Consider the following 113,924-nt stretch of genomic DNA (forward strand, 5'->3'; position numbering starts at 1 on the left):
TCCAGGCGTCGCGCGAGAAGCCACCGGCCTCCACCGCCGCACGGCGGCGCTCGAAGCTGTAGCCCTTGTCCACCCACTTGCGCACGGCGTCGCGCAGTTGTTCCTGGTCGTCGGAAAAATCGAAATCCATGCTCTTGTCTCCTTAGCCCAGAACCGTCTGCGCAACGATGTTGCGCTGCACTTCGTTCGAGCCGCCGTAAATGGTGGTCTTGCGCAGGTTGAAGTAGGTCGATGCCAGGGGCGCATTGGCCACCTCGCCGCCAGGGAAGTCGCCTTGCCAGCCGGCTTCCATGGCCTCTTCGATGAAGGGCAGGGCGAAGGGGCCGGCCGCCAGCATCATCAGCTCGGCATAGCGCTGCTGGATCTCGCTGCCGCGGATCTTGAGCAGGCCGGCGATGTCGAGCGAGTTCTTGCCCGACTTTTCGGCCGACAGCACGCGCAGCACCAGCATTTCGAGGGCCACGATGTCCACTTCGAGCAGGGCCACCTGGTCGCGAAAGCGCGTGTCATCCCACAGGCCTTCGGCCTTGGCGATGCGCTTGAGGCGCTCCAGCTCGCGCTTGCTGCGGTTCACGTCGGCGATGTTGGTGCGCTCGTGGCTCAAGAGGTGCTTGGCGTAGGTCCAGCCCTTGTTTTCTTCGCCGATCAGGTTCTCGGCCGGCACTTCGACGTTGTCGAAGAACACCTCGTTGACCTCGCACTCGCCGTCCAGCAGCTTGATCGGGCGCACGGTCACGCCGGGCGACTTCATGTCCAGCAGCAGGAAGGAGATGCCCGTCTGCGGCTTGCCCTCGGTGCTGGTGCGCACCAGATTGAACATCCAGTCGCCGTACTGGCCCAGCGTGGTCCAGGTCTTCTGGCCGTTGACGATGTACTTGTCGCCCACGCGCTCGGCGCGGGTCTTGACCGAGGCCAGGTCCGAGCCCGAGCCCGGTTCGCTGTAGCCCTGGCTCCACCAGACTTCGCCGCTGGCGATGCCGGGCAGAAAGCGCTTTTGCTGCTCGGCATTGCCGAAGGCCATGATCACCGGGGCCACCATCACGGGGCCGAAGGGGATGATGCGCGGTGCGCCGGCGAGGGCGCACTCTTCTTCGAACAGGTGCTTTTGCACGGCGGTCCAGCCGGGGCCGCCGAATTCCTTGGGCCAGCCAAAGCCGAGCCAGCCCTTCTTGCCCAGTATCTTGGCCCAGCCCTGCAGGTCGTCGCGGGTCAGGCGCAAGGCGTTGTGCACCTTGTGGGAAATGGCGGGGGGCAGATTGCTGCGGACCCATGCGCGAACTTCGTCGCGGAAGGCCTGTTCTTCGGGGGTGAATGCGAGATCCATGCGGCTTGTCTCCTGAGAAGTCCTGTTTGTAGCACGGTCGTTCGTTTTATTCCTGTCCGGGTGGCGACATCGCCTGCGCCGCCGGGGCGATGCCCAGCTCGGCGCACAGCCGCTCGACCGTGGCGCGCAGGCCGGCCACCTCGGTCTCCAGCGCCTGGACACGGGCCTGCAGCGCGGTCGTTGCGCCGCCGCCAGGGGTGGGCGCGCCGGCACTGCTGCTGGTGTCCACTGCCCCGCACAGCAAGTGCGCCCAGCGCTGCTCGCGCGCCCCGGGGGCCCGCGGCAGCAGCACCACCAGCGGGCCGCCCTTTTCGGCGCTGCGCTCCTGCAGTTCGTCCAGGAAGGCCTCGACCGATGAAATGTCGGCAAACCGGTACCAGCGCTCGGCGTTGATGCGCAGCTCGCCCGCCGTCTGGGGCCCGCGCAGCATGAGCAGGCCCAGCAGCACGGCCGATTGTTCGGGCACGCCTACGCCGCGCTGGAAATTGTGCTCCCAGCGCGTGGTGCGGTTGCCGCTGGTCTCGAACGCCAGGGTGAGCTGGCGCAGGGAGTCGAGCGCCTCCTGCGCCTCGGCGTCGCTCAGGTTCATCACCGGCTCGCGGCTGGTCTTCTGGTTGCAGCCCGTGAGCAGGCCGTTGAGCGACATCGGGTAGCTGTCGGGCACGGTGCGGGCCTTTTCCATCAGCGTGGCCAGCACGCGGGCCTCGTTCGCGGTCAGGGGGCGGTTTGCGGGTTCGAAGGGCATGGCAGGGATAATCCGGGGTTGAGCGTCGTCGTGCAATTTATGAAGAACATCGTGATTTTGATCTCCGGCAGCGGTTCCAACATGGCTGCCATCGTGCGTACCGCGCAACAGGAAGACTGGGCCCGGCGCCACGGCGCCCGCGTGGCCGCCGTGCTGAGCAACAAGGCCGATGCCGCGGGGCTGACGTTTGCACGCGGCGAAGGCATTGCCACCGAGGCGCTCGACCATAAGGCCTTCGAGAGTCGGGAGGCATTCGATGCCGCGCTGGCGCAGGCCATCGACCAGTACCAACCCGCGCTGGTGGTGCTGGCCGGCTTCATGCGCATTCTCACCCCGGGCTTTGTGGCGCGCTATGCCGGCCGGCTGATCAACATCCACCCCTCGCTGCTGCCGGCGTTCACAGGGCTGAACACCCACCAGCGGGCCATCGACGCCGGCTGCAAGGTCGCCGGGGTCACCGTGCACCAGGTCACCGATGAGCTGGACGTGGGCCCCATCCTGGACCAGGCGGTGGTTCCCGTGCTGCCGTATGACACGGCCGAGGTGCTGGCGGCCCGAGTGCAGGCCCAGGAGCATGTGATCTACCCGCGCGCCGTGCGGGCGTTCGTGGCAGCCCTGGCCTGATCGCGTTTCAGAGGGTGCGCACCACCTGGGCCTCGCTGCTTTCCAGCAGATCCTGGGCCAGGGCGGTCTGGTGCGAGTCGGTCGGGTGCGCCACCACCACCCATTGTCGCTTGCGCAGGGCGGACCGCACCCGGACGATGACCCAGATGCGGTCGGGCCGCAGCGCGGCCAGTGCGCCCAGCATGAGACCGAAGGTGCTGCCGAAACCCACGATGGCCATGAAGGCCAGCAGGGGGTTGCTGAGCACCGCGGGTTCGTTGGTGGCCACCAGGTAGGCAAATGTCAGCAGGCCCAGCACTGCACCGGTGAGCCCGGCGATGGCGTGCGCGCGGACCAGGGTGGTGAACAGGCCACGGGGCTGTGGCTCCAGGGCTTCGCTGAGCAGGTCCTGGGCGCGCAGGTCGGCATGCTCGGGGCCCAGCAGCCGGATTTGCTCCCGCTGCATGCCGGGCAGCCGCAGCAGTCGGCGAACGGCGATGTCCGCCTCCGTTTCGCGGGCAAACAGCCCGACGACCTTGGTCAGCGATTTTTCGCCGAACATTCCTTGCAGAAGATAGTCCATGGTGTGCTCCGGGTCGTGTGCACACGGCGATGCGGCGCATGCAATGCCCCTGTCCGGGGCTGGCGGTAGGGTCCCGCGGTCAGCCGGTGGCGGCATGGGGCAAGTAGGTCATGGCTTTGAAGATAGCCCGGAGCGGGTGCCCGGGCTGTAGGACTTTGCGGCGTGGCGGCGCAAGTGCAGGCCCTGCAAGCCGCCCCACGTGCCTGCCGTCAGGCCAGTGCGCTCAGCGTGCTGCCCGAGGGCGACCAGGCGCCAGCGGCGGCCTCGTACTGGCTGCGCGCCAGCTGGGCCAGCTTCACCAGGTCCGTCTTTTGCCCGCCCTCCGGCGACTGGCTGCTGGCGCTGGCGTTGCTGAACTGGCGGGTCAGCTGGTCGACGAAGGCCTGGGCCTCCTCGCTGCCGATGCTGTTGTCGCCATCGGTGTCGATGGCCTTGAACAGCGCCGCGACCGCATCCGTCTGGGCCGCACCCGCCGCCTGCTCGGCGGCAGAGACCACGCCATCCTCGTTGGTATCGAGCGGGTCGTAGGTCGTGCTGTTGCTGGCGGAGGCCCCGGCAGGCCCCCCGGGGCCGCCCGGCGGTGGCGGCGGCATGCCGCCCACGGCGCCCGCGCCGGCCCCGCCCGAAGGCCGCCCCGCGTCGAATTCGGCCTCCGAGAGGCTGCCGTCGCCATCCGCATCGAGGTGGCTGAACAGCTCGTCGCTGCTGACACCGGTCTTGCTGGCCGTGCCGCCGGACATCTTCTCGAGCAAGGCTTGCAGCTCGGTCTGGCTCACGCCGCCGTCGCCATCGGTGTCCACCTTGCCGAACAGGTCGTCTCCCGCCTGGCCCGTGGCCCCCGTGCCGCCGGTGTCGCTGCGCGACTGGGCAAAGGCCATGGTCGAGGGGGGCGGGGGCATGGCGCTCTGCAGCGTCTTGCCCAGTTCGTCGGCGTTGAGGCTGCCGTCGCCGTCGCTGTCGTACTGCTTGACCAGGTCGGCAGCACTGGCCTGGCTGCTGACACCGGTCTTCTTGGCGACATCGTCCAGCAGTCCCTGCAGTTCGGTGTCGCTCACGCCGCCGCTGCCGTCTGCGTCTATCTTGGCCAGCAGCCGCTCCGGCGAGGGCGCCGGGCGTTGCGCCCGCTGCACGCTTGCACTGGACCAGGCACTGCTGACGCTGCTTGTGATGCTCGTCATCGTCGTTCCTTCCAAGGGTTGCGGGCCGCGGCCCGTGCTCCCCGGGGTGGCGAACAACGCCGGCCATGGCCCAGGTCCATTCTTCAAAGGCCAGGTCAAGGCGGTTTGTACGGTTTGTGTCCATGGGGACACAATGGAGGGCGTGATCGGCCGAACTGGCGGGTCAATGCCTGCCAGTTCGGCGGTTTGGCCCCGGTGGTCGGTGCAGGTCGCCGGTTCAGGGGTGGGCCGGGGGCGGGGAAAGGCCATCGTCGGCGCATTTTTCGAAGCGCGGGCGCATGCGGCCATCGATCAGCACTGCTTCGGCGAACATGGCCGCCGGGCGCACCCACAGGCCGCGCTGGCCGTACAGCGCGCGGTACAGCGTCATGGGCTCCAGGGTCTCGCTGTGGCGCACGGTGTCGATCACCTCGTAGAGCATGCCCTTGTAGTGGCGGTACAGACCGGGCGGGGTGGGGGTGAATTGGGGCAGGTCGTCGTCGGTCATTTAGGATGGCAGGTGGTCAAAAAACAAGGTTGAGGGGGAAATCCAGTGGATCAGGCAGATTTTGTGCACCTGGTGCGCATGAGCGAGCATGACAGCGCAGACAACAGCCGCCGGTACCGGCTTGGCGTGGCTGCGTTCGCCGCGCTGGGCTATGCCTGGGTGCTCGGTTGCCTGGCCGTGGGCGCCGGTCTGATCGCCTGGGTCCTGCCGCAGCTGCTCAATGGCCGGTTCCGGCTGGTGCTGGTGTTCGTTCTGCTGGGTGCGGCCAGCCTGCTGTGGGTGAGTATCCGCGCCCTCTGGGTGCGCGTGGACGAGCCCAAGGGCATGGAGATCACAGCGCTGGAGGCGCCCGAGCTGTTCGAGGCCCTGGAGCGCATGCGCCGCAAGATCAAGGGCCCGCCCATCCACCATGTGTACCTGAACGACGAATTCAACGCCAGCATCCAGCAGTTGCCGCGCTATGGGCTGCTGGGCGGCGCCGTGAACTACCTGACCATCGGCCTGCCGCTGCTGCTGGCGCTGGACCGGCCGCGCTTTCTGGCCGTGCTGGCGCACGAGTACGGCCACCTGCGCGGCGACCATGGCCGGTTTGCGGCCTGGATCTACCGCACCCGGCTGTCCTGGATGCGCCTGAACAGCAGCCTGGAGGACGACGAAGGCGCCGTGGCCGTGGCCACCCAGGCCTTCATGCGCTGGTATTTCCCCCGTTTTGTGGCCAAGACCTTCGCACTGGCGCGCCAGGACGAATACGAGGCCGACCGCATCGCCGGCAAGCTGCTGGGGCGCGACGTTGCCGCCGCCGCGCTGATCGAGATCGAGGTGCGCGGCGAGTGGCTGCACGACAATTTCTGGGGCGGTCACTGGAGCGAGGCTGCTGGCAATCCCTTGCCCGTGGGGCCCTACCGGGCCATGCGCAAGCGCCTGTCCGAAGTGCCGGAGGCCGCGTTTGCCAACGATGCGCTGCGCCAGGCGCTCAAGCGCATCAGCAATGTGGACGACACGCACCCGGGCCTGCGCGATCGCCTGGAAGCGCTGGACGCCGTGCCCACCCTGCCGGCCGAGTGGTCGCGCGGAGGGGCCCTGGCCCTGCTGGGCTCCGAGGCCAAGCGCTGGGTGGCGCATTTCGACAAGCAATGGTGCCGCGACAACGCGGGCGAGTGGAAGCGCCACCACGGCTGGCTGGGCAGGGTGCGCGACCGTGCCCAGGTCCTGCAGGCCGGCATGCCCCAGGCCAGTGCCGCGGAACTGGTGGAGCTGGCGCGCCTGCAACGCCACCTGGACCCTCGGGCCGATGTGCGCGGCGTTTACGAGACCGCGCTGGCGCGCAGCACCGACTACCCAGGTGCGCTGCGCGGGCTGGTGCAGTGCCTGGCGCCCGAGGACCGCGAGGGCAAGATGGCCCTGCTGCACCGCCTGTGGGAGGCCGGCAGCGGCGACCGCTACTGGACCGCGCGCACCGCGCTGGCCGAGCTGGAAACCCCGCGCCTGGGCCACGACCACGATGCCGCCGCCTTCAAGCAGTGGCGCAAACGGCTCGAGCGCGCCCAGGAGTCCGAGGAGCGTGCCTGGGAGGAACTCTCGGGCGCCTCTTTCTTCAGCCAGACCACGCGCCACGACCTGAGCCCCTTCGAGCTCGAGGAATTGCAGGCCGAGCTGGTGCGCTATTCCGATGTGGAGCGTTGCTGGCTGGTGCGCAAGAACCTGCGAGAACACCCCCAGCGCCGCGCCTACCTGGTCTTCGTGGACCTGCCCGACCTGGACGATGGCAGCCGCTACCAGCTGTGCCGCGCCATGGAGCGCCAGCTCAGCCTGCCCGGCCCGGCCCTGGTGCTGTGGGCCGGCGAATCGCCCACGCTGAAAGAGATCCAGCGTTCTGCTTTCGATCCGGTATTCACCCGTTGAAAGGGCCGGCGAAAGCAAAAATCAAGGGTTTACAGGCCAGAGTGGGACAATAGAGGGGATATGCATCCCAAAGTTCTTCTCGACGCCTGTGCCGAACTCGTCAGGCTGACCCTCACTTTCGAACACCCCGCCGATGCGGTGGTGTCGCGCTTTTTCCGTGACAACCGGGGCCTGGGGCCGCGCGAGCGTGCCACGCTGGCCGAAACGGTCTACACCGTGCTGCGCAAGAAGCTGCTGTTCGACCACATGGCGCCCTCGGGCTCCGGTCCCCGGGAGCGCCGCCTGGCCATCCTGGGTTTCTACGGCCCGCGCGATTTCCTTCTGGGCGCCCTGACCGATCAGGAAAGGAAGTGGCTCGAACAGTGCGATGGCGTGACCGCCGGCGACCTCATGGAGCGCCACCGCCACAACCTGCCCGAGTGGCTGGTGCAGCCGCTCAAGGACCAGCTGGGCGCGGGCTTCTGGCCGCTGGTGGAAAGCCTGTCGAACGCCGCACCGCTGGACCTGCGCGTGAATGCCCTGCAGGACAAGCGCGCCGATGTGCAAAAGGAACTCGCCAAGGCGGGCATCAAGGCCGTGCCCACGCCGTACTCCCCCTGGGGCCTGCGCATCGATGGCAAGCCGGCGCTGGCCAAGCTCGACGTGTTCACGCGCGGCGCCGTGGAAGTGCAGGACGAAGGCTCGCAGCTGCTGGCCCTGCTGCTGGACGCCAAGCGCGGTGAGATGGTGGTCGACTTCTGCGCCGGCGCGGGCGGCAAGACCCTGGCCATCGGCGCCACCATGCGCAACACCGGGCGCCTGTACGCCTTCGACGTGTCGGGCCACCGGCTCGACGCCCTGAAGCCGCGCCTGGCGCGCAGCGGGCTGTCCAACGTGCACCCGGCCGCCATTGCGCACGAGCGCGACGATCGCATCAAGCGCCTGGCCGGCAAGATCGACCGGGTGCTGGTCGATGCGCCCTGCTCGGGCCTCGGTACCCTGCGCCGCAACCCCGATCTCAAGTGGCGCCAGTCGCCCCAGTCGGTCGAGGAACTGGTCGCCAAGCAGACCGCCATCCTGGCCAGCGCAGCACGCCTGCTCAAGTCGGGTGGCCGGCTGGTGTATGCCACCTGCAGCATCCTGCCGCAGGAAAACGAGGCGATTGCGGACGCCTTCACGGCCGCCCACCCCGATTTCGTGCCGCTGGATGCGGGCGAAGCGCTCACCCAGCTCAAGGTGGAAGGTGCCGAAAAATTGTGCAGCGGCGGCGCCTCGGGCACTGGTTATCTGCGCCTGTGGCCCCATATCCACCAGACCGACGGGTTCTTTGCTGCGGGCTGGACAAGGAAGTAAGCACCCCCTGAGTCGCTTCGCGCCTTCCCCCTCTCTCCTATTGCTTCGCAATCTGGGAGGGGGACGCCCCCAGCGCGGCGGGGCGGCCCTTGCGCGGGGGCGCTGGCTTGGGGCGCGCCAGTTGCGTCGGATGTCGGTGCGTGCGCGTTCTGGCACAGGGGTTGCATGGCTTTGTCATGCAGGCGACGCAGGAGCCAATCCACTCTGGATACTGTGGATAACCTCTAATCGAAAAGGGGGTCTGCCCTTTAAAATTGGCCTGCCCGCCATCGCTGGTGGTCGGGTATCTTGTACAAGGTTTTTCTGAATATGCTGTTACCCGACTGGGTTGTACTGAACGCGGCCATCGACTGGCTGGGCCACGGACTGTGGAACCTCGCCTGGTGGCAGATCGTGCTGTACACGCTGGCGACGACCCACATCACGATCGCGGCCGTCACCATCTTCTTGCACCGCTCGCAAGCCCACCGTTCGGTGGACCTGCATGCGATTCCTTCGCATTTCTTCCGTTTCTGGCTGTGGGTCGGCACCGGCATGGTGACCAAGGAGTGGGTCGCCATCCACCGCAAGCACCACGCCAAGTGCGAGACCGCGGATGACCCGCACAGCCCGCAGACGCGTGGCCTGGATACCGTGATGTGGCGCGGCGCCGAGCTGTACCGTGCGGAATCGAAGAACCTCGAGACCATGAAGAAGTTCGGCCACGGCACGCCCGATGACTGGATGGAGCGCAATGTCTACACCCGCTTCGGCTGGCAGGGCGTGGGCCTGATGCTGGTGCTCGACCTGGCGCTGTTCGGTGCTGCAGGCGCGGCCGTCTGGGCCGTGCAGATGCTCTGGATCCCGTTCTGGGCCGCGGGCGTGGTCAACGGCGTGGGCCACTACTGGGGCTACCGCAACTTCGAGGCGACGGACGCCAGCACCAACCTCTCGCCCTGGGGCCTGGTCATCGGTGGCGAAGAGCTGCACAACAACCACCACACCTACCCGACCTCGGCCAAGTTCTCGGTCAAGCCCTATGAGTTCGACATCGGCTGGGCCTACATCAGCCTGATGAAGAAGCTTGGCTGGGCCACGGTCAAGAAGGTCCCGCCCAAGCTGCTGCGCGGCGACGTGAAACCCGTGGCCGACGAAAAAACGCTGGAGGCCCTGATCGCCAACCGCTACGAGGTCATGGCCGGCTATGCCCGCGGCGTGCGCCAGGCCTGCAAGGACGAGATCGCCGCGCTGCAGGCGCGCCAGGCCGACGCCTCGGTGCTCAAGGCCGCCAAGCGCTGGCTGCACCGCGACGCCGAAAAGGTGCCCGCGAATGCCCAGTCCCAGCTGGCCCAGGCGCGCGCTGCCCACCCGGCCCTGGACAAGATGGTGACCATGCGCGAGGAACTGCGCCAGATGTGGCTCAACACCACGCAGTCGCGCGAGCAGCTCACGGCCGACCTGCAGGCCTGGTGCCGCCGCGCCGAAGAGAGCGGCATTGCCGCCCTGCGCGATTTCTCCGTCAACCTGCGGGCCGCGCGCGCCTGACGGTGTCTTTGCAGGGCTTGCGCAAGGCAAGGCCATGCAGGGTCTGCGTTCCGCAGGGGACCTCCGGCACCCTGTGACCACTGCCTGGTCCCATCGATGGATGTAGACGCCCTGCACACCCACGCCGCCTTTGCGGCACTCATCGCACTGCTCCAGTGGGTGGGGTTCACACCCTTGTTGTGGCCCTGGCTGGCCACTACGGCGGTCGGGCGGCAACTGGGTTTTCTGCCGACCCTGTGTGTGGGGGTGGGCATTGGCTTGCTGGCAAACTTCCAGGTCTTTTTCGCTGCGGTGGCGGCAGGCCAGGGAGGATGGCCTGCCTGGGTGCTGCCGGCCGGCGCTGCCGCGCTCACGCTGCTGGCCTGGGGCGGGCTCGTGCGCTGTTTTCGGCACGTGCAACCTGCGGTGCAATCTCTTCCTGTCACGAACCCCTGGTATCGGGACGCCATCGGCATGGCCGCTGTCGCCGTGGCCCTCACCCTGTACGTCCAGGATGTGGCCCTTTCCCATCCGGGCGTCTTCGATGCCTGGGACACCATCAGCAGCTGGAACCGCTGGGCGATGGAGTGGCATCGCCAGACCCTGCCGACGAATACCTCGGGCTACCCACAACTGCTGCCAACGGCCTTGGCCGGTTTGTATCGATGGGTCGACCCGCGGGCCGCAGAGCCGGTGGCGCGGCTGTTCCTGCTGTTGTTCCCTGCATTGCCCTGCCTGCTGTTCGTGGATGGATACCGGCGCTGGCGTGACGACGCCTTTCTCTGGGGATGTGCGGCCTGGCTTGTTTTGCTGCGCTTCGCGTTCCGGGGCATGGCCGATTCTGGCTATGCCGATGTGCCGGTGGCCTGCTTCGTTGCGGTGACTGCCTATCTGCTGTTGCTGGGCTGCCGTGGTGGAGTGAACCTCCGCATGGCCTTGGCGCTGGCCGCCATCTGTGCCGCTGCAGCGCTGCTGACCAAACAGCCCGGCGGTATCGCATGGTTGCTGTGGCTGGTCATGGCGGCCGTCCTGTTGCTGCGCCGACAGCTGTCCTGGACGTCGGTACTTGCCAAGGCGTCGCTTTTTCTGCTGCTCGCCGCGCCCTGGTATCTGTGGGTAGCCTGGTGGATCTGGACGGGGGTCGATATCACGAACATCGACTACCTTGTCGGCTCCATCCACGCGGGTCGGAGCTGGGGCCAGCGCATCGGCCACGCTCTGCAGGGGCAGCTCCTGGGCGCGCTCGCCGGTTTTGGCTCGGCTGCCGTGGCTGCCAGTGCCGTCGGTGCACTGCTGGCTGCGGCGTGCAAAAGTCCGGGCGGCAGGCGGCTGGTGTTCGGCCTGTGCCTGCCCTACCTGCTGCTGTGGGCCAGCCTGTTTTCCTACGACATCCGCAACTTCCTGCCCGTGGTGGTGCCGGTCGCCTGGGCTTTGGGTATTGGTGTGCGCAATATCCTCGGTGCATTCTCCAGAAAGCGGCCACCGGCCGCTGCGGGCGACGTTGCCTTGGTGGTTTCGATCCATCCCGGGCTGCGCCGATGGGGGCCCGCCGGTGCCCTGGCTGCCTTCGCCATGCTGGCATGGGTGGCGCCCTGGAGCACCGAGGACTTGCGGCTGCGCCAGTCGGCGTTGCAGCGGGAGACCGGTGATCCAGTGCTGAACCGCTATCTGATCGACTACGAGCGCAACCCAGGCTTCGACGGGGTGCTGATGGGGACCTATTCATCCATGCTGATCATCGAAGAGTTGAGGCGCCATACGGTCATGCTCACGAGCGATCCCAACGTGCTGCCCCGCGCGTTGCATCAAGCGTTGGAGCGGGGCCGGCCCTGGTGCGAATTGGTCGCCATCGCGCCGCGGTTCGCGCCGGTTCGCTACCTGCTGCTGCACCGCTTCATTCTGTCGCCCACGATCGAATCCTCCCTGGCCGAAGGTTCGTTGCACGTCATCCACGAGCAAGGGGATTTGCGCTTCATGCGTGTCAGCTGCCCACCTCTCCCTGGCCTGTGAGTGACTGGCCTGTACCAGGATGGGCGTTGGTGCGTTCCCTGGGGCCGTGTATCGCAATGGCGCTGTCAGCCGCAGGGTGCGCGCTCTTGGTGAACAGCCGCCGCAGGCCGTCCCGAAGCCGCTGCAAGGCCTGGTGCCCTGGGCGACTTGTTTCATGGGCGCTGCCTTGCTGCGGCATCTCGGGCGGCGTCAGCAGGAGCGTGGCGGGCGAAGACATCCCGGCCTGCATGCCCACCCAGGCGCCTTGTGCGCTGCGCCATGCCATGTGGGGCAGCAGGTGGATCGGGAAGGGGACGCCAGGGTGGTGCGCCGGAGCGCTGTTCAGGACGGCAGTGCCCGAGAGGCAGCGCAACTCGCTGCTCGCATCCAGCCAGACGAGCTGGCCCTGGCCCGGCTGCAGGCGCAGCGTCCGGCCAGCGCCGTCCTGGGCTCTGACAGGTTGCACAGGGGCTTCAGGGCAGGAGGCGCCACTGGCCGTGAAGGATGGGGTAGGGTGCTGCTGTTTCATGCCTTGAGCGTAGAACCGTAGACTGCATCGCAACAGGCACAGGGATGCGTGGCGCGGTGCGAAGCAGCGGAAGGATTTCTGCTCTGTTTCGGTTGGATTTCGGCAACCCTGTATCTGTTCTGGTTGCCGGTTCGAGCGCATCATCGACCCGCCATGCCTGTATCTTCTGAAGAAAACCTCCCCCTGTACCGCCAACTGGCCGACCACTACAAGCAGGCGGTGGCCCAGGGCGTGCTGCTGCCCGGCGCGCGCATGCCGTCGGTGCGCGAGCTGATGCAGCGCCATGGCGTGAGCCTGTCGACCGCGCTGCAGGCGCTGCGCACCTTGGAGGAGCAGGGCAGCGTGCAGGCGCGTCCCCGGGTCGGCTATTTCGTGCAGGACCACCGGGTGCACCTGCTGGACCACAGCAGCGAACCCGACCCCCGCTGCCCGGTGCAGCAGATCGACGGGGCCCAGTTCGCGGGCATCAATGAGCGCATCTCGCTGTGGCTGGAGCAGGGGCGCCGGGCCCAGGTGCGCGTGGACCTGGGGGCGGCCATGCCCGCGCCCGAGCTGTTCGACCACCTCACCCTCAACCGGGTCGGCGCGGCACTGCTGCGCGAGTTTCCCGAGGTGCTGGTGCAGGGCAATTCACGGCCCGGCACCCACCCCCTGTTCCAGGCCGCCATGGCCCGGCAGGCGCTGGAAGTCGGCGTGAACGTGGCACCGCAGGAGGTGATGGCCACCCTGGGCAATTCGGATGCGGTGAACCTGGCGCTCGCCGCAGTGACCGAGCGCGGCGACGTGGTGGCCGTGGAGTCGCCCACCTTCTATGGCGTGCTGCAGGCGGTGGAGACCCAGAACCTGCGCGCGCTGGAGATCCCCAGCAGCTCGCGCACCGGCATCTCGCTCGACGCCCTGGAGCTGGCCGTGCAGAGCGAACCGCGCCTGAAGGCCGTGGTGGTGGTGCCGCACCTGCAGATGCCCAATGGCGCGCTCATGCCCGACAGCCACAAGGAGCGGCTGGTGGCCTTCTGCCGGCGCCACCAGCTGGCGCTGATCGAGGACGACATCTACCGCGAGCTGGTCGATGCGCCCGTGCTGCAGCGCCCGCTCAAGGCCTGGGACGAGACGGGGCAGGTGATCTACTGCGTGTCCTTCAACAAGACGCTGGCGCCGGGCCTGCGCCAGGGGTGGATGAACGGCGGGCGCTGGCACGAGCGCATCCAGATCCTGAAGTTTGCCCGCACCCGCAACATGCAGGTATGGGCCCAGTTGCTGGCGGCGCGCACGGTGGGCACACCCGCGCACGAGCGCCACCTGCGCCGCTTTCGCAGTGCGCTCAGGGTGCAGCGCGAGCGCAGCGTGCAGATGGTGGCGCGGCATTTTCCGCAGGGCACGCGCCTGTCGGTGCCGCCCGGCGGGCTCAGCCTGTGGATCGAGCTGCCGGCCGGTGTCTCTTCATCCCTGCTGTTCGAGCAGGCCCTGGCCTTGGGCATCCGCGTGGCGCCAGGGCCGATCTTCTCCAATTCGGGGCGCTACGAGGGCTTTTTGCGCCTGAGCTGCGGCCTGCCGTTCTCGCCCGAGGTGGAGTGGGCCTATGGTGAGCTGGGGCGCCTGCTGCATGAGCAGGCGGGCGCGGTGCGGCGGGCCGCTTGATCTCTGCCTTCGTTCGTGTGCAGCGGCCAAAGAAAAAGCCGCCCGGCGGGTGCCGGGCGGCTTTTTTCTGGGGTAAACCAAGGCTGAATTACTTCAGCTTGATTTCCTTGTATTCCACATGCTTGCGTGCCTTGGGATCAAATTTCATGATCAGCATCTTTTCGGGCATGGTCTTCTTGTTCTTCGTCGTCGTGTAGAAGTGACCGGTACCCGCAGTGGATTCCAGCTTGATCTTGTCGCGTCCGCCTTTGCTTGCCATGGTGTTTCTCCTTAAGCCTGGCCACGTGCGCGCAGGTCTGCGAGCACAGAGTCAATACCGTTCTTGTCGATCAAACGCAGGGCGGCGCTCGAAACGCGCAGGCGAACCCAGCGGTTTTCGGTCTCGACCCAGAAACGGCGGTATTGCAGGTTCGGCAGGAACCGGCGCTTGGTTTTGTTGTTGGCGTGGGAAACGTTGTTCCCGACCATGGGCTTCTTGCCCGTTACGTCGCAGACGCGTGCCATGAGGACACTCCGATACTGTTCAACGGCCGTTCGCCCGGTGCTCCTGGGGGATCTCCCAAGGGCTGGCTTGCGGCCTCACCTCGCCAGAAAGGGTGGCGGTAACCCCGGGCATCCCAGAAAAAGAGGCCCGATTTGGATTTTTTGCCTGCAAGAAAACGGGTAGCAGATACCCGCCTGAATTCAGGAAAGCCTTGGATTATAGCGGCCCGCGCGCAGTGGCGTCAAATGGCGTCCCGGCGCGGCGGTTTTCACTCCTGCTCGAGGAAGCGCTGGGCGTCCAGTGCGGCCATGCAGCCCGTGCCGGCGCTGGTGATGGCCTGGCGGTACACGTGGTCCGCCACGTCGCCGGCCGCGAACACGCCGGGCACGCTGGTCTGCGTGGCAAAGCCCTTGAGCCCGCCCTGGGTGATGAGGTAGCCGCCTTCCATCTCCAGCTGGCCCTTGAAGATATCGGTGTTGGGCGAGTGGCCGATGGCGATGAAGCAGCCATGCAGCGTGATGTCCTCGGTGCTGCCGTCCTTGGTGCTCTTGATGCGGATGCCGGTCACGCCGGTGGCGTCGCCCAGCACCTCGTCCAGGGTGTTGAACAGCTTGAGCTCGATCTTGCCGGCGGCGACCTTCTCGTTGAGCTTGTCCACCAGGATGGGCTCGGCCTTGAACTTGTCGCGGCGGTGCACCATGGTGACCTTGCTGGCGATGTTGGAGAGATACAACGCCTCTTCGACGGCCGTGTTGCCGCCGCCGACCACGGCCACGGGCTTGTCGCGGTAGAAGAAACCGTCGCAGGTGGCGCATCCCGAGACGCCCCGGCCCATGAAGGCCTCCTCGGAGGGCAGGCCCAGGTACTTGGCCGATGCCCCGGTCGCCAGGATCAGCGCGTCGCAGGTGTAGGTGCCGCTGTCACCGGTGAGGGTGAAGGGGCGCTTGCTGAAGTCGACCTTGTTGATGTGGTCGAAGATGACCTGGGTCTTGAAGCGCTCGGCGTGCTCCAGGAAACGCTGCATCAGCTCCGGCCCCTGCACGCCGTTCACGTCGGCCGGCCAGTTGTCGACTTCCGTCGTGGTCATCAGCTGGCCACCCTGGGACATGCCGGTGATCAGCACCGGATTGAGGTTGGCGCGGGCTGCATAGACCGCTGCGGTGTAGCCGGCAGGACCGGAGCCGAGGATCAGAACTTTCGCGTGTTGGGTGGTAGACATGGTAAAAGCCTGTGTTTTGCGCCCGCTACACGGGGCGCTGTTGGGAAAGCTGGGGGGCGGGGCGCCAAGTATCAACCGCGCTCGGTCGCCACACGCAGCCCCAATTTCAATCACGGCGATTGTAAGAACCCATCAGGGCGCGCGAGGATGCGCCCTGAATAACCCGCTGCGGCACCGGTGGAGCCGCGCCTTTAGAGAGGAGAAGTTTCCATGTCAACGATGTTGTCCAACCTGGACCTGCTGCGCCGGGTACCGCTGTTTTCGCTGCTCACCGTGGCCCAGGCCGAGGTGATCAGTGGTGCCGTGGTCAAGAAGCGCTTCAAGCGCGGCGAGGCGCTGGTCGAGCAGGGGCAAAAATCCAACGCGCTGTTCATCCTGCTCACCGGGCGGGCGCGCGTGCTCACGACCGACAGCCGGGGCCGCGAGGTGATCCTGGCCAACCTGGCGCAGGGGGACTACCTGGGCGAGATGAGCATCATCGACAACGAACCCCATTCGGCCACCGTGCGCGCCGAGGTGCAGACCGACGTGCTGATGCTCGGGCGCACCGAATTCGCACGCTGCCTGACGGAAAACGCCTCGATGTCGCTGGTGGTCATGCGCGGGCTGGTCAAGCGCTTGCGCCATGCCGACCGCAAGATCGAATCCCTGGCCCTGCTCGATGTGTACGGCCGCGTGGCCCATGCGCTGCTGGATTTTGCGACCACCGACGCGCAGGGCCAGCGCATCATCCGCGACAAGATCTCGCGCCAGGACCTGGCCAAGATGGTCGGTGCCTCGCGCGAGATGGTCAGTCGCGTCATGAAGGACCTGGAGGAGCGCGGTTTCATCGAGGTGCTGCCCACCGGTGCCACGGTGCTCAAGGACCGTCTGGACGCGCTGGGCTGAGACGGCTTCTGCGCAGCGGCGCGCAGGTGTCCATAGGGTAAGCTTGTCGCGGCACGCTTATGACCTACTCACTCAATACATTGAACGCATCGTCCGCCGTGAAGTCGCCGCCCCGCTCGGGCGCGGCCCGCTTCGGGCATGAAATCGGCCTGGTGCTGGGGCTCCTGGCCCTGGTCTTCTGGCTGCTGGCGCTGGTCAGCTACTCCGCGCAGGATGCCGCCTGGTCGTCCTCCGGCCCCTCGGATTCGCGTGCCGTGCTCAACTGGGCCGGGCGCTTGGGTGCCTGGCTGGCCGATGGCAGCTACTTTGCCCTCGGTTTCTCGGTCTGGTGGTGCGTGGCGGCGGGCGTGCGCTCGTGGCTGTCGTCGCTGGCGCGCTGGATGCGCGGCGGTGAGGTGCTGCCCGGTGCCGTGAGCCCCATGGCGCGTCGCGGCCTGTTCTGGGGCGGGCTGGTGGTGCTGATGTGTGCCAGCACCGCGCTCGAATGGTCGCGCCTGTACCGCTTCGAATCGCTGCTGCCCGGCCATGCCGGCGGCGTGCTCGGCTACCTCACGGGGCCGGCCAGCGTCAAATGGCTGGGCTTCACCGGCTCGGCCCTGTTGTGCATCGTGCTCGCCGTGCTGGGCGCGGCCCTGGTGTTCCGTTTTTCCTGGGGCCATGTGGCCGAGGTGCTGGGCGGGCGCATCGATGCGCTGGTGCAGTCGCGCCGTACGCAGCGCGAGGTGGCCAAGGATGTGGCCGTGGGCCGCAAGGCCGCGCGCGAGCGCGCCGTGGTGGTGCTGGAAGAAAAGACCGAGAGCGAGGAACACCACCCGCAGCCGGTGCAGATCATCGAGCCCGTGCTGGTCGACCTGCCGCTGAGCACCCGTGTGGTCAAGGAGCGGCAAAAGCCCCTGTTCACCGAGATGCCCGACAGCAAGCTGCCGCTGGTGGACCTGCTCGACGGCCCGCAGCAGCGCCAGGAGACCGTGGCGCCCGAGACGCTGGAGATGACCAGCCGCCTGATCGAGAAGAAGCTCAAGGATTTTGGCGTGGAAGTGCGCGTGGTCGCGGCCATGCCCGGCCCGGTGATCACACGCTACGAGATCGAGCCCGCCACGGGCGTGAAGGGCTCGCAGATCGTGGGCCTGGCCAAGGACCTGGCGCGCTCGCTGAGCCTGGTCTCCATCCGCGTGGTGGAAACCATCCCCGGCAAGAACTTCATGGCGCTGGAGTTGCCCAACGCCAAGCGCCAGTCGATCCGGTTGTCCGAGATCCTCGGCTCGCAGGTCTACCACGAGGCCAAGAGCATGCTCACCATGGGCCTGGGCAAGGACATCGTGGGCAACCCGGTGGTGGCCGACCTGGCCAAGATGCCGCACGTGCTGGTGGCCGGTACCACGGGCTCGGGCAAGTCGGTGGGGATCAACGCCATGATCCTCTCGCTGCTCTACAAGGCCGAGGCGCGCGACGTGCGCCTGCTGATGATCGACCCGAAGATGCTGGAAATGTCGGTCTACGAAGGCATTCCGCACCTGCTGGCGCCCGTGGTCACCGACATGAAACAGGCCGCCCACGGCCTGAACTGGTGCGTGGCCGAGATGGAGCGCCGCTACAAGCTCATGAGCAAGCTCGGCGTGCGCAACCTGGCTGGCTACAACACCAAGATCGACGAGGCCAAGGCGCGCGAGGAGTTCCTCTACAACCCCTTCAGCCTCACGCCCGAGGAGCCCGAGCCGCTGCAGCGCCTGCCGCACATCGTGGTCGTCATCGACGAACTGGCCGACCTGATGATGGTGGTGGGCAAGAAGATCGAAGAGCTGATCGCGCGCCTGGCGCAGAAGGCGCGCGCCGCCGGTATCCACCTGATCCTGGCCACCCAGCGCCCCAGCGTGGACGTGATCACTGGCCTGATCAAGGCCAACATCCCGACCCGCATCGCCTTCCAGGTGAGCAGCAAGATCGACAGCCGCACCATCCTCGACCAGATGGGCGCCGAAGCCCTGCTGGGCATGGGCGACATGCTCTACATGGCCAGCGGCACCGGACTGCCGATCCGCGTGCACGGCGCCTTCGTGTCGGACGAAGAAGTGCACCGTGTCGTCCATTACCTCAAGGAACAAGGGGAGCCGGACTACATAGAGGGCGTGCTCGAAGGCGGAACTGTGGACGGCGACGGGGATCTGTCAGGGGAGGGCGGTGGCGGTGAAGGGGGTGAAAAAGACCCCATGTACGACCAGGCCGTGGAAGTGGTCCTCAAGGACCGCAAGGCCAGCATCTCCTACGTCCAGCGCAAGCTGCGCATCGGCTACAACCGCTCGGCGCGCCTGCTGGAGGACATGGAGAAGGCGGGCCTAGTCAGCGGCCTCACCGCCAGCGGCCAGCGCGAAGTGCTGGTGCCTGCTCGCCCTGAATGAGGCGTTGCGGGCCCGGCGCCCACCACCCAAGGAGTCTATTTTTGAAAAAAGTTGTGACAGCCATCGTGATCGCGGCCAGTGCCCAGTGGGCCAGCGCGGACGGGCTCAAGAGCCTCGAATCCTTCATGAAGAGCACCCAGACGGGCCGCGCCGAGTTCACCCAGGTGGTGACCTCGCCGCCCAAGGAGGGGCAGACGGCGCGCACCAAGAGCTCCAGCGGATCGTTCGAGTTCCAGCGCCCGGGGCGCTTCAAGTTCGTCTACAAGAAGCCCTTCGAGCAGACCATCGTGGCCGATGGCCAGACCCTGTGGCTGCACGACGTGGACCTGAACCAGGTCACGCAGCGCGCCCAGGCCCAGGCCCTGGGCACCACACCGGCGGCCCTGCTGGCCTCGGCCCCCGACCTGTCGGCGCTCAAGGCCGACTTCACGCTCGAGGCGGCGCCCGAGGCCGACGGCCTGCAATGGGTGCTGGCGCGCCCCAAGGCCAAGGACGGGCAACTGCAGAGCGTGCGCGTGGGCTTCGCGGGTGAGCAGCTGGCGGCCCTGGACATCCTGGACAGCTTCGGCCAGCGCTCGGCCATCCGCTTCAGCGGCATGCAGGCCAACCCGCCGCTGCCGGCCGGCACCTTCCAGTTCAAGCCGCCTGCCGGGGCGGACGTGGTCAAGCAGTAGGCGGACGCTGCGGCCTATTTCTTCTGGATGACGCCGCGCGCATAGCCGCCGTGCGCCGAGGGCAGCACCATGCAGATCATGGCGCGGCCCTGCTGCTTTTCGAGCTGCTGGACCACGGTGCGCTGCTCGTCGTAGTCCTCGCCGGCACGCAGGTCTGCCGCGGTCTTCTTGATGCGCTTGAGCAGCTCCTGCACCTTGTCGTCGTTGATGCCGAGGTTGGGGCAGTTCTTGGCCGCGAAATCGGCCGACGCGAGGGCCGAGCCCAGCTGGGCCTCGATGGCCTCGGCTTCGGTCACGTCGGCATGGGCGGCTGCTGCCAGCAGGGTCAGGGAAACGCTGAGCAGCAGGCTGGAAAGGGAGCGTTTGGTGGGATGGGTCATGGTGTGCGTGATCGAATGGGAGGAGGCCGGGGGCAGCGGCCTCACCAGAGGTAGGCCTCGGGCAACTGGCCCGAGTGCCGGCGGTGGCGGGTCGGTTGGGTCTTTCCTTCGTGGATGACCATTTCCGGCCCCTCGAAGGATATCTGTGCGCGCCGGGTCAGGGTGCGCCCGCGCACGGTAAACACCATCTCGATGCCCGTCGGATCGCTCGCCACCTTCCAGGTGCCGTCCAGGCTGCGCAGTGCATCGATCTCGCCTTTCTTGAGGTAGAGCCGCACCGTGCCATCGGGCAGGAACTGCACGATGTTGGAGGAGGGCGAGTACTCCTCCCACCAGCCGACCAGGGCCGTGGCCGTGTCCTGCACGACCGCGCTCGCGGCGGGGCGCGTGCTCTGTGCGTGGGCCTGCAGCGCAGGCAGGGCGAAGCTGGAGAAGGCCAGGGCGGCCAGCGCGAGCGGGCGCAGCCAATGCCGAAGTGGGTGCGAATGTGCCATGGCGAGGAAAATAGGGCAGTTGTCTGCCCGCTTTATAGGCCAGGCCCGGGCAGGTTCATGCCAGGGGCCGCAGGATTCTGTGACATTGTTGGCGTTTCGGGTGCGGGCCTGTGTTGGAATCGGGCATGCCGTCCGCTTGCAGTGGGCTGCCGAACCTCCATCTGGATGCTGTGCCCGCCATGGCATCCACCCTTCCACGATGGCCCCTTTCATGAGTTCCTCGCGCAGTTCTTCGTCCTCTCCTGCCTCCGGCGCCACCCACCAGCCGCTGGCCGAGCGCCTGCGCCCGCGCACGCTCGGCGAAGTGATCGGGCAGCAGCAGGTGCTCGGGCCCGGCATGCCGCTGCGCCTGGCCTTCGAGTCGGGCCGCCCGCACAGCTGCATCCTGTGGGGCCCACCGGGCGTGGGCAAGACCACCATCGCGCGCCTGATGGCCGACGCCTTCGACGCGCAGTTCATCAGCATCAGTGCCGTGCTGGGCGGGGTCAAGGACATCCGCGAGGCGGTGGAACGCGCCGAACTCGCGCGCGATGGCCTCATGCAGCAGCGCACCATCGTCTTCGTGGACGAGGTGCACCGCTTCAACAAGAGCCAGCAGGACGCCTTCCTGCCGCACGTGGAAAGCGGCCTGTTCACCTTCATCGGCGCGACCACCGAGAACCCCTCGTTCGAGGTCAATTCTGCGCTGCTGTCGCGCGCTGCGGTCTATGTGCTGCAGCCCCTGTCGGCCGAGGATCTGCAGCAGCTCGTGGCACTGGCCCAGCAGCAGGGCGCCCTGCCGGCCATCGAGCAGGACGCCATCGACCGGCTCGTGGCCTATGCCGACGGCGATGCCCGGCGCCTGCTCAACACGCTGGAAACCCTGGCCATGGCGGCCACGCAGGAGCAACTGGCCGAGATCTCGGATGCGTGGCTGCTCAAGGTGCTGGGCGAGCGCATGCGCCGCTACGACAAGGGCGGCGAGCAGTTCTACGACACCATCAGCGCGCTGCACAAATCCGTGCGCGGCTCCGACCCCGATGCGGCGCTGTACTGGCTGGTGCGCATGCTCGATGGCGGGGCCGACCCGCGCTACATGGCGCGGCGCTTGGTGCGCATGGCCAGCGAGGACATCGGCCTGGCCGACCCGCGCGCGCTGCGCCTGGCGCTCGATGCCGCCGAGGTCTATGAGCGCCTGGGCACGCCCGAGGGCGAGCTGGCGCTGGCCGAGTGCGTCGTCTACCTGGCCGTTGCGCCCAAGTCGAATGCCGTCTACAAGGCCTACAACGCGGCGCGCGCCTGGGTCAAGCAAGATGGCACGCGCCCGGTGCCCATGCACCTGCGCAATGCACCGACCAGGCTCATGAAGCAGCTCGATTACGGCAAGGGCTACCGCTACGCGCACGACGAGGAGGGCGGTTTCGCGGCGGGCGAAAACTACCTGCCCGAGGGCATGCAAGCGCCCGGCTTCTACCAGCCGGTGGAGCGCGGACTTGAAATCAAGATCGCACAGAAATTGCGTGAGCTGCGTGATCGCAACAGCACGGCCGAAGGCGCAGCGCTACCCGAGGACTGAAGGGCAGCAGGACAAATTGCGTTGAATCCGGCGTTATGCCGATTTTGCATGAGTGCGGTAATAAGTTTGCGCAGCAATATTCTTGCGTGTATCAAAATTACTTATGTACCCGGGCGGTCGCTGATGGACTTGCGAACCCGAGGGAAAACCCCGCCAATCCTGGAGGGGGGCTCCTGACACTACTGGCTACAATCCCGTCCACAAACCCGCACAGCTGCATTTCTGGCGGGTTTTTTGCTAGATGGCAGTCGGGCCCACAAGGCTGTACCGATTCCGGTGCCTGCGCTTGGGGTGCGTTACAAACGAAGGACTTCTCTTATGGACATTTTGCTGCAACAGATCATCAACGGTCTGGTTCTCGGCAGCATGTACGCCTTGATAGCCTTGGGCTATACGATGGTGTACGGCATTATTCAACTGATCAACTTCGCCCACGGCGAGGTGCTCATGATCGGTGCACTCACCAGTTGGAGCTGTATCGGCCTGATGCAAGGGGCCATGCCCGGCGCACCCGGATGGCTGATCCTGCTGCTGGCGACCATCATTGCCTGCGTGGTCGCTGCCACCCTGAACTTCGTGATTGAAAAAGTCGCCTACCGGCCGCTGCGCAGCAGCCCGCGCCTGGCCCCCCTGATCACCGCGATCGGCATGTCCATCCTGCTGCAGACGCTGGCCATGATCATCTGGAAGCCCAACTACAAGCCCTATCCGACGATGCTCCCGAGCTCGCCGTTCCAGATCGGCGGCGCCTTCATCACCCCCACCCAGATCCTGATCCTGGGCGTGACCGCGATCGCCCTGGCCTCGCTGGTCTACCTGGTGAACCACACCAACCTGGGCCGCGCGATGCGCGCCACGGCAGAGAATCCCCGCGTGGCCTCGCTGATGGGTGTCAAGCCCGACATGGTGATCTCGGCCACCTTCATCATCGGTGCCATCCTGGCGGCCATTGCCGGCATCATGTACGCCTCCAACTACGGCACGGCGCAGCACACCATGGGCTTCCTGCCGGGCCTCAAGGCCTTCACGGCCGCCGTGTTCGGCGGCATCGGCAACCTGGCCGGCGCAGTGGTCGGCGGCATCCTGCTGGGCCTGATCGAAGCCATCGGCTCGGGCTACATCGGCGCCCTCACAGGCGGCCTGCTGGGCAGCCACTACACCGACATCTTTGCTTTCATCGTGCTGATCATCATTCTCACGCTGCGTCCTTCGGGTCTGCTGGGTGAGCGTGTGGCGGATCGAGCCTGAGGACCCTCGCCATGAAGAACAACAACCTTGCCAAATGGGTCGTCGGCGGCATCGCGCTGCTGATCCTCCCGCTGATCCTGCAATTCTTCGGCAACGCCTGGGTGCGCATCGCCGACCTGGCCCTGCTGTACGTGATGCTGGCCCTGGGCCTGAACATCGTGGTCGGCTACGCCGGCCTGCTCGACCTGGGCTACGTGGCCTTCTATGCCGTGGGTGCCTACCTGTTCGCGCTGATGGCGTCGCCCCACCTGGCCGATACCTTCACAGCCTTTGCGGCCATGTTCCCCAACGGCCTGCACACCTCGCTGTGGCTGGTGATACCGTTGGCGGCGCTGGTCGCGGCGCTGTTCGGGGCCTTGCTCGGGGCGCCCACGCTCAAGCTGCGCGGCGACTACCTGGCCATCGTGACGCTGGGCTTCGGTGAAATCATCCGCATCTTCCTGAACAACCTGGACCACCCGGTCAACCTGACCAACGGCCCCAAGGGCCTGGGGCAGATCGACTCGGTCAAGATCTTCGGTCTGGACCTGGGCAAGCGCCTGGAGCTGTTCGGCTTCGACATCAACTCCGTCACGCTGTACTACTACCTGTTCCTGGTGCTGGTGATCATCAGCATCGTCATCTGCTACCGCCTGCAGGATTCGCGCATCGGCCGTGCCTGGATGGCCATCCGCGAAGACGAGATCGCCGCCAAGGCCATGGGCATCAACACCCGCAACCTCAAGCTGCTGGCCTTTGGCATGGGCGCCTCGTTCGGTGGCGTCTCGGGTGCCATGTTCGGTGCCTTCCAGGGCTTTGTCTCGCCCGAATCCTTCAGCCTGATGGAGTCGGTCATGATCGTCGCCATGGTGGTGCTGGGTGGCATCGGCCACATCCCCGGCGTGATCCTGGGTGCCGTGCTGCTGTCGGCCCTGCCCGAGGTGCTGCGCTACGTGGCCGGTCCGCTGCAGGCCATGACCGATGGCCGCCTCGACTCTGCCATCCTGCGCCAGTTCCTGATTGCCGTGGCGATGATCGTCATCATGCTGATGCGCCCCCGTGGCCTGTGGCCCGCGCCCGAGCACGGCAAGAGCCTCACGCAGAAGTCCTGAACACCGCAGAAAGTTAGAACATGGCAGAGAAATCCAAAGATGTGGTGCTGAAGGTTGCGGGCATTTCCAAGCGCTTCGGCGGCTTGCAGGCCCTCTCCGACGTGGGCATCACGATTGAGCGCGGCCAGGTCTATGGCCTGATCGGTCCGAACGGCGCAGGCAAGACCACGTTCTTCAACGTGATCACCGGTCTGTACACCCCTGACAGTGGCACCTTCGAGCTGGCCGGCAAGCCCTACGAGCCCACGGCCGTGCACGAAGTGGCCAAGGCGGGCATTGCCCGCACCTTCCAGAACATCCGCCTGTTTGCCGAAATGACGGCGCTCGAGAACGTGATGGTGGGCCGCCACATCCGCACCAAGTCCGGCCTGGTGGGAGCGGTGTTCCGCACCAAAAGCTTCAAGGAGGAAGAGCTGGCCATCGCCAGGCGCGCGCAGGAATTGCTCGACTACGTGGGCATCGGCAAGTTTGCCGACTACAAGGCGCGCACCCTGAGCTACGGCGACCAGCGCCGCCTGGAGATCGCCCGTGCCCTGGCCACCGATCCCCAACTGATCGCCCTGGACGAGCCCGCCGCCGGCATGAACGCCACCGAGAAGGTGCTGTTGCGCGAGCTGATCGACCGCATCCGCAACGACAACCGCACCATCCTGCTCATCGAGCACGACGTGAAGCTGGTGATGGGCCTGTGCGATCGCGTGACCGTGCTCGACTACGGCAAGCAGATTGCCGAAGGCAACCCTGCCGAAGTGCAGAAGAACGAAAAAGTGATTGAGGCCTATCTGGGCACCGGAGGACACTGAGAATGGCCGAAAAATCGAACAAGGTACTGCTGCAGGTCAAGGGCCTGAAGGTGGCCTACGGCGGTATCCAGGCCGTCAAGGGCGTGGACTTCGAAGTGCGCGAAGGCGAGCTGGTCTCGCTCATCGGCTCCAACGGCGCCGGCAAAACCACCACCATGAAGGCCATCACGGGTACGCTGCCCATGGGCGATGGCGACATCGAGTACCTGGGCAAGAGCATCAAGGGCAAGGGCGCCTGGGACCTGGTCAAGGATGGTCTGGTGATGGTGCCGGAAGGCCGTGGCGTGTTTGCGCGCATGACCATCACCGAGAACCTGCAGATGGGCGCCTACATCCGCAAGGACAAGGCCGGCATCCTGGCCGACATCGAGAAGATGTTCACCATCTTCCCGCGCCTGCGCGAGCGCAAGGACCAACTGGCCGGCACCATGTCGGGCGGTGAGCAGCAGATGCTGGCCATGGGTCGCGCGCTGATGAGCCAGCCCAAGGTCCTGCTGCTGGACGAGCCCTCCATGGGCCTGTCGCCCATCATGGTGGACAAGATCTTCGAGGTGGTGCGCGACGTGTACGCCCTGGGCGTGACCATCGTGCTGGTGGAGCAGAACGCGAGCCGCGCGCTGGCCATCGCCGACCGAGGCTACGTGATGGAGTCGGGCCTGATCACGATGACCGGCCCGGGTCGGGAACTGCTGAGCGATCCCAAGGTGCGCGCCGCCTACCTGGGCGAGTAAGCACCCGCTGCACGCAAGAAAATGCCGCCCCGAGGGGCGGCATTTTTCATGGCGGGTGCCGGCCGATGGCAGGCCGGACTCAGTACTTGTACTGCACGCCCAGCGTGGTCATCTTCACGCCCGAGTTGTCGTCCGCGAAGTGGAACTTGTGGCGCTCCCACTCCACCACGGCGGCCCACTGCTGGTTGAAGTTCCAGCGTGCGCCCAGGCCATAGGACAGGCCGAAGCCGCTGTCCTTGCCCGTGGCCACGCCCAGGCCCGAGAAGCCCGAGGTGCGCGTGCGGCCATAGGTGGTACCCACCTTGCCGAACAGGTCGAACTGCTCGTTCAGCGGGGCCCGCCCGACCAGGCTCAGGTTGACGCCCTGGGCCCGGGTGGTGCCCCCCAGGCGGTGGGCCTTGCCGGCATTCAGGTAGCTCAGTTCCACGCCGGCATTGGGGTGGAAATAGCCGCCGGTGGACAGCTTCCAGGCGGCGTCGGAGTCGTCGAAGCCCAGGCCGGTGCCAGCGGGGCCGGCGTTGAGATCGTAGTTGGAGCGGCCACCGCTCAGGCCGATGTAGCCTTGCTGGGTGTACGGGATGACAGAGTCGCGCTGCTGCTTTGTCGCGCTGTTGCTGCTGCTGGTCTGCGCGTGCACGCCGGTGGCGACGCAGGCGGCTGCAGCAACTGCCAGCCAGGGAATCATTCGGAGCGGGGATGGCATGGGGTATGTCCTTGGATCGTGGAGAAGTTCGGCGGGCGGGGTGTGCCCGCGAGGCGAACGCCCAATCTAAGCTGCGGCCCGGCCAACCCCTGTAGGACTGTGGGCAGCTGGCGGGTAGGCCCAGTCCGGGGATCCGGCGATCGGCCGGTTGGGGCCGCGGGGCCGCTCGGATGGGTCTCGGGTCGGCCTGGAATGGCCCGGCGGTTAAACTCCGGGCAGTCACGCTGGCGTCATGGTTTTGTCATGGCGTCGTCATTTTCAAGAAATCCCATCCCCCGTTCCAGGAGCCTCTCCCATGCTGTTTGCCAAGCTGTTGCCACGCGAAGGCAACTTTTTCGAAATGTTCAACCAGCATGCGGACCGCATCGTGGAAGCGGCTCGCGCCTTCTCGCAACTGGTGGCGAACTACAACGATCCGCACCTGCGCGACAAGTACAACCAGGACGTCGACAACGCCGAGCGGGCTGCCGACCGCGTGACGCACGAGGTCAACAAGGCCATCCACAAGACCTTCATCACCCCCATCGACCGTGAGCAGATCCACACGCTGATCAACACCATGGACGATGTGGCCGACCTGATCCAGGACTCGGCCGAGACCATGGCGCTGTACGACGTGCGCCACATGACGGACGAGATCACGCGCCTGACGGACCTGAGCCTCAAGTGCTGCGAGCGCGTGCGCGATGCCGTGAAGCTGCTCGACAAGATCGCCGACCCTGCCGTGGCCGAGGCCGCCCTCAAGACCTGCGAGGAGATCGACAAGCTCGAATCCGACGCCGACCGCGTGATGCGCAGCGCCATGAGCAAGCTGTTCCGCGAGGAGCCCGATGTGCGCGAAGTGATCAAGCTCAAGGCCATCTACGAGCTGCTGGAAACCATCACCGACAAGTGCGAGGACGTGGCCAACTGCATCGAGGGCATCGTCCTCGAGAACTCCTGATCGACAGGGTCCAGCAGCATGCAAACCGTACAAGCAGCCCTGTGGGTTGTCATCTTGCTCGTGGCGCTCGCCCTCCTGTTCGACTTCATGAACGGGTTCCACGATGCCGCCAACTCGATCGCCACGGTGGTCTCCACCGGCGTGCTCAAGCCCGCGCAGGCGGTGCTGTTCGCGGCATTCTTCAATTTCGTGGCCATCTTCGTGTTCCACCTGAGCGTGGCCGCCACGGTGGGCAAGGGCATCGTGCAGCCCGGCATCGTGGACACGCACGTGGTGTTCGGCGCCCTGGTGGGCGCCATCACCTGGAACGTGATCACCTGGTACTACGGTATCCCCAGCAGCTCCTCGCATGCGCTGATCGGCGGCATCGTGGGCGCGGTGATCGCCAAGGCCGGCGCGAGCGCGCTGGTCTCCACCGGCATCCTCAAGACCGTGGCCTTCATCTTCGTCTCGCCGCTGCTGGGTTTTGCGCTGGGCTCGCTGATGATGGTGGCCGTGGCCTGGATCTTCCGGCGCTCGCGGCCGAGCAAGGTGGACAAGTGGTTCCGGCGCCTGCAGCTCGTCTCGGCCGGGGCCTACAGCCTGGGCCATGGCGGCAATGATGCGCAAAAGACCATCGGCATCATCTGGCTGCTGCTGATCGCCACGGGCTATGCCTCGACGACCGATGCCTCGCCCCCGACCTGGACCATCGTGAGCTGCTACGTGGCCATCGGCCTCGGGACCATGTTCGGTGGCTGGCGCATCGTCAAGACCATGGGCCAGAAGATCACCAAGCTCAAGCCCGTGGGCGGCTTCTGCGCCGAGACGGGCGGGGCGCTGACCCTGTTCCTAGCCACCACGCTGGGCATCCCGGTTTCCACCACGCACACCATCACCGGCGCCATCGTCGGCGTGGGCTCGACCCAGCGCGCCAGCGCCGTGCGCTGGGGCGTGGCCGGCAACATCGTCTGGGCCTGGGTGCTCACCATCCCGGCCAGTGCCTTCGTGGCGGCCATCGCCTACTGGGTGAGCCTGCAGCTGTACTGAGCCGCGGCCAGGCACCGGCCAAGAAAAAGGCCCCCGGGATGATGCATCCCGGAGGCCTTTTTTCGTGGAGAAGGGCCTATTGCGAGATCTTGCGCGCTTCCTCGATCTGGTACTCGAAATAGCGCTGGAAGCTGAAGGCCAGGCTGGCCATCAGCACCGTGGTGCCCAGCAGCAGGGCCAGGACGATGGCGCCGATGGTGGTCCACTGCGTCTGGCCGGCGGGCGCGTCCACCGGGGTGTTCGGGTTGTAGCGGGCGTTCCAGCGCTCGGGCGTCGTCAGGCCGTACAGGATGGCGCGCAGTGCGCAGCCGGCGATGGTGAAGCCCAGCAGGGGGATCAGCACCCAGCTGTAGTGGTCGTCCTGGCCCAGCTGCTGCACGCGCTGGATGCCATAGATCCCCAGCGCCGTGGGGATGGGCAGCAGCCAGCCCAGCATGTCTCCCATGCCGTGCAGGTAGAAGCGGTGCAGGCCCAAGGGGCCGCCCAGGAAGGCCAGCCAGGCGGCCAGGGTTTTGTTTTTCATGGGGTGGATTATTCCGGCGAAGTGGTGTCGCCCGCGCCGAGGGTCTTTTCCATGAGCACGATGTCGCGCCAGGCGCCGAACTTCCAGCCCATGGAGCGCAGCACGCCCACGTCCGTGAAGCCCAGGGCGCGGTGCACGCCGATGGAGCCGGCGTTGGCCGAGTCGCCGATCACGGCCAGCAGCTTGCGCACGCCGACCGCCTCGGCCTGGGCGATCAATTCGGCCAGCAACTGGCGGCCGACCCCCATGCCGCGGGCGCTGTCGGCCACGTAGATCGAGTCCTCGGCCGAAAAGCGGTAGGCCGGGCGCGGCTTGAACCAGTTGGCGTAGGCAAAGCCCAGCACCTGTCCCTCCTGCTCGGCCACCAGCCAGGGCAGGCCGCGCGCCAGCACGTCGGCGCGGCGGCCTGCCATGTCGGTTGCGGTGGGGGGATCTATCTCGAAAGTACCGGTGCCGTTGAGCACATGGTGGGCATAGATGGCGGTGATCGCGGGCAGGTCGGCGTCGGTACTTGGACGAACAATAAGCATGAAAGGGGGAATTGGATATAATCGCGGGCTTTGCAGCGTGTCGCTGGCCGGGTGGCCATGTCGCGTGTCTCAAGCGTTGCGAATATGGTTGCGAACACTGTGGCTTTCGGCAGGCATTGCCGGAACCCAACACCCGAAGGATAAATCATGGTCGTCATTCGACTCTCTCGCGGCGGCTCCAAGGGCCGTCCATTTTTCAACATCGTCGTTGCCGACAAGCGCGTGCGCCGCGATGGCCGCTTCATCGAGCGCCTGGGCTTCTACAACCCCACCGCCAAGGAAACCGAAGAAGGCCTGCGCATCGCTCAGGACCGCCTGACGTACTGGCAGAGCGTGGGCGCCCAGTCCTCGCCTACCGTGGACCGCCTGATCAAGCAAGCCGCCAAGAAGGCTGCTTAAAGCTCCCTGAAAAGGGCGGGTTCCGTCGGCTTGCCTGGCGGAACCCGCCCTTTTCCTATTTCCGAGATCCATTCCATGGCCACGAACCTGACCCTCGAATCCGCAGAACTGCCTGCCGACGCCGTCGAAGTGGGGCGCATCTCCGATGCCTGGGGCATCAAGGGCTGGTTCAAGGTGCTGCCCCACAGCAGCAACCCCGAGGCCCTGTTCTCCGCCAAGAGCTGGTACCTGCAGCCCTCCGAGCGGGGTGCCAAGACCTTCTCGGGCACCGTGCTGCTGCCGATCCGCCAGGCCAAGGACCATTCGGACACCGTGGTGGCCTGGGCCCAGGGCATCGACGACCGCAACGGCGCCGAGGCGCTGCGCGGCGCGCGCATCTTCGTGCCGCGCTCGAGCTTCCCCTCCACCGCCACCGACGAGTACTACTGGGTGGACCTGATCGGCCTGGCCGTGGTCAACCGCGAAGGGCTGGCCCTGGGCAGCGTGCGCGAGCTGCTCTCCACTGGCCCGCAGACCGTGCTGGTGATCGAGTACGAGGAGGGGGGCAAGGTGCAGGGGCGCATGATTCCCTTCGTTGCCAACTTCGTCGACAAGGTCGAGCTGCCCGAAAAGCGCATCACCGTCGACTGGCAACCCGACTACTGAGCCCACGGCAGCAGACGGCTGCGCACCATGCGCTTTGACATCATCACCCTGTTCCCCGAGCTGTTTGCGCCTTTTCTGGCCAGCGGCGTGACCCGGCGCGCCTATGCCAGCGGCCAGGTGGACGTGCGGCTGTGGAACCCGCGCGACCATGCCGAGGGCAACTACCGCCGGGTCGACGACCGGCCCTTTGGCGGCGGCCCGGGCATGGTGATGCTGGCCGAGCCGCTGGCGCGCTGCCTGGCGGCCATCCGCAGCGAACGGGCCGAGCCCGCCGAGGGCCAGGCCCCACTGGTGCTGTTCTCGCCCATCGGCGCGCCGCTCAACCACGCAGCCGTGGAGCGCTGGTCCGCCAGCGCCGGTGCGGTGCTGCTGTGCGGGCGCTACGAGGGCATCGACCAGCGCTTCATCGATGCCCATGTGGACGTGCAGGTCAGCCTGGGCGATTTCGTGCTCTCGGGCGGCGAGATCGCCGCCATGGCGCTGCTCGATGCCGTGGCGCGCCTGCAGCCCGGCGTGCTCAACGACGAGGGCAGCCACCAGCTCGACAGCTTCAACCCCGCGCTCGACGGCCTGCTCGACTGCCCCCACTACACCCGCCCCGAAGAGTGGGCAGGCCAGGCCGTGCCGGCTGCGCTGATGTCGGGCCACCATGCGCAGATCGAGCGCTGGCGGCGTGACCAGCGTCTGGCCATCACCGCGCGCTACCGCCCGGACCTGATTGCGGCAGCCCGTGCGGCCGGCCGCATCACCCCCGCCGACGATGCCGTATTGGCCAAATTGCGCTGACTTGCTATAATCAAAGGCTTTTCGATCCTCTGGCCGGCCGTTTTGCCCTGGCGCCCCGATCCTTTGGGGCCCCGCACGACACAGAACCGTCAATCCCGACGAAGCCATTTTTTGGCGCGGACATGATCGTTGGATGTAAACATGAACCTGATTCAAACCCTGGAAGCGGAAGAAATCGCCCGCTTGAACAAGACCATCCCCGAATTCGCCCCTGGTGACACCGTCATCGTGAGCGTGAACGTGGTGGAAGGTACCCGCAAGCGCGTGCAGGCTTACGAAGGCGTGGTGATTGCCAAGCGCAATCGCGGCCTGAACAGCGGCTTCACCGTGCGCAAGATCTCCAGCGGCGAAGGCGTGGAGCGTACGTTCCAGACCTACAGCCCGCTGATCGCCGGCATCGAAGTCAAGCGCCGCGGTGACGTGCGCCGTGCCAAGCTGTACTACCTGCGTGACCGCAGCGGCAAGTCGGCACGTATCAAGGAAAAGCTGCCTTCGCGCGTCAAGGTTGCTGCCGCAGCCACTGCCGCCTGAGGACTGGCCCCGTCCAGACAAGCCGCTACAGCCAGCCTGTAGCGGCTTTTTGCTTTTTTGCCGCTCCCTGTTTGCCATCCATCTCGCCCACCACCTTGCACCTTGCCACCGCAGTGAACCCACCGATCAGCCCCGTGTCCTCCGTCATTCCGCCCCTGTCCACCCTGCCCGATTTCGATCCGCGCAAGGTGCCGGTGGTGGGGGTGGACGGGCACCTGCCCTCTGTTGCGCTGGCCGCGCAGACCCCCGAGGCGTTGCGCCTGCGGTTTGCCCAACCGCCGCAGTGGGAGCCCGAGGTGGTGCTGGAGCGCAAGTTCGCCAACCGCGAGCCGGCCCATGCCTCGGTGCTGCTGGCCATCGTGCTGCGCGAGCAACCCATGGTGCTGTTGACCGAGCGCACGGCGCACCTGTCCACGCACTCGGGGCAGATCGCCTTTCCCGGCGGCCGCGCCGACCCCGAGGATGCCGACCCGGCGGACACCGCGCTGCGTGAGGCCTACGAGGAAGTGGGGCTCGAACGCCAGTACGTGGAGGTGCTCGGTTCGCTGCCCGTCTACGTGACCGGCACCTCCTTCATCATCACGCCCGTGGTCGCGCTGGTGCAACCCGACTGCGTGCTCACGCCCAACCCCTACGAGGTGGCGGACCTGTTCGAGGTGCCGCTGGCTTTTCTGCTCGACCCGGCCCACCACCAGCGCCACCGGCTGGAGTGGGAGGGGGTGGCCCGTGAATGGTTTTCGATGCCCTACCAGGACGGTGACAAGAACCACCACATCTGGGGTGCCACGGCAGGCATGCTGCGCAACTTCTACCGCTTCATGCTGGCCTGAGCCTGGCGGCCGGCAATTGCAAAGCCGTTCCATGAACGCGCAGCGCCAGTATCATTGGCGCCCATGAGTTTCTTCGCCATCCTGTTCGCTCTGCTGATCGAGCAGGCCCGTCCGCTGGCCCGCAGCAATCCCATCCACGCAGGCTTGCGTGCATGGGCCCTGTCGGTGAGCCGCAATTTCGACGCCGGCAAGTCCCACCATGGCTGGGTGGCCTGGGGTCTGGCGGTGCTCGTGCCGTCGCTGGTGGTGCTGGCCATCCACTGGCTGCTGCTGTGGGGGTTGGGCTGGCCGTTCGCCGTGCTCTGGAGCGTGGCGGTGCTCTACGTCACCCTGGGCTTTCGCCAGTTCAGCCACCACTTCACCGGCATCCGCGATGCGCTGGAAGAGGGCAATGAGGACGCGGCCCGCGAGCGTCTGGCCCACTGGCAGCAGGTGGACGTGGGCCTCTTGCCGCGCAGCGAGATCGTGCGCCACGTGATCGAGTACTCGGTGCTCGCCGCCCACCGACACGTGTTCGGCGTGCTGGCCTGGTTCTCGGTGCTGGCCGCGCTGGGCCTGGGGCCCACGGGCGCGGTGCTGTACCGGCTGGCCGAATTCGCCTCGCGCTACTGGCACTACCGCCAGCGCATGGGCGCCCAACCCGCGAGCGAATCGTTGCAACGCGCCTCGGCCCAGGCCTGGACGGTGATCGACTGGGTGCCTGCGCGGCTGACCGCACTGAGCTTTGCGGTGGTGGGTAGCTTCGAGGAGGCGATCGAAGGCTGGCGCTTCCATGCGCAGCGTTTTCCGAATGACAACGATGGGGTGGTGCTGGCTGCGACGGCAGGGGCCATCAACGTCCGCCTGGGGGGCGAGGCGCTCAAGGCCCGGTCGGTGTTGCATACGCCGCAGGGGCTGGAGATCGATGCTGATATGGGGGACAGTGACTCCACCCCGGGGCGGGAGCCTGAAGTCGGGCATTTGCGCAGTGTCGTGGGGTTGGTGTGGAGGTCGGTGGTGGTGTGGATGCTGCTGCTGGCTTTGTTGACCTTGGCTCGCTTGCTGGGCTGATCTTTGTTTCTTGGGTGAGTGGTTGGCTGGCTTGTGCAGCATGCCTGTGCTGAAGGCGGGAGCCGGGATGTGCGCCCGGCGGCGCACCCACCTTCTTTTGCGTCGCCAAAAGAAGGTGGGCCAAGAAAAGGCGACCCCCAGTCTGCGTCCCTTCGCTTCGCTGCGGGCAACCTGCGATGCTCGGATCTGGGGTGGTGCCGATGAACTCGCTGCGTTCCCCCTGCGGGTGAACTCCGCTCAAACAGCATCGGCAAGCCAGACCACGAAGTGCATGTGTCCTTCGGCACATGCACCCACCCCAGCTCCTGCGCTTCTCGGCGCAGCCAGCAGGGGTGGGGAGCGGGTACCAATCGGCTGCTGCTGCGCAGCTGCGCCTGGGGTCGGTTCGCGCTGCGCGCTGCCGACCGTTGGGGGGTGATCGCCCTGGCGAGCCGAGCGCAGCGAAGGACCACAGGCCGAGCGAAGCAATGGCCCGTGTTGGTATCCACCCCCTTCTGACCGTGCCGAGAAGCGCAGAAGCTGGGGTGGCGCGTGTGCCGAAGGACACACGCGCTTCGTGATCTGACTCGCCGCAGATGTCTGAACGGAGTTCGCCCGAAGGGGAACGCAGTGAGTTGCGAGGCGCACCCCAGCTTGGAGCATCGCAGGCTGCCCCCTCGCCCACCGGGCGAGGGGGACACGGGCAGCGGGGTCGCCTTTTCTTTGCCTACTTTCTTTTGGCGAAGCAAAAGACAAGTAGGTGCGCCGCCGGGCGCACATCCCGGCCTCCGCCCTCAACAAGCGACAGAAGCAGCCATCGCTACAGAATCTTCCCGGTATTCAATACCGCGTATGGCTCAACTCAGCAAACAGATCCCCATAGATCCGGTACCGGTTCTCGCTGATCCCATCGTCCTCGGGGCCACGCTTGACCGCGTCGATCACACCACAGCCCGGCTCGTGCAGGTGCGTGCAGTTGTAGAACTTGCAGTCCGTGGCATGCGCTGCAATGTCCGGCATGTAGGCCGCCAGCTGCATGGGCGCGATGTGGTGCAGGCCGAACTCCTGGAAGCCCGGCGAGTCGATCAGTGCCGTGGTGCGCTCCTTGTCCATCCAGTACCAGTGCGTGCTGGTGGTGGTGTGCTTGCCGGAGTTCAGGGCCTGCGAGATCTCGCCGGTGAGCACCGTGGCGCCGGGCACCAGCAGGTTGATCAGTGTGCTCTTGCCCGAGCCCGAGGGACCCAGCACCAGCGTGGTCTTGCCCGTGAGGTGCTCCATGAGCAGGGCCCGGTCCACGTCGCTCGACAGGCGCAGCGACAGCGGCAGCACGCCGTAGTGCTTGCCCGCGCCCATGTGTCGGTAGGGCAGCAGGCGCTCCCAGGCGCGTGCGAAGGGCTCCACCAGGTCGCTCTTGTTGAGGGCGATGATGGGGGTGATCTGCGCGGCCTCGGCGGCGATCAGGGCGCGCGAGAGCTGGCTCTCGGAAAAAACGGGCTCGGCTGCGATCAGGATCAGCACCTGGTCCAGGTTGGCGGCGAAGGACTTGGTGCGGATCTCGTCCTGGCGGTAAAACAGGTTGCGCCGCTCCTGGACCTTCTCGATGGTGCCTTCCTCGCCCTGGCCGGGCGGGGGGGCCTGCCAGAGCACGTGATCGCCCACCACGGCCTGGCTCTTCTTGCCCCGGGGGTGGCAGATGCGGCGCTCGCCATCGGGGGTCTCGACCATGCAATGGCGCCCGTGGCTGGCGACCACCGTGCCTTCCATGAGGGCGCTGCGCTCAGCCATGGTGTTGTTGCCTCACAGGGCGACCAGTGCGTCGAAGCGGGCGGCGCACTCGAAGTCGGTGCTGGAGATGCCCTTGACGTCGTGCGTGTTCAGCCGCACCACGCAGCGGTTGTAGTGCACCGACAGGTCGGGGTGATGGTCCTGCGCATTCGCCACGAAGGCCACGGCGTTCACGAACGAGATGGTCTCGTAGTAGTTGGCGAAGCGGTAGGTCTTCTCGATGGCCACGTCGGCACCGTCGCCGGCCAGGCTCCAGCCCTCGACCTTGGCCAATTGGGTGACCACCTCGGTGGCGGTCAGTGCGCGGCGTGTGATGGCCGACCAGTCTTTTTTGGGGAGCATGGACGAAGAAGAGGAGGAGGGCGAAGTCATGGGGCGGGTGCCGGGGTGTGCATGCGCGCCAGCCGCTCGGTGGCAGGCGGGTGCGAATAGTAGAACTTCACGTACACCGGGTCGGGTGTCAGCGTGGAGGCATTGTCCTCGTACAGCTTGAGCAGGGCCGAGGAGAGGTCGGCGCCACTGGCCTGGGCGACGGCATAGGCATCGGCCTGGAATTCATGGCGGCGCGACTGCCGCGCGAAGAGCGGCGAGATGAAGAAGGTGAATACCGGCACCGCCAGCATGAACAGCAACAATGCCAGCGCATCGTTGGGCGCGGCAGCCAGGGCCGGATCGAACGAGATGTTGGGGCGCACGCCCAGGCCGGTGTAGAACCATACCTGGTTGGACAGCCAGCCCAGCAGCGCGAAGCCCACGAGGCTCATGGCGAACATGGCCACGATGCGCTGGACGATGTGGCGGTGCTTGAAGTGACCCAGCTCATGGGCCAGCACGGCCTCCACTTCGCCGGGCGCCAACTGGCGCAGCAGCGTGTCGTAGAACACCACGCGCTTGGCCGCGCCAAAGCCCGTGAAGTAGGCGTTGGCGTGTGCGCTGCGGCGGCTGCCATCCATCACGAACAGGCCTTTGGCTGAGAAGCCGCAGCGCTGCATGAGTGCTGTCACGCGCTCCTTGAGCGACTCGTCCTCGAGTGGCTGGAACTTGTTGAACAGCGGCGCGATGAAGGTCGGGTAGATCACCATCAGCAGCAGGTTGAAACCCATCCAGAAGCCCCACGCCCAGAGCCACCACAGGGGGCCGGCCGCGCCCATCAGCCACAGGATCAGCGCCGCGATCGGCAGCCCGATGAGGGCGCCCACGAGCAGGCCCTTGAGCGCATCGGCCAGCCACAGGCGCAGCGTCATCTTGTTGAAGCCAAAACGCTCCTCCACCACGAAGGTCTGGTAGAGCGAGAGCGGCAGGTCGATGAGGCCGCTGATGGCCGCAAACGCCACCAGCAGGGCCAGTTGCTGCCACATGCCGCCGCCCATCGCGGCCACCAACGCCTGGTTCAGCGCATCCAGGCCGCCCAGCAGGGTCCAGCCCATCAGCACCGCGGCACCGAGCGCCATCTCCAGCATCCCCAGGCGTGCCTTGGTGACGGTGTAGTCGGCCGCCTTCTGGTGCGCGGCCAGGGGGATGCGCTCGGCGAAGGCCGCCGGCACGCTGGCGCGGTGGCGCGCCACGTGGCGGACCTGCCGGCTGGCCAGCCAGAACCGGAGCGCCAGGCCGACGATCAGGGCTGCGGCAAAGGCCAGGGTGAGCAGCATCGAGGGGGAAAAGTCTTCTGAGGGAGCCATGTGCAGGGAGTTTAGGTCATAGGAGACAATGCCGGCCATGTCAGAAGTCAACAACCCTACCCCCCAGAAGCTCGCCAAATCGGACCAGAACCTGGTCTGGCTCGACTGCGAAATGACCGGCCTGGAGCCCGACACCGACCGCCTGCTGGAAATTGCCGTCGTCGTGACCGGCCCGACCCTGGAGCCCCGCGTCGAGGGCCCGGTGTTCGCGATCCACCAGTCGGACGCACTGCTCAACGGCATGGACGCCTGGAACAAGGGTACCCATGGCCGCAGCGGGCTGATCGACAAGGTCAAGGCCTCCACCGTGACCGAGGAGGAGGCCGAGCAGCAGATCATCGCCTTCCTGGCCCAGTACGTGCCCAAGGGCACGGCGCCCATGTGCGGCAACAGCATCGGCCAGGACCGGCGATTCCTGGTGCGCTACATGCCCAAGCTGGAGAAGTTCTTCCACTACCGCAATGTCGATGTCAGCACGCTCAAGGAACTGGCCAAGCGCTGGAAGCCCGAGGCCTACACCAGCTTCAAGAAGGCGCAAAAGCACACTGCCCTGGCCGACGTGCACGAGTCCATCGACGAACTGGCCCACTACCGCGAGCACTTGCTGTCGGTGGGGGCGAAGTAAGCCACCTGCAGCCGCCCGGCGCGCCCTGAAGGGGGCGCCAGGTGGCAGGTCGCGCCACAGGGGTTGCGAAGTTGAAGGGTATTGCGGGGAAACCCTTGTCCGTGTCATAATCGCTGGCTGCGCAGGAATCCCCTCGCAGATTGTGCATCTCCCCTCACACACCGGGCTTGCCAGCCGACTGTCCTTCGACAGTGCAGGACTGGCGAATAACGCCCACCCGCTTTGGCCAGTAGAGCCAGCGCAGGTTTCGTTTGATGGTTGATGTTTTTTAACCATTTGACGAAGCCAATCGTGGGCTGCGCCCGCGACCGTCTTCGTGAGAGAAAAATTCATGACCGACACCTCTTTGGTGCAGGGCGAATTCGCGCCTGCCGATACTTCCTTTGCTGCCGACATTTCCGTGCAGTCCTCCCCCCTGGATGCCGCAGTGGCCGTTGCCGCTGAAGCCGACGCCGCCGTGACCGCCGAGCCCAATGGCTTCGTGGAACTGGGCCTGGCCCCCGAACTCGTCCAGGCCGTGGCCGACCTGGGTTACACCCAGCCCACCAGCGTTCAGCTCAAGGCCATTCCCCTGGCCATGGGTGCTGGCGCCGATGCCAAGCATTTCATTGACCTGATGGTCTCCAGCCAGACCGGCTCGGGCAAGACCGCGGCCTTCCTGCTGCCCGTGCTGCACACGCTGATCAACCAGCAAGCCGCTGCCGAAGCCGAAGAACGTGCTGCTTTCGAGCGCGCCGTGGCCGAAGCCGCCGAACGTGGCGAACCCGCTCCCAAGCGCGCCAAGCGCAAGGACCCCACCAGCTCGCGCAACTTCAAGGCCGCCACCCCCGGCGCCCTGATCCTGTGCCCCACGCGTGAACTGGCCCAGCAGGTGGCGCACGACGCCATCGACCTGGTCAAGCACTGCCGCGGCCTGCGCGTCGCCAACGTGGTGGGCGGCATGCCTTACCAACTGCAGATCGCCAAGCTGCAGAACGCCGACCTGGTGGTCGCCACCCCTGGCCGCCTGCTGGACCTGCAGCGCTCGATGCAGATCAAGCTCGACAAGGTGCAGTTCCTGGTCGTCGACGAAGCCGACCGCATGCTCGACCTGGGCTTCTCGGACGACCTGGCCGAACTGAACCAACTGACCGCCCAGCGCAAGCAGACCATGATGTTCAGCGCCACCTTCGCGCCCCGCATCCAGCAACTGGCCATGCGTGTGATGCACGACGGCGGTTCGTCGGTGCAGAAGGTGACCATCGATTCTCCACAAGAGAAGCACGCCAACATCAAGCAGGTGCTCTACTGGGCCGACAACGCCCAGCACAAGCGCAAGCTGCTGGACCACTGGCTGCGCGACACCACGATCAACCAGGCCATCGTTTTCGCCAGCACCCAGGTGGAGTGCGACGGCCTGGCCAATGACCTGCAACAGGAAGGCTTCTCGGCCGTGGCACTGCACGGCGCCCTGAGCCAGGGCCTGCGCAACCGCCGCCTGATGGCGCTGCGCGCCGGCCAGGTGCAGATCCTGGTGGCGACCGACGTGGCCGCTCGCGGCATCGACGTGCCCACGATCACCCACGTGTTCAACTTCGGCCTGCCCATGAAGGCCGAGGACTACACCCACCGCATCGGCCGCACCGGCCGTGCCGGCCGCGATGGCCTGGCCGTGACGTTCGCCGAGTTCCGCGACCGCCGCAAGATCTACGACATCGAAGCCTACAGCCGCCAGCAGTTCAAGTCGGAAGTCGTGCCCGGCATGGAGCCCACCCAGCGTGCGCCCCAGGCACCACGCGGTGGCGACTTCGGCGGTGGCCGTGGTGGCCAGGGCCGCTCGTACGACAACCGTGAAAACCCATCGCGCGGCCGCTTCAATGGCCCCGCACGCGGCGGCAACGACCGTGGTGGTTTCGGTGGCGGCTTTGGTGGCGGTTTCGCCGGCCGTGGCAGCGACAACAACAGCAACCGCGGCGGCTTCCCAGGCGGCGGCCGTGACGGTGGCTACCAGGGTGGCAACGGCGGTGGCGGCTATGGCGCTCCCCGTGAAGACCGTGGCTTCGGCGGTGGCGCTCCGCGCCGCGATGCCGAAGGCTATGGCCGCAAGCCAGGCTTCGGCGATGCCGGCCAGGGCCGTTTTGCCCCCCGTGCCGATGCCGGCGCACCGCGTGGCGACTTCGCTCCGCGCAAGCCCGCATTCTCCAAGCCAGCCGGTGCCGGCGGCGGCAAGCCCTTTGTGGCCCACGACGCACGCAAGCGTCCCGCCCGTCCCGCACGCTGATCGCAGATCCTCCTGCTGAATGAAACCCGCCCCCTGCGGGCTTCACCAAAGGGCTGGCACCGCAAGGTGCCAGCCCTTTTTTGCGTCGGCTGCCACGCCGGGCCTGTTTTCTGCAGCCGTGTCGTCAATAATTGCCCACGGAGGAATTTGTCGTGGTGTCATCTCTATCCTCGGGGGCCGATTACGAGCACATGTTCGAGCTGACCCCTGTGTCGTTGTGGCTTGAGGACTTCAGCGAGCTCAAACAGCTGTTCGATGGCTGGCGCGCGGAAGGGGTGACCGATGTCCGTGCCCACCTGGCCCAGGACCGGGCCCGCCTGCGCCAGTGCAGCGCCTCGCTACGCGTGCTGCAGGTCAACCGCCGCACCCTGGAGCTGTTCTCTGCCGACAGCCTGGAGCACCTTGTCGCCAACCTCGACAAGGTCTTTCGCGACGACCGCCACGACACGGCATCGCACGAGCTGGCACAGCTGTGGGATGGGCAGCTCGAGTTCTCCAACCAGACCGTGAACTACGCGCTCGATGGCCGGCGCCTGGACGTGCAGGTGCGCGCGCGCATCCTGCCGGGCCACGAACACGACTGGAGCCGGGTGCTGGTCTCGCTGGAAGACAACACCGTGCAGTTCAACGACGCACGCCGCATCCAGCGCAGCGAGCAGTACGCACGCGACCTGTTCGAGCACTCGCCCGTGTCGCTGTGGGTCGAGGATTTCAGCGCGGTCAAGAACCTGCTCGATGGCGTGCGCGCCCAGGGCATCGGCGATTTCAAGACTTTCCTCAAGGTGCACCCCGACTTTGTGGGCCGCTGCATGCAGGAGATCCGCGTCATCGACGTGAACCAGCAGACGCTGCGCATGTTCGGCGCCTCCAGCAAGGACATGCTGCTCAACAACATCGGCCGCGTGTTCCGCGGCGAGATGCACGAATCCTTCGGCGAGCAATTGCAGGACCTGTGGGACGGCAAGACCTTCCAGCAGCGCGAGGTGGTGAACTACTCGCTGTCGGGCGACGCGGTGAACATCCACATGCAGTTCTCGGTGCTCGACAGCCACCGGCACGACTGGGGCCTGGTGCTGCTGTCGCTGGTGGACATCACCGCGCGCAAGAAGGCCGAGGCCTACCTCGAATACCTGGGCAAGCACGATGTGCTGACCCAGCTGCGCAACCGTGCCTTCTATGCCGAAGAGCTCAACCGGCTCACGCGCAAGGGCCCCTGGCCACTGTCGGTGATCGCCATCGACCTCAACGGCCTGAAGGTCGTCAACGACGAGCAGGGCCATGCGGCCGGCGACTCCATGCTGCGCCGCGTGGGCGAGGTGCTGGCCAAGGCCGTGGACGCGCCGGCCTGTGCCGCACGCATCGGCGGCGACGAGTTCACCGTGCTGCTGCCTGGCACCGACGAACGCGGGGCCCTGGCGCTGCAGGAGCGCATCATCTCCATGCTGGACCTGAACAACCAGTTCTACCCCGGCCAGCACCTGAGCCTGGCCATGGGCATTGCCAGCTGCCAGTCCGGCGATGCGGTGGAGGCCACCATCAACCGCGCCGACCAGGCCATGTACGCGGAAAAGAACCGCTACTACCAGCAAAAGGACAAGGACCGCCGGCAGTCAGGCCCGTGATGCCGCAGTTGCCTGCTGCCGCAGCGCTGGCCGGTCAGAAATTGACGGGAGCGCGGCCGATGTCGGGCCAGCGGTGGTGCAGGTAGATCCACGACACCAGGCCGATGCACAGCATCAGCAGCGAGGACAGGGCCAGTAGAACGGTCGAATGCATCACCAGCGGTGCGATCACGCCGGCCACCAGCCCGTTGGCCGTGGAGCCCACGAAGGCCTGCATCGACGAGGCCATGCCCCGGCGTTCGGGGTGCAGGTCCAGCACCAGCAGCGTCACCACCGGCACCATCAGCGCCCAGCCGAACGAGAAAACGGCGATCGGCAGCAGCGCCCACCAGGCATGGGGCGGGAACAGCAGATTGGCCGCCAGGTTGAGCAGCGCCACCGTGAACATGATCAGAAAGCCGTGGCGGATCTGCCGCTTGGGCGGTATGCGGCCGGCAAGGCGGCCGCTGAGCCAGGCGCCGCCCATGATGCCCGAGATGGTCAGGATGAAGAACCAGAAGAACTGCGTGGGTGCCAGCGAGAGGTGGTCCCCGAGGAACGCCGGTGCCGACAGCACGTACAGGAACATGCCGTTGAAGGGCACGCCGCTGGCCAGCGCCAGCAGCACGAAGCGCGCGCTCGAGCCCAGCTGCACATAGCCGCGCACCAGGTGGCGCACGTTGAAAGGCTGGCGCTGGTCCACGTGCAGCGTCTCGGGCAGCAAGCGGTAGTTGGCGGTCCACAGCGCCACGCCCACCAGGGTCAGGAACCAGAAGATGCTGTGCCAACCGGTGTGCACGAACAGCCAGCCGCCGACGATGGGCGCGATCGCCGGGGCCACGCCGAAGTAGATGGTGACCTGGCTCATCACCTTTTGCGCCTCGGCGGGCGGGAACATGTCGCGGATCACCGCGCGCGAGACCACGATGCCGGCGCCCGTGGACAGGCCCTGCAGCGCGCGGAAGAGCACCAGTTGCCCGATGGTCTGCGACAGCGCGCAGCCGGCCGAGGCCAGCGTGAACACCGCGATGCCCCAGAGGATCACCGGCCTGCGGCCGAAGCTGTCGGCCAGCGCACCGTGGAACAGGCTCATGAAGGCGAAGCCGAACAGGTAGGCCGACAGCGTCTGCTGCATCTCCACCGGCGTGGCGCCCAGTGCCGCGGCAATGCCCGAGAAGGCCGGGATATAGGTGTCGATGGAGAACGGCCCCAGCATCCCCAGCACCGCCAGCAGCACCGCCAAAGCCCAGCGGGGCGCTTTCCAGAGCAGGTGGGCTTGTGGGTTCATGCGGGGGCGGGATTCGTGAGGGGGTGCCGCGGGTGGGCGAGAAAGAGGCCCGACGCGTGGCGGGCTTCTCGACCGATTATGCGGGAAGCGGCTGGCTCCGGCACTGCGCCAGCGCAATGTCTGCACCATCTTGGGGCCATCTGGCCGGGTCGCCAGGGCGCGCAGCGCCCCGGGGCTTCAATAGGTGTAGGGGATCCACTCTCCGTTGCCCGACTTCATCATGTACTTGCCGGACGCGTTGCGCATCACGATCACGTCGGCGTTCTCCGAGACGAAGGGCGTGGTCTCGGGCGCCTGCAGGCGCTCTGCCAGGGGGCGGGCCGTTGCCGCGTAGGGGTTGTCGGCCAGCAGGTCGCCCAGCAGCGTGAACAGGCCCAGGTAACTCATGGGCTGGTTCACCACCAGCGGCGCGGCGGGCGGTGCCTCGGGGGGCTTCTTCATGCCCACCAGCTTCACGGCGGCCGGCACCAGCGTGATGCGCGGGCCCGGAATCTCGCGCATGCCAGAGATCTGGATCTTGTCACCGCGCAGCGAGGCGCCATGCTCGGGCACCAGCATCACCACCACCGGGCGACCGGCGCTCTCCAGCTCCGAGATGAACTTGTCGAAATCGGCCATCAGCTGCACGAGGCGCGGCTTGTAGGTGTCGAGGCTGCTGCGCGAGCTCATGCCCGGCACGCGGTTGCCATCGTGCAGAGAGATGGTGTTGTAGTACAGCGCCACGGGCGCGCCGCCGGCCTGGGCGCTGCGCTTCTTCCACCACTGCGACAGCAGGGCATGGTCGTTGTAGATCGGCGAGCCATCGAAGTTCTGCATGTGCACCGGCGCGTCCTGGTTGCGCTGCAGCTTGCCGGCCAGGCCCCCGCGCTGCTCCAGCGTGTGGGCGAACTCCTCGTACACGCCATCGTGGTTCAGCAGGCCCGCCGTCTGGTAGCCCAGCTTTTCCAGGTTGGGGAACACATAGCACTGCGGATCGATGCCTTCGTAGAGCTTCTTGTGCGGCGTCTGGCCGCAGGAGCCGTGCAGCACCCGCAGTGACGCCGGGCCGCTGTAGCTGGCCGCGCTGTTGAAGTTGGTGAACAGCATGTCGAAACGCTGGAGCAGCGGGTGGTTGCGCTGGCCCACGAATTCCATGTCGTCCCAGGACAGCGAGCACACGTGCAGCAGGATGAGGTCGAAGGGCGGCGTGCCGCCCGCGGCTGGGGTGAACTGCAGGCGCTTTTGGCCCTCGCTGGCGTAGAACTTCTGCAGCAGGGTATCGGGGTCCGAGGCATCGGCCGCCTGCGTGCCGTCGCCCTGGCTGGCCAGGGTGCCGGCGGCGTTCTCCTCGGCCTTGCGCTCCTGGATCGCAGCCACCAGCGGCACGCTCAGGATGCCGACCAGGGCGAAGGTGGCAAAGCGCACGCGGCGTGCCAGCGCGCCGTACAGGAACAGGCCGGCGATGGCCATCACCAGGGCTGCGGGGCTCACCAGGCGCCCGGCCAGCTCCAGCCAGTAGTCGGCGCTGAAGCCGGCCAGGGCCTTGAGCTGGGAGAGCACCCGCTCCAGCGTGGGCAGGTAGGAGTCGTAGTAGAGCAGGGCAATCGCCGCGGGCCAGGCCAGCACGGCGCGCGTGCGCCGCGCCAGCCGGTGCCCGATGGGCGGCAGCAGGGCCAGCCACAGCAGCAGGTTCAGCCACCAGCTGAAGCCGATGTAGCCCGTGAAATACAGGCCGACCTTGGCCAGGAAATACAGGTTCCAGTAGCTCATGCGCGCAGCCCTTGCTGCCCGCGCTGGCGGCCCAGCGGCCAGCGGGCCCGGGCGGCTTCGAGCAGCGACTCCCAGAACTTGCGGTAGCCCAGCACGCCCAGCTGGGCGATTTCCTGCAGGCCGTGCAGGGGGCGGTCGGTGTCGTGGCTGTCGTTCCACTCGCGCCAGGTGTCCGGGCGCGCGAAGGTGCATTGCACCAGGTCGATCTGTTGTTCGCGGGTCATGGGGTCGAATTGCAGGCCCGTGGCGCCCTGGCCCCGGTGCAGCATGATGGTGGCGGGGAAGGTGCACTCGGTGTTGCCGCGCCACAGGCCTACCTGGACCCGGTCGCCCACGGTCAGCGGTGTGCCGGCCGGCATCTGCAGGCCCAGGCCCGTCATCGAGAAGTCGATGCACACCGCCTGCAGCACGCTGCCGTCGTCCTGGTACAGCGTGGCCTGCAGCTGCGTGGCCACGCGGTGCATGCGGCGCACCTGGCGCGCCTCGGAGGCCACGCCCAGCGCGGCTCCCAGCATCAGGATGCTGTAGGTGGTCCACAGCAGGTTCATGAGCACGGTGGCGGTCTCGTCCGTGTTCCAGAAGAACAGGCGCCCCAGTCCGAAGCCGAAGGCCGCGAAGTTCAGCAACACCAGCACCGTGTAGGGGCGCGAGATCACCCAGTCGAAGTACGGCTGCTCCACCAGGCCGCCCTTGGCGGTGACGTTGAACTTGCCCAGGCGCGGGTTGATCAGGGCCACCGTGGTGGGCAGGGCCACGTACCAGGCCAGCACCGTCTCGTAGACCTCGGCCCAGAAGGTGTGCCGGTGCTCGCCCTGCACGTGGGCGTTGGCGATGTTCGACTGCAGGATGTAGGGCAGCACGTACAGCGCGATCATGATGGCGCCCGCGTTGATGATGTGCCACTCGAAGAACAGAAAGGCCATGGGCGCGGTAAGGAACACCAGCCGTGGCAGACCGAAGAAGAAGTGCACCATGGCGTTGGCATAGCAGATGCGCTGCCACAGCGTGAGTCCCTTGCCCAGGAAGGGGTTGTCCACGCGGAAGATCTGCGCCATGCCGCGCGCCCAGCGGATGCGCTGGCCCACGTGGGCCGAGAGGCTCTCGGTGGCCAGGCCGGCGGCCTGGGTCTCGTTGATGTAGGCCGTGGTGTAGCCGCGGCGGTGCAACTTGAGGGCGGTGTGCGCATCCTCGGTCACCGTTTCCACGGCGATGCCCCCGACTTCCATCAGCGGGCCGCGGCGGATCACGGCGCAGGAGCCGCAGAAGAAGGTGGCGTTCCAGAAGTCGTTGCCGTCCTGGATCAGGCCGTAGAACAGCGCGCCCTCGTTGGGCACGCGGCGGAAGGTGCCCAGGTTGCGCTCGAACGGGTCGGGCGAGAAGAAGTGGTGCGGCGTCTGCAGCATGGCGCACTTCGGGTCGCGCTGGAACCAGCCCACGGCCGTGGTCAGGAAGGAGCGCGTGGGAATGTGGTCGCAGTCGAAGATGGCGACCAGGTCGCCATCGGTCTTGCCCAGCGCGTGGTTCAGGTTGCCGGCCTTGGCGTGGTTGTTGTCGGGGCGCACGATGTAGCCGACGCCCATGGACTCGGCAAAGGCGCGGAATTCCTCGCGCCGGCCGTCGTCCAGGATGAAGACCTTGACCTTGTCCTCGGGCCAGTCCAGCGCCATGGCGGCCAGCACCGTGGTGCGCACCACGCTCAGCGGCTCGTTGTAGGTGGGGATGTACACGTCCACCGTGGGCCACGATGCCGGCACGCCCTGCAGTGCGGCCGGGCGGCGCTGCAGCGGCCAGGCGGTCTGGATGAAGCCCAGCACCACCACCAGCCAGGTGTAGGCCTCGGCTGCCAGCAGGCCGTAACCCAGGAAGGCTTCGATGGCCGTGTCGAACTCGATGGACGAGGTCACGCGCCACCAGGCATAGCGGCCCATGGCCAGCAGGCTGATCGCCGCAAGCGCCAGCGACGGGTAGCGCCCCGGCAGGCGCCGCAGCACCAGCGACAGGCTCCAGCACAGCAGCATGAACAGGGTCTGCCCGAACCAGTTGAAGGGCGTGGTCATCACCACCAGACCGGCCACCATGCCGATGGCCAGCACCACCCAGCGCAGGCCCGGTATCTCCATGGCGGGCGACAGCAGCCGGTCGGCCAGGCGCATGCCCTTGTCCACATTCACGTGGGTGGCCAGGCGGTCCATGGCGCGCAGGAACAGCCGGATCGGCCAGAACACGGCGAAGAGCGCCAGCGACAGGCCTTTCCAGCCCCAGCGCAGTGCAAAGCCCAGGCCGGCGAACAGCCAGCGCAGCGGCTGCAGCAGCCAGGGCAGAAGGGCGCGGTCCGGCGTGGCGGGCAGCACGACGCAGCGCCACAGCCACATCCACCAGGGGGCGCCGGGCGCCACTTCGAGCTGGCGCGCCAGCCACTGCCACGCCAGGTGCAGCCATGCGCGGGCGCCGCGCGCCGCGGCGCTGTAGGCGCGCGGGGCCATGCCGGTCTCGGGCTGACCCGTCATGGCCGGCTTGCTCCCGCCGCAAGCATCGAGGGGGGCATCTGGCGTTGGCCGGTGAGCCAGTTGCACACGCCTTGCAGGTCGTGGGCCGACTGCGCCTGGGGCGCGAAGCTGCCCACGCTCATCGAGCGCGCAAGCGCGCGCGGGATGTTCTCGTCTTCGTGCAGCGTGTAAGGGATCAGCCGCTCGCCCCATTGCTGGCGCAGCGTCTGCAGCGCTTCGCGGTGCGAGATCCGGCGCGGGTCGAAGCGCGTCACCAGCACGCCCTGGTCTGCCGGTGCGGCTGTTGTCGCCTCGTGCAGCAGGGCCTGCACCATGCCCGGGTCGGCGCAGGCACGGGCCGAGGCTTCCAGCGTCACCAGCACAACATCGGCGCAGCGCAGTGCTGCCCGTGCCAGGGGGGATGGCCAGGCCGGCGTGTCCAGCACCACGGTGCAGGCGTCGGGCACGTCGAGCAGCTCCAGCTGGTCCAGCAGCCAGCGGGGCTGCACCTGCAGCTGCCGGTGCAGGGTGTCGACCGCCTCCGGCGCCACCTTGCCGAAGGGCAGCACGCTGACGCCGTCCGTGTTGTCGAAACCGGCATCGGCCCACCACTGGCCTGCCGCTGCCAGGGGGGCCCAGCCCAGGGCGCTGGGCTCGTGCATGCCCAGGTGCCTGGCAAGAAGGTTCTGGGCACACAGCTCCACCGCCAGGCAGGGCTGGCCCTGGCGCGCCAGGAGCGTGGCCAGGTGGGCGGTCAGGGTGGTCCGCCCCGTTCCACCGAGCGGCGATACGACGGCAATCACGCGCATGCAGGATCTCTCTTCATTCGTTCGGTCATTCCGCGGACGGCGGGCTCGCCGCGCCAGGCGGCGGCAGCGCGGGGCGGTAGGGCTGCACGCAGCGCAGCGGCCGGTGCGCGTGCCGCAGGCGGCGCAGCACCAGCCAGCACGGCCAAGCCAGCAGCGCGCCCAGCACGGTGTAGAGCAGCAACTCGATCAGGATCTTCATGCCATCGACCTCGGTGAGGGGCGCGGCACGGCACGCCGCGCAATGGGCCGGTGCTGCACGCCAGGGCCATCGGCCAGGGGCAGCAGCGGGCGGGATTCGGTGCCGGCAGCCTCGGGCGCCAGGCCGGGGGCGGCCGGCAGCGCCGGCGTGACCGCCGGTGCCGTCTGCGCCGGGGCCGGTGCAGTGGCGGGCCGGGGGCTGCCCGCGAGGGTGGCGCTGTAGTCGGGCAGGCCCTTGCGCACCGATTCGTGCAAAGGGGCCAGCATGGCGCGGATGCCGGTGTCCGAGCTGTCCGTGGCCTCGCTGGAGAACAGCTGGGTCAGCGGCAGCGTGAACAGGCGGTGCAGTGCCAGCTCGACGTCGGGCTCGCGGCAGGCGAACAGGAAGACGTAGACGCTTTCATGGTCGGCCGTGAGCAGGTCGCCGTCGCGCGCGGTGTGGCAGGCGCGCAGCGCATCGAGGTGCGGGATCTGCGCCAGCACGTTCAGCCGCACCAGGCTGTGCGACAGGCCGATGCCGTGGGTGCGGTCCAGCATGCCGCGCACCAGGGTACAGAACTGTGCCGGTGGCTGGTAGCCGCGCTCGCGCGCAGGCATGAAGCTGTCCAGCGCCTGTTCATAGTCGGGGTGCACCTTGCGGGTGTGGCTCTGGGCGTTGATGTCCTGCAGCAGCTGCAGCAGCCGGGAGAAGCCCACCTCCTTGTAGACCACGGCGCTGGCGCCCAGCTGCAGCAGGGCCTGCTCGCTGTGTGTGCGCAGCTTGCCCAGGTTCTCACGCACCACGATCTTGAGCGTGAGGGGGCGCGACAGGCGCAACTGGTGCACCAGGCGCGCACGCGCCTCGAAGTCCGATGCCTGGCCCGCGTCGATCAGCACCGTGGCGGCCACGCTCGCGGCGGCGGCGACCTCCAGGTCGGCCAGGCTGTCCACGATGCGCCAGTGGCCCGGAACGCCGCGCTGGCCATCGACCGAGGCGCGCGTGGCGATCACCTCCGACTGGTCCACCGCCTCGACCAGTTCGCGCACGGCACCCCGGGTGCGCGTGCCGTCGGCGGCCAGGCGGTCCCTCGCGCCATCGTGCAGCAGGCCGAAGGCGGTCTGGAACAGGGCGCCGGCATCCGTGTTCCAGCGCTCCAGGCCCAGGCTCCAGCGGTCGGCCTCGGCGCGCAGCGTGGCGATGTGCATGGACATCTGGCACAGGTTGCGCAGCGCGGGCAGCAGCACCTCGGGCTCCAGCGGCGGGAAGAAGCCCAGCACCACCGGGCGCAGGCGCTCGCGGCACAGGGCGCTGAGCTGGCGGCTCACCCGCGCAAGCTCGGTCACGCTCAGGCCGCTGAGCAGGCCCTGGGCGTCGCAGACGTACAGCGCGTGCCCGGGCTGCAGGCCGGTGCGCTCGAGTTCTTCGACCAGGGGGGCAAGGCCATGGCACCGCACCTCGGCCTGCAGGCCGGGCGCGAGCAGCCACAGCTGCAGGCGCCCGGCGTGGTAGGCCGCCTGCAGTGCGGGGCGTTGCAGCAGCCCGTCGGTCCACGCCGCGCTCGAGGCGACCAGGGCCACCGGGCCGGCCACGACGGCATCCTCGATCAGGGCCGGAAACCACAGCGCGGCGCTGCTGTCGTCGGCCGCCACCAGGGACACCGGCACATGGGGCGGCACCAGGCCCACGCCATCGGGCAGGCCTTCGATGCCGATGCGCGTCGGCGTGGCACCGGCGGCTGCATCCTTGCGGGATGCAGGGCGCAGCCAGCGCAGCGCGGAGCGCACCAGCCCTGCGGGTGGCGCGCTCTTGCGCGGGGAAGAGGAAGCGGAGGACATGTCAGAAACTCGAATAGGGCTGCACCGGGCGCGGGCGGTTCTCCAGCGGCACGAGCACCGGGTCGAAGTGGTAGCGGCCGTAGACCATGAGGTTGGTGGGTGCGTAGTAGGCCGAGCGGTCCAGCTCCAGCTGCGCGCCCAGGGAGAGGTTCCTGGTGACCTGGTACTCCAGTGCGCCCCGGAACGAACGGCCGAAGCCCGAGCCCGAGCTGCCCGTGTACACCGGCACGCTGCCGCTTTCGGCCAGGCGCGCGCGCGCCAGCGATTGCAGCAGCGCGTTCTGCGGGAAGTAGTCGGTGTCGCCGCTGCTGCTGCGCGAGACCGAGATGGCACCCCGCGCCAGCCAGGTGAGCGCACCCTTGCGGCCACTCCACTCCAGGGGCAGCGCGACGGACGCATAGCTGCGCGGGCTGTAGTAGCCGCCATGGCCGAAGCTGTACTCCGACAGGTCCTTGCCGTAGTGCCAGGCCGAGAAGGTCACGCCCAGGTTGACCACGCTGGTGTCGCCCTTCCAGACGTCGCGGTCCACGGCCACGCGCAGCTGGGCACGGGTGTTGGTCTCCACGCTCTTGCCCGTGAGGGCCGCCAGGTTCAGGCTCACCGAGCTGCTGTAGGGGCCGAAGTCGGTCGACAGCCGCCCGGAGGCGCCTGTGGCCACCACACCGCCCCAGACCTGGCCGGTGATGGGATCGCGCGCGCCGGCATAGGAGAGCAGGCTGCCCGTGATCGGACGGCGGAACCCTTCGAGCTTGTAGCGGTAGCGGCCCAGCTCACCGGTCCTGGCGAGGCCCCCCACCAGGTTGGTCACGGGAAAACCCACGCCCGTGGTGCCGATGTCCCATTGGAAGTCATCGCCCACGAAACCGAAGCCCAGGTTGGTGCCCGTGCCGCGCTGGCGCCGGTAGGCCAGGGGCGAATTGGGCGGCAGCGCCGCGATCTGGCCGAAGTCCGTGAAGTCCGAACCGTCGGCCGGCAGCTCGCCGGCGTCGAGCTTGACCCGGTCCACGTGCAGGAAGTAGTGGCCGTCGTAGCCGCGCGGCATCCAGGCCACCATGGGCCGCTCCCAGCCGCGCAGGCTGGAGATGCCATCGGTGGAGCTCTTGCGCAGGCCCGTGTGGGCCGCCTCGATCCACACCTGGCGGCGCGCTTCGATGGCATCGATCTCGCCCTGGATCTTGGCCACCACGGCGGCGTCCACGGGCAGCGAGAGCGCGTAGCTCTGCTGCAGCTTCAGCGGTGCCTCGGCTTCGGTGGGCTCGCCCGGGGCCGTCCCTGCCGCCGGTGCGGCGGCGCCACGTGTCTCCAGCGTGAGCGCGCTGCGGAAGAACACCAGGGCCTGGGCATAGTTGCGGTTGGCGCGCTCCAGGCGCGCGGCGTGCAGCAGCACGTCGCTGTCCTGCGGAAAGTCCTGCAGCAGCCGTGCGGACAGCGCACGCGCCTCGTCCATGCGGCCGGCGCGCTGCCAGATGCGCAGCAGCGCCAGCTGCTGGGCGGCGTCGGTGGCCGGCAGGTGGTCCTGCAGCCACTGGGCGTGCCCGGTGGCGCCGCGTGCATCGCCCAGGCGTGACAGCGCATCCGCCAGGTTCATGCGGATCTCCACGCTGTCGGGCTGGGCCTTGGCCAGCGGGGCCAGCAGTTGGGCGGCATCGGCGTACTCGCCGGCGGCCATGAGCAGGCGCGCCTGCGTCTGCGTGCGCTGCGGGGCGGTGGCGGGCGTGTCGGGCAGTTGCAGGGGCTGGCGCGCCAGGCGCAGGGCCTCGCCGAGGCGGCCGGCCTGGCGCTGCTGTTCGATGAGCCGCTCGCGGTGCGCGGTGTACAGGGCGATGAGCCGCGCCTCCTGCTCGGCGCTCCAGCCGGGCGACTGCAGCAGGGCCGGCAGCCGGGCGGCCAGGCCCACGTCGTCCTGCGCGCGGTTGAGCAGCAGGGCGTGGTCGAGCTGCACGTCCATCGGCAGCGCAGCGCTGCGCGCGGCCAGTCGGTCGAACACGGCCACGCCGCGGGCCGGCTGCGCACGGCGAAACCAGGTGTTGGCCACGGAATACAGCAGCTCGGCATCGTTGCCCGCCGCCTGCTCGGCCTTGTCGAGCAGGGCCTGGGCCTCTGCGGGGCTGCGGCTGGCGCCGCCCTGGGCCACCAGCGACTTGACCGTGGAGCGCTGCGCCAGGGCCTGCATGGAATCGGTCTGCTCGGCCGCGGGGATCTGCGCCAGGTCGGCAAGGGCGCCCTGGTCGTTGTCCACCGCCGAGCGCACCAGGGCGCGTGCATAGTGCATGGCGCTGCGGTCGGCGCCCACCACCGTGGTCCGGGCGATGCCGTCGTCCATCACGCTCAGGGCCTCGCGCGGCAGGTTCAGGCGCAGGTACAGCCGTGCCAGGCGGTGGCGCAGCCAGGCGTCGTCGGGCGTGAGCAGCACGGCCGACTCCAGCGTGCGCATGGCGGCGCTCAGGCGCTGGGCCTGCAGGTGCTCGTCGGCCTGGGCACCGAGGATGTCGGCCTGCGTGCCCAGCAGTTTTTCACCCAGCGCCGTGTCGCTGGCGGAGGCCTTCTCGAGCAGCGCCAGGGCTTCGCCCGAGCGGCCCGAGCGCGCGTACAGCCCGGCCAGGCCCTTCAAGGCCGAGCTGCTGTTGGCCTCGGCCTTGATCGCGCTCTGGTACAGGGCCTCGGCCTGGGTGCGCTCGCCCTGCAGGTCGCGGATGCTGGCCAGGGTGGTCAGCGCCTCGGCATTGTTCGGCTGCATGGCCAGGGCCCGGCCCGCCAGGTCGGCGGCCGTGGCCAGTTCGTTCTTTTCCAGCGCCACGTCGGCCTGGCGCAGGTAGCCCCAGAACCGGGCCGTGGCCTGCAGGTCCTTCCACTTGCCCTGGCGGGTGAGCGCGAAGGCCTGGCCGAACAGGTCCTGGGCCTCTCCATGCTGGCCCTGGCGCAGGCGGATCATGCCCAGGTTGCCCAGGCTCTCGCCATCGCCGGGGCGCAGCGCGAGCACGGTCTGCAGCTGCTCTTCGGCGCGCTCGGTGTTGCCCTGGTCAAGGGCCAGGCGCGCGGCATTGCGCGCGATGTTGGCCGGGTCGCGGGCGGCGCGCTCCGCGCGTTCCACGGCCTGCTGCATCGCGGCCAGGCGGTCCACCATGGCCTGGTCGGCGGGGTAGCGCTGCAGGAATGCGCGCACGCGCGGCATGTTGCCGGCGGTATTGGGCAGCCGGTCCACGGCGCGGCGCCACAGGTCCTGCAGCTGCTGGGCATTCACGTCCGGCTGCTTGGCCAGGGCCTCGATCTCCTGCACCACGGCGGTGGGGTTCTCGCCACCGTACATGCGCATCTCGAGCTGCGCCAGGCGGTAGCGCGACTCGCCCGTCTCCTGGTAGAGCTTGCCCAGCTGGCGCGCGGACTCGCCGCCGCCCTTGGCGCCCGAGCCCAGGATCTGGTGGTATTCGAGGGCCAGGCCGCCGAGCTCGGGCGGGCCCTGTGGGAACAGCTCGCGCGCCAGGTCGGCGGCCTCGGCCTTGCGGCCGGCGCGCGCCATCAGGCGCATCTGCGAGAGCTTTTCGCGGTCGGGGCCGTACACGCGCACCAGGGTCTCGAGTTCCTGGGTCACCTTGTTCTGGGGGTGGCGGGTGCGCAGCGTCTCCAGGATGCGCTTGGCCTCGTCGGTCTTCTTCTCGCGCAGGGCCAGGTCACCGAGGGTGCCCAGGCCCTGGGGGGAGTAGGGGTCCATGGCCAGCAGCTTGTCCACCAGCTGGCGCGCCATGTCGGGGCGGTTCTTGGACGCCCACAGGCGGGCACCGCTGAGCAGCTCGGCTTCGATCGCGGGCGGTGCGCTGGCCAGCACGCCGTGGCTGGCGGGAAGGCAGGCGGCGGCCAGCAAGGTGAGCGAGGGCAGCCACTGGCGGGTCCGGCGGGGCATGGGGGTCACGGTTTCCACCGCGCGATGAGCTGGCCCGCCGCCGTGAAACGGTATTGCCCGTCGAACGCACCCTGGCCGAAGAGGGCCAGCACCTGCTCGTAGTAGGCCGTGGGCCGCAGCGGACGCGCCTCCAGGCGCATGCGCTGCGATTGCAGGGCCTTGTCGTCGCCCGCGGCGTGCAGGAAGGGCAGCATCGCGGCCGAAAAGCCCGAGGGCGCCGGGCCCGAGGCCTGCCCGGTCAGGATGTCGATGGATTCGGGCGGATAGCCCTGCTCGCGCACGTAGCGGGCCATGGGCGCCAGGGTGTCGAGCAGCGCCCTGCGGCCCGGCGCGTCGGCGTGCATCATGCCGGCCCACAGGTAGACGCGGATGGCGTTGTAGGTGCCCTGGCCCTTTTCCTTGCCCTCGGTATCGACGAGGAAACCCTGCTTGACGTCGTACACCGTCCAGTCGGGCGTGAAGCCCTTGGGCGACGAACCGCGGATGACCTTGAGCGAGCTGTCCACCAGCGGCTTCCACTGCGGGTCCAGGTCGCCGGCGGCCAGCCAGTGCATCAGGTGCATGGGCATGTAGCTCGGGTTCAGGCGCCAGCGGCCATTGGCCTGCACGAAGCCCTTGGGCGCGGGCAGCAGCGTGGGGCCCAGGCCCGGGATGTCGGCGGTCTCTTCGCGCAGCACGCGTGCCGCCAGCAGGGATGACAGGGCGCGGTAGCTGCGCTCGTTCCACAGCCGGCCGGCTTCGCCCAGCGCGTAGGCGATCCACAGGTCAGCGTCGGAGGCGGCGTTGGCGTCGATCACGCCCCAGGTGCCATCGGGGCGCTTGCCCCAGAGCCAGGCGGGCAGGCGCGCCGTCATGTCGCCGGCGCACAGGTTGTTCTCGGTCCAGCGCAGCAGCTTGTCGAACATCGGGCGGTCGTTGGCCACCAGCGCGAAGAACAGCGCATAGCCCTGGCCCTCGGAATAGGTCTGGCCGCCCCCATCGTCATCGGAGACCACACGGCCGCCTTCGTTGATGAACTGGGCCTTGAACGCGTCCCAGGCGGGCCAGGTGGCGCGGCCGGCGGCCTGCTGGGCCCTTGCGGCCGGCAGGCAGGACAGCAGGGCTGCACCGGCCGTGGCCTGCAGCGCAGTGCGGCGTCGAAGGGAATCAGTCATTGCGTGCCGCCAGTCGGCGCCGGGCCATGCTGCGCAGCGCGGCATAGACGATGAAGGTCAGCAGCAGGCCGGTGCCGATGCCCACCAGGGCCAGCAGCAGCGGGTGGCTGTGCATGTGGAACCACAGGCGCTGCCACCAGGGCAGGTCACCCACGTAGTACACGGGCTTGATGCGGAAGCTCTCGATGGCATCGCCGCGCATCAGGCCCAGGTCGCCGCGCAGGCTCTTGATCTTGCCCGCATCGTTGAGGCCCAGGCTCAAGAGGGCCATGGCCTCCTTGTCGGTGGCCGTGAGGGCCACCACGCTGCGCCCGGCCGAGAGCGGGGATTCGAAGCCCGTGACGGCGGCCAGCGGGCCATTGCCCTGCAGGATGGCCTGGCCACCCGAGGCCGACAGGCGCTGGTTGGATTCGAGGTTGAACAGGTCGATGAAGGAGCCCATGGCGCGCTCCAGCGGCTGTACCGAGCGTGCCCCGGCAGCCAGCAGGGCCGGCAGGTGGCTCTGCCATTTCTGCAGCAGACCGTCGCTGTCGGCCTGGGAGATCACGAGGATGTCGGTGTCGGCGGCCTTGTCGGCTTCGGACGCCCGCAGCAGCTTGAAGCGCGTGCCGGGGTAGCCGGTGGAGGCGCTCATGCGGCCCACGGCCGTGAGGAAGACCTCCACGTCCGAGGTGGTCGGCTGGTTGGGCAGGATGATCGAGGTCTGCGCCAGGTCGGGCACCCGCGTGAAGGGGAAGCCGCTGTTGGCATAGGCCGCCAGGTTGGGCATGGCCAGGTAGTGGCGGAAGGCCGTGAGGTCGATGGTCGACTGTGGGTCGATGGCCGCGTACAGCTCCGTGGGCGGCGCAGAGCGGCAGCGGCCCAGGTCGTTGGGCGGGATCTGGAAGGCGAACTGCAGCTGGTTGTCGCCGCCGATCATGAAGGCCGGGATCTTCAGGTCCGAGCGCGTCTGCGCATTGCCGTCGTCGAACAGCGGCAGCATCACCGTGCTCTTGCCACTGGTGCGGTCTTCGCGCGACTGCAGCGGGTAGGACTGGATGAACTGGTTGTTGATCGAGATGTTCAGCGCGCCGTGGTCCGACACGCTGTTGGGCGTGTAGCGGTAGGTCAGGTCCAGCGGCACGCCCTTGGCGTTCCAGGTGAACAGGTCGGGCGCCATGCGCGTGTAGACGTTCACCGTGTCGTTGAGCACCGAGCCGCGCAGCTGCAGGTCGGCCGCGCTCTGCACCAGTTCGGCCAGGCGCACCGGGCGCTTGGTGGTGATCCAGCGCGGGGCATCGTAGGGCTTGGCCAGTTCGGGGTAGTCGAGCGACTTGACGGCGATGGTCTGGCCCGACAGCACGGCCTTGCCCAGGGCCAGCGCATCGGCAGCCATCTGCACCTGCGCATCGTCCTTGCCCAGCACCAGCAGCAGCTTGGCGCCCGGAACGTCGGGGTGGGGTACGACCGACAGCGTAGGCTCGGTGACCGGTGCCATCGCCTGCAGGAAGGCGGGGCGGTTGTCGTTGGTGGCCAGCACCACGGCGTGCTGGCGCGGCAGCTGGTTCTCGAACGCCGGGAACTGGTTGCCGCGGTAGCCGGCGAGCATGCCGATCCAGCTGGCGATCGAGCCCGAGGCCTTGAGCGTGCCCGTGCTGGGCTTGCTGCCGTACACGAAGGGCAGGTTCACCGGCCGGTTGTCGCGCGGGTCGAAGAACGGTGCGGGCAGCAGCGCCAGGTCATCGCGCAGCGGGATCTGGCGCAGCGACAGGTCCAGCTGGCTCTCGTTGCTGATGGTGGCCCACAGGCTCGAATGGTTGGGCGCCTCGCACTCCATCGTGTAGTGGCCGATGAACTGGAAACGAAAGCGGTTGTAGTCGGTGAAGTAGCGCGGGTCGATGTTGAGTTCGACCGTCTGCGGCGTGCCCAGGCGCTCCCTGTCGAGCACGATGGTCTGCAGCGTCTCGTCGTTGAGAATGAGCTTGAGGTGCGACAGGGTCGGGATCAGCGCCGGCGACAGCGTGAAGGTCAGGCGCAGCCGCGCGGCCTCCACCACTTCGTCACGCCGCACACCCACGCCGACGCTGGCTTCGCTCTCCACGCCGCGCAGGGCGATGGGGCGCGCCAAGCCCAGGTCCTTGAGGCTGGTCTTCCACTGGCGCAGGGGCAAGGCGGGCGCTGCGGCTGCGGGGGCGGTGGTGGCCGGCGCAGCGCTGTCGGGCGCGGCAGCCGACGCCGCTGGGGCGCGGGCCGCGCGTGCCTTGGCCCGCTCCTTGGCGGTCGATTCCTTGGCAGGCGCCGTCTGGGCGTTGGCCGTGGGAAGGGGCGCAGAGACCAGGCCCAGGGCCATCAGCGCAGCCAGCAGGGGAACTGTTCGGGTGGTGTGTCGAGAATTCACAATGCTTGAAGGGTTCTGGCGTGATGGTGATGAAGACGCCCGCGACGTGCCTGCCGACGATGTCATTGGTATGACAAAGTGTATCGATGCATTTTGGCTATGGAATACCGAAAGACACTAGTTTGCAATTAAACGCGGTGGCATTGAGGGCCTTGCGCAGGGATACGCTGGAAGATGCCTGCTGGATGCAATTTCCGCGGAAAAATCCTGTCGCGCGGAATTCACGCTGGCTTTTGTCGGGAACAGAAGGGGGCTCGGGACGGTGGCGCGGTCACGCGCAAGGCGTGCAGATTGCGCGTGCACCAGGGGGTGCGGTAGATGGCCGGTGGCAGGCAAATGGGGAGGGTGCAGGCCCCGGGTGTGCGTGGGGCGCTGGCGTCATCCGCTGCATCGCCTTGCGGCGCCAACAAAAAAGCCGATACCACGTTCAGTAGTATCGGCTTCATGTGCCTTGCGGCTTAGATTTGGTGGGTCCTGAGTGACTCGAACACTCGACCTACGGATTAAGAGTCCGCTGCTCTACCAACTGAGCTAAGAACCCAAATCTTTTAGTGATCTGTCTGCGTTGCTGCAGAGCCTCGAATTATGCACTAGTTTTTTCGGTGTTGGCAAGTCGTGGCAAAAAAAGTTTCATTGCATCGCGTTGCGGCTGGCCAGCTCCACGAACAGGCCGCTGTGGTCCAGATCGCCCAGGCCATGTTCCACGCCCTCGGCATACAAGGCCTCGAAGAGTGCCGTGATGGGCGCGTCGAAGCCGATCTCGCCGGCCGTGGCCAGGGCGTTGCGCATGTCCTTGAGCTGCACCGTCATGCGGCCCTGGGGGGCGAAGTTACGCTCCACCATGCGCTGGCCATGCAGTTGCAGGATGCGGCTGTCGGCAAAGCCGCCGCTGATGGCCTCGCGCACCTTGGCCATGTCGGCCCCGCCCTTGGCGGCGAACAGCAGCGCTTCGGCCACGGCGCCGATGGTGATGCCCACGATCATCTGGTTGGCCAGCTTGGCGAGCTGGCCCGCGCCGTGCGGCCCCACATGGGTGGCCCGGCCAAACGCCGCAAAAATGGGCTGGGCGCGCGCATAGTCCTCGGGCCGGCCCCCGGCCATGATGGCCAGGGTGCCGTGTTCGGCGCCCACGGTGCCGCCGGAGACCGGGGCGTCGAGGTGGGCGATGCCCATCTCGCCCAGGCGCGCCGCATGGTCGCGTGCCTCGCGTGGCTGGATGGAGGCCATGTCGATAAACAGCGCATCGCGGCGCAGGGCCCGCGCCGCACCGCGCTCGAACAGCACCTGGCCCACCACGGGGCCGTTGGCGAGCAGGCTGATCACCACGTCCGCGCCGGCCACGGCATCGCGCACGTCGGAGTGGACGGTGATGCCCGAGGCGGCAAGCGGTTCGGCCGCCTCGCGCGTGCGGTTCCAGGCGTGGACCTCGTGGCCGGCAGCGCGCAGCCGGCGTGCCATGGGCGCTCCCATCATGCCGATGCCCAGGACGGTGGTGCGCAGGGGAGGGGTGTTGTGCATGGTCTCTGTCTCCTGGTGCGGTTGTCTCTGCCGCCATCATCGGCGGTTTTCGCGCTGCCAGCCTGTCATCGGGCTTGCAGTCGGCGCCACTTGCCGGGATGATGTGGCGCCAGAGGACGAGGAGAACCTACCCATGGCCCTGGACACCAAAACCCCGCACGACCCCGCCTGGCTGGAGCTGATGTACAACAACCGGGCGCTGGTGCCCGAGCACGTGAACTACTTCGCCCGCTGGGCCCAGGAGTCGGCCCAGGTGCGTGCCGACCACCCCTGCGTGCCCGACCTGGCCTATGGCAAGGGCACGCGCGAGACCCTGGATGTCTTCCCGACCACCCAGCTGCCGCCCGGGTCCGGCAAGGGGGCCCCGGTGCTGGTCTTCATCCACGGCGGCTACTGGCGCGCGCTCGACAAGTCGGACCACTCCTTCATTGCGCCGGCATTCAACCGCGAAGGCGTCTGCGTGGTGGTGGTCAACTACGCGCTGTGCCCCGGTACCCCGGAGGCGCCGGTCGGCATTCCCCAGATCATGCGGCAGATGGAAAAGGCCATCGCCTGGATCTGGCAGAACATTGGGCGCTATGGCGGCGATCCTCAGCGCATCACGGTGGCGGGGCATTCGGCGGGTGGGCAACTGGCGGCCATGCTGCTCACCAGCGTCTGGCCCCTGATCGGCAACCTGCCCGATGGTGCGGTGCGCAGCGCGCTGTCGGTCTCGGGCCTGCACGACCTCGATCCGCTGATGCACACCCCGTTCCTGCAGGAGACGCTCAAGCTCACGGAGCAGCAGGTGCTGCAGTACAGCCCGGCACGCCTGCAGGCGCCCGGCCAGGGCATGCTGTACTGTGCCGTGGGCGGCGATGAAAGCCCGGAGTTCATCCGCCAGGCGCGGCTGGTGCAGGACGCCTGGGGCTCGCACGCCGTGCCGCGCTGCCAGGTGCAGGAAGGCCTGAACCACTTCAGCATCGTCGATGCGTTGGCCAGGCCCGGGCACGATGTGCACCACATGGCCTTGATTCTCCTGCGGGCCTGAGGCTGTCCCAGGCCCTGCGAAGACCGGGCGCGATTACATCAGCAGGTGTTCGCCCGCGTTGTCGCCGCCCAGGATCACGTAGTTCACCTTGCGGATGTCCATGAGCTTCTTGCCGCCAGCGTAGCTGATGGAGCTTTGCACGTCCTGCTCCATCTCGACCAGGGTGCCCGCCAGCTTGCCCTTGATGGGCTCGAGGATGCGCTTGCCCTCGACGTGCTTGTACTCGCCCTTGTTGAAGTCGCTGGCCGAGCCGTAGTACTCCTTGAACAGCGCACCATCGACCTCCACGGTGTTGCCGGGCGATTCCTCATGGCCGGCGAACAGCGAGCCGATCATCACCATGCTGGCGCCGAAGCGGATGCTCTTGGCGATGTCGCCATGGCTGCGGATGCCGCCGTCGGCAATGATGGGCTTGGTGGCCACGCGCGCGCACCACTTGAGCGCCGACAGCTGCCAGCCACCCGTGCCGAAGCCCGTCTTGAGCTTGGTGATGCAGACCTTGCCCGGGCCCACGCCCACCTTGGTGGCGTCGGCGCCCCAGTTTTCGAGGTCGATCACCGCCTCGGGCGTGGCCACGTTGCCGGCGATCACGAAGGCCGCGGGCAGCTTGGACTTGAGGTAGCCGATCATGTTCTTCACGCTGTCGGCATGGCCGTGCGCGATGTCGATGGTCACGTACTCGGGCGTGATGCCTGCGGCGGCCAACTGGTCCACCGTGTCGTAGTCGGGCTGCTTCACGCCCAGCGAGATCGAGGCATAGCAGCCCTTGGCGTGCATGTCGCGCACGAACTGCACGTTGTCGAGGTCGAAGCGGTGCATGACGTAGAAATAGCCGTTCTGCGCCATCCAGGTGCAGATGCTCTCGTCCACCACCGTCTTCATGTTGGCCGGTACGACCGGCAGGCGGAAGGTGCGCCCGCCCAGCTCCACGCCGGCATCGCATTCCGAGCGGCTTTCCACCCGGCACTTGCGCGGCAGCAAGAGGACATTGTCGTAGTCGAAGATTTCCATGAGATTTCCAAGCTCCATAAAAGGACGCCGCAAAACAATTTCCACGGCGGTGGGCGCTTGGCTTGGAGACCGGTTCCGTGGCTGCGGCCGTGCTGGCCGCCGCGAACCCTGCTGTGCGCAGGCACAAAAAAACCGGGCTGCAAGAAACTTGGGCCCGGTGATTGATTCTACCCGCGCCAGCGGGCGCCGGTATATCCCTACTGTTATCCCTTCAATAGGGCAAAGCTTCTAAGGCACGCAGCGCGACTGCGCCGCGTCGATGATGCGGCCATCCTTGTCCTGCACCCAGCCGACCAGGCGCAGGCGGTCGGTCTTGGCGCCTTCGGGGATGTAGATGGGCCGCGAGTCACGCCAGCCCGAGCGTTCGCCCCTGGACAGGGTGTGCGGGTTGTCCAGGGAGCGCTGGTAGACGTTGCGCACCAGGTTGCGGGCCACGGGGGATCCCTCGGTGCCGGCAGGGATGGATTCCACCAGCAGCAGGTAGAAACCGCCCGCATCGGGCCCTGCCGCAGGGCTTGCTCCCCGCGTCGGCACCGGGGAGAAGGCGATGGAGGCGCCCAAGTAGTCGTTGAACGCCGGCCCGTGCGACACGCGCAGCCGGCTGCCCTGCACGCCCTGAACGGGCGCGGTGTTCACGTCCGTGGCCGTGGGGGCCGTGCGGCCCAGGGCGGCCAGCCGCGCCAGTGCATCGCGCGTGGCGGCCGCCGACAGCGGGGCGTTGTCGCCTTGCGTGCCGGGCACGATCCAGTCCAGCACCAGGGTGCCGGGCGCCGAGGGGGCCGGCGTGGCCTTGTCGGCCCAGCAGCTTTCGCAGTCGGCGCTCACGAAACGCTCGAACAGCGCCGCGGGGCGGGCCACGCCGTCGCTGCTGCAGCTCGACTGGGCTGCGAGGTGGGGGGTGTGCAGGGCCAGCAGCATGGCTGTGGCAAGGGCAATGTTTTTCATGGCAGGCGGTGGCGCTTTCTACAATGCCCCCATGTTCCCACAAGACCTGTTTCCGGGTGCGCCCGAGCCCTTGGAGCCCTCCACGCCCGCTGCCCCCTCCGCTGCGCCGCCGCTGCTGGCCAATCTCAACCCCGAGCAACTCGCCGCCGTCACCCTGCCGGCGGGGCATGCGCTCATCCTGGCGGGAGCCGGCTCGGGCAAGACCCGGGTGCTCACCACCCGCATCGCCTGGCTGCTGCAGAACGGTTACACCACGCCCGGCGGCATCCTGGCCGTGACCTTCACCAACAAGGCCGCCAAGGAAATGGTGGCGCGGCTGTCGGCCATGCTGCCCGTGAACGTGCGCGGCATGTGGATCGGCACCTTCCACGGCCTGTGCAACCGGCTGCTGCGCGCGCACCACAAGGCCGCCGGCCTGCCGCAGTCGTTCCAGATCCTGGACACGCAGGACCAGCTCTCGGCCGTCAAGCGCCTGTGCAAGCAGCACAACGTGGACGACGAGCGCTTCCCGCCCAAGCAGCTCGCCTACTTCATCTCGGGCTGCAAGGAAGAGGGCATGCGCCCCGGCGACGTGCAGGCCCACGACACCGACACGCGCAAGAAGGTCGAGGTCTACCAACTCTACGAAGAGCAGTGCCAGCGCGAGGGCGTGGTCGACTTCGGCGAGCTGATGCTGCGCAGCTACGAACTGCTGCGCGACAACGACCCCATCCGCGAGCACTACCAGCGCCGCTTCGCGCACATCCTGGTGGACGAGTTCCAGGACACCAACAAGCTGCAGTACGCCTGGCTCAAGCAACTGGCGGGCAATGACGCCGGCGGGCGCTTCGAGGCGCGCGGCAGCGTGATCGCGGTGGGCGACGATGACCAGAGCATCTACGCCTTTCGCGGTGCGCGCGTGGGCAACATGGCCGATTTCGTGCGCGAGTTCGACGTGCAGCAGCAGATCAAGCTGGAGCAGAACTACCGCAGCTACAGCAACATCCTCGACTCGGCCAACGCCCTGATCAGCCACAACAGCCGCCGCCTGGGCAAGAACCTGCGCACCACGCAGGGCCCGGGCGAACCGGTGCGCGTGTACGAGGCCACCACCGACCTGGCCGAGGCGCAGTGGATGGTGGACGAGATCAAGCAACTGGTGCGCAGCGACGGCTTCGAGCGCAAGGAGATCGCCGTGCTCTACCGCAGCAATGCGCAAAGCCGGGTGATCGAATCGGCCCTGTTCAACGCCAGCGTGCCCTACCGCGTGTACGGCGGCCTGCGCTTCTTCGAGCGCGCCGAAATCAAGCACGCGCTGGCCTACCTGCGCCTCTTGGAGAACCCGCACGACGACACCAGCTTTCTGCGCGTGGTCAATTTCCCGCCGCGCGGCATCGGTGCGCGCAGCATCGAGGTGTTGCAGGACGCCGCACGCGCGGCCGGCTGCTCGCTGCACGATGGCGTGAGCGCCGTGCCTGGCAAGGCGGGGGCCAACCTCTCGGCCTTCGTCGCCATGGTCGACGTGCTGCGCGAGCAGACCGAGGGCATGAACCTGCGCAAGATCATCGAGACCATGCTGCAGTCCTCGGGCCTGGTGGAGCATTTCCGCACCGAGAAGGAAGGCGCCGACCGCATCGAGAACCTGGAGGAACTGGTCAACGCGGCCGAGAGCTTCGTCACCCAGGAGGGCTTTGGCCGCGATGCCGTGGCCCTTCCGGTGGACGAGCTGCGCAACGACCGCCTCACGCAAAGCCCGGCCAGCCAGGGCCTCGACCCGAATGCGCCGGTGACCGACGAAGCCCTGCCCACCGTGGCCGGCATCGTCGACGCCGACACGGGCGAGACGCTGTCACCCCTGGCCGCCTTTTTGACCCATGCGGCACTCGAGGCGGGCGACAACCAGGCCCAGGCCGGCCAGGACGCCGTGCAGCTGATGACGGTGCACGCCAGCAAGGGCCTGGAGTTCGACGGCGTCTTCATCGGCGGCATGGAAGAGGGCCTGTTCCCGCACGAGAACTCGGCCAACGAGCGCGAGGGCCTGGAAGAAGAGCGCCGCCTGATGTACGTGGCCATCACCCGCGCGCGCAAGCGCCTGTACCTGAGCCATTCGCAGACGCGTATGCTGCACGGCCAGACGCGCTACAACATCAAGAGCCGCTTCTTCGACGAGCTGCCCGAGTCCGCGCTCAAGTGGATCACGCCCAAGCAGCAAGGCTTTGGCAGCTATGCGCCCAACACGGGCGGCAGCAACCCGTTTGCCCAGCGCGACCGCAGCGGCTACGGCGCCGTGCGCAGCGAGCACTTTGCCAGCCCGCCGGTGCCGGTGCAGAAGGCCGCGCCGTCGCACGGCCTGCGTGCGGGCATCGCGGTGTTCCACACCAAGTTCGGCGAAGGCAAGGTGCTGGCACTCGAAGGCACGGGTGACGATGCGCGCGCGCAGGTGAATTTTCCGCGCCATGGCACCAAGTGGCTGGCGCTGTCGGTGGCCAAGCTCACGGTGGTGGACTGACGGGCGCCCGTTCGGGCCGTTCTCTGACAGACAGCGGAACCCTCGCCACCAAGAATTGGGGCCATGCCGAGGCCAGCGAGGTGCCGCCCATGATCCGCAATCCATCCACCACCCCATCCCGCCTTGCCGTGGCGGGTGTCTGCGCGCTGCTGCTGGCACTGGCCGGCTGCGACCGGGTACCCCAACCCAAGGCCGGTGAGCCCATCCCTTTCGTCGATCCTGGCAACCATCCTGCCGTCATGCCAGTGCCGGAGATTCCGCCAGGCGGCATGCGGCGTTCTGCCGTGCTGGTTTGACCGTGCGGTAGGTCATCCCCGCAAGGGCGGGCCCACTGCATTGCGAATGAAGTCCAGGGCACCGCGGAATACGAAATGCCAGGAGGCGGCATCGGCAGTGCTCTCCAGCGGGTGCCAGAAAAAGCGGAAATCGTGACCACCATCGTCCGTGGCGTGGTGAACCCAGGCATCGGGCAGTGCATGCGGCACCACGCACCCATGGAATGACCACACTTGGCCCTGGTGGCCCTGGTGGCCCGAGTGCCAGCATCCCAGGTTCCGTTCCACCCAGGCGCTTGCAATGCCGGCTTCTTCGGCCAGCTCACGCAGCGCTGCCGCCGCGGCACTTTCCCCGGGCTCGATGCTTCCCTTGACCAGTTGCAGGCCCGCCAGCGGGTGCGCGAACGCCAGGATTTCCAGTGCGCCCTCGTGACGCAGAACGACGGGGCAGGATTTTTGGGCTTGCAGAGCGCTCACTTCGCCCTCTTCGGCGGAGTCCACGCGTCGTCGAAGCTGCCTATGAAGCGCATGCCGTTGTAGGTCCGGCCCGGCCTCGGTGAACGTCGCGTTGCCGTGGTAGCTCAGCACGTTGCCGCTGTGCACGCCCAGGGCGTGGCAGCGTTCCACGATGGCCTGCTCGGTCTGGCGGCTGTTGCAGCCTGCCTCCTCGCACAGCTGCTCGATGGGGACGATTTCGAAATCCGCCGTGCCGCAGGTCACGAACAGGTCGGTGCCGATGAAGGTGCAGCCGAAATCCTGGTGGATACCGCAACCTGACTCCGAATCTTCCAGGCCTTCGTAGTAGGCGTTGAACTCGTCGAAACCCTTTGATGTGGTGCCGATCCAGACCGAGATCTTGCCAGGGGTGCTGTCGTCGATCTGGAATTCCATGGGATCCATGTGCGCAGAGGACCGTGCGGCGCCAAGCTACCGAAATGACTTGTAAACCGCGTTTTCCTCGATGTCCTCCGGGTGGCCGTCGGCCATGCCGATCTTGACAACGCGTTCGCCATTCCTGATGACGATTTCCAGGCCGTGCTCCGGTTCCCAGTCGCACTCGCATTCAATCGAGATGTACACCGGCTGGTCCCCGGTATCCCCGCGCCACACATCCAGTTCGTCGCCGAACTCGATGTGGTCCCAGACGTCGTCCGCGCTCTCGATGACAAGGTAGTCGTCGTCCGAGGGATCGCGCTGCGAGTTCATATCCTGGTAGTACTGGAAGATAGCCTCCTGTGCTGCCTCGATCACCGAGGGGGGGCCCGCGAGCAGGTTCGCCACGGCCGTGTGGAACTCCTGCGGGCGGTCATCGTCGTCATACCCCATCAGCACGATGCTGAGTTCGTTCTCGTAGAACATGGGCACTTCAATGGGCTCGCTGATGTAGTAGTCGTTCTGCAGGGTGAATTCACCAACGCCTGGAATATTCATGGAATGCACAGCCTCCTTGGGAAAGCCATGATTCTCCTGACAGACCGCCAACTGTCAATCCGCTGCGAAGCCATTGGCCATCAGTGGCCTTTGGCAGCGGCGCACAGTCGTGCGCGGCAAAGCGCTCAATCCACCTTGATGTTGCGCGCCTTCACCACGCGGCTGTAGATCTCCGCATCGCGGCGCACCATGGCGGCCATTTCGGTGCGTGTAACGCCCAGGGGCTCGCTGTGCAGCTCCTTGATGCGGCGCGACAGGTCGGGGTCCTTGCTCGCCTCCATCATCAGCGCGTTGAAGCGGGTCAGGATGGGCTGGGGCGTCGCCGCCGGCGCCCAGATGCCGTGCCAGGACATCATCGAGAAGCCGGGCATCACCTCCGACAGCGTGGGCACGTCCGGCAGGGCAGGGTGGCGCGTGGGGCCCGAATAGGCGAGCGCCTGCACCTTGCCGCTGCTGATGAGCTGGTAGCCGGTGGCGATGGGCTCCATCAGCGTGTCCACCTGGCCGCCCACCAGGTCGGCGATGGGGCTGGCGCGGTAGGGCACGTGCAGCATGTCGATGCCGACCTCGTCCTTGAGCGACTCCACGATCAGCTGCGAAGGGCTGCCCGCACCATAGGAGGCGTGCGAGTAGGTGCCCGGCTTGGCCTTGGCCGCCGCCACCAGGTCCTTGACGGTCTTGGCCGGGAACTTGTTGGTGGCGATCAGCACCAGGCCCTGGCGCATGGTGGTGGCCACGGGCACCAGGTCCTTGTCGGGGTCGAAGGGCAGCTTGCTGTAGATGTAGGGGTTGATGGTGAAGGCCGTGGACAGGTTGTACACGAAGGTGTAGCCGTCCGCCGGCGACTTGGCCACCGTGTCCGACGCCAGGTTGCCCGCCGTGCCGGGGCGGTTGTCGATCACCACGGGCACGCCGAGCCTCTTGCCCATGTAGTCGCCGTACATGCGGGCGAAGATGTCCGGCGGCGTGCCGGGCGCGAAGCCCACCACGATCTTGATGGGCTTGTTCGGCCACTCGGCCCCCTGGGCCAGGGCCTTGCCGGCCAGCAGCGCCCCGGCGGCCAGCACCAGCATCGTCTTCATCACCATTGTCCTGCGCATCTTTGTCTCCTGTCGCGGGTTCATTCATGCCCGCTTGTGTGGTCTGTTGGTTTCGTCGGTTCGTGGTGCCCCGCCGCCATGGCGTGCAGCGCACCGTGTGGGGTTGTCCGTCACATCGTTGGCATCACTCCTTTCGGGCCGGGCATGGCTGCGCCATGACCGCCGCCAATCCCGGTGGGCGGGCTGTGGGGGTGGGCGTGCATGGCGGTTCCTGGTGCTAGTCCACCTGGGCACCGGAGCGCCGCACGGCCTCGCCCCATTTGGCGATCTCGGCGGTGCCGAAGGTGGCCAACTCCGCAGCGTTCATGGCGGCCGATTCAATGCCCTGCGCGGCCAGCTTCTCGCGCACCTCGGCCTGGGCCAGCACGGCCTGCGTGGCATCGCGCAGCTGGTCGCGCTGCGCGGCCGGCATGGAAGTGGGCGCATACAGCATGAACCAGGCGACCAGGTCGAAGTCCGCCACGCCCTGTTCGGCCAGCGTGGGCACGTCGGGGGCGGCCGCGCTGCGCTTCGCGCTCGATGCGCCCAGCGCGCGCAGCTTGCCCGCACGGATGTGGGGCAGCACGGCGGCCGGGTGGTAGAACATGAACTGCACGTTGCCACCCATGAGCTCGGTGAGCGCTTGCGCACCGTCGCGGTAGGGTACATGCACGAAGTCTTTGGCCAGGCGGATGTTGAGCGTCTCGCCCGCCAGGTGGCCCGAGGTACCGTTGCCCGCCGAAGCAAAGCTCACCGCCTTGCCGCTGGCCTGGCGCAGGTCGGCCACGCCCTTCCAGGGCGCGCTGGCCGGCACCACCAGCAAGGTGGGCGTGGCGCCGGCAAAGCCCAGCGGCACGAAGTCGCGCAGCGGCTGGTAGGGCAGCTTCTTGTACAGCGTGGGGTTGATGGCATGCGTGCCCACGGTGCCCATGAGCAGGGTGTTGGCATCGGCGCCCGCACGCGCCACCATTTCGCTGCCGATGGTGCCGCCCGCACCGGGCTTGTTCTCCACGATCACCGTCTGCCCGAGCTGGCGGCCCAGGGCCTCGGCCAGCACCCGGCCCACGATGTCGGTGGAGGTGCCGGCCGCAAAGGGCACGACCAGCTTGAGGGGGCGGCTATTGCCCTGGGCGCTGGCACCGGCGGCCAGCAGCGCCAGGGTGGTGGCGGTAACAAGGATCCGGCGGCGCTTCATGGCGCCTCCCCGAAGCCGTCGGGCACGCTGCCCTCGTACTGCAGCTCGCGCGTGGCCTGGTAGGACAGGGCAAAGCCGCTCGGCGTCTCGGCCTCCTCGGCCAGGTGAGCGATCAGGCCCGCCGTGCGCGCCAGGATGGGCACGCCGCGCAGCGAGGCCACGGGGAAGCCCACCCCCATCAGCACCGCGGGGATCGCAGCCGAGACGTTCAGGCGCAGCTCCTTGCCGACGATGGCGGGGATCACCTTTTCCAGGGCCTGGGCGATCTGCACGTAGCGCAGGTCGGCACCGGCTTCGGTGGCCACGGCGATGAGCCGGCCCACGCGCGGGTCCACCTCCTTGTGCAGCGGGTGGCCATAGCCCGGGATGGAGCGGCGCGCGGCCTTGAGCTCGGTGACGACCGCCGTGGCGGCATCGTCGAGCGTGGCGCCGGCATCGACCCGCGCCGCCACGTCGGCGAACATGCGGCCCGCCGTTTCGGAGGCGCCCAGGATCACCGAGCCGCAGCCCAGGATGCCGGCCGCCACCGCACCCTGCAGCGCATCGGGCGCTGCGGCAAAGGTCATGCGGCTGGCCTGCACGCTGGGCACCAGGCCGTGCTCGGCAATCGCCACCAGGGTGGCGTTGAGCACCGCGCTGCAGGCCGCATCGGGCCGGCGGCCGGTGAGCAGCAAAAAGAAGTAGTCGGCGAACGACAGGTGGCCGATCAGGTCGTTGCACAGGTCCTCGCCGCGCACGACGATGGTGTGCTCGTTGGAGGTGCAGATGGCGGTGCGCGGGACGGTGGATTTTCCGATTTTCATGGGGCGGATCTCAGTGTTGGGGTTCGAGGCGGAAGTCGTAGTGCGCCGACCACCAGGGCACGGCCTGGGCGCTGCCGTCGGGGGCCTGGCCGGCAGGGTGCTGCTCGAAGTCCACGACCAGGCTGGGGCGCACGCCGAACACCGCGTCCGACTCGATGTAGGGGCTGCCCGCCACGAACAGGTGGGTGGTGACCGGCGCATGCGCTGGCGCCGAGACCATCATGTGGATGTGGCCGGGGCGGTTGGGGTGGCGACCCATGCCGTCGAGCATGCGGCCCACGGGACCATCCACCGGCACGGGGTAGAAGCTCGGGCGGATGGACCAGAACCAGTAGCGGCCCTGCTCGTCGGTGCGCACACGTGCGCGCGCCGCCATGCCCGAGCCTTCCACCTGCATGTCGTACACGCCTTCGCCGTCGCCCGACCAGATGTCGAGCAGCGCACCCGCCAGCGGCTGGCCGTGCGTGTCGGTCACGCGGCCGCTGTAGAAGGTGGGTTCGCCCTTCACGCCCTCGGCCAGGTTGGCGCCCAGCGGCAGCTCGGGTGCGCCCTCCCAGTAGTAAGGGCCTTGCACCGTGGCCTCGGTGGCTTCGGTCATGCGCTGGCTGCCCTGGGCATGGGCGGTGGCGCGCAGCTGGTCGAGCATCACCACCATCATCGAGGCGCCCAGCGTGTCCGACAGCAGGATGAACTCCTGGCGCTGGCCAGTGCAGGCCTTGCCCACGGCGGTGAGGAACTCGATGCCCTGCATCCATTCGTCGGGTTTCAAATCCACCTCGCGGATGAAGGCATGCAGGTGCGTGACCAGCGAGTGCATGATCTGCGCAAAGCGCGGGTCGCTGGCGCCCTCCAGGCGTTGCAGCACGGCCTGGGTCAGTTCGTTCTCGTTCGATGGGGTCATGGGTTCTTGTCTCCTGGTCTTTTTTTGGGGGGCTGGTGCGTCAGAGCGCCTGCCCGAGGCGTTGGCGTATCGGCCCGACGATGGCCGCGTTGTCGGCCCCCAGCGTGGGCGGCGCCGTGACCTCGAGTGCACGCTCGCCGTCGAAGCTCACGGGCGAGCGGATGGTGCGCCACTCGCCGCCTTCGGGGTGGGGGGCGCTCACCTGCAGCTGCAGGTGGCGGGCCTGCGGGTCTTCCATCGCCTCGCGGGTGTCGTACATGGGGGCGTGGGGCACGTCCTCGGTTTCGAGGCGCTCGCACCAGGTGGCGCGCGTCTGTGCGCGGAACAGGCCGCCGAGCAGGTCGATGAGGTCCTCCTGGTGCACGATGCGCGCCTCGCGCGTCGCAAAGCGCGGGTCGTCGAACAGGCGCGGGCGCTCGATGGCGTTGGCCAGGCCCTGCCAGAACTTCTCGGGCGAGGACATGTGCAGCGCGATCCACAGCCCGTCGGCACATTCGAGCACGTAGGACTGCGAGACGCTGGGCCGGCTGTAGGGGCCCATGACCTCGTCTTCTGAGAAGTAGTGCGTGAACGCGTCGAGATTGAAGTGGCACATGGCCTCGAGCATGGACACCTCGACCTTGCGGCCCAGGCCCGTGCGGCCGCGCTCGACGATGGCGCCCAGCACGCCGTAGGCGGCATAAAAGCCGGTCATCGCATCGGCCAGCGCCGGCCCCACCACGCGCGGGTTGGCGGGGTTCACCAGCAGCTTGAGAAAGGCGCTCGCAGCCTGGGCCACGGTGTCGTAGGCGGGGCGCCCGGCGGCCGGGCCGGTCTGGCCGAAACCGCTGATGGCGCAGTACACCAGGCGCGGGTTCAGGCCGCGCAGCCGGGCCTCGCCCGCGCCCAGCCGGTCGGCCGCGCCGGGGCGAAAGTTCTGGATGTAGACGTCCGCATCCTTGACCAGCTCGTCGAACACCGCCGCATCCTCGGGCAGCTTGGGGTTGAGCGTGATGCTGCGCTTGTTGCGGTTGTAGGTCTGGAAGTGCGGGCTATAGAGCCCCCCACGGAAGGCGCGGAACGGGTCGCCCGCGCCGGGCTGCTCGATCTTGATGACCTCGGCCCCCAGGTCGGCCAGGAACATGCCTGCCGCCGGGCCCGTGATGAACGTGCCTTGTTCCAGCACCTTGATACCGCTGAGGACTTTGTGCACCTCGTTGTCTCCTGTCGTTGTTTGGGGCCCCGCTGTGGGGCTGTGAGCGAATGTAGGGGGCGCGGTGGATTCCTGGAAATGATTGTTTTTCATGGTTACCATCGATGGCATCGATCAACCACCGGTGGCACCGCCATGGAACTGAGGCACCTGCGCTACTTCATCGCCCTGGCGGGCTCGCTCAACTTCACGCGCGCGGCCGAGCGGCTGCATGTCACGCAGTCCACGCTGTCGCACCAGATCAAGCAGCTCGAAGAGGAGATCGGTGCGGCGCTGTTCGACCGCGTGGGCAAACGCGTGGCGCTGACCAGTGCGGGCGACGAGTTCCTGCACTACTGCACCAAGGCCCTGCACGAGATCGACCTGGGCCTGGGTGCGCTGCGCCAGAACGGCTCCGAGGTGGCGGGCGAGCTGCACATCGGCTCCACGCACACCTTCAACCTGGGCTTCATCCCGGGCTGCATCGCCAGCTTCCACGAACGCCATCCGCGCGTGAAGGTGGTGGTCGAGGAACTGTCGGCCGACCACATCGCCGCGCGCCTGCAGCAGGGCACGCTGGACCTGGGCATCGCCTACCGGCCGGCTGTGCCGGGGCCGCTGCAGTTCGAGCCGCTCTACAACGAGGAGATGGTGCTGGTGGTGGCCCGGGGCCACCCGCTCGCGCGGCGCAAGCGCGTGCGCATGGTGGAGCTGCACCGCATGCCCATGGCCCTGCTGCCCGCGAGCTTTGCCACGCGGCAGATGCTGGACGAGTGCTTTCGCTCCTGCGGCGCCGAGCCGCAGGTGGTGGCCGAGATCAACACCCTGGCGCCCATGATGGACCTGGTGGGCAAGACGCAGCTGGCCTCCATCGTCGCGGCGAACGTGGTGTCAGCGCAGTCGGGGCTGGTGGTGGTGCGGCTCGAAAGCCCCACGCCGGTGCGCACGCCGGGCATGCTGTGGTCGCCGCTGGCGCGCGAGTCGGCCTCCACGCGCGCCTTCTCGGCCATCGTGCGCAAGCTCGCGCTGCATGGCAGCCTCAAGGACCTGGCGAAGCGCAAGGGGCAGACGGCCTGAAGCCACCCTTCGATAAACACTTCAGCTATTCGTAGCGCTGCGCATGCAACCGGCACAGCCTGAGCCAGTGCCCCCGTGCAAGGGCCGCCCCGCCGCACCGGGGGCGTCCCCCTCCCGACTCGCGCAGCGAGTCGGGAGGGGGGTGAAGGCGCGAAGCGACTCAGGGGGTGTCAGCCAAAGTTCACCCAGTGGTTGTCCATGCGCGCGCCGGCCAGTTCCTTGGCATGCGCGTGCGTGAGCGGGCTGGGGGCGCGCGCATCTTCCAGGGAGTGCGAGACCCCGGCGGCCCACAGGCGGCCGCTGCCTACCGCCAGTGCGCAGACCTCCTCCAGCCCCACCAGGCCGCGCCACTGGCCTTCGGGTGTGAAGGTGGCCACGCCCTGGCTGCGCGGGCAGCTCACGGCCCAGCCCTCGGCGGTGCTGGCGATGCTGCCGCCATAGCCGGCCATCGACTGGCCGGACGGGCACAAGCGCAGCGCCTTGCCATCAAAGAGCGCGAGGATGGGCGCAGCCGCCTTGTCCGCCGCCTCGGCGTGCTCGGCCTGCAGGGCGATGCCCAGCACCGTGCGCTCGGCGTTCCATGCCAGGTGGCGCAGGCTCAGGCGCGCATCGGGCAGGCGCCACTGGCCCTGCAGTTCGCCGCTCTCGCCGTGCAGCCGCACGATGCTCGAATCCATGGTGTGCAGGTCGCGCTTGGTGCGGCCGGTTTCGGGGGCCGTGGGCACGCCGCCGTTGGCCACGATCAGCGTGGGCTTTGCGCCCTTGGCGGCAGGGGCCCAGATCAGCTCGTGCGCGTCGATGCCGTGCGTCGCCCACTCGTCCACGGTCTCCAGGCTGCGCGCGTCGCGCCGTGCCACCAGGCTGGCGCCCGTGTCCACTTCGGTTTCGGTGGTGTAGAGATAACGGCCATCGGCGCTGGCGATCACATGGCCGTTGAAGGAGCGCGTAGCATCGACCCAGTGCCATTGCGCCTTGTCGGCGGGCTGGCCCGGGTGCCAGCGCACCAGCCAGTCGCCGGGGCGGCGCGCGGTGGCGACCATGCTGCCATCGGGCAACCGGCTGAGGCCGTGGGCTCGCGTGGGCACTTCCAGCACGTGGCGTGCGCGCAGCGGCGAAGGGCCGCCGGCCTGGGCTGCCAGCACGCCGATGCGGTAGCTGCCATCGGCCTCCTGCCAGGCGCCCAACAGCTGCATCTCCGAACCCCGGGGTGCGGCATGCGCAGCCAGGGGCATGGCCCCCAGGCTGCCCATCAGCACCAGGGCCTGGCGGCGGCTCAACGATGCGTGCACCTCAGTCTCCGTCTGCGTCGGAGAAGCCGATGCTCACCTGCAGCGCCGGGGCAATTTCCGCTTCGGCCAGGCGCTTGAGCGTGGCCAGCTCCCTGGAGGCCTGCAGCACCCGCTCGCCGCCGGCCTTGCCGGTGGCGCCGGACTGGTCGATGGCCTGCAAGGCCTTGTCCACGCGCTGCGTGGTGGCCAGCAGCTGGTCGGCCAGCGGGTTCAGGCCGCGGCCGCGCAAATAGGTCTCCAGCGGCACCAGGGCCTCGCCGGGCGTGGGCGTGGCGGCGCTGTCGGGCAGCACGGCCAGGTTGCGCAGGGCATTCCACTCGGCCTTCCAGGCGGCAGAGGCCTGGCCGCTGGCGGCACGCGGGTACTCGGGCGGGCGCGTGCCCTGGGCGGCGCGCAGCGGCTTTTCCATGTGCGCCCAGCGCAGGCGCTCGATGCCGCCCACCCACTGGTTGATGAACTCGCCCATGGCCGCGGTGGAGCGCTCCTGCTCGTCCTCGGCCGCCCAGTCGGTGCCGGCAGCGGTGTCGAAGGCGCTGGCCACGGCCACGGCCTCGCGCTCGATGTCCAGCGCCACTTCCACGGCATAGCTGCAGGCAGCCGATGCCGGGGCAACGGGTTGCGTCCACAGCAGCCATTCCAGTGCCGGCAGGCCCTTGGCAGGCGTGCCGATGCGCTCGAAGGCCTGGGCGCCCTGGGGCTGGGTCTTGATGGCGCGCTCGATGAGGGCCGGGCGCGTGGGCGCAAAGTCCATTTGCCGCTGGGTGCGGCGCGCGATCACGGGGCCCACGGCCACGGCGCCCAAGGTCTCCCAGGCCATCATGCTGCGCTGCCAGGCGCTGCGGGCGTTGGCCAAAGCGGCTTGCGATTGCCCAGCCGGTGCCTCGCAGAGCGCGCGCACGGCCGGTGCCAGCGCCTGCGCTGCCGTGGCCAGCTCCTGCGCGCGCGGCTTGCCCCAGTGGCCATACAGGCTCTGCAGCGCGTGCGTGGTGTCGTAGAAGGGCACGGCGTTGAGCTTCCAGCCGGTCTGGGCCTGGGCCGGCAGAAGCAGCGCGCCCAGGGCCACGGCGGCGGCTGCAGTGCGAAGGGATGGGTGTTTCATAGCGACTCCACGAACTTGACCAGCGCGTCGCGCTCGGCCTTGTTCATCTTGAGAACCTTGTCCTTGGCGGCCTCGGCCTCGCCGCCGTGCCACAGCACGGCCTCGAGCACGCCGCGGGCGCGGCCGTCGTGCAGCAGCCGGGTATGGCCGTTCACGTCCTTGATCAGGCCCGTGCCCCACAGCGGCGGGGTCTTCCACTGCCGGCCATTGGCGGCGAAGTCGGGCCGGTTGTCGGCCAGGCGCTCGCCCATGTCGTGTAGCAGCATGTCGGTGTACGGCCAGATGCGCTGGCCCGACAGTGCCTTGCTCGTCAGGTGTGGGAAGGGGCCTTCCTTGGTGACGTAGCTCGGCCGGTGGCAGGTGGCGCACTGGGCCTGCGCGAACAGCGCCTGGCCGCGCAGCACCTGGGCGTCCTTGGGGTTGCGCCGTGCGGGCGGTGCCAGCGTGGCCTGGTAGAAGACCACGTCGTCAAAGGTCTTGTCGTCGATCTCCACGCCGGGCTGGCCCTGCGCGGCGGCGCTCTTGCCGCTCGGTGCGGCCAGGCAATCCTTTTGCGTGGGGGTGCAGGTCTCGTTGGCGAAGTGCCTGGAGGTGATGCCCATGTCGCCCTGGAAGGCGCCGCCGGTCTGGTGCGCGATGGTTGCGACGTTGCCCTTCCAGCCGAAGCGGCCGAGCCTCATCTGGCCCGAGGGCGCGTCCCACACCCGGTTGGGCACGCCCTTGATCGGGCCGCCGGCCGCAGCCTGGTCGGCCGCGTTGGCCAGGATGTCGGCTTCGGCAATGGCTTCGAGCAGGCCCACGCCGATGATCTGCGGCGCGATGCGCGGGCTGGCCATGATCTCAGGGTGCATCGGGCCGTAGCCCAGGTCGGCAAAGCCGTAGCTCGGGTCGAGCAGTTCGTAGCGCGTGCCATCGGCGAATTGGCCCTTGATGGTCTTGTAGCGCAGGGTCACACGGCCCTCGGGCTTGACGCCCTGCACGCCCGCGTTGTTGAACTGGTCGCCATACACCGGGTCGTGCTTGGGTCCGCCATGGGCGTCCGCGCCGGGGATGGACAGGCGGATCAACAGGGCCACGGTCGGGTCCTTGGTATCGCCCAGGCGGTTGAAGATGGCTGGCGGTTCGCCCCGGCCGTCCTGCACATGGCAGCCACCGCACGAGCGCGCGATGAAGTGCGGACCCAGGCCGTCGCGCGCCTTGGTGGAGGCCGGTGCCTCGACCCAGTTGCGGCGGAAGAACGAATTGCCGATCACGAAGCGCGTACGCTCCGCATCGTCCAGGTTGGCGGCCGGGAAGGAAAAGGCATTGCGGCCCGTGGCGAACACCGTGGTGTTGCCACCGACCTTCTCGCCGAGCGGGTCGGCGGGCGTGTCGGCCATGAGGCCGCCCAGGGCCGCAAGGCCGATGCTGGCAACCGCCAGGCGCAGGGCGCGCCGGCGGTAAGGGGCTTGCAAAGAAAACATGGAACGAAAGGACGGCGCAGGGGCCTCAGGGTTGCACCAGCGTGAGCTTGGTGATGCCGATGGCGTTCGCGGCCTCCACGAGGTCCTTGCTTTGTTGGGTCAGGCTGTCGATGGTCTTCTGGATGCGCTGGCGCCCTGGCGCGTCCTTGCCGCCGATGATCTCACGGTCGAACGGTGCCTGGATGCCTTCGGCCGCTGCCACCGAAGCAGCGATCTGCTTGGTGGTCTTGTCGGCCAGTGCCGGGTTCTTGGCGGCGACCAGGTCGCGCAGCGATGCACCCTTGACCAGGCTGCCGTCGGCGCGCTGGTACTCGCCCAGCCACACGTTCTGGATGCCCTTGGCATTGGTCACGGCGTCGCGGTGCGTGTTGTCCGAGAAGCACGAGTGCTCGTCCTCCTGGTCCTGGCTGTTCAGCGCCACTTCCAGGCGCTCGCCGGCCAGTTCGCCGCGCGACAGCGAGCCCAGGCCCACCAGCATCTTGCGCACCGATTCCATGTTGCCCTTGGTGAACTTGGCGCGGTAGTTGGACTTGCCTTCAGGCGCCCAGGACTTCACGAGGAAGGAGAGGTCGTCGATCAGCAGTTCGGTCACCACGTTCAGGTACTGGCGGCGGCGGTCGGCGTTGGGCTTCTTGCCGTCCACGAAGTCCTCGAAGTTGCGGTTGCCCGGGCCGGTCTCGGACAGGTCCTGGCCCCACAGCAGGAACTCGATGGCGTGCCAGCCGGTGGCGATGTTCTCCTCGCCGCCGCGCTCGTTCTGTGCCGCCAGCGCCTTCTTGGTGATGGCGATCTTGCGGTTGTTGATCAGGCCGGCCTTGGGCTTGCCTTCGACGCTGTCCACGTAGGACTCGTCCATGGGCCAGGCATTGATCTGGCCTTCGGGGCCCTTGTCGTCGTCGATGGGGCCGCCGTAGAAGCGGAAGGCCTCCGTCTGGCCGTAGAACTCGCGTGCGGCCAGCCAGGTCTTGCGGGCCTCGGCCAGGGCCTCGGCCGATGGCTGGGCCGTGAAGGCCTTGATTGCGGTCTGCATGGCCCGGGCGCTGCTCAGCGTGTCTTCGTAGTTGGCATGCACCAGCGTGGCGTACTGTGCTGCCACCGCGGCGGGCGTCACGGCCTGCTGGGCCTGGGCGGCCGTGCCCTGCGCCTGCGCCACGCCCATCAGGCCCAGCGGGCTGGCGGCGATCAGGGCCGCGAGGGCGGTGGTGTGCAACAGCTTGGTTTTCATGCGTTTCTCCTCAAACAACGATGGGTGACAGGGCAGACCTGCCGGGAACGGTCCGGTCCGGCAAAGCGCCAGGCCGTGGGAAGTCCGGTGGGTGTCGGTGGGGCGCAAGCCCGGAGGGAAGGGACGCGCCGCAGTGCAGGCATCCCTTGATCGCAGTGATTATAAGAATGGGTTTTATTTGCATTGGTGCGGGAAGGGGATTTCCCTGGCCTGCAGGTGCGGCTTGCACCCCCCGAAAAGGAGCGGGGCCCTGCATCGCTGCAGGGCCCCGTCCCGCCGCGCCAGGCGCGGCATCCCATGGCTTGTGGCGAACCTTCGTCGATCAGCCCAGGCGTGGCTGGCTCGGCGTTGCGGTGAGGTAGCCCACCGCGGCGCCGGCCTTGTTCTTGTAGTTGGCGATGATCAGCGGATCCAGCGTGGGCTTGACCACGTTGTGGATGGCGCCCCAGTCACCGGCGTGCTGGAAGTTGCTCATGATGTAGGTCCAGCCGTTGATCTCGTCCACGGCATGCAGACCGGTGGATTCGCCGCCGGCGGGGATGGACATCAGGCGCGACAGCTGCTTGGTGTCCACGTTGTAGGCCCACAGGAAGTTGTTCACGTGCTGGCCGCTGTCCTCGCCGATGAACAGGGTGCGCATCTTTTCCGAGAACTTGAGGTTGTCGGGGTTGCCGATGGTGTTCGGGTTGGCGGTGTTGCCCAGGGCGTCGGCGCTGATGTCCTCGCCGACCAGCAGGGCCTTGGTGTCCACGGGCATCCACTCGCTGTTGATGTTGGCACCGGCCGTGTCCTTCTGGCCGCCGCGCAGGTTCAGGGCCATCACGGCGCCGGCGTTGATCGCCTTGGGCACGGACACGCCGTTGCCCGCCACGTTCAGCGCATTGCCGGCCACCATCGAGGTCTGCACGTTCTGCAGCGCCGAGTAGGCGATCTTGTCCTTGGCGTTGACGGTGGTGCCTTCCATCTTGGTGAAACCCATGCTGGCGCCCACGAAGGCGGCGTAGCGGTGGGTTTCCAGGAAGGCGGCGGCCTTTTCCATGCCGGGCTTGAGCTTGATCCACTCTTCCTTGCCGTTGGCGACGATGCGGGTGTAGCTGGCGTCGTTCGGGTTGGTGGTGGCCACGGTCATGATGTCGGTGGGCTTGAGCGTGTTGGCCAGGGCCTCGATCTCGGCGCTGTTGGCCGAGCCGAGCTTGATCCAGGTCAGCGGCGCGCCGGCGGTGGCCTTGGCATCGACGGTGAAGCCGGCGCCGACCTTGGCGGCGTACAGCGTGCCCGAGGACAGGTCTTTTTCCTTGTCGGCCACGAACACGAAGTAGGCGCTGTTGGTGGCGTCGTCACCCATCAAGGCCGTGCGCTGGTCGGGCATGACCTGCACCAGCTCGTGCGAGATGCGGCCCATGCAGAAATGCTTCTTGATGCTGGCCGTGCCGTCGGCGTTCACCGTCACTTCGGGCATGTGGCCGTAGTGGTAGGGGTTGGCACGGCTCGCGTCGCCGTACAGGTACTTGCTGTAGGCCTGGAACTGGGTGTTGCTGGCGATGGTGAAGGCATCGGGTTCGTACTCTTCGCTCGACAGGTGGGTGCCCCAGGGCGAGAGGCTGGCACCGCAGGTGATCCACAGGCCGTGCACCTTGGAGGTGTCCACGTTGTGGTACTTCACCAGGGCGAGCTTGCCGGTGTTCGGGTCCTGGTCCAGCGTGAGCACGGCGATGGGCGAGGGCAGCTTGCCGTACATGTCGGTCTTGCCGTCCTGGGCCCAGGTGGTGTATTCGAACTGCACCACGGCGAAGACGTGGTTGCCCTTGACGCCATCGACCTTGGCATTGGGCACGGTCAGCAGCGAGGTGCCGTCCGGGGCGTCGGAGAAGAACTGGCGCTCCTTGCCGGCCACCGAGGTGTCGATGATGGGCTGGTTGTTGATGTCGTAGTAGCTGCCGGCGAGGATCTGGCCGCCCTTGACATTGGCCACCGAGTCGCCGGTGATGAAGAAGGGCTGGTAGGCCAGCGCATAGCTCTTCACCGAGTTGTCGCTCAGCGTGACCTGCATGGTCGAGCCCACGGTGTTGGTGGCCATGGCCGCCGGGTTGGCCAGCGTGGGCGCGGCCATCGAGGTGAAGGCGGTGGACACATAGCTAGCGTCGTCGCCGCCGCCGCAGGCGGTCAGCAGCGCTGCGGCAGCGCCACCGGTGGTCAGGGGAAGCAGGGGTATGCCGGCCAGGAATTGGAGGGCCTGGCGGCGCGAAGGGATGGACGCAGAGGTCATGGAGTGCAGCTTCCGTGGTTTGTTATATGGGTTTTTATGGAGAGCGGCCCGGCGCCCTTGCACCCCGCAGGCAGGGCCAGGCAACCGGACCGCTCTCTTGGTGCCGGATGCTAAGCACACTGTGTGACAACCATTTGACGGTGCCGTGGCGGCCGGCCGACAGCCCGCTGAATCGCCCTGCGCGCCGAGTGCTCTTGCGTCACGGATCGGTCATATGCGCTTCCTAGACTGCCCACTTCCCATGACCAACCAATACCACGAGGAGTGCGGCTCTCATGAGCAAAACTATTTCTGACAAGGTCGTTCGCAACGACGCTGGCAACACCCCCTTCAGCGCCATCTTGGAAGTCCAGCTGTCACGCCGCACTGTCACGCGCGGTGGCCTGAGCGCGGCGCTGGCCCTGCTGACCGGCACCAGCCTTTCCGCCTGCGGCGGCAGCGACGACGAGCCGCTGAAGCTGGGCTTCAGCTCGCTGGCCAACTCCATGACCGACGCCTGCGTGGTGCCTCCAGGCTATGTGGCCCAGGTGCTGGGCGCCTGGGGCACGCCGCTCAACGACAGCGCTGCCGAGTGGGACCGCGACGGCAAGAACACCTCCAAGGACCTGCTCAACTCCACCGGCATGCACCACGACGGCATGCACTACTTCCCGCTCGACGGCAGCTCCAGCGAAGGCCTGCTGGTGGTCAACCACGAGTACATCGACGAGAAGGCCCTGCACCCCGCCGGCCCGACCACGGTGAACAACAAACGCCCCGCCGAGGAAGTGCGCAAGGAAGTCAACGCCCACGGCGTGGCGGTGATGCACATCCGCAAGACGGGCAATGCCTGGGCCATCGTCAAGAATTCGCGCTACAACCGCCGCTTCACCTCGGCCACGCCGATGGCCATCAACGGACCGGTCGGCGGCACGGACTGGGTCAAGACCCCGTACTCGCCCACGGGCACCACGGTGCGCGGCACCAACAACAACTGCGGCAACGGCACCACGCCCTGGGGCACCTACATCACCGCCGAGGAAAACTGGGCGGCCTGCTTCGTCAACACCAATGCATCGGGCCTGCCCGCGCACCAGGCGCGCGTGGGCGTGCCCACGGCTGCCGGCCGCTACAAGTGGGAAACCGCTGCTGGGGATACCACCGAAGTGCAGGGCGAGTTCGCGCGCTTCAACGTCACCCCCAGCGGCACCAGCGCACTGAACGACTGGCGCAATGAGGTCAACGGCTTCGGCTACCTGGTCGAGATCGACCCCTACAACCCCGACAGCGTGGCCACCAAGCGCACGGCCATGGGCCGCTTCGCGCACGAAGGCGCGGCCTATGGCAAGCCCGAGTCGGGCAAGCCGCTGGCGTTCTACAGCGGCGATGACTCGCGCTTCGAGTACATCTACCGTTTCGTGTCCGATGCCAACTGGGACCCGGCCGATGCACGCCGCACCGACCGCCTGGCCGTGGGCACCAAGTACCTGGACAAGGGCACGCTGTACGTCGCGCGCTTCAACGAAGACGGCTCGGGCACCTGGCTGCCGCTGACGCTGGCCGCCGTAGGCAAGGACGGCACGCGCCTGGGCGACAAGTACAAGACGATCGACGAGATCCTGATCAACACCCGCGCCGCGGCCGACTTCGTGGGCGCCACGCCCATGGACCGCCCCGAGTGGACGGCCGTGCACCCCTCCAACGGCGATGTGTACGTGACGCTGACCAACAACACCAGCCGCAATGCCACCACCGGCACCAACGCTGCCAACCCGCGCCTGAACAACGCCAACGGCCACATCGTGCGCTGGCACGACACGCCCAATGCGAACACCTTCAAGTGGGAGATCTTCGTGTTCGGCTCCGAAGCCGGCGCTGCGGCCGACACCAACCGCTCGGGTTTGACCACGCTGAACCAGCTGGCCAGCCCCGACGGCCTGGCCTTCGACGACCGCGGCATCATGTGGATCCAGACCGACAACGGCATCGATGGCGGTCGCAACAACGCCGTGGCCCGCGCCACCAACGACCAGATGCTGGCCGTGATCCCCGGCGCCATGACCACCGACAGCAAGGGCACGGGCCCGGTCATCAACGCCCAGAACCAGGGCGACCTGCGCCGTTTCTTCGTCGGCCCCAACGAAGCCGAAATCACCGGCTTCGCGTTCACGCCGGACTACAGGACCATCTTCCTGAACATCCAGCACCCGGTGAACTGGCCGGCCTACGGCACCAGCGATGCCACGACGGCTGCCACGGGAACCGTGCGCCCCCGCTCCTCCACCGTGGTCATCCAGAAGGCAGACGGCGGCCCCATCGGGGTGTGACGGGGCGCTTTTTGCAGTAAGCCCTTGCAGGCTGTCACGCGCAAGCGTGACAGCCTTTTTTCTTGCGCGCCTGCCTGGCGGCAGGCCGGGGTGCTTCAGTAGTCGGAGCCGTACGGCGACGGTGGCCGTGCGCGCGACGTGGGCCCGGAGGCCGGTGCGGAACCGCCGCTGCCGCCAGGGGCTGCAGGGTAGGTGATCTGCCCGCTGCCATCCTTGCTGCCCTTGCGCCCGGCGATCTGCCAGGCCGTGCGCTGGTCCACAAGCTTGGCCAGGAACTCGAGTTCCTCGTCCGTGTGGTTGATGGCGCCGGCCGGTGTCAGCATGCGGCCGCTGCGCGGTGCCACCTCGGCCCAGAAGGCCTGGTGGTAGGACGCCTGGCTGACGACGGATTCGCCGCCGGCCACAATGTCCACCGTGCCGTAGCAGTTGCAGAAGTAGCTGCGAAAGTCCTGCTCGGGAAACACCTCGGCATACACCCCCGTGCCGCGGATGCCGGCCGTGGCCGTGGGCATGACCACCTGGCGCTCGCTGCCGCGCCCCCAGACGCTGGCCACCGCGCCCGTCAGCAGGCGCAGCACCTTCACTGCGGTGGGGGTATCGCCTTCGAGCGACATGCGCGTGTTCTGGCGCACCATGAAGGCGTCCTTGCCGACAGTGAAGACCACGGTGGAGCCCGGCCCGGTCTCGATCCGGTCACCGGGCGCGATGGCTTCGCCCGCGGCCAGGGCCTGGCCGTTGCGGCGCACGTCGCCACGCGCCTCCACCACGTTGCGGCCCTGCTGCGCGTGCGCCGCCGTGAATCCGCCGGCCGCCGTCCAGGCTGCGGCCGCCTGCAACAGGCTGCGCCTTTGGTACCAGACGATTTCGTCCTCAGTGCGGCCCTGGAGCTGGTGCTGGCTGTTCGTCATGGGATTCCTCCGATGAGGGTTTGGCAGGCGGTTCGAAGCAATCGCGGAAAGTGAACACGATGGAGGTGAAGAACATCGCCGCCAGCATCATGGCCGTGCCGACCATGATGCCGCTCGCGGCCGTACCCAGCCCCAGCGCGACCATGAGGCCGGAGGCGAGGGCCACGACCACGCCGGCCATCAGGAACACGCCCATCCAGCCCAGGCCGAAGACGAGGAAGGCGCCAAAGTTGCGCACGCAGGCCACCAGGCTGAAGAACAGGGCCTTCACGGGAGGGACACCGTGCCAGTGCACCAGCCCCGGCGCATGCCAGAAGGTCAGCGACAGCGGCAGGTACAGCAGCATCGACAGCCACATGGCGGCCTGGAACGCGCCGTTCTCGGCCACTTCGCGCTTGAGCGGCGTGCCGCCCAGGTAGACGCTGGCGAACAGGCCGCCGTCGATCAGCGCCGACAGCCCCATGATGGAGAGAAAGCCCACGGCGTACAGGGCGCCCAGCACCAGCATGTCGCGCAGGCGCTGCTGGCCGGTGCGAAACGCCACCAGCAGCACGGCGGGGGTGGGAAAGCGCCCCATCGTGGTCTCGGCCGCCGCCACCATCATGGCCAGCGTGGCCGAAGGCAGCAGGGCCAGCGCGATGGCCGGGCCAACCAGGGGCACCAAGCTGGCCAGCGACATGGCGGCCATGGTCATGAAGAACAACGCCGCCAGCGCCATGGGTTGGCGCCAGAACGACCGGACGCCGAGCTGTACCCAGGTCATGCCGGTGCGGGCGGGGACGATGTTGAGTTTCATGGGGACAGAGGGCTGCTCGGGACAACGGCCCGTGTGTTCGGGCCTGGCGGATGGGTGGGGGAGACAGTGCCGAATTTACCCCAGCCCACCATGGCCGGGGCCGCATGGGGGCTTGCGAAAGTCCTCCAGGGCGTGACATTCCTCGCGGAATGCCGGTTCAGGCCGGTTTTTGGGGGGCGAAGGGTGCTCAGCCGGCATGCACGGGCTGCGCAATGCGCCCGCGCAGCACGCGCTCGAAGTGGGTCGGGTCGTGCGGTTTGAGCATGGAGGCCTCGCGCGGCAGGTAAAAATCCCACAGCCGCGAGATCCAGAAGCGCAGGGCGCCGGCGCGCAGCAGGGCCGGCAGCAGTTCGCGCTCGGCTGCCGTGAGCGGGCGTACCGCCTGGTAGGCATCGAGCATGCGCCGCGCGCGCTCAGGGTCGTGGGCGCCCGTGGGCAGGTCGATGCACCAGTCGTTCAGGCACACGGCCAGGTCGAACAGCCAGGTGTCGACGCCGGCAAAGTAGAAGTCGAAGAAGCCGGTGAGCTCCTCGCCGTCGAACATCACGTTGTCGCGGAACAGGTCGGCATGCACCGGCCCGGTGGGCAGGGCGGTGTAGGCCGAGGAGGCCGCCACGTGGTTCTGGTAGGCCAGTTCCGAGCGCAGCAGCGCTGCCTGGCTGGCATCGAGGTGCGGCAGCACCACGGGTACCGTCTCGTTCCACCAGGCCAGGCCGCGCAGGTTGGGCTGGTGGCGGTCGTAACCGCGGCCCGCCAGGTGCATGCGCGCCAGCATGGTGCCCACGGCGGCGCAGTGCACCGGGCCGGGGGCCAGTTGGCTCTTGCCGCGCAGCTTGCTCACCACGGCGGCCGGCTTGCCGCACACGCTGTGCAGAATGTCGCCGTTGCCGTCGCCACGCGGGTCGGGCACGGGCACGCCGCCATGCGCCAGGTGCTTCATCAGGTGCAGGTAGAACGGCAACTGCTCGGCCGTGAGGCGCTCGAACAGCGTCAGCACGAACTCGCCCTGGTCGCTGGTCAGGAAATAGTTGGTGTTCTCGATCCCGCCTTCGATGCCGCGCAGTGCGACCAGCTCGCCGAGGTTCAGGCGGCGCAGCAGTGCGCGCGCCTCTTCATTGGAGACTTCAGTGAAAACGGCCATCGCTCAGCTTGGGAATGCGGGTCAGGGACGGGCAGGGCAGGGAATTTCCGTGCGCCGGTGGCGCAGCGGCCGCCTGCCCGGGGGAATATACGGATTTGCCTTCGATCGTATAACTAGGCGGGAGCCGCAGACAGTGCTGTAGCACGGCAAGGCGAACCAACGACGTTAGACGGTTGAAGGCAAATCCGTATCAGAACTTCAGGACGTTCCAGACCCGGGGGGCGGTGTTGGTCTCGGCACCGTTCAAGGCACCGGTGCGGCCGCGCGCGCCATCGGGCGACTGCACTTCGTAGCTGGGCATGTTGCCGGTCTTGGGCTGCACGTTGATGCTCTGCGTCTGGCCGCCCACGCGCAGTTCGTCGACGCGGCTGCCCGCGTCCTCGATCTGGATGCGTTCGGTGCGCTGGTTGGTGCGCCCGGACAGGGATTCGGGCGTGGTGAGCGCCTCGCCTTGCCGGGGGGCGCCCACGGGGGCATTCTGGCCAGGGGTCTGGGCCAGTACGGGGCCGCCGGCCAGGGCCAGCAGCAGGGAGAGGTGAACAGCGCGCATGGCCCGATTGTAGAGCGCCCCGCGCACGGGTGCCGCAGGGGCTTTGGCCGTGCACAATGGCTCCCCATGAGCAATAAAAAGACCCTGGTGCTGGTGGACGGCTCCAGCTATCTGTACCGCGCCTACCACGCCATGCCCGACCTGCGGGCCGTGCCGGGCGATCCCACGAGCGCGGCCACGGGCGCCATCCGCGGCATGATCAACATGATGCAGGCCCTGCGCAAGGAAGTGCATGCCGACTATGCGGCCTGCATCTTCGACGCCAGCGGACCGACCTTCCGCGACGAGATCTACCCCGAGTACAAGGCGCAGCGCGCGCCCATGCCCGATGACCTGCGCGCGCAGATCGATCCCATCCACGAGGTGGTGCGCATGCTCGGCTGGACGGTGCTGGCCATTCCGGGCGTGGAGGCCGACGACGTGATCGGCACCCTGGCCGTGACCGCGGCCAGCCAGGGCGTCGACGTCGTGGTCTCCAGTGGCGACAAGGACCTGTCGCAGCTGGTGGACGAGCACATCACCATCATCGACACCATGAACGGCAAGCGCCGCGACGTGGCCGGCGTGACGGCCGAGTTCGGCGTGCCCCCGCACCTGATGGTGGACTACCAGACCCTGGTGGGCGATACCGTGGACAACGTGCCCGGCGTGCCCAAGGTGGGCCCCAAGACGGCTGCCAAGTGGCTCATGGAATACGGTTCGCTGGCCGAATTGGTGGCGCGCGCCCACGAGATCAAGGGCGTGGCCGGCGAGAACCTGCGCAACACGCTCGACTGGCTGCCCACGGGCCGCAAGCTGGTGACCATCCGCACCGACTGCGACCTGGTCGAGCACATCGTGGGCCTGCCCGCGCTCGACGCCATCGTGATCGGCGAGCAGCAGGTGGATGGATTGCGCGGGTTCTATGAAAAGTACGGTTTCAAGGGCCTGGCGCGGGCCCTCGGGGGGCCTGCCGCCGAGCCTGCTGTCGAGCCCACGCCCGCTGCCCGCAAGAAAGCCGGTGGCGATACCGACACCGCCGACCTGTTCGCCGAGCCGGCCGAGGGGGGTGTAGACGGCACTCCGGCCGCTGTGGAAAAGCCGGCCCGCAACGAGCGCTACGAGACCATCCTGACCTGGGATCAGTTCGACCGCTGGCTCGCCACGCTGCATGTGGCGCCACTGACGGCGCTGGACACCGAGACCACCTCGCTCGACGAGATGCGCGCCGAGATCGTGGGCATCAGCTTCAGCGTGGAGCCGGGCGCGGCCGCCTACGTCCCGCTGCGCCACGAGGGGCCCGACGCGCCCGTGCAACTGCCCTTCGACGAGGTGCTGGCGCGCCTCAAGCACTGGCTGCAGGACCCACGCCACCTGAAGCTGGGCCAGCACATCAAGTACGACCGCCATGTGTTCGCCAACCACGGCATCGAGGTGCAGGGCTACGCACACGACACCATGCTGCAAAGCTACGTGCTCGAAGTGCACAAGCCCCATGGCCTGGCCAGCCTGGCCGACCGCCACCTGGGGCGCAGCGGCATCAGCTACGAAGACCTGTGCGGCAAGGGCGCGCACCAGATCCCCTTCGCCCAGGTCGACGTGGCCAAGGCCGCCGAGTACTCGTGCGAGGATTCCGACCAGACCCTGGACGTGCACAAGGCCCTGTGGCCCCTGCTCGAAGCCAATGAGAAGCTGCGTGCCATCTACGAACTGGAGATGGCCAGCAGCGAGGCCCTGTACCGCATCGAGCGCAACGGCGTGCTGATCGATGCCCCCACGCTGGCCAACCAGAGCCACGAGCTGGGCCAGCGCATCGTGCAGCTGGAGACCGAGGCCTACGAGATCGCGGGCCAGCCATTCAACCTGAGCAGCCCCAAGCAGCTCGGCGAGATCTTCTTCGACAAGCTCGGGATGCCCGTGGTCAAGAAGACCGCCACCGGCGCGCGCAGCACCGACGAAGAGGTGTTGGAGAAACTCGCCGAGGACTACCCGCTGCCCGCCAAGCTGCTGGAGCACCGTGGCCTGGTCAAGCTCAAGGGCACCTACACCGACAAGCTGGCCCAGCTGGCGCTGCCGCGCACGGGCCGGGTGCACACCCACTATGCGCAGGCCGTGGCCGTCACCGGGCGGCTGTCGAGCAACGACCCCAACCTGCAGAACATTCCCATTCGCACGCCCGAAGGCCGGCGCGTGCGCGAGGCCTTCGTGGCACCGGCGGGCAGCGTGATCGCCAGCGCCGACTACTCGCAGATCGAGCTGCGCATCATGGCCCACATCAGCGGCGACCACTCGCTGCTGCACGCCTTCCATGCGGGCCTGGATGTGCACCGTGCCACCGCGGCCGAAGTGTTCGGCGTGGAGGTGGACCAGGTCACCAGCGAGCAGCGCCGCTATGCCAAGGTCATCAACTTCGGCCTGATCTACGGCATGAGCAGCTTCGGCCTGGCCAAGAACCTGGGTATCGAGACCAAGGCCGCGGCCGCCTACATCGACAAGTACTTCCAGCGCTACCCCGGTGTCAAGCAGTACATGGACGAGACCAAGGCCGCCGCCAAGTCCATGGGCTATGTGGAGACGGTGTTCGGCCGGCGCCTGTACCTGCCCGAGATCAACTCGCCCAACGGTCCACGCCGCAGCGGCGCCGAGCGCGCGGCCATCAACGCGCCGATGCAGGGCACGGCGGCCGACCTGATCAAGATGGCCATGGTGGCGGTGCAGAAGGAACTCGACGCGCACAAGCCGCAGGTGAAGATGATCATGCAGGTGCACGACGAACTGGTGTTCGAGCTGCCCGAGGGCGAGGTGGACTGGGTGCGCAGCCACATCCCGCGCCTGATGGCCGAGGTGGCGGCACTCAAGGTGCCTCTGCTGGCCGAGGTCGGCGTAGGCCCCAACTGGGACAAAGCCCACTAAGGACAACCCCCTGAGTCGCTTCGCGCCTTCCCCCTTCTCTCGAATGGCTGCGCCATTCGGGAAGGGGGACACCGCCAGCGCGGCGGGGCGGCCCTTGCGCGGCGGTCCTGGCTCAGGCAGCGCCAGTATTCTCGGCCGCAGGCCTTGTGACCTGCGAGAGGCGCTTGCATGTCTGGCGCGTTCATTGCAAGGTAGAAAAGCATGCGCCTGCGCCACATCGAAGTCTTCAACGCGGTGATGCTCACCGGCAGCGTGAGCGCTGCCGCGCGGCTCATCAACGTCACCCAGCCCGCGGTGAGCCGCATCCTGGCGCATGCAGAGCTGCAGCTCGGCTTTGCGCTGTTCCACCGGCTCAAGGGGCGGCTGGTGCCGACCACCGAGGCGCAGACGCTGTACCCGCACATCGAACGCCTGTTCGCCCAGCTCGACGACGTGCAACGCCTGGCGGCCAGCCTCAAGGGCGACCGGCGCGAGGGCGCTCTGCACATCCTGACCGTGCTGGCACTGAGCTACGAGGTGCTGCCGCGCGCGCTGCGCAGCTTCCGTGCGCTGCACCCGGACGTGGACGTGACCATCGATGCGCTGCACTCGCCGCAGATCGTCTCGGCCCTGGTGCTGCAGGAGGCCGACGTGGGCTTCGTGTTCAGCTCCATCGCCCACCCCTCGCTGAGCCAGGAGCACATCGCCGATGGCTACATGGTCTGCGTGGCACCCAAGGGCATGCTGGGCCCGGCGCTGGTGCAGGCGGGCAGCGTGCACCTCACGGACCTGGCGGACACGCCGGTGGTGCGCCTGGACGTGCGCGACCCCATCGGCACCGTGATGGGCCATGCCTGCCGCGAGGCCGGCGTGGGCCTGCGCACGGCGATCACGGTGCAGACCTACCACGCGGCGCTGGCCCTGGCACAGCACGGCCATGCAGTGGCATTGGTCGACGCCTGCACGGCGGCCTCGGCCGACCGCAGCCAGGTCGACGTGCTGGCCCTGGCGCCGCACATCCCCGTGCCCATCCAGTCGCTGCGCACCGTCAACCGGCCGGCCTCGCTGCTGGCCAGTGCCATGGCCGCCTGCATGCGCCTGGCCGTGGCCGAGACCATGGCCAGCAAGGGCTTGCCCAGCCCCAGGCCCTGAGCACAGGTTCTGGTCGGCGGGGGGCGGGCGGGGCCCCCATAACTTTCCGGCATGGCCTACCCGGAGAAATGAATTGTTCAAAGCGGCGCTGAATTTCTACAGTGCACCTACGCCTTTTCATTTCTTTTCTTCGTCGCAAAGGGAACCCCATGCCAACGACCGCCGCCGCCCGTGCCACCCTGCTGGCCGCCTGCCTGCTTGCCTGCTGTGCTGCCCAGGCCGACACCCTCAAGAAGATCGCCGACACCGGCAAGATCACGCTGGCCTACCGCGAATCGTCCGTGCCCTTCAGCTACCTGGCAGGCACCGGCCAGCCCGTGGGCTTTGCGGTGGACATCTCGAACGCCGTGGCCGAGGCCGTGAAGAAGCGCCTGAACAACCCGGCCATCAAGGTCGAGCTGCAGCCCGTGACCTCGCTCAACCGCATTCCCCTGGTGCAGAACGGCACGGTGGATCTGGAGTGCGGCTCGACCACCAACAACACGGTGCGCGGCAAGGACGTGCAGTTCGCCACCAACTACTTCTACACCGGCACGCGCCTCTTGACCAAGAGGAGCTCGGGCATCAAGGGCTTCGGCGATCTGGCTAAGCGCAAGATCTCCACCACCTCCGGCACCACCAATGCCCAGGTGGTGCGCAAGTACGACCGCGACAACAAGCTCGACATGGAGATCCTGATGGGCAAGGACCATGAGGATTCGCTGCTGCTGGTGGACACCGGCCGGGCCGAGGCCTTCGCCATGGACGACATCCTGCTCTACGGCCTGATGGCCAATGCGCGCAATCCGGCCGAGTGGGATGTGGTGGGCGAGGCGCTGCAGGTCGAGCCCTATGCCTGCATGCTGCGCAAGGACGACCCGCAGTTCCAGGCCCTGGTCAACGGCGTCATCGGCGGCATGATGAAGTCCGGCGAGTTCGAGAAGCTGTATGCCAAGTGGTTCATGTCGCCCATCGCGCCGCGCGGTCAGAACCTCAAGCTGCCCATGGGCAAGGAGCTGCGCGACAACCTCGCCGCCCAGAGCGACAAGCCCGCCATCTGAAGGGAGCCACCGAGCATGTTGGCAAGCCATCGCCCCGCCACGCAGACGGTGGGCATCCTGGGCGGCATGGGGCCGGCGGCGGGCGCGGACTTCGCGCGCCTGTTCGTGCAGGCCTGCGGCGAACGCATGGCGCAACTGGGCATTCCCGTGCACGACCAGGCCTATCCCGAGCACTGGCTGGCGCAGGTGCCCATTCCCGACCGCACGGCCGCGCTGGGCGACACCCGACTGGGCGCGCACCAGCCTGCCGAACCCATGCTGCAGGCCACGGGCCGCCTGGCCGCGCTGGGCGCCCGCGCGGTGGCCATCGCCTGCAACACGGCCCATGCCTGGCATGGCCTTCTGCAGCAGCGCTTTCCGCAACTGGTGGTGCTGCACGGGGTGCAGGAGGTGGTGGCCGGCCTGGCGGCGCGCCAGGTGCGCAGCGTGGGCCTGTTGGCCACGCGCGGCGCCTACGATGCCGGGCTGTACCAGGGCGAGCTCGAGCGTGCGGGCATTGCCTGCTGCCTGCCCGGCGTGGCCGGGCGCGAGCAGCTCATGCAAGGTATCTACGACGGGGTGAAGGCCGGCGACTATGCGCTGGCGCGCGAGCGCTTCAGGGCGGTGGCGCGGGCGCTGCAGCAGCGCCACGGCATCACCACCCTGGTCATGGGTTGCACGGAGATACCGCTGGCGCTGGAGGAGGGCCCGGCGCTGCCCGGCCTGGCGCTGGTCAACCCCTCGGCCGTGCTGGCGGCGGCGCTGGCGCGGCAGGCCTACCTGGACGCGGGCGCCTGAGCGCCGGCCCGCGCTCCGGGCTTCCAGGGAGAGGTGGGTCCGCGAGGGGAAAAGGCCGTCCACTGCGGCATGTGTTTGGCCGGGCGGTGGCAGCCGCCGCGCAAACCGCCTAGACTGCGCGCTGCCTTGTTCTGTTCATTCACCCTCTCTGGAGATCAACGATGCTGAGCGACGACCACCGACTGGATACCGAGGCCCTGGTGCCCGGCCGTGCCACCGAAGCCGGCGCCACGCGCCGCCTGGCCCTGCAGACCGCCCTGGGCCTGGGCTATGCAGCCGCGGCCACGCCGCTGATGGCGCAGACAGCCATCGCCACCCCGGCCGACGGACTGACGGCCGGCGAGGTCAGCTTCACCGTGGGCGGATTCAAGGTGCCCGCCTACCGCGCCGCGCCCGCCGGCAAGACCGGCCTGCCCGTGGTGCTGGTGATCCAGGAAATCTTTGGCGTGCACGAGTACATCGCTGACACCTGCCGCCGCTTCGCCAAGGCCGGCTACCTGGCCATCGCCCCGCAGCTCTATGCGCGCCAGGGCGATGCCTCCAAGTACACCGAGGCCGCCAAGCTCATGGCCGAAATCGTCTCCAAGGTGCCCGATGCACAGGTGATGGCCGACCTCGACGGCGCCGTGGCCTGGGCCACCGCCAACGGCGGCGATGGCGCGCGCGTGGGCATCACCGGCTTTTGCTGGGGTGGCCGCATCACCTGGCTATACGCCGCGCACGGCCCGGTCAAGGCCGGTGTGGCCTGGTACGGCCGCCTCGTGGGCCAGCCCAGCGAGCTCACGCCCAAGCACCCGGTGGACATCGCCCCCATCCTCAAGGCGCCGGTGCTCGGCCTGTACGGTGAAAAAGACACCGGCATCCCCCTTGACACGGTTGATAAGATGAAAGCTGCCCTGGCCGGTGGCTCCGCCGCCGCCAAGGCTTCGGAATTCGTGGTGTACCCCGATGCGCCGCATGCCTTCCACGCCGACTACCGCCCCAGCTATCGCAAGGAAGCGGCCGACGATGGCTGGAAGCGTGCGCTGGCCTGGTTCAAGGCGAACGGCGTCGTCTGACCGACCGGCTGCTCTCCTACAATCAGCCGCCCCTGCATTCAAGGGGCGGCTTTTTTTGACCCCGCGGTGCCACCCGATTGACATAAAAACAATACCTTTCGCTCAATGGACGCGCACATATAGCTATGACCTTGATAGCAATCATCTTGGCCACCCTGGCTGCCGGCATCGGCAGCGTGTGGCTGGCCGCACTGCTGATGCGCCTGGGGCTCGGGGGCCGCAGCGACAGCGTGGGGCCCCAGCACCTGCTGAGCCTGGCGGCCGGCGCGCTGCTGGCCACGGCCTTCATGCACCTGCTGCCCGAGGCCTTCGAGAGCCAGGCCGGTGCGCACGACCTGTTCGCCACGCTGCTGATCGGCGTGGTGTTCTTCTTCCTGCTCGACAAGGCCGAGCTCTGGCACCACGGCCATGAGCACAGCCATGCGGCGCCTGCCGAGCAGGGCCACGGCGCGCACGACCATGCCGAGCATGCCCACGGGCATGGCCACCACCACCACCACGGTGCCCCTCGTGCCGGCGGCTGGGCCGTGCTCACCGGTGACAGCGTGCACTGTTTTGGTGACGGTATCCTGATCGCCTCGGCCTTCATGGCCGACATCCGGCTGGGCATGATCGCGGCCGTCTCGGTGCTCGCGCACGAGGTGCCGCACCACATGGGCGACCTGGTGGTGCTGCGCCAGACCAGCCCCAACCGGCGCATGGCGCTGGTCAAGGTGTCGTTGGCGGGCGCCGTCACCGCCCTGGGCGGCATCGTCGGCTACTTCCTCGTGGGGCAGTTGCAGGACCTGCTGCCGTACTTCCTGGCCGTGGCGTCGAGCAGTTTCATCTACGTGGCCCTGGCCGACCTGATTCCGCAACTGCAAAAGCGCCTGTCTGCGCGCGAGACCGTGGCCCAGATCGCCTGGCTGATCGCCGGCATGGTGATCGTCACCTTGGTCAGCGGCGCGGCCCATGCGCATTGAAGGCACGCAAAAGCACATGGTCACGATCTACCACAACCCCCGCTGCGGCACCTCGCGCAACACGCTGGCCCTGCTGCAGGAGCGCGGGGTGCAACCCGAGGTCATCGAGTACCTCAAGACCCCGCTGAACCGGGCCGCGCTGCAGGCGCTGATCGCGGCCATGGGTGTGCCGGCCATCGACGTGGTGCGCAGCAAGGAAGCGGTGTTTGCCGAACTGAAGCTGGGCGAACCCGGGGTGACAGACGACCAACTCATCGACGCCATGGTGGCCCACCCCATCCTCATGAACCGGCCCATCGTCACCACGCCCCTGGGCGCGGGGCTGTGCCGGCCGGCCGAGACGGTGCTGGAGCTGTTGCCTGCGCAGCCTTGAGTCGCTCGGGCTGGCTAGCGTGCCAGTTCCTCGCGCACGGCGGCCACCTGCCGGCGCGAGACCGTGAGCAGCTCCGTCATGCCCTGCAGGCGCACGGCCCAGCCGTCGCCTTCCTCGGGGTCGTAGTGCTTTTCGAGCGCGCGCACGGCGCGCCGGGCCACCAGCGCATTGCGGTGGATGCGCAGGAAGCGCGTGGGGTAGCGCGCCTCCAGCTCGCTCAGGGCCCCGTCCATGATGTAGCTGCGGGTGGCGGTGCGCACCGTCACGTACTTCTGCTCGGCCTTGAAATACAGCACCTCGGCCAGCGGCAGCCGCTCGGTGCGGCCCCGGTCCTGGATCACCAGCGCCTCGCCGTCGGCGGCCGAAGGGGCCGCGGCCGTGCTGTGGGCCGGGCGGGTGGTGCGCTGCACCTTGGCCAGTGCCTGCTGCAGGCGCTCGCGCCGCACGGGCTTGGTGAGGTAGTCCACGGCGTCGAGCTCGAAGGCATTCACCGCGTGGTCGGCATGGGCCGTCACGAAGACCACGGCCGGCGGGCGCGCCAGGGCCTGCAGCGCGTGCGCCAGGCCCAGGCCGTCCTGGCCGGGCATGTGGATATCGAGCAGCACCAGGTCGAAGGCGCTGCCCCCGGTGGGCCCCAGCAGGGCCATGGCTTCGCCGGCGTTGCCGGCCTCGGACACGGTGGTGTGCAGGGTCTCGGCGCAGTCGCCCAGCAGGGTGCGCAGGCGGCTGCGGGCCAGGGCTTCGTCGTCAACGATCAGGATGTTCATGGCGCGGCATTGCGGGTAGGGGCGGAGGGAGGTGGCGACGGGGCTGGTGCGGCGGGCCGGCCATGGCGGCGCGGGCGGCCGGACACGCGGGCCGGCCGGTCCTGCACGGGCAGGGTGATGCGCACCTGGTAGAGGCCGTCGAGCACGCCGGCCGTGAATTCGCCCTGCACATCGTGCAGCAGCGCCAGGCGCGCGCGCACGTTGGCCAGGGCGATGCCATGGCCGCGCGGCACGTCGTGGTAGCGGATGTCGCTCGCGGGCAGGGTGTTGGTGATGCGCACCACCACGCGGCTGCCGCGCAGTTCGGTCATCACCTTGAGCTTGCCGCCGCGCGGGCTCGGCTCCACGCCATGCTTGACGGCGTTTTCCACCAGCGGCTGCAGCAGCAGGGGTGGCAGCCGGGCGCTGTCGGTGCGCGGGTCCAGGCTCCACTGCACCTGCAGGCGCTTGCCGAAACGCACCTCCTCGATACCGAGGTAACGGCGGGCCAGGGTGATTTCCTCGCCCAGGGAGGTCACTTCGCCCTGCTCGACGAGCGCCACGCGGAACAGGTCGCTCAGGTCTTCGAGCAGCGATTCGGCCTTGGCGGGCTCCTTGCGCACCAGGGCGATCGCGCTGTTGAGCGTATTGAACAGAAAGTGTGGGCGGATGCGCGACTGCAGCTCGGTCAGGCGCGCCGTTGTGGCCGCCGGGGTGCGCCCGCGCGCGCGCAGCACCAGGGCCGCGACCAGCAGCGCCGCGAGCAGGGCGCCGGTGGCGGCGCTGGCCACCCAGGGCGAGCGCTCGGCCACGCCGGCCAGGGTCAGCATGGCGCAGGCATAGAGGCCCGCCAGCGCCCCGAGCGTCACGCCGGCCGCATACTGCTGGCCCGTGCCCAGGCCCTGCAGCACGGTCTTCAGGCTGCAGGCGGTGATCAGCCAGGCCAGGGTGGCCGGCAAGGCACCGCCTGTCACCAGGGCCATGTTGGCCAGCCAATCGCTGGGGCCGCGGGCACCGAACAGGGTGCCCACGCCCACCACGACCTCGACGAACAGCACGGCCCGCAGCACCACGCCGACCTGGCAGGCGTCGAACACCAGCGCCCTTCCGGCCGCGGGTTGGCCGCTGCGCGAAGGGCCTCTGGGTGGGTCCGATTCGGCTTCGGGAGGCGGGGTCGATAAAATTTGCGTGTTTTGCATTGCGGCATCCGGGCGTTCCGGGTGTCAGAACTACCGGATTATTGCCCTCCCATGTCCAACAGCCAAGCCAATAGCGCGCCGTCCGCGCCCTCCCACAACCAGCTCGACACCAAGGCCCAGGCCTGGTCGGCGCTCTTTTCCGAGCCCATGAGCGACCTGGTCAAGCGCTACACCTCCAGCGTCTTCTTCGACAAGCGCCTGTGGCAGGCCGACATTGCCGGCAGCCTGGCGCATGCCGACATGCTGGCCGCCCAGGCCATCATCAGCGCCGAGGACCATGCCTCGATCCAGCGCGGCATGGCCCAGATCAGTGCCGAAATCGAGTCCGGCGCCTTCGAGTGGAAGCTCGACCTCGAGGACGTGCACCTGAACATCGAGGCGCGTCTGACCCAGCTCGTGGGCGACGCCGGCAAGCGCCTGCACACCGGCCGCAGCCGCAACGACCAGGTGGCCACCGACGTGCGCCTGTGGCTGCGCGGCGAGATCGACCTGATCGCCGACCTGCTCAAGGAGCTGCAGGTGTCGCTGGTGGACGTGGCCGAGCAGAACGTGGAGGTCATCCTGCCGGGCTTCACCCACCTGCAGGTGGCGCAGCCCGTGAGCTTTGGACACCACATGCTGGCCTACGTGGAGATGTTCGCGCGCGATGCCGAGCGCATGGCCGACGTGCGCCGCCGCGTCAACGTGCTGCCGCTGGGCGCCGCCGCCCTGGCCGGCACCACCTACCCGCTGGACCGCGAGCGCGTGGCGCGCACCCTGGGTATGGAGGGCGTGTGCCAGAACAGCCTGGACGCCGTGAGCGACCGCGACTTCGCCATCGAGTTCACCGCCGCCGCCAGCCTGTGCATGGTGCACGTGAGCCGCCTGAGCGAAGAACTCATCATCTGGATGAGCCAGAACTTCGGCTTCATCAAGATCGCCGACCGCTTCACGACCGGCAGCTCCATCATGCCGCAGAAGAAGAACCCCGACGTGCCGGAACTGGCGCGCGGCAAGACCGGCCGCGTGGTCGGCCACCTGATGGGCCTGATCACCCTGATGAAGGGCCAGCCCCTGGCCTACAACAAGGACAACCAGGAAGACAAGGAGCCGCTGTTCGACACCGTGGACACGCTCAAGGACACGCTGCGCATCTTCGCCGAGATGGTCGGCGGCCAGTTGAACCCCGCCACGGGCAAGAAAGAGGGCGGCATCACCGTCAACGCACCCGCCATGGAGCAGGCCGCGCTCAAGGGCTATGCCACCGCCACCGACCTGGCCGACTACCTGGTCAAGAAGGGCCTGCCTTTCCGCGACGCGCACGAAACCGTGGCCCACGCCGTGAAGGCCGCCGTCTCGCACCAGGTGGACCTGTCCGAACTGCCGCTGGCCGTGCTGCAGGGCTTCCACCCGCAGATCGAGAAGGACGTGTTCGATGCGCTGAGCCTGCGCGGCTCGCTCAACGCGCGCAACACGCTGGGCGGCACGGCGCCTGCGCAGGTGCGCGCCCAGTTGGCGCGCCACCGCGCACGGCTGGCGTAATCCTGGCTGGGTGTATTTCTTGCATGGTGAGGCAGCCGCCCACCGGCGGCGCATGACAGCGCAGCAGCGTGCGGCTACGATCCTCGCCTGTTGCATCTGATTACCTATCCGCTGGAGCCTTCGCATGACCTCGCCCCGCCGCCGTCTTCTCATCAACACCCTGCGCACCGGTGCGCTGCTCCTGGGCCTTGCGGCTGCAGGCCTGGCATCGGCCCAGCCCAAGCCGATCCGGCTGCTGGTGGGCTTTCCGGCCGGCGGCGGCACCGACGCGATCGCGCGCACCCTGGCCGAGAAGCTCAAGGACGAGCTCGGTACCTCGGTGGTGGTGGAGAACAAGCCCGGTGCGGGCGGGCAGATCGCGGCCCAGACGCTCAAGGCCGGCCCGGCGGATGGCACGGTGTTGTTTCTCACCCACGACCACACCATCTCCATCCTGCCCCAGGTGGTGAAGAACCCGGGCTATGAGCCCGCACGCGATTTCATCCCCGTGGTCGGTATCGCCACCTTCGTGAATGCCTTCGCTGTCTCGGGCGGCACGCCCGCCAGGTCGTTCGGCGAATACGTCACCTGGATCAAGGGCACGGGCGGCGGCAAGGGGGCCGTGGGCATCCCGGCACCCGCGTCCACCCCCGAGTTCCTCGTGAAGCTGGTGGGCGGCAAGTTCGGCATCGACCTCGTGTCCGCACCCTACCGGGGCAGCGCGCCCATGATGGCCGACATGCTGGGCAACCAGATCGGCGCCGGCGTGGCCTCCATCCCCGATTTCATCGAGAACCACAAGGCCGGCAAGGTGCGCGTGGTGGCCGTGCTGGGCAAGAACCGCCAGGCCGCCATGCCCGACGTGCCGACCTTCGATGAACTGGGCCTCAAGGGCTTCGAGGACCTGCCGTACTACGGCATCTATGCGCCTGCGGGCACGCCGCAGAAGTTCGTCACCGATTTCTCGAACGCCGTGGCCAAGGTCATCGCCATGCCCGAGGTGCGCGACCACCTCACGGCCATGGGCCTGACCGTGGGCCACATGCCGCCCGCGCAGTTCGCCACGCGCGAGAAGGCCTACACCGCCGCCTGGACCAAGATCATCAAGGACACGGGCTTCGTGGCCCAGTAACCCACCCTGCCGGCGCAGGCCGGCTTCCGCCATGCCCACCACCCGCCTGCCCGCGCACTGGCAGCAGTCCCGTTACCTGCCCTTGCTGGTGGGGCTGTGCAGTGCTGCGCTGGCCATGCTGCTGGCCTGGCTGGTGATCGACATCTCGCACACCAAGGCACGCACCGAGATCGTGGCCCGCGCGCAGACCCATCTGCTCGAAATCCGCGACCGCCTGGACCGCCAGCTGCAGAGCACGCTTTCGGTGCCCGAAACCGTGGCCGCCTTCGTGGCCGCGCAGGGCCATATGTCGCCCGAGATCTTCGCCTCGGTGGTCGGGCGCCTGCTGGAGAGCCAGCGCAACATCCGCAACCTGGCGCTGGCGCCGGACAACGTCATCAGCGACATCTACCCGCGCCTGGGCAACGAGAAGGCCCTGGGCCTGCGCTACCTGGACAACCCGCAGCAGCGCGGTGCGGTGGAGCGCGCCATCCAGACCCGCCGCACGGTGGTGGCCGGCCCCATCCAATTGGTGCAGGGCGGGCTGGGCATCGTGAGCCGCACGCCGGTGTTCCTGTCGGGCGTGCCCGGCGCGGCCCCCGTGGCCGAACCGCGCTACTGGGGCATCGTCTCGCTGGCCGTGAACGCCGACACCCTGTTCGCCGATGTGGGGCTCAACACCGAGCAGATGGGCTTCCAGGTGGCCGCGCGCGGCCTCGATGCCCTGGGCGCGCAGGGGGCCGTGTTCGTGGGCCAGGCCGGCCTGTTCGACGAAAAGCCGGTCACGCTCGACGTGCCCCTGCCCGGGGGCGGCAGCTGGATCCTGGGCGCCGTGCCCGTGGGCGGCTGGAAGGCCGCCGGCAGCGCGCCGGCGCTGGTCGTGACGCTGTCGTACGTGTTCGCCCTGCTGCTGGGGCTGCTCAGCGCCTGGCTGGTGCGGGCCCACCAGCAGGTGCTGGCGCTGGCCAGCCATGACCGCCTCACCGGCCTGCCCAACCGCCGCCTGTTCGAAGACCGCCTGTCCCAGGCTGTGCTGGCCGCACACCGCGACCGCCGTGCCGGTGCGCTGCTGCTGATGGACCTCGACGGCTTCAAGGCCATCAACGACAGCATGGGCCACGGCTGTGGCGACCAGGTGCTGCTGCGCGTCGGCCAGCGCCTGGCGGGGATGGCGCGCGCCAACGACACGGCGGCACGGCTGGGGGGCGACGAGTTCGCCCTGGTGCTGAATGCGGTGACCTCGCCGCACGCGGCGATGGAGGTCGCCCAGCGGGTCCTGCAGGACATGCTGGCACCCATCGGGCTGGACAACGGCGAGCATGCACGCATCGGTGTCAGCATCGGTGTGGCCGTGTTCCAGGGCGATGCGGCAGAGGCCCTGCCGGCGCTGATCGACCGGGCCGACCAAGCGCTGTACGCCAGCAAGCGCACTGGCAAGGGCAAGGCCACGCTGGCCGCCTCGGCCGAGTTGCATACCTTTGCAACCCAGCCGCTGAACAGCGCCACGGGGCCCTGAACCATCCATGTGGATGGCGCTTGCAGTGCCTGTGGCTGGCTTGGCGTGAAGCCGCCACCGAAGTTGTAAAACATCCAGTGGCCACGGGTGAAATTGCCGAGAATGGCCCCATCTGACAACGATGTGCCACTTCCTGGGAACCATGCCATGAAGCGATTCCCCCGCCTTTCCAGGCTCGCCCGGCGCCTTGCGCTGTCGGGGGTGCTGGTGTCGAGCACGGCCGCGGTGCACCCCGCTCCCGTGGGGGGCACGGGGTCTGCGCCCGGCCCCAAGACGACGCAGTCGTCCTCGGCCTCCCACTATGCGCGCTGGCAGGCCAGCATGGACGCGTTCGCCGCGGCCGACAAGGCCCAGGCCCCGGCCGAGGATGGTGTGCTCTTCGTGGGCAGTTCCACCATCCGCTTCTGGACGCAACTGCCGCAGGATTTTCGCGACGTGCCGGTGCTCATCAACCGCGGTTTTGGCGGTTCGACCATGGCCGACTGCCAGTACTTCGTCAAGCAGCTGGTGCTGCAGTACCGGCCGCGCCAGGTGTTCGTCTATGCAGGCGACAACGACCTGGCCGAAGGCCGCTCGCCACAGCAGGTGCTCGAAAGCTTCGAGGGCTTCGTGGCCGCCGTGCGCGCCGAGCTGCCCGATACGCGCATCGCCTACATCTCCATCAAGCCCAGCCCCTTGCGCGCCGAGCTGATGCCCAGGGCACGCGAGGCCAATGCCCTGCTGGCGGAGTATGTGCGCACCTTGCCCAACAGCGACTACATCGACATCTTCACGCCCATGCTGGGGATGGATGGCGCCCCCCGGGCCGAACTGTTCGGCCCCGACCGGCTGCACATGAGCGATGCCGGCTACCGGCTGTGGCGCTCTGTGATCGCCGATTACGTGGGGCGCGGCCAGGCCACCCTGCAGGCCGGCGCAGACAAGCCAGCGAAGAAGGGCGTGGACACACCCACCGCAGCGCCGGTGGCTATTCCCGCGGCTGCCGCCGTCCAGGTCAGCACCGGGCGTTGATGCGCCCGGCTCAGCCCGGTATGGGGTTGGCCTTGGTCTGATCGTGCGGGGCCGGCTGCACCGCTGTGCGGGCAGGCGCGGGCGCGGGTGGATACATCGGCGGGCGCCTCTGGCCGGGCGCCAACATGGCCGGTGGCGTGGTGTCCTCCTTCTGGTGCCGTTCCAGCCACAGGGTCGCGCGCGCCACCGCATGGAGCACCGCGAACGAGGCTGCCAGCAGTGCCAGGTCGGCGCCCCAAGGGCGGTCGTACTTTGCCCCCAGTCCCACCAGCACCAGCAGCACCAGCACCAGGTGCGCGCAGAACACCGGCAGCGAGGCCGAGCCCAATGTCTCCAGCCAGCGCTGGCGCGGCATGCGGGCTGCCAGGCGGGGGCCGTAGTGGATGGTGAGCAGCACCAGCACGAACACATTGATCATGCGCATGGGCCCCAGCGCCCACTTGTCGAACCAGGGGTTGAATACGGCGTAAGGTCCCTCCGGGTGGAAGGGAATCTGGCCGACCAGATGCCGCCAGCCCATCAGGAAGAGGGCCAGGGCCAGCGCCGCCAGTACCGACCAGCGCGGGAAGGCAAAGGCTGGCGCGTTCGGATCGTTGCGCGTGGCCCCCATCCACAGCCCCAGCATCCACAGGAACTGCCAGCTCCACATCACGAAGGCCCCGGTCTCGTTGAAGGGCACGGGCAGCGGCACCAGGGCGCTCACCCCGTCGTACACCCAGCGTGAGAGCCCGAACTGGGCCAGCAGCCACACCAGCCCGCTCACGGCCATCACCGGGCGCCAGCCCCAGACGAAGGCGATGACCATCACCCAGGGGCTGGCCAGCATGAACAGCACGTACAGTGGCAGGATATCCAGGAGTGGCGGCTCGTAGAGCAGCAGCAGTCCGCCCACCAGGGCCGTGAACGGCTGCCTGACGTAGAAGTTCAGCAGGTCCACCACGGCCGGCTGCTCGATGCGGATGCCGATGAAGGCGATCACCGTGAACAGGAACAACAGCAGCGCCGCATGGCAGGCATAGATCTTGAGGGCGCGGCGCCAGAAGGCATGGTGCATCTCGGCCACGCTCTTGCGCCAGGCCACGCGGCCGTAGACCATGCCGGCCATGTAGGCCGACAGCAGCACGAAGCCCTCCGCCGCGGACACGTAGCCGAAGGGCTGGCCCAGCGGCGAGGTGAGTCGCGTGGGCAGGTGCGTTACTGTCATCAGCAGCAACATCAGCCCCCGGGCTGCATCGATCTCCCAACTGCGTTGGGAGGGCGGGGCGGGCGCGGGGGGCATGGTGGCTCCTCAGGCGAGGGTGCGTAGCTTGGGCTCTCTGTCCCACTGGCGCGTCTGCGCGGCAGCGATGAAGGCCTTGCTGTCCTTGGGGTCCACCACGCCGGCATCGGGCTCGATACCAGCCGCCTGAAGGATGGCCTGCGTGCCGGGGCAGGCGCCGATGGCCTTGAGGTGGCCGAAGGCATCGCGGAACCAGTCCACGGCAGCAGCTTCGCGCGCGAGCTTCTGGCCCGCCTCGGTCGAGAGTATCGAGGCCACGGCATCGAACACCGTGGAGGGTGTTCCGGCCAATTGCCCATCGGCGGGCAGGCGGCTGCCATCGTCCATCACGGCACCACCCACCTTGGGCGCGACGATCTTCACCGTGGCGCCCGCCTTCTCGATGGCCTTTCGCAGGGTCGCCACCGACTTGGCGTTGGTGCCGTCGTGGACCAGCAGGCCCACGCAGCGGCCTTCCAGCGTCGGCTGCATGCGGTCGATGATGCGCAGCGCGGGCGACAGTGGCAGGTCCTGCGGCTTCACGGCGGCTGGGGGCTTGGGTGGCATTGCATCCATGCCCAGGCCATCGGCCACGCGCTGGGCGAGGGCAGGGTCCACATGCTGCAGGTGGCCGACCACGGCCTCGCGCACGTGGACGGTGGCCACCTTGGACAGCTCGAACACGATGGCCGAGGCGATGTGCGACTGCTCCAGCTCGCTCTGGCTGCGAAAGAACATGCGCGCCTGGCTGTAGTGGTCGGCAAAGCTTTCGGCCCGGATGCGGCCCTTGGCACCCGCGTCGGCGGCTTCGGCGAAATGGCGGAACCCCTGCGCCTGCGAGGCGCGGGGCGTGTCGCCCTGCAGGCTGCTGGGCTCGTAGTTGACGCGGCCCTTGGGCACGTTCATCTGCATGTGGCCGTCGCGCTGCATGTTGTGGAACGGGCACTTGGGCGCGTTGACCGGGATCTGCGCGAAATTCGGGCCGCCCAGGCGCGACAGCTGCGTGTCCAGGTACGAGAACAGCCGGCCCTGCAGCAGCGGGTCGTTGGAAAAATCCACGCCCGGCGGCACATTGGCCGGGCAGTAGGCCACCTGCTCGGTCTCGGCAAAGAAGTTGTCGGGCCAGCGGTTGAGCACCATGCGGCCGATGGTGCGCAGCGGTACCAGCTCCTCGGGAATCAGCTTGGTCGCATCCAGGTGGTCGAAGGGGAAGCTGGCTGCCTCTTCTTCGGTGAAGAGCTGCACGGCGAAGTCCCATTCGGGGTAGTTGCCGGCCTCGATGGCCTCGAACAGGTCGCGGCGGTGGTAGTCGTTGTCGGCCGCCTGCAGTTTCACGGCCTCGTCCCACACCGTGGACTGGATACCCAGCTTCGGCCGCCAGTGGAACTTCACGAAGGTGCTCTTGCCCTCGGCATTCACCAGGCGGAACGAGTGCACGCCAAAGCCTTCCATCGTGCGCAGGCTGCGCGGGATGGTGCGGTCGCTCATGGCCCACATCACCATGTGCAGGGTCTCGGGCATCAGCGAGACGAAGTCCCAGAAGGTATCGTGGGCGCTGCCGGCCTGCGGGTAACCGCGGTCGGGCTCCATCTTCACGGCGTGCACGAGGTCGGGGAACTTCATCGCGTCCTGGATGAAGAACACCGGGATGTTGTTGCCCACGATGTCCCAGTTGCCCTCCTGCGTGTAGAGCTTGACGGCGAAGCCGCGCACGTCGCGCGGCGTGTCCACCGAGCCGGCACCGCCGGCCACGGTGGAAAAGCGGGTGAACACGGGCGTTTGCACCCCCACTTCGGTGAGCACGCGGGCCGTGGTGTAGTCGGCCAGCGATTCGGTCAGCTCGAAGTAGCCGTGCGCGGCCGTGCCGCGGGCGTGCACGATGCGTTCGGGAATACGCTCGTGGTCGAAATGCGTGATTTTCTCGCGCAGGATGAAGTCTTCGAGCAGCGAGGGGCCGCGTGGCGTGCTGCGCAGCGAGTTCTGGTTGTCGGCGATCGGTATGCCCACCTGGGTCGTCATGACCGGGTAATCGGCGCCGGCTTGCTGTTGCAATTCGTCACCATTGCCGCGCAAGGTGTCGGGCGCCGGGGTGGTGGATCGGGTCGAACGTGGCTTGTCCGCGGGCGTGCGGACGGCTGGGGACTTGGCCATGGATGCTCCAGAAATGGGGGGCGGGGACGTGGGTCAGATGGCATCTTTCCCCAGCAGCGCGCGGGTGGAGGTAGGACCATGGGCCGTCCTCCTGTCGGCGGCGCAAAAAAGGCCCCTTCCGTGAAGTGGCGCACGCCCTGGATACGTAAGTGCTTGCAACGCAGGTCTCCATGCCATGCGGTTTTGTTACGCTTGCCAGTTCCTTTGGAGGGGATCGCGTGAAAGCCAAGAACTGGATGTTTGCCGCCGGCCTGTCGCTGGCGACCGTGGGGGCCATGGGGACCGCCCATGCCCTGCAGATCACGAGCCTGTCCCCCCAGGGCGAGGTCGCGCGCGTGCGCCAGGTGGTGGCCAAGTTCGACGCGGCGGCCGTCAATTTCGGCGACCCCAAGGCGCCACCACCGCTGACCCTGAGCTGCAGCGATGCCGCCGCCACCAAGGGCAATGGCCGCTGGACGGGCGAGAAGGAATGGGTCTTCGACTTCGAGAACGACCTGCCCCCGGGCGTGCGCTGCACTGCCGCAGTCAAGGCGGGCTTCAAGTCGGCCAGCGGCACGGCGCTGACCGGGCCCACGAGCTTCCAGTTCAACACCGGCGGCCCGTTCGTGCAGAACATGCGCCCCGGCACCTACCAGGACATCGACGAAGAGCAGGTCTTCGTGCTGCAGCTCAACGGCCCGGCCACGCTCGACAGCATCAAGGCCAACACCTGGTGCGCGCTCGACGGCGTGGGCGAGAAGGTCCCCGTGCGCCTGGTCGAGGGCAGCCAGCGCGATGAAATCCTCAAGTCGCTGGGCCTGGACAAGCGCGCTGCCCAGCAGCCGCTGCAGTACGTGAGCCTGGCCTGCAACCGGCGCCTGACCTCCGGCTCGCGCATGCAGTTCGTCTTCGGCAAGGGCGTGACCACGCCGAGCGGCGTGGCCAACGCGGTGGAAAAGCGCTTTGCCTACAAGGTGCGCGAACCCTTCTCGGCCGAGTTCAGCTGCGAGCGCGAGAACGCGCAGGCCGCCTGCCTGCCGATCCGCCCGATGGGCCTGTCCTTCAATGCCCCGCTGTCGCGCAAGCTGGCGGCCGGCATCCGCCTGAAGTCGGGCAAGGAAACCATCAAGCCGCAGCTCGAAGGCGGTGCGGACGAGGACAAGAACCCCGATTCCGTGGTCACCAGCCTGCAGTTCACGGCTCCGCTGGCCGAGAACACCCAGTTCACCATCGAACTGCCCAAGGATTTCAAGGACGCCTCGGGCCGCACGCTGCGCAATGCCGACAGCTTCCCGCTCAAGGTGGCCACGGGCGGCAGGCCGCCGCTGGCCAAGTTTGCGGCCGCGCCCTTCGGCATCGTCGAACGCTTTGCCGAAGGCCCCGAGGGCCCGGCGCTGCTGCCCGTCACCTTGCGCAATGTGGAAGCGGCCCTCAAGGTGCAGGGCCTGCAGGCGGGCAGCGGCACGCCCGCGACACCCGCCGGCAAGGTGAGCACCCTGCGGCCCACCAGCGACTCGGACATCATCGCCTGGTTCCGCAAGGTCAAGCGCTATGACAACTACAACGTCGACCGCAAGGAAGCGCGCCGCGACACCAAGGGCCCGCTGCCCAAGGTGCTCGACAACGACCGCGACTATGTGCAGTCGCGCATGGTCTCCCTGCTCGGCGGGCAGAACGGCGTGAAGACGCTGGACCTGCCCAAGCCCGCGAACAACGACCCGCGCCCCTTCGAGGTGGTGGGCATTCCGCTGGCGCCCGGCTTCCATGTGGTGGAGATCGCCTCGCAGCTGCTCGGCAACTCGCTGCTTGACGAACGCCATGGCGATGCCCGCACCATGTACGTGCGCACCTCGGCGCTGGTGACCAACCTGGGCGTGCACTTCAAGCTCGGCCGCGAGAACGCGCTGGCCTGGGTCACCAGCCTGGACAAGGGCCAGCCCGTGGCCGGCGCCACGGTGCGCGTGTCCGACTGCAGCGGCCGCGAGCTGGCCACCGGCACCACCAATGCCCAGGGCGTGGCCAGCCTCGAAGGCCTGTCGCCGGAGCCCGAGCAGTGCGGTGAAGAGGGCGAACGTGCCTACTTCGTCAGCGCGCGCAGCAAGGGCGCCGACGGCGTGGAGGACATGGCCTTCACCTGGAGCGACTGGCAGCGCGGCATCGAGCCCTGGCGTTTCAACGTGCCCACCAGCAACGAACCCAATCCCGACGAGCGTGCCCACACCATCTTCGACCGCACCCTGTTCCGGGCGGGCGAGACGGTGTCGATGAAGCACCTGCTGCGCACCGAGACGCGCAAGGGCTTCGACATCCCCGAGAGCCGGCCCACCACGCTGGTGATCACCCACCTGGGCAGCGGCCAGCAGTACACCCAGCCCCTGGCCTGGCGCAGCACCGCCACGGGCGGCTTCAGCGCGCAGAGCAGCTTTGCCGTGCCGCCAGCGGCCAAGCTCGGCATGTACTCGGTGGAGCTGCGCAATGCTGGTGGCAGCGAGCGCAGCTTCAGCTCGGGCCAGTTCCGGGTGGAAGAGTTCCGCCTGCCGGTGCTCGAAGGCCGGATCGCCCCGACCGACAAGAAGGCCCTGGTGCGCGTGCGCTCCGTGCCCACCGACGTGCAGATCAACTACGTGGCCGGCGGCGGGGCCGCCAACCTGCCGGTGCGGGTGTCGGCCATGGTGCGCAGCAAGTCCCTGCAGTACAACGACTACGACGCCTTCAGCTTCAACCCGCCGCGCAAGCGTGGCCAGTCGGGCAGCGGCAACAGCGACGACGAGGAGGCCGCCGCGAGCCAGGACAGCCGCGTGATCGCCGACAAGCTGGCCGTGACGCTGGACCGCAACGGCGCCGGCAAGCTCACCATCGAGAACGTGCCCCAGGGGCGCCAGCCCCAGGACCTGGTGATGGAGGCCACCTACGCCGACCCCAATGGCGAGGTGCAGACCCTGCGCAGCACGCAGACCGTGTGGCCCGCGGGCGTGGTGGCCGGCATCAAGACCGAAGGCTGGGTGTCGGCCAAGCAGAAGATCCGCTTCCAGGCGCTGGCGCTGCAGCACAACGGCTCCGCCGCGGCCGACGTGCCCTTGCAGGTCAAGGCCGTGGCACGCATCACCACCACTACGCGCAAGCGCATGGTGGGCGGCTTCTACAGCTACGACAACCAGACCGAGACCAAGGACCTGGGCACCGTCTGCAGCGGCAAGAGCGACAGCCGCGGCCTGCTGCTGTGCGAGTCCAAGCTCGACGAGGCCGGCGAGGTAGAGCTGGTGGCCATTGCCAGCGACCGCGACGGCAACACCAGCGAGGCGGCATCGTCCGTCTGGGTCACGCGCCAGGGCGAGCTGTGGTTCGGCGGCGAGGACCACGACCGCATCGACCTGCTGCCCGAGAAGAAGAGCTACCAGCCCGGCGAGACCGCCAAGTTCCAGGTGCGCATGCCCTTTCGCTTCGCCACGGCCCTGGTGGCCGTGGAGCGCGAAGGCATCATCGACACGCGCGTGGTGCAGCTCAACGGCCAGGACCCGACCATCGAGCTCAAGATCGAGGACGGTTGGGGCCCCAACGTCTATGTGAGCGTGCTGGCCCTGCGCGGACGCCTGCGCGACGTGCCCTGGTACAGCTTCTTCACCTGGGGCTTCAAGTCGCCACGCGAGTGGTGGAGCTCGTTCTGGTACGAAGGCAAGGAATACCAGGCCCCCACGGCCATGGTGGACCTGTCCAAGCCGGCCTTCCGCCTGGGCCTGGCCGAGATCCGCGTGGGCAGCAAGGCGCACCAGATCGACGTGAAGGTCGTGGCCGACAAGGAAAGCTATGCCGTGCGCGGCAAGGCGCAGGTCACCATCACCGCCACCCTGCCCAATGGCAAGCCTGCCGCCAATGCCGAGGTGGCGCTGGCCGCCGTGGACCAGGCGCTGCTGGAGCTGATGCCCAACACCAGCTGGAACCTGCTCGAATCCATGCTGCAGCGGCGCAGCTGGGGCGTGCAGACCTCCACCGCGCAGATGGAGATCATCGGCCGGCGCCACTACGGCAAGAAAGCCGTGCCCGCGGGCGGCGGCGGCGGCCGCGCGCAGACGCGCGAGCTGCTCGAGACCCTGCTGCTCTGGGAGCCCGCGCTCAAGCTCGACGCCAATGGCCAGGCCAAGGTGACGGTGCCCCTGAACGACGCACTCACCACCTTCAAGATCGTGGCCGTGGCCGATGCCTCGGTGGGCCTGTTCGGCACCGGCAGCACCAGCATCCGCGCCACGCAGGACCTGCAGATCATCAGCGGCCTGCCGCCGCTGGTGCGCGAGGACGACCAGTTCCGCGCCCAGCTCACGCTGCGCAACACCACCAAGGCGGCCATGAAGGTCGAGGTGTCGCCGCGCGCCACGCTGCTGGATGTGAAGCCCCAGACCATCGACATCCCCGCGGGCGAATCGCGCGAGGTGGCCTGGAACGTGACCGCGCCGGCCCAGCTGGCGCAGACCCGCGCCGAAGCCATCCTCTGGGAGATCGATGCCAAGGACACCGTGAGCGGCGCGCGCGATGCGCTCAAGGCGCGCCAGCGCATCATCCCGGCGATCCCGCTCACGGTGCAGCAGGCCACGCTGGTGCAGGTGGACGGCAGCTTCACCCTGGACGTGAACCCGCCGGCCGATGCATTGCCCGGCCGCGGCGGCCTGAAGATGTCGCTGCAGCCCAAGCTGGCCGAAGGCCTGCCCGGCGTGCGCGACTGGTGGGCCAACTACCCGTTTGCCTGCCTGGAGCAGAAGACCAGCAAGGCCGTGGGCATGCGCGACGGCAAGCTCTGGCAGACCGTGGTGGCCCAGTTGCCCACCTACCTCGACAGCGACGGCCTGGCCAACTACTTCCCGCCGCGCGACGGCGACGCCAACCGCGGCAGCGACACGCTCACGGCCTACCTGCTGGCGGCGACCCACGAGGCCTCCAGCATCGACCCGGCATTCGCTTTGCCCGACGATGCGCGCGCGCCCATGGAGCGGGGCCTGATCGCCTTCATCGAAGGCCGCATCCAGCGCGAGTTCTGGAGCCCGCGCAAGGACCTGGACATGCGCAAGCTGGCCGCCATCGAGGCCCTGTCGCGCTATGGCAAGGCCCAGGGGCGCATGGTCAGCAGCATCACCGTGGCGCCCAACCAGTGGCCCACGCACTCGGTGATCGACTGGGTGAACGTGCTGCGCCGCGTGGCCGACGTGCCCGAACGCGACAAGCGCCTGGCCGAAGCCATGCAGATCCTGCGCAGCCGCCTGTCGTTCCAGGGCACCAAGGCCATCTTCAGCACCGAGCAGGACGACTACTGGTGGTGGCTGATGCAGAACGGCGACGTCAACACCGCGCGCCTGATACTGGCCGTGATGGACGACCCGGGCTGGAAGGATGACATGGGCCGCCTGGCCAATGGCTTCATCAGCCGCCAGCAGGGCGGCGCCTGGCACACCACCACGGCCAACCTCTGGGGCGGCCTGGCGCTCGAAAAGTTCTCGGCCAAGTTCGAGGCCACGCCGGTCGCGGGCAGCACCAAGGCCAGCATGGGCACGAACACTGCCAGCGTGGACTGGAGCAAGGTCGAGCGCATCAAGACCTCGGATGCCGGCGGCGCCGCGCACCAGACCACCTGGTTCGGCGCACCCGCCGCACCGGGCAACCTGCGCAACAACGGCATGTTCCTGCCCTGGGCGGCCGCGGGCGGCAAGGAAAGCCTGTCCGTCGCCCACCAGGGCACGGGCAAGCCCTGGCTCACGCTGCAGTCGGTGGCCGCCATCCAGCTGAAAGCCCCGTTCGCCGCCGGCTACGCCATCAAGAAGACCATCACCCCGGTGGAGCAGGCCAACAAGTCGTTGCCCGCCGGCCAGTACACGCGCGGCGACGTGCTGCGCGTGACGCTGGAGGTCAATGCCAGTGCCGACATGACCTGGGTCGCCATCACCGACCCGGTGCCCGGCGGTGCCACCATCCTGGGCAGCGGCCTGGGCCGCGACTCCGAGATCGCCACCCAGGGCGAAAAGCGCAGCGGCAGCGGCTGGCCGGCGTTCGAGGAGCGCAGCTTCGAGTCCTTCCGCAGCTACTACCACTACCTGCCCAAGGGCACGGTGAAGATGGAGTACACCGTGCGCCTGAACAACGTGGGCGACTTTGCACTGCCCCCGAGCCGCGTGGAGGCCATGTACGCGCCCGAGATGTTCGGCGAGTTCCCCAACGCCCGCGTGAAGGTGGAGGCCGCCAAGTGACAGCCCGCGCCGCAGCCTGGCCAGGGAGGCACCGGCCATGAACGCCAGCGTCTTCGTGGAGCTGCGGTTCTGGGTGCTGGTGGTGTTCTCGCTGGTGCTGCCTGCGGGCATCTATGCGGCGCTGCTGCGCACCCGCGCCATCTCGCGCCCGGCCGTGCTGGGCTTCGGCATTGCGCTGGTGCTCATCGCGGGCGTCGACGTCTACCTGCTGCAAAGCATGGCGGCACTGGCCCGCCAGACGCTCTCGGCGGCCGACGACGCGGTGTTCGCGTCCGAGGTATCGATCGCGCTCTACGTGCTGCCGGCCGTCTTCGGTGGCATCGGCGTCAACCTCATCTCGCATGTGCTGCTGCACCACCTCACCGAGGCCGAGAAGCGCTTCGAGCGGGAGCATCCCGGTGGCTGATCCGGCCCTCTGGTGGCGCCGCCTGGCGCTGACCCTGGCGGCCGCGGCGGCGCTGCCGGCCCATGCGATCCCCAGCTTCACCGAGGTGCGCCAGGATTTCAGGCCCTCCGATACCCTGGTCCTCTCGCAGGAGGGCGAGGTCGTCCAGCGCCTGCGCACCGATGCCACGGTGCGCCGCGGCCAGTGGGTGCCGCTGGCCGACATCTCGCCGGCGCTGCGTGCGGCCCTGGTGCTCAGCGAGGACAAGCGCTTCTACGAACACAGCGGTGTGGACTGGCGCGCCGCCTCGGCGGCCGCCTGGGGCAACCTCTGGAACCAGCGCACGCGCGGTGCCAGCACCATCACCATGCAGCTGGCCGGCCTGCTCGACGGCGACTGGCGCCAGGGCCCGGGCGGGCGCAGCGTGGTGCAAAAGCTCGGCCAGACCGTGGCCGCCCAGGTGCTGGACCGCCGCTGGCGCAAGGACCAGGTGCTGGAGGCCTACCTCAACCTGGTGCCATTTCGCAGCGAGCTGGTGGGCATCGACGCGCTGAGCCGCACCCTGTTCGACAAGGCCGCCCACGGCCTCGACGACCGCGAGGCGGCCGTGGCCGCCGCACTGGTGCGCGCGCCCAATGCCCGGCCTGCGCTGGTGTCGCAGCGCGCCTGCGGCGTGCTGCGCGATCTGCAGCAGCGCCCGGGCCAGGCGGCGGCCCGCGTGGACTGCGATGCGCTGGACCTGTTCGTCACCGCGGCGCTGCAGCGCAGGGCCTTCGGTGCCAGCGAGGGCATGGCCCCGCACTTCGCGCGCTACCTGCTGCGCCAGCAGCAGGCCGTGCCGGGCGCAGCCCCCGTGCCCGAACAGGTGGCCAGCACCCTGCGCGCACCCCTGCAGCGCTTTGCCGTGCAGACGCTGGCCCAGCACCTGCGCGAGCTGCAGGGCCGCAACGTCGAGGACGGCGCGGTGCTGGTGCTCGACAACGCCACGGGCGCCGTGCTCGCCTGGGTCGGCTCCTCGGGCCAGCTCAGCCAGGCCGGCGAGGTCGACGGCGTGCAGGCCCTGCGCCAGCCGGGCTCCACGCTCAAGCCCTTCCTCTATGCCCAGGCGATTGCCGAGCGGCGGCTCACGGCGGCCTCGCTGGTGGACGATTCGCCGGCCCACATCGCCACGGCCGGCGGTCTCTACATCCCGCAGAACTACGACCGGCAGTTCAAGGGCTGGGTCTCGGCGCGCACTGCGCTGGCGGCCTCGCTCAACGTGCCGGCGGTGCGCACGCTGGTCATGGTCACGCCCGATGCCTTCCACCGCCAGCTCGGCGCCCTGGGCCTGCCGCTGCGCGAGAGCGGCGACTACTTCGGCTACAGCCTGGCGCTGGGCAGCCCCGAGGTGCCGCTCTTGCACCTGACGAACGCCTTCCGCACCCTGGCCAACGGCGGCAACCGCGGGCCGGTGCGGGTGTGGCCGGGCCAGCCAGGCGCGGCGCCGGTGCGCGCCATCGATGCCGGCGCGGCCTTCATCGTGGGCGACATCCTGTCCGACGGCAATGCGCGCTCGCGCACCTTCGGCACCGACAGCGTGCTCGCCACGCGCTTCTGGTCGGCCGTGAAGACCGGCACCAGCAAGGACATGCGCGACAACTGGGCCGTGGGCTGGTCGCAGCGCTACACGGTCGGCGTGTGGGTCGGCAATGCCAGCGGTGCGGCCATGCACGACGTGAGCGGCACCAGCGGCGCCGCGCCCATCTGGGCCGCGGTGATGGGCTTCCTGCATGCGCGCGAGCCCAGCCGGCCACCCACAGCGCCCAAGGGCCTGGTGCGCCAGGCCGTGCAGTTCGGCCCCCTGCAGGCGGCGCCGGAAGGGGCGGCACCGCTGCCGCTGGAGGCGGCGCGCGAGGAATGGTTTGTTCCCGGCACCCAGCAGGCGCGCTTTGCCATCGACGCCGGGCCGGCCGACGACTCCGTGGCCGCGAAGCGCGGTACCAGGCCCTTGCGGGCCGCTCCCGCCACGGCGGAAGCTGCCGACGAAGCGCCCTCGGCGCGCATCCTGGCGCCGGTGCCGGGCACCATCATCGCGCTCGATCCCGACATTCCGCCCGAGCGCCAGCGCCTGCAGTTCGTGGCCAGCGGCGGGCGCGACCTGCGCTGGCGCATCGACGGGCGCGAGCAGGGGCGGGGTGCCCGCTGGGCCTGGCCGCCCTGGCCCGGGCGCCACCGGCTGGAACTGGTGGACGCGCGCGGCAAGGTGCATGACACGCTGCAGTTCGAAGTGCGCGGGGCGGGTGTGCGGGCGGCCGGCGCCAGCCCGCCAGCGCGCCGATAAGTGCCGCAAAAGCCCTGCCTTTTCGCGCTATGCCGGGGCTATGGGCGACGTTACACTGTGTTGCAAATAACCGGGTCTGCATGACGCTTGCCCCGCAACGCACGCTTGTCCATGCACTTTTCCCGCCAGTTTTTCTCCCACAGGCTGATCTGGCTGGCCCTGCTGGTGTCCCTGGGCATCGGTTTGCTGTTTGCCCGCACCATCTGGACCATGCGGGAGGACAGCTGGGACTACGCCAGCCGCACCAATGCCAACCTGGCCAGCACGCTGGAGCGAAGCCTTGGCGGCACGCTTCGCTCGCTCGATGAATCGCTCAAGGGCGTGGTGGCGGGGCTGGAGCGCCCCGAGGTGATGGCTTTGCCGCCCGAGATACGCAACGGCGTTTTGTTCGACAACTCCCTGCAGGTGCCAGGCTCCGGCTCGGTGCTGGTGGTCGATGAGCGGGGCGATGTGGTGCTGGACTCGTCCGCCCTGAAGCCGCGCCAGGCCAACTTTGCCGATCGGGACTACTTTCTCGCCTTCTCCCAAGGCGGGCAACAAGGCCTGCACGTGGGTCGCCCCGTACCGTCGCGCATCACCGGGCTGTACATTCTTCCGTTGACCAGGGCCTACTACCACCAGAACGGCCGCTTCGCGGGTGTCGTGGTCGGTGCCATCCGCCTGAATTATTTCGACAGGCTGTTCGGTTCGCTCGACCTGGGGGTGGGCAGCCGGGTGGACCTGTACCGCACGGACGGGCTGCTTGTCTCGCGCTTTCCGCTGGCCCAGGGCGATGTGAATACGACCATCGCTGGCACGGCCGCCCTGGCACGGCTGCAAGCCACGGCGGTGGGCATCGACGCGGTCGATGCGGCGGCTGCCGACGGCTCGCAC

General features: G+C 68.0%; 95 protein-coding genes and 1 tRNA gene (2 of these 96 only partly in view). 45 read left to right on the forward strand and 51 right to left on the reverse strand.

Annotated features, from left to right (window positions below; translation table 11 throughout):
• The 3 genes in view from AC07PA_RS04350 to AC07PA_RS04360 are tightly spaced (at most 46 nt apart) and all read right to left on the reverse strand, a layout consistent with a single transcriptional unit that may run on beyond the window.
• A protein-coding gene (locus AC07PA_RS04350) for an acyl-CoA dehydrogenase family protein (protein ID WP_007852896.1) crosses the window boundary here: on the reverse strand, positions 1 to 130 show its 5' end (the start). It extends 986 nt beyond the left edge of the window; only the first 130 of its 1,116 coding nucleotides appear in the window; it begins with the start codon at positions 128 to 130; the stop codon falls past the left edge of the window.
• A 12-nt stretch (positions 131 to 142) separates the two neighbouring features.
• On the reverse strand, positions 143 to 1,324 hold the full coding sequence (locus AC07PA_RS04355) for an acyl-CoA dehydrogenase family protein (RefSeq protein WP_007852898.1): 1,182 nt from the start codon (positions 1,322 to 1,324) through the stop codon (positions 143 to 145).
• Positions 1,325 to 1,370: 46 nt separating this feature from the next.
• Positions 1,371 to 2,069, reverse strand: coding sequence for a YceH family protein (locus AC07PA_RS04360; RefSeq protein WP_007852900.1), 699 nt, complete (start codon positions 2,067 to 2,069; stop codon positions 1,371 to 1,373).
• A gap of 39 nt (positions 2,070 to 2,108) precedes the next feature.
• Between AC07PA_RS04360 and purN the strand changes: the two genes are divergently transcribed.
• Positions 2,109 to 2,693, forward strand: coding sequence for a phosphoribosylglycinamide formyltransferase (gene purN, locus AC07PA_RS04365; RefSeq protein WP_494604733.1), 585 nt, complete (start codon positions 2,109 to 2,111; stop codon positions 2,691 to 2,693).
• Between the two features lie 7 nt (positions 2,694 to 2,700).
• On the opposite strand, the gene AC07PA_RS04370 is transcribed toward purN, so the two are convergent.
• The 3 genes from AC07PA_RS04370 to AC07PA_RS04380 all read right to left on the reverse strand — a co-directional run bounded on the left by AC07PA_RS04370 (position 2,701) and on the right by AC07PA_RS04380 (position 4,920).
• A complete protein-coding gene (locus AC07PA_RS04370; RefSeq protein WP_494604420.1) occupies positions 2,701 to 3,255 on the reverse strand; it encodes a hypothetical protein in 555 nt (184 codons plus the stop codon).
• Positions 3,256 to 3,464: 209 nt separating this feature from the next.
• Positions 3,465 to 4,433, reverse strand: coding sequence for a XopAW family type III secretion system calcium-binding effector (xopAW, locus tag AC07PA_RS04375; RefSeq protein ID WP_494604422.1), 969 nt, complete (start codon positions 4,431 to 4,433; stop codon positions 3,465 to 3,467).
• A gap of 217 nt (positions 4,434 to 4,650) precedes the next feature.
• Entirely contained in the window at positions 4,651 to 4,920 is a 270-nt protein-coding gene (locus AC07PA_RS04380; RefSeq protein WP_494604424.1) for a DUF1653 domain-containing protein, read from the reverse strand.
• Positions 4,921 to 4,965: 45 nt separating this feature from the next.
• Between AC07PA_RS04380 and AC07PA_RS04385 the strand changes: the two genes are divergently transcribed.
• From AC07PA_RS04385 to AC07PA_RS04400, 4 genes are all read left to right on the forward strand, one after another.
• Positions 4,966 to 6,822, forward strand: a complete 1,857-nt coding sequence (locus AC07PA_RS04385; protein WP_494604425.1) for a M48 family metallopeptidase — start codon at positions 4,966 to 4,968, stop codon at positions 6,820 to 6,822.
• 60 nt (positions 6,823 to 6,882) lie between these two features.
• Positions 6,883 to 8,154 carry an RsmB/NOP family class I SAM-dependent RNA methyltransferase gene (locus tag AC07PA_RS04390; RefSeq protein ID WP_494604427.1) on the forward strand — a complete coding sequence of 424 codons (1,272 nt, stop codon included), beginning with the start codon at positions 6,883 to 6,885 and terminating at the stop codon, positions 8,152 to 8,154.
• A 309-nt stretch (positions 8,155 to 8,463) separates the two neighbouring features.
• Positions 8,464 to 9,678: a DesA family fatty acid desaturase gene (locus AC07PA_RS04395; RefSeq protein ID WP_007859753.1), complete on the forward strand. Its 1,215-nt coding sequence runs from the start codon at positions 8,464 to 8,466 to the stop codon at positions 9,676 to 9,678.
• 96 nt (positions 9,679 to 9,774) lie between these two features.
• Complete coding sequence (locus AC07PA_RS04400; RefSeq protein WP_494604430.1) at positions 9,775 to 11,667, forward strand: hypothetical protein; 1,893 nt, start codon at positions 9,775 to 9,777, stop codon at positions 11,665 to 11,667.
• On the opposite strand, the gene AC07PA_RS04405 is transcribed toward AC07PA_RS04400, so the two are convergent.
• On the reverse strand, positions 11,639 to 12,112 hold the full coding sequence (locus tag AC07PA_RS04405) for a hypothetical protein (RefSeq protein WP_035206102.1): 474 nt from the start codon (positions 12,110 to 12,112) through the stop codon (positions 11,639 to 11,641). The two genes, AC07PA_RS04400 and AC07PA_RS04405, sit on opposite strands and share 29 nt — an antisense overlap.
• A gap of 216 nt (positions 12,113 to 12,328) precedes the next feature.
• Between AC07PA_RS04405 and AC07PA_RS04410 the strand changes: the two genes are divergently transcribed.
• Entirely contained in the window at positions 12,329 to 13,813 is a 1,485-nt protein-coding gene (locus tag AC07PA_RS04410) for an aminotransferase-like domain-containing protein (protein ID WP_494604432.1), read from the forward strand.
• Positions 13,814 to 13,901: 88 nt separating this feature from the next.
• Here the strand turns inward: AC07PA_RS04410 and rpmG are convergent, their stop codons facing one another.
• From rpmG to trxB, 3 genes are all read right to left on the reverse strand, one after another.
• Complete coding sequence (gene rpmG / locus AC07PA_RS04415) at positions 13,902 to 14,072, reverse strand: 50S ribosomal protein L33 (RefSeq protein ID WP_007859760.1); 171 nt, start codon at positions 14,070 to 14,072, stop codon at positions 13,902 to 13,904.
• 11 nt (positions 14,073 to 14,083) lie between these two features.
• Positions 14,084 to 14,317: a 50S ribosomal protein L28 gene (gene rpmB, locus AC07PA_RS04420; protein ID WP_007859763.1), complete on the reverse strand. Its 234-nt coding sequence runs from the start codon at positions 14,315 to 14,317 to the stop codon at positions 14,084 to 14,086.
• Between the two features lie 248 nt (positions 14,318 to 14,565).
• Entirely contained in the window at positions 14,566 to 15,516 is a 951-nt protein-coding gene (trxB, locus tag AC07PA_RS04425) for a thioredoxin-disulfide reductase (RefSeq protein WP_007859764.1), read from the reverse strand.
• Positions 15,517 to 15,726: 210 nt separating this feature from the next.
• Between trxB and AC07PA_RS04430 the strand changes: the two genes are divergently transcribed.
• The 3 genes from AC07PA_RS04430 to lolA are packed head-to-tail and all read left to right on the forward strand — an operon-like array spanning position 15,727 to position 19,474.
• Positions 15,727 to 16,404 carry a Crp/Fnr family transcriptional regulator gene (locus AC07PA_RS04430; RefSeq protein WP_007859765.1) on the forward strand — a complete coding sequence of 226 codons (678 nt, stop codon included), beginning with the start codon at positions 15,727 to 15,729 and terminating at the stop codon, positions 16,402 to 16,404.
• Between the two features lie 59 nt (positions 16,405 to 16,463).
• Complete coding sequence (locus AC07PA_RS04435) at positions 16,464 to 18,800, forward strand: DNA translocase FtsK (protein WP_007859767.1); 2,337 nt, start codon at positions 16,464 to 16,466, stop codon at positions 18,798 to 18,800.
• Positions 18,801 to 18,841: 41 nt separating this feature from the next.
• On the forward strand, positions 18,842 to 19,474 hold the full coding sequence (lolA, locus tag AC07PA_RS04440) for an outer membrane lipoprotein periplasmic chaperone LolA (protein WP_494604436.1): 633 nt from the start codon (positions 18,842 to 18,844) through the stop codon (positions 19,472 to 19,474).
• 14 nt (positions 19,475 to 19,488) lie between these two features.
• On the opposite strand, the gene AC07PA_RS04445 is transcribed toward lolA, so the two are convergent.
• Positions 19,489 to 19,854, reverse strand: coding sequence for a hypothetical protein (locus AC07PA_RS04445; protein WP_007859772.1), 366 nt, complete (start codon positions 19,852 to 19,854; stop codon positions 19,489 to 19,491).
• Positions 19,855 to 19,895: 41 nt separating this feature from the next.
• The gene (locus AC07PA_RS04450; RefSeq protein WP_007859774.1) at positions 19,896 to 20,348 is read right to left on the reverse strand and encodes a hypothetical protein; all 453 of its coding nucleotides are present in this window, start codon (positions 20,346 to 20,348) and stop codon (positions 19,896 to 19,898) included.
• Between the two features lie 211 nt (positions 20,349 to 20,559).
• Between AC07PA_RS04450 and AC07PA_RS04455 the strand changes: the two genes are divergently transcribed.
• The 5 genes from AC07PA_RS04455 (at position 20,560) to AC07PA_RS04475 (ending at position 25,776) form a co-directional block, all read left to right on the forward strand.
• Positions 20,560 to 21,903, forward strand: coding sequence for a replication-associated recombination protein A (locus AC07PA_RS04455; protein WP_494604439.1), 1,344 nt, complete (start codon positions 20,560 to 20,562; stop codon positions 21,901 to 21,903).
• 318 nt (positions 21,904 to 22,221) lie between these two features.
• Positions 22,222 to 23,151 (forward strand): branched-chain amino acid ABC transporter permease, encoded by a 930-nt coding sequence (locus AC07PA_RS04460; RefSeq protein ID WP_007859779.1) that lies wholly within the window; start codon positions 22,222 to 22,224, stop codon positions 23,149 to 23,151.
• A gap of 11 nt (positions 23,152 to 23,162) precedes the next feature.
• Positions 23,163 to 24,242 (forward strand): ABC transporter permease subunit, encoded by a 1,080-nt coding sequence (locus tag AC07PA_RS04465; RefSeq protein WP_007859781.1) that lies wholly within the window; start codon positions 23,163 to 23,165, stop codon positions 24,240 to 24,242.
• A 20-nt stretch (positions 24,243 to 24,262) separates the two neighbouring features.
• Positions 24,263 to 25,045 carry an ABC transporter ATP-binding protein gene (locus tag AC07PA_RS04470; RefSeq protein WP_007859784.1) on the forward strand — a complete coding sequence of 261 codons (783 nt, stop codon included), beginning with the start codon at positions 24,263 to 24,265 and terminating at the stop codon, positions 25,043 to 25,045.
• Between the two features lie 2 nt (positions 25,046 to 25,047).
• Positions 25,048 to 25,776 carry an ABC transporter ATP-binding protein gene (locus AC07PA_RS04475; protein ID WP_007859785.1) on the forward strand — a complete coding sequence of 243 codons (729 nt, stop codon included), beginning with the start codon at positions 25,048 to 25,050 and terminating at the stop codon, positions 25,774 to 25,776.
• Between the two features lie 79 nt (positions 25,777 to 25,855).
• Here the strand turns inward: AC07PA_RS04475 and AC07PA_RS04480 are convergent, their stop codons facing one another.
• The gene (locus tag AC07PA_RS04480; RefSeq protein WP_494604443.1) at positions 25,856 to 26,479 is read right to left on the reverse strand and encodes an outer membrane beta-barrel protein; all 624 of its coding nucleotides are present in this window, start codon (positions 26,477 to 26,479) and stop codon (positions 25,856 to 25,858) included.
• 295 nt (positions 26,480 to 26,774) lie between these two features.
• On the opposite strand from AC07PA_RS04480, the gene AC07PA_RS04485 reads away from it, so the two are divergent.
• The gene (locus AC07PA_RS04485; RefSeq protein ID WP_007859787.1) at positions 26,775 to 27,422 is read left to right on the forward strand and encodes a DUF47 domain-containing protein; all 648 of its coding nucleotides are present in this window, start codon (positions 26,775 to 26,777) and stop codon (positions 27,420 to 27,422) included.
• A gap of 18 nt (positions 27,423 to 27,440) precedes the next feature.
• On the forward strand, positions 27,441 to 28,451 hold the full coding sequence (locus tag AC07PA_RS04490; RefSeq protein WP_007859788.1) for an inorganic phosphate transporter: 1,011 nt from the start codon (positions 27,441 to 27,443) through the stop codon (positions 28,449 to 28,451).
• A gap of 76 nt (positions 28,452 to 28,527) precedes the next feature.
• Here the strand turns inward: AC07PA_RS04490 and AC07PA_RS04495 are convergent, their stop codons facing one another.
• Entirely contained in the window at positions 28,528 to 28,974 is a 447-nt protein-coding gene (locus AC07PA_RS04495) for a TM2 domain-containing protein (RefSeq protein WP_494604445.1), read from the reverse strand.
• A gap of 8 nt (positions 28,975 to 28,982) precedes the next feature.
• On the reverse strand, positions 28,983 to 29,504 hold the full coding sequence (locus AC07PA_RS04500; RefSeq protein WP_494604447.1) for a GNAT family N-acetyltransferase: 522 nt from the start codon (positions 29,502 to 29,504) through the stop codon (positions 28,983 to 28,985).
• Between the two features lie 147 nt (positions 29,505 to 29,651).
• Here AC07PA_RS04500 and rpsP point away from each other — a divergent pair, with 147 nt between their 5' ends.
• The 6 genes from rpsP to AC07PA_RS04530 all read left to right on the forward strand — a co-directional run bounded on the left by rpsP (position 29,652) and on the right by AC07PA_RS04530 (position 33,745).
• The gene (gene rpsP / locus AC07PA_RS04505; RefSeq protein WP_007859791.1) at positions 29,652 to 29,903 is read left to right on the forward strand and encodes a 30S ribosomal protein S16; all 252 of its coding nucleotides are present in this window, start codon (positions 29,652 to 29,654) and stop codon (positions 29,901 to 29,903) included.
• Between the two features lie 75 nt (positions 29,904 to 29,978).
• Complete coding sequence (gene rimM / locus AC07PA_RS04510; RefSeq protein ID WP_494604450.1) at positions 29,979 to 30,548, forward strand: ribosome maturation factor RimM; 570 nt, start codon at positions 29,979 to 29,981, stop codon at positions 30,546 to 30,548.
• Between the two features lie 27 nt (positions 30,549 to 30,575).
• The gene (trmD, locus tag AC07PA_RS04515) at positions 30,576 to 31,334 is read left to right on the forward strand and encodes a tRNA (guanosine(37)-N1)-methyltransferase TrmD (RefSeq protein WP_494604452.1); all 759 of its coding nucleotides are present in this window, start codon (positions 30,576 to 30,578) and stop codon (positions 31,332 to 31,334) included.
• A gap of 141 nt (positions 31,335 to 31,475) precedes the next feature.
• Entirely contained in the window at positions 31,476 to 31,865 is a 390-nt protein-coding gene (gene rplS, locus AC07PA_RS04520; protein WP_007859795.1) for a 50S ribosomal protein L19, read from the forward strand.
• 134 nt (positions 31,866 to 31,999) lie between these two features.
• Entirely contained in the window at positions 32,000 to 32,695 is a 696-nt protein-coding gene (locus tag AC07PA_RS04525) for a CoA pyrophosphatase (protein WP_238541917.1), read from the forward strand.
• A gap of 63 nt (positions 32,696 to 32,758) precedes the next feature.
• Positions 32,759 to 33,745, forward strand: coding sequence for a CobD/CbiB family protein (locus tag AC07PA_RS04530; RefSeq protein WP_007859797.1), 987 nt, complete (start codon positions 32,759 to 32,761; stop codon positions 33,743 to 33,745).
• An 819-nt stretch (positions 33,746 to 34,564) separates the two neighbouring features.
• Here AC07PA_RS04530 and rsgA read toward each other — a convergent pair.
• From rsgA to AC07PA_RS04545, 3 genes are read right to left on the reverse strand one after another with little or no spacing between them, the layout of a single operon-like run.
• Positions 34,565 to 35,509 carry a ribosome small subunit-dependent GTPase A gene (gene rsgA, locus AC07PA_RS04535; protein WP_494604455.1) on the reverse strand — a complete coding sequence of 315 codons (945 nt, stop codon included), beginning with the start codon at positions 35,507 to 35,509 and terminating at the stop codon, positions 34,565 to 34,567.
• Positions 35,510 to 35,521: 12 nt separating this feature from the next.
• The gene (locus tag AC07PA_RS04540; protein ID WP_145696780.1) at positions 35,522 to 35,881 is read right to left on the reverse strand and encodes a 4a-hydroxytetrahydrobiopterin dehydratase; all 360 of its coding nucleotides are present in this window, start codon (positions 35,879 to 35,881) and stop codon (positions 35,522 to 35,524) included.
• Positions 35,878 to 37,188 (reverse strand): M48 family metallopeptidase, encoded by a 1,311-nt coding sequence (locus tag AC07PA_RS04545; RefSeq protein WP_145696781.1) that lies wholly within the window; start codon positions 37,186 to 37,188, stop codon positions 35,878 to 35,880. The genes AC07PA_RS04540 and AC07PA_RS04545 overlap by 4 nt, the downstream gene beginning before the upstream one ends.
• Positions 37,189 to 37,225: 37 nt before the next feature.
• Here AC07PA_RS04545 and orn point away from each other — a divergent pair, with 37 nt between their 5' ends.
• From orn to AC07PA_RS04560, 3 genes are all read left to right on the forward strand, one after another.
• Positions 37,226 to 37,813 carry an oligoribonuclease gene (orn, locus tag AC07PA_RS04550; RefSeq protein WP_007858462.1) on the forward strand — a complete coding sequence of 196 codons (588 nt, stop codon included), beginning with the start codon at positions 37,226 to 37,228 and terminating at the stop codon, positions 37,811 to 37,813.
• A gap of 331 nt (positions 37,814 to 38,144) precedes the next feature.
• Entirely contained in the window at positions 38,145 to 40,073 is a 1,929-nt protein-coding gene (locus tag AC07PA_RS04555; RefSeq protein ID WP_145696782.1) for a DEAD/DEAH box helicase, read from the forward strand.
• 152 nt (positions 40,074 to 40,225) lie between these two features.
• Positions 40,226 to 41,695 (forward strand): GGDEF domain-containing protein, encoded by a 1,470-nt coding sequence (locus AC07PA_RS04560; RefSeq protein ID WP_186457911.1) that lies wholly within the window; start codon positions 40,226 to 40,228, stop codon positions 41,693 to 41,695.
• Positions 41,696 to 41,729: 34 nt separating this feature from the next.
• Here the strand turns inward: AC07PA_RS04560 and AC07PA_RS04565 are convergent, their stop codons facing one another.
• From AC07PA_RS04565 to AC07PA_RS04615, 11 genes are all read right to left on the reverse strand, one after another.
• Complete coding sequence (locus tag AC07PA_RS04565) at positions 41,730 to 42,962, reverse strand: multidrug effflux MFS transporter (protein ID WP_007858455.1); 1,233 nt, start codon at positions 42,960 to 42,962, stop codon at positions 41,730 to 41,732.
• A gap of 177 nt (positions 42,963 to 43,139) precedes the next feature.
• Positions 43,140 to 44,711, reverse strand: coding sequence for a cellulose biosynthesis protein BcsG (bcsG, locus tag AC07PA_RS04570; protein ID WP_494604459.1), 1,572 nt, complete (start codon positions 44,709 to 44,711; stop codon positions 43,140 to 43,142).
• The gene (gene bcsA, locus AC07PA_RS04575) at positions 44,708 to 47,218 is read right to left on the reverse strand and encodes a UDP-forming cellulose synthase catalytic subunit (protein ID WP_494604461.1); all 2,511 of its coding nucleotides are present in this window, start codon (positions 47,216 to 47,218) and stop codon (positions 44,708 to 44,710) included. The genes bcsG and bcsA overlap by 4 nt, the downstream gene beginning before the upstream one ends.
• Positions 47,215 to 48,006 carry a cellulose biosynthesis protein BcsQ gene (bcsQ, locus tag AC07PA_RS04580; RefSeq protein WP_494604463.1) on the reverse strand — a complete coding sequence of 264 codons (792 nt, stop codon included), beginning with the start codon at positions 48,004 to 48,006 and terminating at the stop codon, positions 47,215 to 47,217. The genes bcsA and bcsQ overlap by 4 nt, the downstream gene beginning before the upstream one ends.
• Positions 48,007 to 48,031: 25 nt before the next feature.
• On the reverse strand, positions 48,032 to 48,205 hold the full coding sequence (locus AC07PA_RS04585) for a hypothetical protein (RefSeq protein ID WP_158279146.1): 174 nt from the start codon (positions 48,203 to 48,205) through the stop codon (positions 48,032 to 48,034).
• Positions 48,202 to 50,019 carry a cellulose biosynthesis protein BcsE gene (bcsE, locus tag AC07PA_RS04590; RefSeq protein ID WP_494604466.1) on the reverse strand — a complete coding sequence of 606 codons (1,818 nt, stop codon included), beginning with the start codon at positions 50,017 to 50,019 and terminating at the stop codon, positions 48,202 to 48,204. Before bcsE ends, AC07PA_RS04585 begins: the two co-directional genes overlap by 4 nt.
• Before the next feature lies 1 nt (position 50,020).
• Positions 50,021 to 53,917 carry a cellulose synthase subunit BcsC-related outer membrane protein gene (locus AC07PA_RS04595; protein ID WP_494604468.1) on the reverse strand — a complete coding sequence of 1,299 codons (3,897 nt, stop codon included), beginning with the start codon at positions 53,915 to 53,917 and terminating at the stop codon, positions 50,021 to 50,023.
• 5 nt (positions 53,918 to 53,922) lie between these two features.
• On the reverse strand, positions 53,923 to 55,071 hold the full coding sequence (gene bcsZ, locus AC07PA_RS04600) for a cellulose synthase complex periplasmic endoglucanase BcsZ (RefSeq protein WP_494604470.1): 1,149 nt from the start codon (positions 55,069 to 55,071) through the stop codon (positions 53,923 to 53,925).
• On the reverse strand, positions 55,064 to 57,448 hold the full coding sequence (bcsB, locus tag AC07PA_RS04605) for a cellulose biosynthesis cyclic di-GMP-binding regulatory protein BcsB (protein ID WP_494604472.1): 2,385 nt from the start codon (positions 57,446 to 57,448) through the stop codon (positions 55,064 to 55,066). The genes bcsZ and bcsB overlap by 8 nt, the downstream gene beginning before the upstream one ends.
• Before the next feature lie 465 nt (positions 57,449 to 57,913).
• Positions 57,914 to 57,989: transfer RNA gene (locus AC07PA_RS04610), tRNA-Lys, on the reverse strand.
• Positions 57,990 to 58,078: 89 nt separating this feature from the next.
• Positions 58,079 to 58,966: an NAD(P)-dependent oxidoreductase gene (locus AC07PA_RS04615; protein ID WP_494604474.1), complete on the reverse strand. Its 888-nt coding sequence runs from the start codon at positions 58,964 to 58,966 to the stop codon at positions 58,079 to 58,081.
• 133 nt (positions 58,967 to 59,099) lie between these two features.
• Between AC07PA_RS04615 and AC07PA_RS04620 the strand changes: the two genes are divergently transcribed.
• Positions 59,100 to 59,996: an alpha/beta hydrolase gene (locus tag AC07PA_RS04620; protein ID WP_007850244.1), complete on the forward strand. Its 897-nt coding sequence runs from the start codon at positions 59,100 to 59,102 to the stop codon at positions 59,994 to 59,996.
• 33 nt (positions 59,997 to 60,029) lie between these two features.
• Here AC07PA_RS04620 and AC07PA_RS04625 read toward each other — a convergent pair whose 3' ends face one another.
• Both AC07PA_RS04625 and AC07PA_RS04630 read right to left on the reverse strand, forming a co-directional pair.
• Positions 60,030 to 61,007 (reverse strand): GMP reductase, encoded by a 978-nt coding sequence (locus tag AC07PA_RS04625; RefSeq protein ID WP_007850242.1) that lies wholly within the window; start codon positions 61,005 to 61,007, stop codon positions 60,030 to 60,032.
• 228 nt (positions 61,008 to 61,235) lie between these two features.
• Positions 61,236 to 61,952 carry a hypothetical protein gene (locus AC07PA_RS04630; protein ID WP_494604477.1) on the reverse strand — a complete coding sequence of 239 codons (717 nt, stop codon included), beginning with the start codon at positions 61,950 to 61,952 and terminating at the stop codon, positions 61,236 to 61,238.
• 31 nt (positions 61,953 to 61,983) lie between these two features.
• Between AC07PA_RS04630 and AC07PA_RS04635 the strand changes: the two genes are divergently transcribed.
• Together AC07PA_RS04635 and AC07PA_RS04640 are read left to right on the forward strand one after the other, a co-directional pair.
• Entirely contained in the window at positions 61,984 to 64,440 is a 2,457-nt protein-coding gene (locus AC07PA_RS04635; RefSeq protein ID WP_494604478.1) for a UvrD-helicase domain-containing protein, read from the forward strand.
• A gap of 89 nt (positions 64,441 to 64,529) precedes the next feature.
• Complete coding sequence (locus AC07PA_RS04640; protein ID WP_494604479.1) at positions 64,530 to 64,736, forward strand: hypothetical protein; 207 nt, start codon at positions 64,530 to 64,532, stop codon at positions 64,734 to 64,736.
• Between the two features lie 12 nt (positions 64,737 to 64,748).
• On the opposite strand, the gene AC07PA_RS04645 is transcribed toward AC07PA_RS04640, so the two are convergent.
• The 7 genes from AC07PA_RS04645 to AC07PA_RS04675 form a co-directional block, all read right to left on the reverse strand.
• Complete coding sequence (locus AC07PA_RS04645) at positions 64,749 to 65,606, reverse strand: NUDIX hydrolase (protein ID WP_494604481.1); 858 nt, start codon at positions 65,604 to 65,606, stop codon at positions 64,749 to 64,751.
• Between the two features lie 36 nt (positions 65,607 to 65,642).
• Positions 65,643 to 66,146 (reverse strand): DUF6985 domain-containing protein, encoded by a 504-nt coding sequence (locus tag AC07PA_RS04650; RefSeq protein ID WP_494604483.1) that lies wholly within the window; start codon positions 66,144 to 66,146, stop codon positions 65,643 to 65,645.
• A gap of 125 nt (positions 66,147 to 66,271) precedes the next feature.
• On the reverse strand, positions 66,272 to 67,228 hold the full coding sequence (locus tag AC07PA_RS04655) for a Bug family tripartite tricarboxylate transporter substrate binding protein (protein ID WP_494604485.1): 957 nt from the start codon (positions 67,226 to 67,228) through the stop codon (positions 66,272 to 66,274).
• A gap of 235 nt (positions 67,229 to 67,463) precedes the next feature.
• Positions 67,464 to 68,420, reverse strand: a complete 957-nt coding sequence (locus AC07PA_RS04660) for a Bug family tripartite tricarboxylate transporter substrate binding protein (protein WP_494604487.1) — start codon at positions 68,418 to 68,420, stop codon at positions 67,464 to 67,466.
• Entirely contained in the window at positions 68,417 to 69,223 is an 807-nt protein-coding gene (locus AC07PA_RS04665) for a citryl-CoA lyase (protein WP_007859389.1), read from the reverse strand. Before AC07PA_RS04665 ends, AC07PA_RS04660 begins: the two co-directional genes overlap by 4 nt.
• Positions 69,224 to 69,233: 10 nt before the next feature.
• A complete protein-coding gene (locus AC07PA_RS04670) occupies positions 69,234 to 70,124 on the reverse strand; it encodes a dioxygenase family protein (protein WP_494604489.1) in 891 nt (296 codons plus the stop codon).
• Positions 70,125 to 70,164: 40 nt separating this feature from the next.
• Positions 70,165 to 71,316, reverse strand: coding sequence for a CaiB/BaiF CoA transferase family protein (locus tag AC07PA_RS04675; RefSeq protein WP_494604491.1), 1,152 nt, complete (start codon positions 71,314 to 71,316; stop codon positions 70,165 to 70,167).
• A gap of 135 nt (positions 71,317 to 71,451) precedes the next feature.
• On the opposite strand from AC07PA_RS04675, the gene AC07PA_RS04680 reads away from it, so the two are divergent.
• Positions 71,452 to 72,372 (forward strand): LysR substrate-binding domain-containing protein, encoded by a 921-nt coding sequence (locus tag AC07PA_RS04680; protein WP_494604493.1) that lies wholly within the window; start codon positions 71,452 to 71,454, stop codon positions 72,370 to 72,372.
• 170 nt (positions 72,373 to 72,542) lie between these two features.
• On the opposite strand, the gene AC07PA_RS04685 is transcribed toward AC07PA_RS04680, so the two are convergent.
• The 5 genes from AC07PA_RS04685 to AC07PA_RS04705 form a co-directional block, all read right to left on the reverse strand.
• Positions 72,543 to 73,661, reverse strand: a complete 1,119-nt coding sequence (locus AC07PA_RS04685; RefSeq protein WP_494604495.1) for a DUF1513 domain-containing protein — start codon at positions 73,659 to 73,661, stop codon at positions 72,543 to 72,545.
• Between the two features lies 1 nt (position 73,662).
• Entirely contained in the window at positions 73,663 to 74,760 is a 1,098-nt protein-coding gene (locus AC07PA_RS04690; RefSeq protein WP_494604497.1) for an imelysin family protein, read from the reverse strand.
• Positions 74,757 to 76,223: a di-heme oxidoreductase family protein gene (locus tag AC07PA_RS04695; RefSeq protein WP_494604499.1), complete on the reverse strand. Its 1,467-nt coding sequence runs from the start codon at positions 76,221 to 76,223 to the stop codon at positions 74,757 to 74,759. The genes AC07PA_RS04690 and AC07PA_RS04695 overlap by 4 nt, the downstream gene beginning before the upstream one ends.
• A gap of 25 nt (positions 76,224 to 76,248) precedes the next feature.
• Positions 76,249 to 77,448, reverse strand: coding sequence for an imelysin family protein (locus AC07PA_RS04700; RefSeq protein WP_494604501.1), 1,200 nt, complete (start codon positions 77,446 to 77,448; stop codon positions 76,249 to 76,251).
• 322 nt (positions 77,449 to 77,770) lie between these two features.
• The gene (locus AC07PA_RS04705; protein WP_494604503.1) at positions 77,771 to 79,714 is read right to left on the reverse strand and encodes a PhoX family protein; all 1,944 of its coding nucleotides are present in this window, start codon (positions 79,712 to 79,714) and stop codon (positions 77,771 to 77,773) included.
• A gap of 275 nt (positions 79,715 to 79,989) precedes the next feature.
• Between AC07PA_RS04705 and AC07PA_RS04710 the strand changes: the two genes are divergently transcribed.
• Positions 79,990 to 82,020 carry a PhoX family protein gene (locus AC07PA_RS04710; RefSeq protein ID WP_494604505.1) on the forward strand — a complete coding sequence of 677 codons (2,031 nt, stop codon included), beginning with the start codon at positions 79,990 to 79,992 and terminating at the stop codon, positions 82,018 to 82,020.
• Between the two features lie 95 nt (positions 82,021 to 82,115).
• Here AC07PA_RS04710 and AC07PA_RS04715 read toward each other — a convergent pair whose 3' ends face one another.
• The 4 genes from AC07PA_RS04715 to AC07PA_RS04730 form a co-directional block, all read right to left on the reverse strand.
• Entirely contained in the window at positions 82,116 to 82,928 is an 813-nt protein-coding gene (locus AC07PA_RS04715) for a FecR family protein (RefSeq protein WP_494604507.1), read from the reverse strand.
• The gene (locus tag AC07PA_RS04720) at positions 82,891 to 83,724 is read right to left on the reverse strand and encodes a BPSS1780 family membrane protein (protein ID WP_494604509.1); all 834 of its coding nucleotides are present in this window, start codon (positions 83,722 to 83,724) and stop codon (positions 82,891 to 82,893) included. The genes AC07PA_RS04715 and AC07PA_RS04720 overlap by 38 nt, the downstream gene beginning before the upstream one ends.
• A gap of 187 nt (positions 83,725 to 83,911) precedes the next feature.
• Positions 83,912 to 84,865 (reverse strand): homoserine kinase, encoded by a 954-nt coding sequence (locus tag AC07PA_RS04725; RefSeq protein ID WP_007854084.1) that lies wholly within the window; start codon positions 84,863 to 84,865, stop codon positions 83,912 to 83,914.
• A 190-nt stretch (positions 84,866 to 85,055) separates the two neighbouring features.
• Positions 85,056 to 85,415 (reverse strand): hypothetical protein, encoded by a 360-nt coding sequence (locus tag AC07PA_RS04730; RefSeq protein WP_007854086.1) that lies wholly within the window; start codon positions 85,413 to 85,415, stop codon positions 85,056 to 85,058.
• Positions 85,416 to 85,481: 66 nt separating this feature from the next.
• On the opposite strand from AC07PA_RS04730, the gene polA reads away from it, so the two are divergent.
• The 7 genes from polA to arsC all read left to right on the forward strand — a co-directional run bounded on the left by polA (position 85,482) and on the right by arsC (position 93,648).
• On the forward strand, positions 85,482 to 88,307 hold the full coding sequence (gene polA, locus AC07PA_RS04735; protein WP_494604511.1) for a DNA polymerase I: 2,826 nt from the start codon (positions 85,482 to 85,484) through the stop codon (positions 88,305 to 88,307).
• A 201-nt stretch (positions 88,308 to 88,508) separates the two neighbouring features.
• Positions 88,509 to 89,438, forward strand: coding sequence for a LysR family transcriptional regulator (locus AC07PA_RS04740; protein WP_007854090.1), 930 nt, complete (start codon positions 88,509 to 88,511; stop codon positions 89,436 to 89,438).
• Between the two features lie 149 nt (positions 89,439 to 89,587).
• Complete coding sequence (locus AC07PA_RS04745; protein WP_007854092.1) at positions 89,588 to 90,478, forward strand: amino acid ABC transporter substrate-binding protein; 891 nt, start codon at positions 89,588 to 89,590, stop codon at positions 90,476 to 90,478.
• A gap of 15 nt (positions 90,479 to 90,493) precedes the next feature.
• Complete coding sequence (locus tag AC07PA_RS04750; RefSeq protein ID WP_007854095.1) at positions 90,494 to 91,255, forward strand: aspartate/glutamate racemase family protein; 762 nt, start codon at positions 90,494 to 90,496, stop codon at positions 91,253 to 91,255.
• A 161-nt stretch (positions 91,256 to 91,416) separates the two neighbouring features.
• Positions 91,417 to 92,313, forward strand: coding sequence for a dienelactone hydrolase family protein (locus AC07PA_RS04755; protein ID WP_007854096.1), 897 nt, complete (start codon positions 91,417 to 91,419; stop codon positions 92,311 to 92,313).
• A gap of 125 nt (positions 92,314 to 92,438) precedes the next feature.
• Positions 92,439 to 93,275, forward strand: coding sequence for a ZIP family metal transporter (locus AC07PA_RS04760; RefSeq protein ID WP_494604515.1), 837 nt, complete (start codon positions 92,439 to 92,441; stop codon positions 93,273 to 93,275).
• On the forward strand, positions 93,265 to 93,648 hold the full coding sequence (gene arsC / locus AC07PA_RS04765) for an arsenate reductase (glutaredoxin) (RefSeq protein ID WP_007854100.1): 384 nt from the start codon (positions 93,265 to 93,267) through the stop codon (positions 93,646 to 93,648). Before AC07PA_RS04760 ends, arsC begins: the two co-directional genes overlap by 11 nt.
• Before the next feature lie 14 nt (positions 93,649 to 93,662).
• Here the strand turns inward: arsC and AC07PA_RS04770 are convergent, their stop codons facing one another.
• Positions 93,663 to 94,415, reverse strand: a complete 753-nt coding sequence (locus tag AC07PA_RS04770; protein ID WP_007854102.1) for a LytR/AlgR family response regulator transcription factor — start codon at positions 94,413 to 94,415, stop codon at positions 93,663 to 93,665.
• Entirely contained in the window at positions 94,412 to 95,593 is a 1,182-nt protein-coding gene (locus tag AC07PA_RS04775) for a sensor histidine kinase (RefSeq protein WP_494604518.1), read from the reverse strand. Before AC07PA_RS04775 ends, AC07PA_RS04770 begins: the two co-directional genes overlap by 4 nt.
• A gap of 51 nt (positions 95,594 to 95,644) precedes the next feature.
• Here AC07PA_RS04775 and argH point away from each other — a divergent pair, with 51 nt between their 5' ends.
• The 4 genes from argH (at position 95,645) to AC07PA_RS04795 (ending at position 100,731) form a co-directional block, all read left to right on the forward strand.
• Complete coding sequence (gene argH, locus AC07PA_RS04780; RefSeq protein WP_494604520.1) at positions 95,645 to 97,114, forward strand: argininosuccinate lyase; 1,470 nt, start codon at positions 95,645 to 95,647, stop codon at positions 97,112 to 97,114.
• Positions 97,115 to 97,238: 124 nt separating this feature from the next.
• On the forward strand, positions 97,239 to 98,225 hold the full coding sequence (locus AC07PA_RS04785) for a Bug family tripartite tricarboxylate transporter substrate binding protein (protein WP_494604522.1): 987 nt from the start codon (positions 97,239 to 97,241) through the stop codon (positions 98,223 to 98,225).
• Between the two features lie 31 nt (positions 98,226 to 98,256).
• Positions 98,257 to 99,720: a diguanylate cyclase domain-containing protein gene (locus AC07PA_RS04790; RefSeq protein WP_494604524.1), complete on the forward strand. Its 1,464-nt coding sequence runs from the start codon at positions 98,257 to 98,259 to the stop codon at positions 99,718 to 99,720.
• A gap of 147 nt (positions 99,721 to 99,867) precedes the next feature.
• On the forward strand, positions 99,868 to 100,731 hold the full coding sequence (locus AC07PA_RS04795; protein ID WP_494604526.1) for an SGNH/GDSL hydrolase family protein: 864 nt from the start codon (positions 99,868 to 99,870) through the stop codon (positions 100,729 to 100,731).
• A gap of 10 nt (positions 100,732 to 100,741) precedes the next feature.
• Here AC07PA_RS04795 and opgC read toward each other — a convergent pair whose 3' ends face one another.
• Together opgC and AC07PA_RS04805 are read right to left on the reverse strand one after the other, a co-directional pair.
• A complete protein-coding gene (opgC, locus tag AC07PA_RS04800; RefSeq protein WP_494604528.1) occupies positions 100,742 to 102,010 on the reverse strand; it encodes an OpgC domain-containing protein in 1,269 nt (422 codons plus the stop codon).
• 9 nt (positions 102,011 to 102,019) lie between these two features.
• On the reverse strand, positions 102,020 to 104,140 hold the full coding sequence (locus AC07PA_RS04805; protein ID WP_494604530.1) for a catalase: 2,121 nt from the start codon (positions 104,138 to 104,140) through the stop codon (positions 102,020 to 102,022).
• A 236-nt stretch (positions 104,141 to 104,376) separates the two neighbouring features.
• On the opposite strand from AC07PA_RS04805, the gene AC07PA_RS04810 reads away from it, so the two are divergent.
• The 4 genes from AC07PA_RS04810 to AC07PA_RS04825 all read left to right on the forward strand — a co-directional run.
• Complete coding sequence (locus AC07PA_RS04810; protein WP_494604735.1) at positions 104,377 to 110,346, forward strand: alpha-2-macroglobulin family protein; 5,970 nt, start codon at positions 104,377 to 104,379, stop codon at positions 110,344 to 110,346.
• 37 nt (positions 110,347 to 110,383) lie between these two features.
• The gene (locus AC07PA_RS04815) at positions 110,384 to 110,752 is read left to right on the forward strand and encodes a hypothetical protein (protein WP_007854116.1); all 369 of its coding nucleotides are present in this window, start codon (positions 110,384 to 110,386) and stop codon (positions 110,750 to 110,752) included.
• Positions 110,688 to 113,051, forward strand: a complete 2,364-nt coding sequence (pbpC, locus tag AC07PA_RS04820) for a penicillin-binding protein 1C (RefSeq protein ID WP_494604532.1) — start codon at positions 110,688 to 110,690, stop codon at positions 113,049 to 113,051. Before AC07PA_RS04815 ends, pbpC begins: the two co-directional genes overlap by 65 nt.
• A 111-nt stretch (positions 113,052 to 113,162) precedes the next feature.
• Positions 113,163 to 113,924 carry the 5' portion of a bifunctional diguanylate cyclase/phosphodiesterase gene (locus AC07PA_RS04825; RefSeq protein WP_007854120.1) on the forward strand. 1,518 nt of this gene lie beyond the right edge of the window, so 762 of the gene's 2,280 nt are visible here — the first part of the coding sequence; the start codon lies at positions 113,163 to 113,165; the stop codon falls past the right edge of the window.

It is taken from the genome of Acidovorax sp. GW821-FHT09B03 (assembly GCF_059418305.1).

Coding starts and splice junctions, on each gene's coding strand:
- AC07PA_RS04355 (WP_007852898.1), bottom strand. CDS start 1,324: ATGGATCTCGCATTCACCCCCGAAGAACAGGCCTTCCGCGACGAAGTT.
- AC07PA_RS04360 (WP_007852900.1), bottom strand. CDS start 2,069: ATGCCCTTCGAACCCGCAAACCGCCCCCTGACCGCGAACGAGGCCCGC.
- purN (WP_494604733.1), top strand. CDS start 2,109: ATGAAGAACATCGTGATTTTGATCTCCGGCAGCGGTTCCAACATGGCT.
- AC07PA_RS04370 (WP_494604420.1), bottom strand. CDS start 3,255: ATGGACTATCTTCTGCAAGGAATGTTCGGCGAAAAATCGCTGACCAAG.
- xopAW (WP_494604422.1), bottom strand. CDS start 4,433: ATGACGAGCATCACAAGCAGCGTCAGCAGTGCCTGGTCCAGTGCAAGC.
- AC07PA_RS04380 (WP_494604424.1), bottom strand. CDS start 4,920: ATGACCGACGACGACCTGCCCCAATTCACCCCCACCCCGCCCGGTCTG.
- AC07PA_RS04390 (WP_494604427.1), top strand. CDS start 6,883: ATGCATCCCAAAGTTCTTCTCGACGCCTGTGCCGAACTCGTCAGGCTG.
- AC07PA_RS04395 (WP_007859753.1), top strand. CDS start 8,464: ATGCTGTTACCCGACTGGGTTGTACTGAACGCGGCCATCGACTGGCTG.
- AC07PA_RS04400 (WP_494604430.1), top strand. CDS start 9,775: ATGGATGTAGACGCCCTGCACACCCACGCCGCCTTTGCGGCACTCATC.
- AC07PA_RS04410 (WP_494604432.1), top strand. CDS start 12,329: ATGCCTGTATCTTCTGAAGAAAACCTCCCCCTGTACCGCCAACTGGCC.
- rpmG (WP_007859760.1), bottom strand. CDS start 14,072: ATGGCAAGCAAAGGCGGACGCGACAAGATCAAGCTGGAATCCACTGCG.
- rpmB (WP_007859763.1), bottom strand. CDS start 14,317: ATGGCACGCGTCTGCGACGTAACGGGCAAGAAGCCCATGGTCGGGAAC.
- trxB (WP_007859764.1), bottom strand. CDS start 15,516: ATGTCTACCACCCAACACGCGAAAGTTCTGATCCTCGGCTCCGGTCCT.
- AC07PA_RS04430 (WP_007859765.1), top strand. CDS start 15,727: ATGTCAACGATGTTGTCCAACCTGGACCTGCTGCGCCGGGTACCGCTG.
- AC07PA_RS04435 (WP_007859767.1), top strand. CDS start 16,464: ATGACCTACTCACTCAATACATTGAACGCATCGTCCGCCGTGAAGTCG.
- AC07PA_RS04445 (WP_007859772.1), bottom strand. CDS start 19,854: ATGACCCATCCCACCAAACGCTCCCTTTCCAGCCTGCTGCTCAGCGTT.
- AC07PA_RS04450 (WP_007859774.1), bottom strand. CDS start 20,348: ATGGCACATTCGCACCCACTTCGGCATTGGCTGCGCCCGCTCGCGCTG.
- AC07PA_RS04455 (WP_494604439.1), top strand. CDS start 20,560: ATGAGTTCCTCGCGCAGTTCTTCGTCCTCTCCTGCCTCCGGCGCCACC.
- AC07PA_RS04460 (WP_007859779.1), top strand. CDS start 22,222: ATGGACATTTTGCTGCAACAGATCATCAACGGTCTGGTTCTCGGCAGC.
- AC07PA_RS04465 (WP_007859781.1), top strand. CDS start 23,163: ATGAAGAACAACAACCTTGCCAAATGGGTCGTCGGCGGCATCGCGCTG.
- AC07PA_RS04470 (WP_007859784.1), top strand. CDS start 24,263: ATGGCAGAGAAATCCAAAGATGTGGTGCTGAAGGTTGCGGGCATTTCC.
- AC07PA_RS04475 (WP_007859785.1), top strand. CDS start 25,048: ATGGCCGAAAAATCGAACAAGGTACTGCTGCAGGTCAAGGGCCTGAAG.
- AC07PA_RS04480 (WP_494604443.1), bottom strand. CDS start 26,479: ATGCCATCCCCGCTCCGAATGATTCCCTGGCTGGCAGTTGCTGCAGCC.
- AC07PA_RS04485 (WP_007859787.1), top strand. CDS start 26,775: ATGCTGTTTGCCAAGCTGTTGCCACGCGAAGGCAACTTTTTCGAAATG.
- AC07PA_RS04490 (WP_007859788.1), top strand. CDS start 27,441: ATGCAAACCGTACAAGCAGCCCTGTGGGTTGTCATCTTGCTCGTGGCG.
- AC07PA_RS04495 (WP_494604445.1), bottom strand. CDS start 28,974: ATGAAAAACAAAACCCTGGCCGCCTGGCTGGCCTTCCTGGGCGGCCCC.
- AC07PA_RS04500 (WP_494604447.1), bottom strand. CDS start 29,504: ATGCTTATTGTTCGTCCAAGTACCGACGCCGACCTGCCCGCGATCACC.
- rpsP (WP_007859791.1), top strand. CDS start 29,652: ATGGTCGTCATTCGACTCTCTCGCGGCGGCTCCAAGGGCCGTCCATTT.
- rimM (WP_494604450.1), top strand. CDS start 29,979: ATGGCCACGAACCTGACCCTCGAATCCGCAGAACTGCCTGCCGACGCC.
- trmD (WP_494604452.1), top strand. CDS start 30,576: ATGCGCTTTGACATCATCACCCTGTTCCCCGAGCTGTTTGCGCCTTTT.
- rplS (WP_007859795.1), top strand. CDS start 31,476: ATGAACCTGATTCAAACCCTGGAAGCGGAAGAAATCGCCCGCTTGAAC.
- AC07PA_RS04530 (WP_007859797.1), top strand. CDS start 32,759: ATGAGTTTCTTCGCCATCCTGTTCGCTCTGCTGATCGAGCAGGCCCGT.
- rsgA (WP_494604455.1), bottom strand. CDS start 35,509: ATGGCTGAGCGCAGCGCCCTCATGGAAGGCACGGTGGTCGCCAGCCAC.
- AC07PA_RS04540 (WP_145696780.1), bottom strand. CDS start 35,881: ATGACTTCGCCCTCCTCCTCTTCTTCGTCCATGCTCCCCAAAAAAGAC.
- AC07PA_RS04545 (WP_145696781.1), bottom strand. CDS start 37,188: ATGGCTCCCTCAGAAGACTTTTCCCCCTCGATGCTGCTCACCCTGGCC.
- orn (WP_007858462.1), top strand. CDS start 37,226: ATGTCAGAAGTCAACAACCCTACCCCCCAGAAGCTCGCCAAATCGGAC.
- AC07PA_RS04555 (WP_145696782.1), top strand. CDS start 38,145: ATGACCGACACCTCTTTGGTGCAGGGCGAATTCGCGCCTGCCGATACT.
- AC07PA_RS04565 (WP_007858455.1), bottom strand. CDS start 42,962: ATGAACCCACAAGCCCACCTGCTCTGGAAAGCGCCCCGCTGGGCTTTG.
- bcsG (WP_494604459.1), bottom strand. CDS start 44,711: ATGAGCTACTGGAACCTGTATTTCCTGGCCAAGGTCGGCCTGTATTTC.
- bcsA (WP_494604461.1), bottom strand. CDS start 47,218: ATGACGGGTCAGCCCGAGACCGGCATGGCCCCGCGCGCCTACAGCGCC.
- bcsQ (WP_494604463.1), bottom strand. CDS start 48,006: ATGCGCGTGATTGCCGTCGTATCGCCGCTCGGTGGAACGGGGCGGACC.
- AC07PA_RS04585 (WP_158279146.1), bottom strand. CDS start 48,205: ATGAAGATCCTGATCGAGTTGCTGCTCTACACCGTGCTGGGCGCGCTG.
- bcsE (WP_494604466.1), bottom strand. CDS start 50,019: ATGTCCTCCGCTTCCTCTTCCCCGCGCAAGAGCGCGCCACCCGCAGGG.
- AC07PA_RS04595 (WP_494604468.1), bottom strand. CDS start 53,917: ATGCCCCGCCGGACCCGCCAGTGGCTGCCCTCGCTCACCTTGCTGGCC.
- bcsZ (WP_494604470.1), bottom strand. CDS start 55,071: ATGACTGATTCCCTTCGACGCCGCACTGCGCTGCAGGCCACGGCCGGT.
- AC07PA_RS04615 (WP_494604474.1), bottom strand. CDS start 58,966: ATGCACAACACCCCTCCCCTGCGCACCACCGTCCTGGGCATCGGCATG.
- AC07PA_RS04620 (WP_007850244.1), top strand. CDS start 59,100: ATGGCCCTGGACACCAAAACCCCGCACGACCCCGCCTGGCTGGAGCTG.
- AC07PA_RS04625 (WP_007850242.1), bottom strand. CDS start 61,007: ATGGAAATCTTCGACTACGACAATGTCCTCTTGCTGCCGCGCAAGTGC.
- AC07PA_RS04630 (WP_494604477.1), bottom strand. CDS start 61,952: ATGAAAAACATTGCCCTTGCCACAGCCATGCTGCTGGCCCTGCACACC.
- AC07PA_RS04635 (WP_494604478.1), top strand. CDS start 61,984: ATGTTCCCACAAGACCTGTTTCCGGGTGCGCCCGAGCCCTTGGAGCCC.
- AC07PA_RS04640 (WP_494604479.1), top strand. CDS start 64,530: ATGATCCGCAATCCATCCACCACCCCATCCCGCCTTGCCGTGGCGGGT.
- AC07PA_RS04645 (WP_494604481.1), bottom strand. CDS start 65,606: ATGGAATTCCAGATCGACGACAGCACCCCTGGCAAGATCTCGGTCTGG.
- AC07PA_RS04650 (WP_494604483.1), bottom strand. CDS start 66,146: ATGAATATTCCAGGCGTTGGTGAATTCACCCTGCAGAACGACTACTAC.
- AC07PA_RS04655 (WP_494604485.1), bottom strand. CDS start 67,228: ATGAAGACGATGCTGGTGCTGGCCGCCGGGGCGCTGCTGGCCGGCAAG.
- AC07PA_RS04660 (WP_494604487.1), bottom strand. CDS start 68,420: ATGAAGCGCCGCCGGATCCTTGTTACCGCCACCACCCTGGCGCTGCTG.
- AC07PA_RS04665 (WP_007859389.1), bottom strand. CDS start 69,223: ATGAAAATCGGAAAATCCACCGTCCCGCGCACCGCCATCTGCACCTCC.
- AC07PA_RS04670 (WP_494604489.1), bottom strand. CDS start 70,124: ATGACCCCATCGAACGAGAACGAACTGACCCAGGCCGTGCTGCAACGC.
- AC07PA_RS04680 (WP_494604493.1), top strand. CDS start 71,452: ATGGAACTGAGGCACCTGCGCTACTTCATCGCCCTGGCGGGCTCGCTC.
- AC07PA_RS04690 (WP_494604497.1), bottom strand. CDS start 74,760: ATGAAACACCCATCCCTTCGCACTGCAGCCGCCGCCGTGGCCCTGGGC.
- AC07PA_RS04695 (WP_494604499.1), bottom strand. CDS start 76,223: ATGTTTTCTTTGCAAGCCCCTTACCGCCGGCGCGCCCTGCGCCTGGCG.
- AC07PA_RS04700 (WP_494604501.1), bottom strand. CDS start 77,448: ATGAAAACCAAGCTGTTGCACACCACCGCCCTCGCGGCCCTGATCGCC.
- AC07PA_RS04705 (WP_494604503.1), bottom strand. CDS start 79,714: ATGACCTCTGCGTCCATCCCTTCGCGCCGCCAGGCCCTCCAATTCCTG.
- AC07PA_RS04710 (WP_494604505.1), top strand. CDS start 79,990: ATGAGCAAAACTATTTCTGACAAGGTCGTTCGCAACGACGCTGGCAAC.
- AC07PA_RS04715 (WP_494604507.1), bottom strand. CDS start 82,928: ATGACGAACAGCCAGCACCAGCTCCAGGGCCGCACTGAGGACGAAATC.
- AC07PA_RS04720 (WP_494604509.1), bottom strand. CDS start 83,724: ATGAAACTCAACATCGTCCCCGCCCGCACCGGCATGACCTGGGTACAG.
- AC07PA_RS04725 (WP_007854084.1), bottom strand. CDS start 84,865: ATGGCCGTTTTCACTGAAGTCTCCAATGAAGAGGCGCGCGCACTGCTG.
- AC07PA_RS04730 (WP_007854086.1), bottom strand. CDS start 85,415: ATGCGCGCTGTTCACCTCTCCCTGCTGCTGGCCCTGGCCGGCGGCCCC.
- polA (WP_494604511.1), top strand. CDS start 85,482: ATGAGCAATAAAAAGACCCTGGTGCTGGTGGACGGCTCCAGCTATCTG.
- AC07PA_RS04740 (WP_007854090.1), top strand. CDS start 88,509: ATGCGCCTGCGCCACATCGAAGTCTTCAACGCGGTGATGCTCACCGGC.
- AC07PA_RS04745 (WP_007854092.1), top strand. CDS start 89,588: ATGCCAACGACCGCCGCCGCCCGTGCCACCCTGCTGGCCGCCTGCCTG.
- AC07PA_RS04750 (WP_007854095.1), top strand. CDS start 90,494: ATGTTGGCAAGCCATCGCCCCGCCACGCAGACGGTGGGCATCCTGGGC.
- AC07PA_RS04755 (WP_007854096.1), top strand. CDS start 91,417: ATGCTGAGCGACGACCACCGACTGGATACCGAGGCCCTGGTGCCCGGC.
- AC07PA_RS04760 (WP_494604515.1), top strand. CDS start 92,439: ATGACCTTGATAGCAATCATCTTGGCCACCCTGGCTGCCGGCATCGGC.
- arsC (WP_007854100.1), top strand. CDS start 93,265: ATGCGCATTGAAGGCACGCAAAAGCACATGGTCACGATCTACCACAAC.
- AC07PA_RS04770 (WP_007854102.1), bottom strand. CDS start 94,415: ATGAACATCCTGATCGTTGACGACGAAGCCCTGGCCCGCAGCCGCCTG.
- AC07PA_RS04775 (WP_494604518.1), bottom strand. CDS start 95,593: ATGCAAAACACGCAAATTTTATCGACCCCGCCTCCCGAAGCCGAATCG.
- argH (WP_494604520.1), top strand. CDS start 95,645: ATGTCCAACAGCCAAGCCAATAGCGCGCCGTCCGCGCCCTCCCACAAC.
- AC07PA_RS04785 (WP_494604522.1), top strand. CDS start 97,239: ATGACCTCGCCCCGCCGCCGTCTTCTCATCAACACCCTGCGCACCGGT.
- AC07PA_RS04790 (WP_494604524.1), top strand. CDS start 98,257: ATGCCCACCACCCGCCTGCCCGCGCACTGGCAGCAGTCCCGTTACCTG.
- AC07PA_RS04795 (WP_494604526.1), top strand. CDS start 99,868: ATGAAGCGATTCCCCCGCCTTTCCAGGCTCGCCCGGCGCCTTGCGCTG.
- opgC (WP_494604528.1), bottom strand. CDS start 102,010: ATGCCCCCCGCGCCCGCCCCGCCCTCCCAACGCAGTTGGGAGATCGAT.
- AC07PA_RS04805 (WP_494604530.1), bottom strand. CDS start 104,140: ATGGCCAAGTCCCCAGCCGTCCGCACGCCCGCGGACAAGCCACGTTCG.
- AC07PA_RS04810 (WP_494604735.1), top strand. CDS start 104,377: ATGTTTGCCGCCGGCCTGTCGCTGGCGACCGTGGGGGCCATGGGGACC.
- AC07PA_RS04815 (WP_007854116.1), top strand. CDS start 110,384: ATGAACGCCAGCGTCTTCGTGGAGCTGCGGTTCTGGGTGCTGGTGGTG.
- pbpC (WP_494604532.1), top strand. CDS start 110,688: ATGTGCTGCTGCACCACCTCACCGAGGCCGAGAAGCGCTTCGAGCGGG.